Below are 114,817 nucleotides of genomic sequence, written 5' to 3' on the forward strand. Positions count from 1 at the left end.
GGAACACGCCCCGGCGCGGACGCCGCGCGGACTTCACCCCGGACTGTCCGTAAATCACCTGCCGTTTGACTCCGCGGCTCGACGACTCTCTACATTCGCGCCGTGGACCCCGAAATACTCAGATCCAGCTTCGCGGTCGTCGAGAGACGGGCCGAGTTCGCGGTCAAGTACTTCTACTCGCATCTCTTCCGGCACAACCCGGACCTGCGCGGGCTCTTCCCGCTGGACCACCCGGAGGACATGGAGCGGCAGCGGGACCGGTTGTTCGCGGCCCTCACCCATGTGCTGGAACGGCTGGAGGACCCGGCACTGCCGGGGTACTTACGGGAACTGGGGCGCGATCACCGGAAGTACCTGGCGGAGCCGGAGCACTACGCGGCCGTGGGGGCGAGTCTCGTCGCGGCGTTCGCCGTCGTCGCGGGGTCGGCGTGGAACGCGGAGGCGGAGAAGGCCTGGGGCGAGGCCTACGGTGCGATCACGAACGTCATGCTCCAGGGAGCCTGGGAGGCGCAGCACGCGGGCGAACCACCCTGGTGGGACGCCGAGGTCGTGTCCCGGACGCGGCACGGCGACGACCTCGTCGTCCTGACCCTGCGACCGCACCAGCGGCTCCGCTACTTCCCCGGCCAGTACGTCAGCGTCAGCGTCCCCCATCTGCCGGGCGTCTGGCGTCCGTACTCCATCGGCAACGCGCCCCGTGCCGACCTCACCCTCGATCTGCACGTCAGCCGGGTGGAGAACGGGGTGCTCTCCACCGCCCTGGTGCGGCGGACCCGGGAGGGCGACGTCCTGCGGCTCGGCTCGCCAGGCGGCGGACTGATCCTGCGGACGCCGGTGGAACGGCCCCTGACCTTCATCGCGGCGGGCACCGGGTGGGCGCCGGTCAAGGCACTGCTGCAGCGGCTCGACGCCACGCACGAGGCCCGGCTGTTCCTCGTCGCCCGTGACACCTCGTACCTCTACGACCGGTCGGCCGTGGAACACCTGCAGGCACGGCTGCCCCGGCTGGGCGTCACCTTCATCACCCCGGCGCCCGGCCGCCCCAGGACGCAGGCGACCGAGCGGCTGCTGACCGCGCTGGGCAACCGGGCCGGCTGGGCCCGGCACGACGTCTATCTGACCGGTCCGCCCCAGCTCGTCGAGGAGGTCGGCGAGGCCCTTCCCACCCTCGGCACCCCGCCCGACCGGCTCTTCCGCGACCTCCTGCCGCCCACCGCGGAGGCGAGCGACCGGCCGCTGGGCGCGGCGGAGTGGCTGCTCGACCGGCCCCGGCCGAACTGGCACAACCCGTCGGCCCGCGCACCGGACGCGTGACCCGGGCACGGGGGACACCGCCCCCGCCTCAGCCGTCGAGCGCCGGCGAACCCTCCCGCGCACGGATCGCGTCCCGGTACGTCCGCGCCGCCGCGCGCAGTGCCGCCTCCGGGTCCACGCCCTCGGCCTCGGCCCGCGCGGCCACGGCCAGCAGCTCGTACCCGACGCCCTCACCGCGCGGCAGCTCGACCTCGAGTCCCGCCGTGCGCGCCCGTGAGGCGAGCTTGGCCGCGAGCGCAAGGCCCGGCTGGCCCAGCGGTATCCCCTCCGTCACGGATGTCCGGCGCTTCTCCTCGGCCTTCGTGCGCAGCCAGTGCTCCTTGACCTCTTCGGGGGTCGTGGCCGTCTCGTCGCCGAACACGTGCGGGTGGCGGTGGATCAGCTTGGCGACGATGCCGCCCGCCACGTCGTCGATCGAGAAGGGCTCGGCACCGTCCTCCGGACGGCCCTCCTCCGCGATCCGGGAGTGGAAGACCACCTGGAGCAGGACGTCGCCGAGCTCCTCCCTGAGCTCGTCCCGGTCCCCCTCCTCGATCGCCTCGACCAGTTCGTACGCCTCCTCGATCCCGTACTTCGCGAGGCCCTCGTGGGTCTGCCGGGACGACCAGGGGCACTCGACGCGGATGCGGTCCATGACCTGGACGAGGTCGAGGAGGCGGGCGCCCGGCAGGTCGTACGACGCGGGGAGCAGCTCCAGCTCGGGCATGTGGACCCGGCCGGAGCCGGCCAGCCGGGCCAGGCCGTCGGTGAGGCGCGGCTCGCCCTCGCCGGTGGCCACGACCACCACCGTGCGCCCGCCGGCACAGGCGTCCACCAGCTCCTGCGCGTCGGGCGAGGTCTCGTCCACGGCGACGCCTGCCTCCCGCAGATAGGGCAGCTGCGGATGCGCGCCGTCCGCGCACAGCACCTGGTCGGCGCCGCGCAGCGCCTGCCAGGCGGGCCAGGACAGCAGTCCGGGCGCGACGCGGTGGCTGGTGGTGAGCAGGACGATACGGCCGGGGGCGGCGGGGCCGGCCTGGGCGGCTGCTTCGGAGCTGGTTGCGTTCACCCCTCGAACGTAACCCACGCCGCCGACACCCCCGGAGTCGTCCACAGGATCGGCGGGACCGGTTGCCGCACCGTCTTCTCCGCGCTCCACGCCCGCCCCTCGCGCGCCGTGACCCGGTTCCGCCGACGGCCGTTCTCGGCCGTCTTCGGCATCCGCCGGGCCGCACACCTCCGGCCGGGTCCCCGCCCCGACTGCCGGGCCCCTTTGCTACCGGCTGCCCGTCCTCACGCCGCCTGAGGGGTTCCCGCCGGCGTGACCTCCCGCAGCCACGGTGTCTTCGCGTCGACGCGGCCGCTCTTCTGCACGTCCCAGGCGCCGTAGCGCGGGTTCAGGTCGATGTGCAGCTCCTTGGAGGCCTGGGACATGGCCTTCCAGAACATGGCCTTGCCGTCGGCGGTGTTCATGTCGGCGCCGAGCGAGGCCGCCACCTTCTGGGCCTCGATCTCGGTGCGCAGGTTCTCGTCGAGGCGCGCCGGCGCCACGCCGTACTGCTGGAGCCAGACCGTCTCCAGTCCGTGCGCGCCGCCCGCCTGCTGTTCCAGGGACGACCGCAGCTGCTGGACGTCCCTGCGGGTGACGCTGACGCGCGCGTCCTTCGCCGCCCGGTCGAGGACGTGGTCGAGGACCATGCTGTGCAGGGTGTCGCGGGTGAGGCTGCCGGTCTTGGCGATGGCCTGCTCGTACTGGGCCTCGTCCTTCGTGACGGCCCGCTGGGCCGATCGCACCTCGTTCACCCGGCCCTCCAGTTGGGCGACGGTGATCCGCTGACCGCCGACGACGGCCGCGGCGCCTGGATGCGCCTCGCTGCCGCACGCGGTGAGCAGGGGGGCCGCGGCGACGATCGCTGCGGCGAGGACGACGGCGGTGCGACGGCGGCGGTGCAAGGAAACCTCCCGAGGAGATTGTGCGGCGGTGCACAAAGTCTTGCGGTGATCGATGTTAGGCAGTGGCCCGGCTCTCGGCCAGCCATTCGACCAACGATTCGCGGAGAGTTCGGGTACCACCGCGCACCCGTGCGGTACGTGCCACCCGCCCCGGGCCCCGCCGCGCCGTCAACCGCGCGTGCCGACCCGTCGCTCGACCGCGTCCGCGACCTCGGCGCGCAGTCGGCCGCCGGGACGCGCGAAGGTGATGTTGCCGGGGTCCTTGCCGCTCCCGGCGTTCGGGGTGCTGCCGGTGTCCTCGGAGCCGCTCCCGCCGTCGCCGACGAGGACGAAGTCCACCGTCCGGTGCAGCGGTGCGGCCTGCTCGGCGGCCTCGATCTGGTGGCGTCCGGCCGCGAGCACCACGTCGCAGGAGCGCTGGAGCAGGCCGTTGAGGTACGGCCGCGCGTTGGCCGCGGACTGTTCTCCGGTCACCGGCACGTAGCTGACGCGCGCGTGCGTGGTGAGGGACGCGTCCTGCATGCCCTCCCAGACCTGGGCCGCCGTGGTCCCGGCGGTGATCCCGTCCTCGCCGGTGAGCAGACAGGCGTCGACGTCCTTGTAGGACCGGGCCCTGGTGTCGGGGAGCCGCCGCGCGGTCTCGGTACGGGAGAGGAAGTACCCGGTGACGGCGACGGCGGCCACCACGATCACGGCGCCCGCCAGCAGGGCGATGGTGTGCCCGCCCAGTTCCTGCAGCCACAGCCGTGCGGACCGGGCGGCCGTGGTGAGCCGTGACCGCCGCGTGGCGTCGCGCACCGCCTTCGCGCGCCGCGCCGGCGGTACCCGCCTGACCCGCTTGACCACTGGTTGTCTCGTGCTCCCTGTCCGTGCCTGCTGCCGCTGCCTACCGCCTGTTGCTGTCCGTCGCCTGTCGTGGCGCGTCTACGGACGGGCCGGCCGGCGGGGCCGGACCTTCCAGGCGTGGACCGAGGCGGCCACCATCGACAGCAGGATCAGCAGCACGTCGGCCGCGAACTCGCCGCCGTGCGTGGTGTCGGGTGTCAGCGCGAGCTCCGCGCGGCTGCCCCGGCGCGGCGCGATCACGAGGGAGGGAACGGGGCAGAGCAGTCCCCGGCTGACGACGGGAACCGCCGCGCCCCCGGCCCGCACGGCATCGGCCGCAGTACCCGTACCGGCGCGATCCTCATGCCCCGCTCCTTCGTCCTCGTCGGCGGGCTCAGCCGGTGATGGCGACCGGCGCGTCCCACGCGTCCCGGTCGACGGTGATGGTGTAACCGCCGATCGTTTCCTTGCTGTTGACCATGTACTGGTGGGCGCGGCTGTGGTTGGTCCACCGGTCGGCGGCGAACGGCCAGTCGGCGATCGTGGTGTTCTGCTTGTCCCACAGCGCGTACCAGAGGTTGCCCGGCAGGTTCGTGCGGTCGGTGGCGTCGGCGACGGCCTTCGCGCTGGAGCTGCGGAAGCCGTAGAAGCCCGCGCGGTACGTCTGGGCGTTGAGCGTCTTGTCGAAGGCCCGGATGTAGGTCAGCGTCGCGGTGTTGCACGACTTGTTCGTGATGTCGTACGACTCCATGTCCAGGTAGATGGGGCTGCCCGCCTTCATCCCCAGCGCGGACGCCTTGGCCACCGCGTCCGCGGCGTCGGTGGCGCCGAGCGAGGCGGCGTTGGAGGTGGTGAGCTTCTCCGGGTTGGAGCCCGTCTGGCAGGAGGGCTGGGCGCCGACGTACAGCGGGATGAGCTTCCAGCCCAGCGTGCTGACCGACTTCACCCAGGACGCGGTGAGGTTGGGCTGGCCGCATCCGCGGTTCTTGCCGCCGATGTACACGGCGGCCGCTCCGTAGAAGCCGGTGTGCCAGGCCTTCATCGCGGTCAGCGAGGGTGCGGCGCAGGTGTCGAACGCGCGGCCCGTGAACGTCTTCTGGGCGGGCCAGGTGGTCGCCGCCATCGACGTCTGCGCCGCGATCCCGGCTCCCGCGACCACGGCGGCACCCGCCGACGCCCAGGCGATGTAACGGCCCTTCTTGGACATCCGATGGCTGGACATCCCCACCCCGATCCATGACACGCGCGGATCACGGCACGGTGAACGCGCGTGATCTGCGAACAAGTTGAGAACAGCGAAGAAAGCCCCTGAGACGGCGCCCATCCCCGGCACACCGGCGAACGGTGTCCGGCCCCCGGCGCCCGGGGCGGATCGCACCCTAACCGACACCACCCCACACCCCGGGAAACCCCTGATCTCGATCACCACAAGATTCCCTCAAGTCACAGCAAAGAGCGTCGAGTCGACGGCGATCCCGGACCGGCCCCCGCTCCCGCGGCGGATCTTTGGCACATGCATACCTGTGCATGACCTGTGCATGACTTGTACGTGGTCCGCCCGCCCCTACAGTCCGCTCGGCTGCATCGCCCCACTTCACAGAGGATTCAGAGACCCCTATGCGTCACCCGTCCCCGTACCGTCCCGCCAGAACGCTGCTCGCCGCCGCGCTTCTCCCGCTGGCCCTGGCGGCCTGTTCCTCCGGAACCTCCGACCACTCCTCCTCCGCCCCGACGAAGGCGGCCAAGGACCCCGACGCCGGTCTGCTGACGGGCGCCCGGCTCAAGAAGGCGCTGGCGCCCGCGTCCTTCTTCGCCTCCGGTTTCGCGGTCGACCCCGACGGCGCTCGGGACTCCGGGGCGGCGTACACGGCGCCGTCCGCGTCCGCCGCGGCGAAGCCGGACTGCTCCCTGCTCGGCGGCACCAGCTGGATAACCGTCACCGGCGTCTCGGGGGTGTCCTTCGCGCAGAACGACTACGTCAGCAAGGCCACGTCCGAGGACATCGCCCAGGAGATCGACACCTTCCGGGGTACGACCGCGGCCGAGGTGCTCAAGGACCTGGAGGAGACCGCCACCGCCTGCGCGACCTTCACCGACACCCAGACCCACAGCCAGGTGAAGGTCACCGGTGCCGCCACCCCCGGTCTCGGCGACACCGCGTACACCCTCACCCTGACCGACAGCGCCTGGCAGAACGGCACGACCCTGATCGCCGTGCGCTCCGGAACCGACGTCGTCAGCGTGATGTCCACGGACGGCCACGACAACGGCGCGGCCACGGCCGCGAAGCTCGCCGCGCGGATCGTCACGTCTCTGCGGGGCGAACACCAGCGCGCATGACCCCCTGAATGGGAACATGACGGCGCGGAGGGTGTCCCCGGGGTGTCCCGGGGCGGCTCCGGGGAGTCTCGGGGGTCTTGACGGTGAGCATGGACAAACGCCTGGAAGCCGGCTGGATCCAGCGGATCGCGTGGTCGGTGCTGGCCGTGGGGTCACTGGGCCTGCTGGTCTGGGTGCCGTTCCTGTACGTGGCGATCCGCCGCGGCCGGGGTTCGGACTGGGGTGCCTTCGCCGCGTTCCTGCTGTACGAGCTGGTGACGCTGCCGTGGGCGACCACGCAGCAGAGCGACTCGGGTGATCCCGTCCTCGGCGTGGTCGCGCTGGTCAGCATCGGTATGGCCGTGGGCATGCTGCTGTTCGCCGTGTTCGACAAACGGCAGCCGAAGTACCGGGCGGTCGGCCGGGGTCCGGTGCCGGATCAGATGCGAGGACCCGTACCGGGCCCGGCACAGGGACAGGGCGGTCCGGTGCAGGGCAACCCGTACCTCCGCTAGCCATCGAGCACGGGGCGGGCACCGGCGGACGTACGCCGCTGCCCGCCCGGTCGGCGTCGGCCCCGCCCGGTGCCTCAGCCGCGCCGGGTGCCCCGCAGGACCCGTACGGCGGGCCAGGCCAGCAGCGCGCCGACACCCCAGAGGAAGACGGTGAGCGCCGCCCATTCACCGATGCTGGTCTCCGGGTCCGAGAAGCCGAAGACGGTGTAGGCGAGCGCCACCAGCGACCACAGTCCCGCGAGGACGCCGAAGATGACGAGCAGCGCGGTCTGGCCGCCGGTACGCCGGGCCGGCGCCGCCTTCGCCGACGCACCGGTCCCCCCGCCCCCGCCCGCCTCCGGTCGCTGCTGCCGCTGCCGGGGCGGCAGCCGGACCACCGTGCTCGGGTGCACCGCGGCGTCGATGGTCGCCATCGTGTGCGCGTCGATGCCGTTGAGCCCCGGCTCCACCTCCACGGACAGACCGTCGTGGCCGATGAGCCTGCGCCCGCCGTCGGGCCAGTTCAGTACGGCCGCGCACGCGCGGTAGAGCACGGTGGCCGTCTGGCCGCCCGCCGTCACGCTGACGCCTTCGCTCCCGACGATCAGCGTGGAGCCGCCCGCCCGCGGGGAGCCGAACGTGGTCCCCGTGACCGCGTACGTCGAACCGGTCGGCGCCTGCGCGTACCCGGCCCAGTCGGCGCCGTGGCCCGCGGGTGCCTGCAACAGGGCGGTCCCCGCGGCCTCCAGCGCGACCCCGTACAGGTGCTGTGGAGTGATCGCCCACAGCTCGGACCGCAGCTCGTCGAACCCGCGCGGCGGCCGGTGGGCGAGGAGGTCCTCCGCCGCGCCGGGCAGCCTCCGTACCGCCGCGTCGGGTGCGGTCAGCGTCGCGTCGGCGCGGGCGCGTACGGCGTCCAGGTCGCCCTGCGCGATCCGGCCCGCCTGGACCGCCGCGAGGACGTCCACGAACCCGCCGAGCACCGCGTCCTGTTTCGCGGGCAGCGCGTCCGCGAAAGCGGTGACGACCGCGAAGCCGTCCCGTCGTGACGTGTAGTCGGTGGCCGCCGTGTAGGAGTAGCCGCCCTCCTGCCGCAGGGACCGGGACAACTCCCGTTCCAGCACGCCCGCGTACAGCCGGGCGGCGGTGCTGTCACCGACCACGCTGTCCAGCAGGACGCCGCCCTTGCCGTCGGAGAAGTAGGCGGGGGTCGTGGGCAGGGCCGAGGTGACGGCGGGCATCGGACGGCGGTGACCGGCGGGCAGCTTGAGCGAGAGCCCGGCCGGCAGGCGTTCCCCCGCGATCCACAGCACGGCGTTGTCCCGGGTGAACCAGGTCTGCGCCCAGTGCCCCAGGTCCTCCGGCCGCAGTTCCCGTACGCCCCACTCCGGGTAGCTGACCAGCCCGTACCCCTGCGCTCCGTAGCGCCACAGCGGCAGTTGACCGGGCTCCCGGCGCGCCTCCTCGGTGCGCAGGATCTCCTTCTCGGTCTCCAGCCGCTCCATGGGCAGGTCGGTCAGGGAGGCGCACACACCCTCCAGGTAGGCGACGATCTCGTGCTCGGCGCCCTCCGCGTGGAAGTGGGTGAACGCGCCCTTGGTCGCGCCGTTGAAGTGGTAGTCGGCGAGGCCCTGGCGGTGCAGGGCCAGGTGCTCGACCAGGTGCGTGATGCCGGACCGGGCGAGCGTCTCGTCGGCGACACCGACCCGGAAGACCAGTCCGGCGCGCATCGGCCCGGTGGCGTAGGCGAAGAGGGTCGGTATGCCGTCGACCTCGGTGGCGTGGATTGCCTGGCTCATCTGCTCAGCCTCTCGCGAGCGCGGCGGAACGGTGTTTGACGTAGGCGTCCGCCGGCTCCCCGAGGTAGGTCCAGGGGTACTCGGTGGCCAGGTTGCCCAGCGCGCGGAAGTGCGCGGCGGCGCGGGCGGTGTCCCCCATCAGCGAGAAGAGCGCGGCGAAGTTGCCCTGCACGGTGACCCAGCCGTACGCCGGCCGGTAGTGCGGGTGCAGCACGGACCGTTCGGCGGCCTCCACGAGTTCGGAACGGACGTGGGCCTGGCGCAGATACCCCGTCCGTTCCTGCCCGGCGGGCAGGTCGAGCCAGCGCTCCAGGTGCATCTCCGCCACCAGGCCGCCGCTGAGCGTCCCTTCGGGCGCGTTCAGCAGGCACTCGCGGGCGAAGCCGTGCGCCGCCTCCCAACTGCCGCTCCACTTGGGGCACAACTGCTGGAGCAGCCGGGTCTGTCCGCTGTAGTGGTGCGGGTGGTGGGCGGCCAGCCGGTCGTAGCGGCGCCGTGCCTCGTTCTGCCCGAGTTGCAGCCCCATGGCCGTGGTCAGGCGCGACGCCCACGCAGCGTCGTGGGTCGGGTCGAGAGCGGTGGCCCGGATGAGCAGTTGCTCGGCCTGCCGCAGGTGCGCGCGCAGCCCCGCGAACTGCTCGCGGCTGACGTTCTCGGCGCGCGCGCTGGTCCGGATCTCCCAGCCCAACATCACCTCACGCGTCCCGAGCAGCGTCAGGGCCAGTACGTCGTCGGGGGCGGCGGCGACCAGTTCGCGCAGCGGGTGTTCCACCCCGGGGATGTCGGCGATCACACCGACGAGGAACGACCGGTTGACGCCCTGCGGGAGCCCGTCCGCGTACTGCCTGATCCCGGCCCAGTCCCGCGCGGCGACGGCCTGCCGCAGCGAGCCCGCCTCGGGAAAGGCCGAGGCGAGCTCGAAGTCGGGGGGTGGGAGGGGTGGTGCATCGGGTGACATGGCGCGGATCTTAAGCGAGCGCTGTGACAACGGGGCAAGTGGATACCCGGTGCGTAATTCCACGGCGTGTGAGGGACTTAGACGGGTAAGGGTTCACGATTCGTAAGTTCCCCTGCCTCACGGGGTCCCCGGGGTATCCGAGGGCTACACACGTTCCCCCGGCGGCTATATACTCCGCCTGGCAAATCTGCCGTGCCGCGCTCGAATGCATCCCCCGTTCGACAGCGCGCCCCCACGCACTCGCTCACTCGCCCGTCGGCATCGCCGTGCGTTCTTTTGCTCTGCCATTGCGCTTTCTTTGCGCGGCTTTTCCCTTTCCCTTTCTTTCCCGAATACCAAGGAGCCCCCGTGTCCCTCAACTCACGCCGCCGACGTCAACTGCTGGAGGCCACGGGACCGTTGCTGCTCCAGGGGGAACGGGTCGAACTCGCCACGCTGGCGGCGGTCGGCACGGTGTCCGTGCGCAGGCAGGTCCTGACCGCGGCGGTGGTCGGCGTGCTCAGCGCCGGAACGGTGACGGCCACGGTCAGGCCGCGTCCGCTGTACATCGCCCTGACCGACCAGCGTCTGCTGTTCTTCGACGGGAACAACGGCGGAAAGCCCGGCAAGCTCCTGATGAACCTCCCCCGCCCCTATGTCTCCGTCGGCGCCACGAAGAAGGGCCTCTTCGGCCTCACCCTGACCACCCGACTGTCCGTCGTGGAACAGGAACAGGGCCTCAAGCTGACCTTCCCCGTCCAGCACCGCGCGGACGGCCACGAGTTCGTGTCCCTTCTCCCCGTCACGCACTGACACCCGGGCTCCTGTTCCGACGAGGGGCGGCGTCGAACGGATCGACCGGCGTCCGCCTTTCCCGTCCTTCTCGGCCATGGGCGACTCCAGTTCGCACCGGAGCAGTTCCCGGCCTCACGCGTCCGCGTCATGACATACGAGAACAGCCCGCGTCCACTGTCGGGGCCGACACCGCTCGCGGAAGAGAACTCATCCACACATCAGGCCGGTTGGGGAAATACCGGATCGCCTTGGCCAGGGTGGAGGAAGCCGCCCGGCGCTCATCCCGCGACCGACCGGGACAGCGCGCACCCCGCTCGGCCGGCACTCACACAGCGCCGCCACCGAGCCCGTCACCGGTCCGAGCGGCGCGCAGGACCTTCGCGCTCAGGGCGCGGATCCGGGCGTGATCGGTGGGCGTCAGTGACGAGGTGAGGGCGGCGACCCGCTCGTCCATCTCGGCGGTGCACCGGTCGGTGAGCTCCCGGCCGAGCGGGGTGAGGGCGACCAGGACGGCACGGCCGTCGTGGGGCGACGGCTCCCGCCGGACCAGGCCGCGCTTCTCGGCACGGGTGACCAGGCCGGTCATCGAGGACTTGTCCAGGTCCAGATGTCGAGCGAGTTCGAGCATGCCGGGGCGGCGGTCGCGCAGGATGCCGAGGAGCCGGGCCTGGATGAGGGAGAGGTCGTGCTCGGCCGCGATACCCGCCAGCACGCCTTGGACCAGGAACGACAGCTGAACCAGGGCGTCCACGGTGCCCTGCGGTTCGTCTGCGGCCCGAGCGCCCGTCGTGGCCGGGGTGTGAGTGGAGGTCATGGCGCCTTCCTCTGTTCGCCGCCGCGCGGCCTGGTACGTGACACAAACTACCTTGACCTAGTACGCGCCGCAAACTATCGTCGTGGCCGACAGGTAGTACGTGCCACAAACCACTTGCGCGCTCATCAGGTCCCGGGAGGCCAGCCATGCATGCCGCCGTAGTCCACTCCTTCGACGCCCCGCCGCGCTACGACACCGTCGACACCCCTCGCCCCGAGGGGGACCACGAGGTCCTGGTGGACGTCCTGGCCGCCGGCCTCCACCCCCGCGTACGCTCCGGCGCCGACGGCACCCACTACACCTCCACCGACGCCCTGCCCCTCGTCCCCGGCATCGACGGAGTCGGCCGCACCCCGCAGGGCGAGCTGCTCTACTTCGTCGCACCGGACACCGCCCTGGGCACCATGGCGGAGCACGCCGTGGTGGACCGCCGCCGCGCCATCACGCTCCCGGACGGCACCGACCCGGTCGCGGTGGCCGCCGCGATGAACCCCGCGATGTCGTCCTGGGTCGCCCTGCGCCGCCGCGTCACCCTCCCGCCCGACGCCAAGGTCCTGATCCTGGGCGCGACCGGGAACTCCGGACAGCTCGCCGTCCAGATCGCCAGACACCTCGGCGCCGCCCACGTCGTAGCCGCCGGCCGCGACCCCGAACGTCTCGCCCTGCTGCCCGGCCTGGGCGCGGACGAGACGGTCTCCCTGCTGGGCGACCCCAAGCAGATCGCCGACGACCTCGGCCGGACCGCCGGCGACGCGGATGTCGTCGTCGACTACCTGTGGGGCCCGGCCACCGAACAGGCCATGCCGGCCGTACTCACCGCCCGCCCCGACCGCGCCAAGGCGCTGGCCTGGATCCAGATCGGCTCCATGGCCGGGGCGGAGATCACCCTGCCGTCGGCCCTGCTGCGCGCCGCGAACCTGAACCTCATGGGCAGCGGGCAGGGCTCGGTCACCACGGCCGGAATCCTCGCCGAACTCCCCGCCCTGGCACGGGAGATCACGTCCGGCACCCTGACCGTCACCCCTCTCCCCCTCCCCCTCTCCGAGGTCGAACGGGCCTGGACCACCCCCACGGCTCCCGGCCAACGCGTCGTGCTGACCCCGGGCGGCCGACCCGCTTCCTCACAGTGACATCGGCGAAGCCATGGTCCGTGTACGTCGCGATCACCCCGCGGTACTCCCCGCCGGAGCGCAGACCCTGAGAATCAATTTGAAGCCGAGGCCAGCCGGAACGCCCTCCCCGCGGAGGCCCGCGCCCAGGTCGACGCCGCCCGCGCCGAACTGGTCACCGCCAAGGACCCGTACTTCCGCGGCATCGACAGCGACCGCGGCCTACCGGCCGACATGAGCGTCGAACCCGTCCAGTCCACCCGCCCCGGCGGTGAGCACGTCATCTACGTCGGTCGCGGGCGCGGATGGCTGTGGTACCACCTCGCCCCTCGCCCGACCGACCCTCAGATCGTGATAGGGCCGCCCTGCCACTGCTCTGCACCGGTCCCTCTCCTGGACACCACTCCCACTGTCAGGGGTGATCGGTATGGTCGCCGCACTTGATCAGCTGAGGAGCCCCGACATGAAATCTCCGGCCGAACTGGACGGCGTCCCGTGGTCCGCCCTGACCCACGCCTACGGCTCCGCCGAGGACGTGCCCGAGCTGATCAGGGCGCTCTACCAAGGCGACGAAGAGACGGCCGACGAGGCGATCTACGAGCTCTACGGCAACATCCACCACCAGGGAACCGTCTACCCGGCTTCGGCACCCGCCGTCCCCTTCCTCGCCCACGCCGTGCATCACGCGTCGGGCGGACGTGAAGAACTGCTGGTACTGCTCGCCACCCTCGCCGACCACGACCCGGCGGACACCGAGTTGCCGCACTGGCCGCGCAGTTCGGCCGCCGCCATCTGTGCCGAGCTCTGCGACGTGATCCCTGATCTGCTGCCGTGCCTCGGGGATCCCGAGCGTGGGGTACGCCGGGCGGCGCTCCGAGTCGTCGCGGCCGTCGCCGAGTTGCTCCCGCACAGGACGGGGGCCCTGGCCGCCGAGCAGATCGACGCGCTCTACGCCGACGATCCCGTCCCAGCGGTGCGGGCTGACGCGCTGATCGTCCTCGATCGGTTCGGCCGGCTGCTGAAGCCCCTCGACAGCCCGCTGCCCGAGATCAGGCTCGCCGGGGCCCTGTTGGCCGCCGAACGGTCCGGGCCGCCGTATCCGGCCGAGCTCGTGGAGGTCATCGCCGAGGACGGCGCCGAACCCGACCCCGGGGACGACGACTTCCCGTGGTCGGGCACCAGCACCCAGGACGAGCGGCTCATCCGCCTGCTCACCCGGGACCCGGACGCCGCCCTCGCTGTGGCCGCCCGTTGGATCGCGGCCGAAGACCTCGGCTCACGCGGTTCCTGGCTGGCCCAGAAGACCGCCGAGACCTGGCGCGACCAGGAGCGCGAAGTCCTGAATCTCCTGCTGGCCGCCCTGCCCCGACAGAGGGACACCGTCGCCCTCGCCGCCCGCCTCCGTACGATCGGTCACTGGATCGGCCACCTGCCCGAACCGGACGTCGGCCTCCGGGACGCGCTCCACCGGTACGCCGGTGCCGACGACGAGACGGCCGCAGCGGCTCTCCTCGCCCTGGTCCACTGCCGCGACCCCCGTGCCCTGGAACTGGTGGTGCACCGCCCCAGTGCCCAGCTGCTGGAAGCGGCGGCGCGACACTTCCCCGAAGCGGCCGGCCAACTCATCCCCGTGATCCGCCACGAGCTGGCCGCGGGCGCCACCGGGAACGCGGGCATCGACCTCGTCAGCGCACTGGCACCCTTCGGCGCCGCCGCCCGCGAAGCCCTGCCCGAACTGGTCGACTGCCTCAGGACCCGTCGCGCGGCCATCGTCGCCGCCCGCCGGATCGGGCTCAACGGCATACGGACGCCGGAGATCACCGACCTGCTGCGCGACGCCACGCGGAGCACCGACTCCTCGCTGAGGGCCGCGGCAGCCGTGGCCCACCACCAGCTGACCGGTGACACCGACACGGCACTTCGCACTTTCAAGGAGCTGCTTTCGGGCCGGGGCCGGATCCACTGGTACCTGAGCAGCCTGGAGCCCCTGGGGAGCGCCGCCGCTCCGCTGCTGCCCCTCATCGAGCCTCGGCTGGAGGCCGGCCACGAATGGACGCGGATGGCGGCCGCCGAGGCCCACCACTGGATCACCGGGTCCCCGGACCGCGCCGTCCCCGTCCTCGCCGAGCTGGTCGAACCCACCCCGGTCGGCCTCCGCGCCCTCAAGGCCCTCGCCGCCATCGGCCAGATCCCGGAGGACCTCCGCCCCACCCTGAGTTCCTTCGTCTCCTCCCCGCTCCGCCTGCTCAGCGACTCACACCTGTCGGGCGACGGCCATCCGGACGAGGAACTCCGCGCCCTGTCGCGCGGGTTGCTCGCCACGGACTGACCAGCCGGCAGCGACGGTCCGGGACCCACCGCACTCGCGTCCGCGTCCGGCGGGGGGCCGTCCGCCCTTCTCACGCGTGCGCAGCCATGCCCGGCCCGGCGTGTCCCTCACCGTCCCCTATATGTCCGGTCCAGCGAAAAATTCTCAGCCGTTCAACTCCCCGCCGGAATCGGCCGAGATCGGCAGATCATCCCCACCAGCCCTGGAAATCGAGGCTTGCGGGCCACCACTTCCGATCACGACGACAGCATCCGAACCCGGACAGGGTCCCCGGAGCGCGGGTTCACCGTGGTGTGCCGACGACAGCAGCGGCGGCGGCAGAGACGAGGCGGTCAGGGCCCCGAGGGAGGAACGGGGCCGCCTCCAGGAACGCGTAGGGCTCTCCCTCGGCACAGAACTCGCCGAAGGGGCCGTTGTGATAGGCAGGTCGCGTGATCGGCCGACTCCCTCTCGACCAGCAACTTGACTGCCTGCGTACGACGCTGTCCCGGAACGAGGTGTTGAACGAGGTACTGGCCCGCACCGCCACGTTGGGCCTGCCCGGCTGGTATGTGACAGCCGGGTGCCTGTTCCAGACCGTATGGAACGTGGTCACGGGCAGACCGCCGACCAGCGGCATCAAGGACTACGACGTCTTCTACTTCGACGCCGACGATCTTTCCTGGGAGGCGGAGGACGCTGCGATCAAGGCCGGGCGGGAGGTCTTCTCCGGCCTGCCCGCGGAGGTCGAGATCCGGAACGAGGCGCGGGTGCACCTCTGGTACGAGGACAAGTTCGGGGTGGCATGCCCTCCGTACGAGTCCACCGAGGCGGCGATCGACAGCTTCGCCGCGACGACGTGCTGTCTGGGGGTGCGAACAGAGCCGGACGGCAAGTGGCGGGTCTACGCGCCCCATGGGCTGTCGGACGTGTTCAACCTCGTCGTCCGGCCCAACCCGGTCCTCGCTCCGCGATCGGTCTACGAGGCCAAGACGGCACGGTGGCGTGGGCAGTGGCCCGAGCTGACCGTCCTGGAGTGGCCCCGTACGAGCGCCACGGCTCCCGCGGCCGGCGGCTGATGCCGACGGCCGCGTCCGTCCTGCTCAGCCGCCGCACTGCTGCAGCATCATCCGCTTGTCCGCGGACGTCACCGGAAGGTCGTACTTCAGTGACACCTGCGCGAAGCGCACCACGTAGGAGCAGCGGATCTGCTTGTTCGGGGGCAGCCAGGTCGCGGGCCCCGAGTCGCTCTTCGCGCCGTTGGTCGGTCCGTCCACCGGGATCAGGTTGAGCGGGTCGTTGGCGATGTCCTCCCGCTTGCCCTTCGTCCAGTGCGAGGCGCCCATCTGCCAGTCGTAGGACAACGGCATGACGTGGTCGATCTGGACCGTCGTCGCACGGGACTTGGCCCACTCGATCGTCTTCCCGGTGTACGGGTCGTGCAGCGTCATGGAGGTGACGATGCAGTCGGAGCCGGCCCGGAAGCGGGCCTTCTCACCATCGCGCTTCAGGAGATCGTTCCGCGAGTCGCAGCCGTTGTGGGCAAAGGGGATGCTGCCCGGAGCCGAGTCCATCCAGGCGTAGCCGAACTCGTCCCTCTTGTAGCCCGTCTTGGGCCCGCGCCCCTTCGTCGCCACCTTCCCGATCAGCGACCGCGCCTTCGCCTTGTCCGCGGCGGAAGCGATCACCGCCATCCCCGGCTTCGTGCCGTCGGGATTGTCCAGCGGGTTCACGGCCCGGCTGTTGCCGGCGGGCGAGACGGCGGAGCCGGAGGGTCCGGCGTCCGCGGGCGGAGCGATGTCCTTGCAGCCGGTGACCACCATTCCGGCGGCCACCACCGCGGCGGATGCCAGGAGGACGCGCCGTCCCCCGCCGCTGTACCTCACGCGCCTCTCAACAGGCATGGCGCACCGCCCCCTGGATGAACTGAGAAAACTCCGCGCCGAGCGCGGCGCCACCCGTGTCCTCCTCGCAGCCGCCGGCTCCGACGGCGAACACCGTCAGCGCGGCCGCGGCCGCTCCACCCCTCAGACGCACCACGACGCCCCTCCCCTTGCCTCCCCGGATCCGCCCTGTGCGGGCGCATCTCCCCTGGTGCCCACGGTAGCGGTCGGTATGCCATGGCCCTACCGACCTTCAACGGGCAATAGGAGCACGCCGGGCGTATCGTCGGAGGTGACCCACCTCCGGAGGGAGTTCCTGGATGGGTATCTTCGACAGATTCAAGGATCGTGCGAAGTCCAAGGGCAAGGACATGTCCGACACCGCTGAACGGGACGTCAACCAGAAGACGGGCAACAAGTACACCGGCCAGGTCGACGACGCCCAGCAGCGGATCGAGGGCACGACGGGTCTGGATCGTGACCGGCCCGACCGACCCGACCAGCGGTAGCCCCTCCCCGGGGCTCTCCCGTCGGACGCGCGGAAACACGACTCGCCCGTAAGCGCCGCGTCGTCCACCGATCGACCGTGACACCGAGGCCGTCCGCGACGGGCAACTCCCGTGGGCGGCTTCCTCTTTGACGTGCACCGCCGCCGCACCGCCCCGCACCGCGCCCTGCCGCGCCCCGCGGACGCCCGCGTGTCACACCCGCGTGCCACACCCGCCCGATCCCCAGGGTCGACTCCGAGGGCAGCGGCCCCGAACCCGCCACCACGACCCAGAACTCGCCGAGCGGTTCGACGAGACGGGCGCGGTCGGCCGCGGCGAGGACCTCTCGAGGGGCGGCGGCGAGTTGGTCCGTGCGTCGCTCGACCTCGGCGCGGAGGTCACGGCCCGCCGGGGTGGCGGTGCCGGATTCCGTCACCGGACCGCGCGCGACCAGCCGTTCGCGTGCGGCGCTCCACTCCTCGGCGCTCCAGCCACGTCTCTCGAAGCGCTGCACGGAGGCCGCCCCGACCGCCGTGACCGAGACGAGTGCCTCGACGAGGTCGCCGCCTGGTCCCCGGCCCACGGCATCGCGACCCTGCTCCTCGGCCACAACCTGGACGGCGCGGTCGGCGACCAGGACCCCGAGGAGGTCTTCCGCGCCCTGACGGGAATGCTGTTCATGTCCCCGCCGAAGCGACCCCGGCCCCCCGGGCCACCCTGACCGTCCCCACGACGAGGGCCCCTCCACCCCCGATCCCCCACGCGGCGCCGACACCTCTTCCTCCACCCCGGGACGGAGCTTCTACGACCCCAGAACCGTCGCCAGGAACTCCCCGGTCCACCCCAGCAACTCCCGCCCGACCAGCGGCTTCCCGCCCACCTTCGCGGTCTTCGGGCGGGGGACCAGGAGCTGGTGGGCGGCGGGCTTGATGACCGTGCCCGGGTACAGCCGCTTCAGGCGCAGCTCCTGCGACTCCCGCAGCTCCGCCGGTGCGAAGCGGATGTTGTTGCCCTGGAGCACGACCTCGCCGACGCCGCACGCCCGCGCGAGCATCCGCAGCCCGGCGACCAGCAGCAGGTTCTCCACCGGCTCGGGCAACTTGCCGTAGCGGTCGACGAGTTCCTCCCGTACGGACTTCACGTCCTCCTCCGTGTTGGCGGAGGCGATGGCGCGGTAGGCCTGCAGACGCAGCCGCTCGCCCGGCGCGTAGTCGTGCGGGACGTGGGCGTCGACCGGCAGCTCGATCCTGACCTCCAGCGGCGGCTCCTCCTCCACACCGCCCTCCAGCGAGGCGCGGTAGTCGGCGACCGCCTCGCCGACCATGCGTACGTAGAGGTCGAAGCCGACGCCCGCGATGTGGCCGGACTGCTCACCGCCGAGCAGGTTTCCGGCGCCGCGGATCTCCAGGTCCTTCATCGCCACGTACATGCCCGCGCCCATCTCGGTGTGCTGGGCGATGGTCGCGAGCCGCTCGTGCGCCGTCTCCGTGAGGGGCTTCTCCGGCGGGTAGAGGAAGTACGCGTAGCCGCGCTCCCGGCCTCGTCCGACCCGGCCGCGCAGCTGGTGCAGCTGCGACAGGCCGAAGTTGTCGCCGCGCTCCACGATCAGCGTGTTGGCGTTGGAGATGTCGATGCCGGACTCGACGATCGTCGTCGAGACGAGCACGTCGAACCTCTTCTCCCAGAAGTCGACGACGACCTGCTCCAGGGCCTGTTCCGACATCTGGCCGTGGGCCGTCGCGATGCGCGCCTCGGGGACGATCTCCCGCAGCCGGGCGGCCGCGCGGTCGATGGACTCGACGCGGTTGTGGATGTAGAAGACCTGGCCCTCGCGGAGCAGTTCGCGCCGGATGGCGGCGCCGATCTGCTTCTCCTCGTAGGGGCCGACGAAGGTCAGCACCGGGTGCCGCTCCTCCGGCGGGGTGGTGATCGTGGACATCTCGCGGATGCCCGTGACCGCCATCTCCAGGGTGCGCGGGATCGGGGTCGCGGACATCGTCAGGACGTCGACGTTGGCGCGCAGCTTCTTCAGCTGCTCCTTGTGCTCGACGCCGAAGCGCTGCTCCTCGTCGACGATGACCAGGCCCAGGTCCTTGAACTTCGTCTCCGAGGAGAACAGGCGGTGGGTGCCGATGACGACGTCCACCGAGCCCTCGCGCAGCCCCTCCAGGACCGCCTTCGCCTCCGTGTCCGTCTGGAAGCGGGACAGCGCCCGGACGTTCACGGGGAACTGCGAGTAGCGCTCGCCGAACGTGCCGAAGTGCTGCTGCACGAGGAGCGTCGTCGGTACGAGCACGGCGACCTGTTTGCCGTCCTGCACCGCCTTGAAGGCGGCGCGGACCGCGATCTCCGTCTTGCCGTATCCCACGTCGCCGCAGACCAGGCGGTCCATCGGGACCGTCTTCTCCATGTCCTCCTTGACCTCGGCGATGGTCGTGAGCTGATCGGGGGTCTCCGCGTACGGGAAGGCGTCCTCCAGCTCGCGCTGCCAGGGCGTGTCGGAGCCGAAGGCGTGTCCCGGGGCCGCCATGCGCGCGCTGTACAGCTTGATCAGGTCCGCGGCGATCTCCTTGACCGCCTTCTTGGCGCGGGCCTTCGTCTTCGTCCAGTCGGCGCCGCCGAGACGGTGCAGGGTCGGTGCCTCGCCGCCGACGTACTTGGTGATCTGCTCCAGCTGGTCGGTCGGGATGTAGAGGCGGTCGCCGGGCTGGCCGCGCTTGGCCGGCGCGTACTCCACGACCAGGTACTCGCGGGTCGCGCCCTGCACGGTCCGCTGGACCATCTCGATGTAGCGGCCGACACCGTGCTGTTCGTGCACGATGTAGTCGCCGGCTTCGAGGGTCAGCGGGTCGATGGTCTTGCGGCGGCGGGCGGGCATCCGCGCGCCGTCCTTGCCGGCCGCCTTCTGGCCGGAGAGATCGGTCTCGGTGAGGACGGCGAGCTTGAGCGTCGGGTCCACGAAGCCGTAGTCGATCGAGCCGCAGGAGACGTGCACGACGGACGGTCCGATGTCCGCCAGGTCGGTTTCGAGGCGGGCCGCGATGCCCTCGCCGCCGAGCACCTCGACGGTACGGGCGGCGGGGCCGTGCGCCTCGGTGACGTACACCGTGCGCCAGCCCTCGGCGAGCCAGCCCTTGGTGTCGGCGAGCGCGCGGGCGGTGTCGCCGCGGTAGGTCTCGGGGGCGTGCATGCCGAGTTTGAGGGTGTCCGCGTCGCCGGAGCCCTCGGTGAACGACTCGTCGGCGGCGAACGGCGACACCGACCACCACATCATGTCCAGCTCGCGCGCCCGGTCCCGGACGTCCGCGATGGACCACAGGGAGGCCGCGTCCACGTCGATGGGCGCCTCGCCGCCGCCCGCGGTCGCCGCCCAGGACGCCTGCAGGAACTCCTGCGAGGTCGCCACCAGGTCCGCGGCCCGGGTCCGTACCCGCTCCGGGTCGCACACGACGGCCATCGAGCCCTTGGGCAGCACGTCGAGCAGCAGCTCCATGTCGTCGACCAGGACCGGAGCCAGTGACTCCATGCCCTCCACGGCGATGCCCTCGGCGATCTTGCCGAGCAGCTCGCCCAGTTCGGGGTGGGCCTCGGCGAGCCGGGCGGCCCGCTGCCGTACGTCGTCGGTGAGCAGCAGCTCGCGGCAGGGCGGTGCCCACAGTCCGTGCTCGGCGACCTCCAGGGAGCGCTGGTCGGCGACCTTGAAGTAGCGGATCTCCTCGACGTCGTCGCCCCAGAACTCCACCCGGAGCGGGTGCTCCTCGGTGGGCGGGAAGACGTCGAGGATGCCACCGCGGACCGCGAACTCGCCGCGCCTCTCGACCAGTTCGACCCGGGCGTACGCGGCTGCCGCGAGCGCTTCGACGACGCCCCCGAGGTCGGCGCTCTGGCCGGTGCGCAGCGCCACCGGTTCCAGGTCTCCGAGGCCCTTGACCTGCGGCTGGAGCACGGAGCGGATGGGGGCCACGACGACGGAGACCGGGCCGGTCTCGGGGTCGTCGGGGCGCGGGTGGGCGAGGCGCCGCAGGACCGCGAGGCGGCGTCCGACGGTGTCGGAGCGGGGGGAGAGCCGCTCGTGGGGAAGCGTCTCCCACGAGGGGTACTCCGCGATCGTGTCGGCGGGCAGGAGCGATCTCAGCGCCGCGGCCAGGTCCTCGGCCTCCCGTCCGGTGGCCGTGACCGCCAGTACGGTCCGGCCGGCCTCGCGGGCGAGCGCGGCCACCGCGAAGGGGCGGGCGGCGGGCGGCCCCACCAGGTCGACATGCATCCGGACCTCGCCGGTCGCGGCCTTCACCGCCTCCGCGAGAGCGGCGTCCTTGACGACGGCGTCGAGCAGACCGTGCAGGCTCATGAAGGGCTTCCATCCGGAGAGTGAGCAACGCGAACCGCCCGACACGTCGCTACGGGCCGGGGATCTCCAGCCTACGACGGCGCGCTCCCTCACGCCGGGCCTGTGGACAACGCCCGCGCCGGGCATCCGGCGCCGCGACGGGCCCGGCCGGGGAGGTGATCACCTCCCCGGCCGGGCCCGTTCCCCCGCAACCCCCGTGTGCGGCGGCCTTCGGGTCGTCCCCCGGTCGCCCTCAGTGACTATCGATCACCTCTCGATCGCCAGGCGGCCGGAAGAAGATCGCCCATCGGTCATCAATCGTCGTCGATCGGTCGTCAGTCGGTCGCGATCGCGTTCAGTACGTTCATCCGACCCGCCCGGAACGCCGGGATCAGGGCGGCGAACAGGCCCACGAACGCCGAGCCGATGAAGACCGCGATGATGGTGCCCCAGGGGATCTCCAGCACCTTCAGGCCCTCCAGGGCCAGCAGCTTCTGGGCGGTGGCACCCCAGGCCATGCCCAGGCCGAGGCCCAGCAGGGCTCCGAAGAGGGCGATGACGACGGACTCCAGGCGGATCATGCGGCGCAGCTGGCGGCGGGAGAGACCGATGGCCCGCATCAGGCCGATCTCACGCGTCCGCTCCACCACCGACAGGGCCAGCGTGTTGACCACGCCGAGGACCGCCACGACGATCGCGAGGGCGAGCAGGCCGTAGACCATGTTCAGGAGCTGGCCGATCTGGTCCTTCAGCTCCTGCTTGTAGTCGGTCTGGTCACGGACCTCGTACTGCGGGTAGCCGGCCAGCGACTTCTTGAGGGCCGCGTAGGCGGTCTTCTCCTGGCCGTCCTTGGCGCTGGCGAACATGATCTGGTCCGGCGGGATCCGGTCGGCCGGGAGGTACTTCCGCATGGTCTCGGTGCTGAGGTAGCGCGCGCCCTGGTCGATGGCCACGTCGTCGTCGGTGATCGCGGCGACCTTGAGCTTCGCGGTGCTGCCGCCCTTGAAGGCGACGGTCACGGTGTCCCCGAGCTTGACGTGGTGCTCGGTGGCGAAGTCGGAGCCGACGGACATGGAGTCCTTGCCGTAGGCGGCGGTCAGTTCACCGGCCGTCGTCTTGCGGTGCAGGTCCTGCGCGTAGGTGGGGTCGGCGGCCGTGACGCCGTCGCTGTCCGAGGAGCCGTCGGGGGCGATGAGCTTGGCCTCGATGTCCCGGTAGTGCGTGACGTGCGACAGACCGGGCGTGGACTCGATGGCCTTCGCCGCCTGCGGGACGACCCGCTGGTTGCCCTGGATGATGAAGTCGGTCCCGACGGTCTTGTCGAGTTCGTCGGTCGCGGAGGCGACCATGGAGGAGCCGACGACGGAGAGGCAGGCGACCAGCGCGAGGCCGATCATGAGGGCCGCGCCGGTGGCGCCGGTACGGCGCGGGTTGCGCAGGGCGTTGCGCTCCGCCATCCGGCCGACCGGGCCGAAGAAGCGCAGCAGCACCGCGCTGATGACCCGGACCACACCGCCGGCGAGCAGCGGGCCGATGATGACGAACCCGATGAGGGTCAGGACGACACCGGCGCCCAGGACCAGCGAACCGTCGCTCGCCTTGTCCGCGCCTGCCGCCGTGTAGAGCGCGAAGGCTCCGGCGCCGGTGAGGACCAGGCCGATGATGCCGCGGACGAGACCGGCCCTGCCGTCCGCGGGGGTCCCGGCGTCGCGGAGCGCGGCCATCGGGGAGACCTTGCCGGCCCGGCGGGCGGGCAGGTAGGCGGCGAGGACGGTGACGACGACACCGAGGAGGAGCCCGATGGCCGGTGTGGTCGCCTTCACGGTCAGATCGCGTGTCGACAGGTCCATGCCCGCCGCCGACATGAGCTTCATCAGGCCGACCGCGAGGCCGACGCCGGCGCCGACGCCGAGGACGGAGCCGAACACGCCGAGCAGGGTCGCCTCGATGAGCACGGACCGGTTGACCTGCTTGCGGGAGGAGCCGATCGCCCGCATCAGGCCGATCTCGCGGGTGCGCTGGGCGACCAGCATCGAGAAGGTGTTGATGATCAGGAAGATGCCGACCAGGAAGGCGATGCCGGCGAAACCGAGCATGGCGTACTTGATGACGTTCATGAAGGAGCCGACACCGGAGCGGTTCTCGTCCGCGGTCTCCTTCTGCGTCTGCACCTTGTAGGACGTCCTGGCGGTGGTGTCGGCGCCGAGCGTGGCGGTGACGTTCCGCTTGAGCTGCGCGTCGGTGACGCCGTTCGCGGCGGAGACGTTGATCTGGGTGAACCGGCCGGTGGCGCCGAGCAGTTCGCGCTGGGCGGTGGCGGTGTCGAAGTAGACGATGGCGGCACCGGGGTTGGTCACCTTGAAGGTGGCGATGCCGACGATCCGGGCCTTGAAGTCACCGGTGACGGCTATGGTCCGCAGTTCGTCGCCGAGCTTGAGGTGGTGCTTCTCGACGGTGTCGGCGTCGACCATCGCCTCGGTCGGCCCGCGCGGGGCGTGACCGGTGGTGATCTCCATCGAACGCAGGTCGTTGCGCGTCCAGTTGCCCGCGATGGTCGGAGCGCCGTTGCTGGAGCCCATGTTCTTGTTGGCGCTGTTGACGACGGTCACGTTCATGGAACTGACCGCGCCTTCGGCGTACTTGACGCCGTCGGCCTTCTCGGCCCGGGTCAGCACGGAGGCGGGCAGCGACTCCGGCCTGCCGTTCTGCGGGGTGTCGTCGGTCCTGGCTGCCTTCGGCGAGACCGTCACGTCGGACGAGGTCGCGGCGAACAGCTTGTCGAACGTCGTGTTCATGGTGTCGGTGAACACCAGCGTGCCGCAGACGAAGGCGACGGACAGCAGGACCGCGACGGCGGAGAGGGCCATCCGCCCCTTGTGCGCGAAGAAGTTGCGCATCGAGGTCTTCAGGACGGTCATGACGTACGCCCCCGGGCGTCGAAGTCCTTCATGCGGTCGAGCACCTGGTCGGCCGTCGGCTGGTGCATCTCGTCGACGATCCTGCCGTCCGCGAGGTACAGGACGCGGTCCGCGTACGACGCGGCCACCGGGTCGTGCGTGACCATCACGATGGTCTGGCCGAGCGAGTCAACGGAGCGGCGCAGGAAGCCCAGTACCTCGGCGCCGGCCCGGGAGTCGAGGTTTCCGGTCGGCTCGTCGCCGAAGATGATCTCGGGCCGGGCGGCGAGCGCCCTCGCCACCGCGACGCGCTGCTGCTGGCCGCCGGAGAGCTGGGTCGGCCGGTGCTTGAGACGGTCGGAGAGCCCGACGGTCTCGACGACCTGGCTCAGCCAGGCCTTGTCCGGCTTGCGGCCCGCGATGTCCATCGGGAGCGTGATGTTCTCCAGCGCGTTCAGCGTCGGCAGCAGGTTGAACGCCTGGAAGATGAAGCCGATCCGGTCGCGGCGCAGTTGTGTGAGCTTCTTGTCCTTGAGGCCGGTGATCTCGGTCTCGTCGAGGTGGATCTGCCCGCTCGTCACGGTGTCGAGCCCGGCGAGGCAGTGCATCAGCGTGGACTTGCCGGACCCCGAGGGGCCCATGATCGCGGTGAACTGTCCCCGCGCGATGTCCACGTCGATGTGGTCCAGGGCGACGACGCGGGTCTCCCCGGACCCGTACGCCTTCACGACCTGCCGCGCTCGCGCGGCAACGGCCGTACGCCCTCCAGTGCCCCCGTGCCTGGGAATGGTTACAGCCGATGTCACGGTAAGTCTCCTATATCGGTCGGCGGATGAGCCGGTCGGTCCGCGGATGCGGTGTTGCCGGGCGGATGCGGTGCTCTTGGCTACGTCGGTAAGTCTGGCGGCGGGGGGTGCTGCGGCGCGCTGGTGCCCAGCGCAGTCTTTTGCTGGGGAAAACCCCACCCCCAGGAGTGCGGTCCGTACGACCCCCGTACGTCCCGACCGCCTCCCCGACCGCTCGTCAGCGGCGTAAAGCCAGGTTAAGGAGGCACACCGCCCCTTCTCCTCCTCCGGCAGTACGAACCCTCCCCGAGCCGTAGTACGGAGGTACCCCTAGGGGCCGTCCACCCTTCGGTGGAGTCCTTCTCGGGGTCGGCTCCACCCTCGGGCGCGGTCAGCTTCCACCCTGCCGCGACGTGAGGGTCAAGTGAGAGGGTGGCCCGAGGCGGATGGATGCAAGGGGAAGGAATCCCGTGGATCAGGGGGACACCGAGATACGCACCGCGGGGGCCGTACGCCCGGGGGCTCCCCCCGACCGCAGGGGCGCGGTCGTCGCGGCTCTCATGCTCGCCATGGCGCTCGCCGCGCTGGACTCCACCATCGTGTCGACCGCCGTGCCGCAGATCGTCGGCGACCTCGGCGGCTTCTCGGTCTTCTCCTGGCTGTTCTCCGGCTATCTGCTCGCGGTGACGGTCACCCTGCCGGTGTACGGCAAGCTGTCGGACACCTTCGGCCGCAAGCCGGTACTGATCACGGGCGCCGTCGTCTTCCTCCTCGGCTCCGTGCTCTGCGCCACCGCCTGGAACATGGCCGCGCTCATCGTCTTCCGCGTCGTCCAGGGCCTGGGCGGCGGCGCGCTCCAGGGCACGGTGCAGACGCTCGCCGCCGACCTCTACCCGCTCAAGGAGCGCCCGAAGATCCAGGCCAAGCTGTCCACGGTGTGGGCGACTTCGGCGGTCGCGGGGCCGGGCCTCGGCGGTGTCCTCGCCGCGTACGCGGACTGGCGGTGGATCTTCCTCATCAACCTGCCGATCGGCGCGCTCGCCCTGTGGCTGATCGTCCGTCATCTGCACGAGCCGGTACGGGAGTCCTCCGGCCGCGCGCGCATCGACTGGGCGGGCGCGCTCGCCGTCTTCGCCTGCGGCGGCGTCCTGCTGACCGCGCTGGTGCAGGGCGGGGTGGCCTGGGACTGGCTGTCGGCCCCCTCGCTCTCCCTGTTCGGCACGGGACTCGCGCTGATCGGGGCCGTCGTGGTGATCGAGCGCCGGGCCGCCGAGCCGATCATCCCCGGCTGGGTGTGGCGGCGCCGCACGATCGCCGCGGTGAATCTGGCGCTGGGCGCGCTGGGGCTGCTCATGGTCGCCCCCTCGGTGTTCCTGCCCACGTACGCGCAGGCGGTCCTCGGTCTGGCCCCGGTCACCGCCGGGTTCGTGCTGTCGGTGTGGACGCTGAGCTGGCCGGTGTCCGCGGCGCTCAGCCAGCACGTGTACCGGCGGATCGGTTTCCGCAACACCGCGATGGCCGGCATCGGCGCGGCGGCCCTGATCCTGCTCGCCTTCCCGTTCCTCCCCTATCCGGGCGCGCCCTGGCAGCCGACCCTGCTGATGCTGCTGCTGGGAGGCGCCCTGGGACTCTTCCAGCTCCCACTGATCATCGGCGTCCAGTCGACGGTCGGCTGGGACGAACGCGGCACGACCACCGCGTCCGTCCTCTTCTGCCGTCAGACCGGCCAGACCGTCGGCGCGACCCTGTTCGGGGCGATCGCCAACGGGGTGCTGGCCGCGCGGCTCGGCGGGGCCGGGGATCTGGACGCGGTGACGCGGGCGCTGGACTCGGGCGCGGCGGGCGAGCGGGTGCGGCACGCGGTCGCCGACGCGGTCCACGCCGTGTACCTCGGCGCCGCGTGCGCCGCCCTACTCGCCTTCCTGGTGCTGCTGTTCGTGGCACCGAGGCGCTTCCCGGTCCTCGACAACCCCACGGACTGAGGGCGTCGCCGCGGCCGCCGGGTACGTGTTCCGGTGGGAATGGAGTCCGTCAGCGGGGTACGCGGGGGAGGCACACGGTTGCGAACACCCCCCACCTCAGACACCACTCCCCTATCTCTTCACACTTCCGCCACAGGGGTCACCCGGGTAACACCCCAGGTCAGCGAAGTAAGCGCATACCGACCGACCAGTTCGGCGAAACCCGCGCCCACAAGGGCTACCTGCGAGTAGCGTGCCTCGCCCACCCCCTGCTCCCTGCGGTCCGCACCGGACCCGAGCCACGCAAGGAGAACCGGGATGCCAGACGCGTTCTCGTCCCCCGAGTACCAGACGCCGCACCGACCGCCCGGACAGCCCCCGCATCCACCCTCGTACCGGCCGCCGTATCCGCAGCGGTCCCCGTCCCCGTATCCAGAGTTCCAGGACGCTCCGGAGTTCCAGGACTCTCCGGAGTACCGGGACGGACCCGCCCCGTACTCCCCCGCGTTCGCCACCTACCCCTGGCAGCCGCGGCCCCCCGAGCCGCCGAGAACGCGGCGGCCTCGCCATCACGCGCTGGGGCAGCACAGCGACATCCGGCTGCTGCGCGGCGCCTACCGCCGGCAGCGGCGGGTGGCGACGCTCACGGCGCTCGGGTACTTCACCCTCTTCCTCCTCCTGTCGGCGTTCGCGCCGGGCCTGATGACCAGCACGGTGTCCGGCGGACTGCCGACCGGGCTACTGCTCGGGCTGTTGCAGGTGCCCGTGACCTGCCTGGCGATCGGCGTGTACGAGTACACGGCACGCCGGAGCGTCGACCCGGTCGCGGACCGGATCCGGCGGCAGAGCGAGCTGGACGCCAAGCGGGAGGCGGCCCGATGACCGGGGCGATCGAGAGGGGCGGGACCGGGTTCAGCAGTTCCGCGCAGACCATGTCACTGGTGGCGTTCACCGCGGTCACCACGGTCACGCTGCTGCTGTGCGTGATGACCGGGCCGGACCGCGACGACCTCGACGAGTTCTACACGGGGTACGGGTCGCTGTCGCCGATGCGCAACGGCCTCGCCATCGCCGGGGACTACATCTCGGCGGCGACCGTGCTCGGCACCGGCGGGGTCATCGCGCTCGCCGGGTACGACGGGGTCGTGCTCGCGCTGAGCACGGCGCTCTCCCTGATGCTGCTGATGTTCCTGCTGGCCGAACCGCTGCGCAACGCGGGCCGGTTCACCATGGGCGACGCGCTCGCGCGGCGGATGCCGGGCCGGGCCGTACGCATCACGGCGTGCGCCGCGACCATCGTCGCCCTGCTTCCGCTGATGCTCGTCCAACTGGCCGGCACCGGAGACCTGCTGGCGTTCATCCTCGGCTTCTCCGGTGACGCGCTGAAGACCGGCTGCATCGTCGGGCTCGGCACGCTGATGATCGGCTACGCGGCGATCGGGGGCATGAAGGGCACGGCCCTCATCCAGATCCTGAAGATCGTGATGCTGCTCGGCTCGGGCACCGTGGTCGCCCTGCTCATCCTGAACCGCTTCGACTGGGACCCGGGGGCGCTCTCCCGGGCGGCCGCCGACCACAGCGGTCTCGGCAGCGCGTTCCTCCACTCCGGTCTGCAGTTCACGGGTGGCCCCAGCCCCCGCCTCGACATGATCAGTTCGGAGCTGACGGTCGTCCTGGGCGGCGCCTGTCTCCCGCACGTCACCATGCGCATGTACACCGCCGGCAGCGCCCGTCAGGTGCGCCGCTCGCTGTCCTGGGCCGTACCGTGCGTGGCCCTCTTCGTCCTGGTCATCACGGTCGTCGGCTTCGGGGCCACGGCGCTGATCGGACGCGGGGTGATCGCGCAGGCCGATCCGCAGGGCAACACGGCGTATCTGCTGGGCTCGCGCGCCGCGTTCGGGCCGGACGTGTCGACGGCCGAGACGCTCCTGTTCACCACCGTCACCACGGCGATCTTCCTGACCGTGCTCGCCTCCGTCGCCGGAATGATCCTGGCCTGCGCCAACTCCCTGGCGCACGACGTGTTCGCGCACGCCCGGCTCTTCCGGGGACGGCGCCACGACGACGAGCTGTCCCCCCGCCGCGAGATGCTCCTCGCCCGTCTGTCGGCCCTCGCGGTGGGCGCGCCGGCGATCCTGCTGGCCACCCTCGTCCAGCACCGCAGCCTGCAGCCGCTGATCACGCTCTCGTTCTGCCTGGGCGCCTCCGCGCTGGCGCCCGCGCTGGTCTACGGGCTGTTCTGGCGCCGCTACACCCGCACGGGCCTGCTGTGCACCCTCATCGGCGGTTCGCTGACGGTCCTGATCCTGATGACCGGCACCAACCTGGTCTCCGGCTCGCCCACCGCCGCGTTTCCCGAGGCCGACTTCAACTGGTTCCCGTTCACCACCACCGGGCTGGTGTCGATCCCGCTGGGCTTCGCTTACGGATGGCTGGGGACCGTGGTCTCGGGGCGCCGGAAGTCGGAGGAGCAGCGCAGGCAGTACGAGGCGGTGGAGGGCTGGATCCTGGCGGGAGCGGTGCGGTCACCGAGCCGTACGGGTTCTCGCGGCGCGCGCTGAGCCTCCGGCGGCTCTCCCGTCGCCCCTCCCGTCGGTCGTCGGCGGACCGTGCCCCGCGGGGCGCTGCCGCGGGGCGCTGCCGCGGGCCACGGGGCGGGGCGGGGCGGGCGGATGGCCGTGCGGCGCGGTGGCCGCGGCCGCGGCTGCGGCTGCGGCCGGTGCCAGGAGCGGGACCACGAGCCGCGAGCCGTGCGTCGCGGGCCGCAAGTCCGCTGCTCCGGACCGGTGTCCGGAGCGGGACCGCGGCCCGGAGCCGGTCCGCAGGCCGCCGTGCGGAGCAGGGCCGCAGGCCGGAGCAGGACACGAGCCGGGCGCCGCAGGCCGCAGGCCGTTGTCGCAGACCGCAGGCCGGCGCGGGGTCACGGGCCGGAGCAGAACCACGAGCCGTGCGCCGCGGACCCCTGTCGCAAGCCACGGCCCGAAGCCGGCCCGCACGCCGCCATCCCGCGCGGGGCCGCGGGCCGTTGTCGCGTCGCCGCAGGCCCGCGCGAGGTCACGGGCCGGAGCAGAACCACGAGCCGTGCGCCGCAGACCCCTGTCGCAAGCCACGGCCCGAAGCCGGCCCGCACGCCGCCATCCCGCGCGGGGCCGCGGGCCGTTGTCGCGTCGCCACAGGCCCGCGCGAGGTCACGGGCCGGAGCAGAACCACGAGCCGTGCGCCGCAGACCCCCGTCGCAAGCCACGGCCCGAGCCGGCCCGCACGCCGCCACCCCGCGCGGGGCCGCGGGCCAAAGCAAGGCCACGAGCCGCGCGCCGCAGACCCCCGTCGCAAGCCACGGCCCGAAGCCGGCCCGCACGCCGCCATCCCGCGCGGGGCCGCGGGCCGTTGTCGCGTCGCCGCAGGCCCGCGCGAGGTCACGGGCCGGAGCAGAACCACGAGCCGTGCGCCGCAGACCCCCGTCGCAAGCCACGGCCCGAAGCCGGCCCGCACGCCGCCACCCCGCGCGGGGCCGCGGGCCAAAGCAAGGCCACGAGCCGCGCGCCGCAGACGCAGGCCGTTGTCGCGGGCCGCAGACCGGAGCAGAACCACGACCCGCGGGTCGCGGGACGCGAGCCGTTGTCGCAGGCCGCAGACCGGTACGGAGCCGCAGACCGGGACGGGGCCCCAGGCCGGAACGGGGCCCCAGGCCGGGACGGGGGTGTCGGTCGGCGTGCCGGCGTGGCTACTCGACCGGGGCCCGGCCCGTCAGGGTCATGAGGCTCGACCGGACGTGGTCCATGTGGGCCCGTACGTCGTCCCAGCGCTCGCCGTGTTCGCGCAGCACCCGCTCGGTCTCGCGGACGATCCGCTCCTCCCGCACCCGCGCCTCGGCGATCAGTTCGGCGGCCCGCGCCACCGCGTCCTCCTGCCCGTGCCGGGCCGACTCCTCGGCCCGGGCGTAGTCGCTCCGGGCCTCGGCGAGGGCGGCCTCGGCACGGGCCACCCGCTGTTCGTGGTGTGCCTCGAACGCGGCCACCCGCCCGGCGGCCACGCGCTCGGCCTCCTCCCGGCGCCCGGCGTGCTCCTTCTCGTGCTCGGCGAGGAGCCCCTCCGTGCGCCGGCGCACCTCGCGCAGCGCGGCCACTGCCTCCCCGCGGTTCTCCTTGATCTCCCGGCGGGCGGCGATCCGTACGTCGTCGGCCTCGGCGCGGGCGGCGAGCAGCCGCTGCCGGGCGTCCTCCTCGGCCTCGGCGCGCAGCCCGTCGGCGTACTCCTGGGCGGCCTCGCGGACCCGCCGCCCCGCCGCCTCGGCCTCCTCGACGGCGTGCCGGGCCTCGTGGCGCGCACTCTCGCGCACGGCCGTGGCCTCCTCCTCGCCGAGTTCGAAGAGCCGGCGGGCGCGTTCGCCGAGCGTGTCGTACGTCTGCGGGGCGAGCCGCGTCACGGCCTCGCGCAGCCGCCGTGCCTCCCCGTCCATCTCCTTGGCCAGGACGGTCAGCCGGGCGGCGCGCTCCCAGGCGGCGTCGCGGTCCCGCGAGAGGGCGGCGGTGTACGCGTCGACCTGCTCGGGACGGTAACCGCGCCGCCGTACAGCCGGGAAGCCGTGCGGCGACACCGATGCGCTGCTCATCCCTGAACCCCTCTCCGATGTGCGCCCTGCGACATGATTCGTCGACATCATGTGGCGCATATCCTGATGGATGAGGCGTAAGTGTTCATAACGCGACACTCCGCCCGTCCGTTCCGGTCGAGGGAAGTAAAAAATGGGTTGAACCCGGTCATGCGAACCGGGTTCAACCCATGAGTGGTGTTCGGCGCGGAAGCCGCAACGCTCAGCGGGAGGTGGAGGTCACAGCAGGCCGTCCCACATCTGTTCCAGCAGAACCGACCACCAGCTCTCCGGCGAGCCGAGCGCCGCCGGGTCCAGGGAGGCGAGCTGGGCCTGGAAGTCGACGGTCCATCGGCCCGCCTGCTCCTGGTTGAGCCCGAACCGCAGCCGCCACATCCGGCCGAGCAGCGCCAGGCAGCGCGCGAACTCGGGCAGACCCGTGTTCACGAACTGGGGCGGCACCGGGGCACCGCCCGGACCCGCCTCCACCGGCACGGCCACGATGTTCGCCGTGCCGTACTGGACACAGATCGCCTTGCCGAAGTCGCTGCCCATGACCAGGTACGAACCCGCGTCCGGCGCCGGATGCACCCCGCGCTCCTGCGCCAGCTCGGCGAGCGTCGGCACCGGACGGCCCGGCTGCGCCTGCGCCCAGAAGAACGGGCCCATGTCGACCGGGAGTCCGGCCACCACCAGGGTGTGCGCCACGATGTTCGGCACGCCCTGCCGGGAGACCGCGACCTGGTCGAACCGGAACACGCCCGGCCCGAACGCCGCCGCCAGCTCGTGCCCGATCGCCTCCGGCGGGACCGGCGGCGCGGGCTGCACCGGCGGGATCGGCGCCCGCACCGGTGCCGGGCGCGCCGGACCGTCCGCCACCTGGTGCAACTCGCCCTGGTGCGCGAGCAGTTCGTGCATACCCTGCTGACGGCTCGCGTGGTCCGTCCCGTACGGGGCGATGCTCGTGATCCGTGCCTGCGGCCAGGTCTCCCGGATCATCCGCGCGCAGTACGCGCCCGGCAGCTCGCAGGACTCCAACTCGGTGTGCAGCTCCAGCACTTGCTGCGGCGGCACGTTCATCGCGCGCAGCTCGTGCAGCATCTGCCACTCCGGGTGCGGGGTGCCCGGCGCCGAACGCCGGATCAGCTGCTGCTCCGAGCCGTCCTGCGCGCGGTAGCGCAGGACGGCCTGGTAACCGGGGCCGACGGTCGGCTGACCGGTCGGGGGGTACCCGTACGCCGGGGGCTGCTGGCCGGGGGGCACGGGCGGGCCGGGGACCGGACCCCCCATCGGCTGGCCGGACATGGGCTGGCCCGGCATCGGCTGGCCCGGCATCGGCTGGCCAGGCATCGGCTGGCCCGGCATCGGCTGCGGTGCGCCGTGGGGCACGCCGGGGACCTGCGGCGCGCCGGGGACCGGTGGGGGCGGCGGCGCGCCGGGGCCACCGGACTGCGGGCCCGCCAGCATCGTCGCGGCGTGATGCACGCCCGGGGGCTGACTGCCCGGAGCCCCGGGAGCACTTGGGGGACCAGGGGTACCGGGCGGCTGGGGCGCGCCGGGGCCACCGGCGGGCGGACCCGCCAGCATCGTCGCGGCATGGTGGACACCGCCGGGAGGCGTCCCGCCCGGAGGCTGCGGGGCGCCGGGCGTGGCAGCCGCTCCGGGAGGGCCGGGAACGCCCGGCGCCGCCGGACCCCCGGGGCCGCCCGGGCCCAGCTGGGAGACGAGTTGGGTGGGCACGTACCCGCCCGCCGGGGTGCCCGGAGCACCGGGCCCGGACGGCGCGGGCGCGCTGCCCTGCCGTACGCCCGGCGCACCCGGGGCGCTCGGTGGAGGCGGGGTGCTCGGACCACCGCCCCGCGCGCCCCGCGGCGGCTGCGCCTTGCTGGTCGCGGCGTCGGCGATGTCACCGGCGTTCGGCGGCAGCGGCCGGGGAGGTGCCACGGGGGCACCCGGACCGGCGGGCGGCCGCGGGGAGCTCGGCGCGTCGCCCGGCGCCTGCGGGTAGCCGTACCCGGGCGCACCCGCGGACGGCGTGCCCTGCGGACCGCCGGGAGCGGAAGGTCCGGGCGGCGGAGGCGGCGGGGTACCCGGAGCGCCACCGGGCCCCTGCGGGAAGCCGTAGGCGGGCGGCGCAGGGGGAGGTGGTGTGCCGGGCACCGGCTGACCCTGCGGATAGCCGTACGGCGGGGCCGGTGCGGGGTCGTCGAGCGCGGGGGCGACCGCCGTGCGCGGAAGTTGGCTGCCGCCGGAGATCAGGGCCGTCTTGGCGTCCGCGATCGCCCCGGGCAGCGGCGTGCCGGTGTCGTCGGCGTCGGTCAGCGGCGGTGCGAACACCGTCGCCGGCAGCGGTACGGAACGGTCCTCGCCCGCGTCGGCGTTGGTGTCCGTCCCCGCCCACGGCGTCGCCGACGCGGGCACCCCCGGCGCTCCCACGGCGTCCTGCGGACCGGCGTCCGGCTCGTCATCGGCCGCGGCGGCGGGCCACGGCGTGGCTCCGCCGGAAACGCCGGGAAGACCCGGCGCGGTGCGCGGTCCGGCTCCGAAGGGCCCTGCGTGCGGCACCGCGTCCTCCGGCTCACCCGGCGCCGGGACCACCGGACCACCGCCCGCGGCAGCCGGGCCCTGCCCCGGGCCCGATGCCGCGGCGGCAGCCGCGGCCGGACGGGATCCCGCCCCGTCGGAGGCCGGCCCCCCGGACGCCCCCGGGCGCCAGTCCGGAATCCCCAGCTTGTCCGCGGCCTCCTGCAGCCACTCCGGCGGACTCAGCAGGAACGACGTCTGGTTGAGGTCGACCCGGGCCGGAGGCGCCGGCGCCGGTTCCGGGGGCCCGTCCGGCACCCCGTACTCCTCCTCGTACCGGCGGATCACCTCACCGACCGGGAGTCCGGGCCAGAGCGTCGCCTCGCCGCTGTCCCGCGCGATGACGAGCCGCTGCGCGCCGCCGTCCGAGCGCGGACCGTCGGCGCGGTCCTCCGCCCAGACGACGAAGCCGAGTTCGAACTCCCGGACCCGCACCTCGCGGTGCTGGTACCCGGGCACATCGCCGTTGATCCACTCTTCCGCGCGCTCCTGCGCCTGCGCGAAGGTCACCATCGGACGTTCACTCCCCCACCGAAGACACGGAAGAGACGGGAACGGCGTGCGCGAAGCCGCCGTCCACCATCAGGTTCGCCACCGTCTCCAGCTCCGGCGGATTGCCCGCGAGCCGGGACAGGAACTGGTCGAAGTCGGCGCCGCAGGACAGCAGCAGCCGCTGCACCCGCTCGGCCGGCGGCCACGCGTCCTGGTCGCGGGCGTCGTCGTACGCGCAGAACCACACCGACCCGATCGCGTCGCCCTTCACCTTGACGGCGAGCAGGCCGCCCTGCACGAACCCGACGCACAGGTAGTCCTTGGTCAGATGGTCGCGCAGGCACTTGTTGATGTAGACGAGGTCGTTGACGGCGGCCTCTTCGCGCACCGTGAAGAACGGCTGGTCGAGCAGGAGTCCGAGTTCCGCGTCGAGCACGGCGCCCACCGGCGCGCAGCCACCCGCCGCCTTCAGGAAGGACCGGTAGGCGCCCGGCAGCCGGTACCCGAGATCCTCCTCGACCGCCAGCACCTGCTGCTCCGTCACCGCGACCGAGGACTTCGGCAGCGCGAAGTGCGCGGGCCGCGTCTCCTGCAACGGCCGCGTCCCGCGCTTGGCGTGGTCGACGGTCGTGGTCGCGATGCCACCGTGGTGCCGCAGCAGCGCCTTCACCTCGACGGGAACGAGCTCCAGCCGCCGGGTACCGGCCACGTGGTGCCAGGTCCAGCCGTGCGGCGTGGCCACGGGCGGGATCGTGTCCCACAGCTCGTGTCCGGTCGCGGCGAGCGCCGCGTTCGCGGACACGTAGTCCGTCAGGCGCAGTTCGTCGACGCCGAAGCCCTCCGGGGGTTCGGCGATCTCCGCGGCGGCACGCGCGTACGCCGAGAAGTCGGGGTAGCCGTGCGCGTCGACCCGTACACCTCTGGGGTGGCGAGCGGCCCGGACCGGATCCGGGAAGTGCACGACCTGCCCGGCGTAGGCCGCGTTCGGCGGCGCGGCTTGCTGCCCGAGCCGACCTGTCGTCATGGCTGTTGCCCCCTGCGGCGTTCTCAATAGCTGTATGGATCGCGGATGTCGACAGCCTATGCGGTTGTAGGACACCGGTCACCGGGCCTCCGGTTCCGTGACCTGCCGTCACCCGGCCGTGACGGTGCGACGAAGCCCGGGCGTGTCGCGCGCCCCAGCTTCCCCACCCGCCACGCCGTTTGGCAGTCTGTAGCCGCATCGGGGGATGCATGGGAGGGAAGAGCGATCATGAACGCGACGCATACAGGCACGTCCGGGGACCCGCGCGTCGGCTGGAGCGGCTCCGAGGCACCGCACGCCCCCACCCTCCTGCACCGCCGGGACGGCATACTTCCGACCGTCGCCGCCGCCCTCTCCGTGCGCGGCGCGACCCTGACAGGGACCGCGGCCCGCGGCGACCAACCGCCCGCCCTGCACCCCTTGGTCCAGGACTTCCTCGACACCCTCACCAGCGCGCAGCGCGACCGCTTCACCGGCCGCTGCGCCGAGGCGATCCTGATCTCCCGGCACATCACCGGCCTGGACGCGGCGCGCAGCAAGCGGGCCGCACGCAAGCCGATGACCAACGGCGAGGCGCGCAGGGCCCTCAAGCAGGCCAAGCTCACCGCGCGTCGTATCCGCGAGGACGGTGACCCGCTGCACGGGAGCTTCGCGGCGCCCTGTCGTGCCTGTACGGCGCTCAGCGAGCACTTCGGCGTCCGTGTCGTCGATCCGACGGCGTCCGCCGACGCCTGAACCCATCCGCCCCCGCACCCGTACGTAGAACGGCGCCCCTCGTCTCCCACCGCCCCGCCGCGCCGCGCCGCCGATCCCCTGTCCCCGACTTTCTTGTCCCCCGCTCCCATGTCGCTCGACGAACGAAGGGCAGATGCACGCCGACCGCACCTCCACCACACGCTTCTCCGTCCCCGTGGACGCCGCGCTCCGCTCCGCGGGGTGGCAGCCCGGACGCTGGGACATAAAGCAGGCCGAGTACTGGGCCGACGCACTGCGGGAATACGAGTCGCCAGCCGGGCACCGGCACGCCGTGTTCCCGGCCGCGGTGGAGGCGTGGGCGGAGTTCGGCGGTCTGCGGGTCGTGCCGTCCGGGCCCGGTCGGCAGCTCGCCCCGACCTCGGTCCACTTCGACCCGTTGCACGGGCTGCACATGGCGCGCACCCTGGGTGACCTCGGGCGGGCGCTGGGCGCCGAGGTGTGTCCGCTGGGTGAGGAGTCCGAGTCCCGGGCGCTGCTCGCCATCGACAGTGAGGGGCGGGTCTACGCGCTCGATCACACCGGTGACTGGTATCTCGGACCGGACATCGACGCGGCCCTGACGACCCTCGTGTCCGGCGTGGAACCGGTTCGCCTGACGGCGGGCTGACCGGGTTTCCTCGCCCCCGCCGCCCCTGCCCGGCCCGGCCCCGGGGCTCCGCCAAGGGGCTGCGCCCGCCGGCCCCCCCTTCGCCCGAAGGCCTCGTCCTCAAACGCCGGACGGGCTGAGGGTGCGGGCCCGGGCGGCAGATTTTCAGCCCGTCCGGCGACTGAGGACGAGGCCGTCCAGGCCGAAGCGGGGGTCGGGGGCGGCAGCCCCCGGTCTCGGGACTGCGGCACCCAGGAACCCGGGGTTGCAGCGGATGCGTTCAGGCCTGCGCGGGGAGGACCGCCGACACCCGGAAACCCCCCGCGTCCGTGGGACCGGAGACGAACACCCCGCCGAGCGCGGCAACACGTTCCTTCATGCCCAGCAGCCCGTTGCCCCCGCTGGGAAGCCGCACGGCGGACACCGTCCCGGGCTCGGGCGGGCACTCGTTCTCGACCTGCATGGCGATCTCGGACACCCGATGGGCGAGCCGCACATACGTCTTCGCACCGGCCGCGTGTTTGTGGACGTTGGTCAGCGCCTCCTGGACGACCCGGTAGGCGGTCTGTTCGATCTCCGGCGCGTACGGACGCGTATCGCCCTCCACCGACAGAGCGACCACCATCCCGGCCGCCGCCGACTGCCCGACCAGCTCGTCCAGTTCCGCGAGGCTGGGCCCGTCACCGGGATCGTCGGCCGCGCGCGACGCCGCCGCGGCCGCCGCCATGCCCACCGCGGCCAGCGGCACCGGCTGAGGCCGCGAGGCCAGCCCGTCGCCCGTGCGCAGCACGCCCAGCATCTCGCGCAGCTCGGTCAGCGCCTGCCGTCCCATGTCGCCGACCAGTGCCGCGTTCCGGACGGCCTTCTCGGGGTCCTTCCGGGCCACGGCCTGAAGAGCCGCCGCGTGCACCACCATCAGGGACACCCGGTGCGCGACCACGTCGTGCATCTCCCGCGCGATCCGCGTCCGCTCCTCGTTGCGCGCCCACTCCGCCCGCTCCTCGGCCCGCTCGGCCAGCAGCTGCAACTCCCGCTCCAGCGAGTCGGCCCGCTCCCGCAGGCTCTCCATCAGCCGGCGCCGTGCCCCCACGTACAGGCCGAGCAGGACGGGCGGGGCGGTCATGCCGATGGCGGTCGTGATGGAGACGAAGGGGACGAACCAGTCCCCCATGGTCACGTCCCCGCGCACCATGCCCTGATGGGCCCGGACGAACGTGACGATCAGCATCCCGGCGAAGGACATCCCGGCGAGCGCCGCGATGATCCGGCGCGGCAGCTCGGACGCGGCGAGCGTGTACAGCCCGACGAGTCCCATCGCGAAGCCCATCTGCGCGGGCGTGATCGCGATCGACACCAGCACGACGGCGATCGGCCACTTCCGCCGCAGCAGCAGCACGGACCCGGCGAGCAGCCCGAACACCGCGCCCACCGCCGCCGGCAGGCCCGCGTCGTGTGCGAACGGAATTCCCTCTGTCGCGCACTCGGCCGCCGACAACGCCGCGAGGCCCGCGTCGAGCACGGCGCCGCGCCACCTGACCCACCACCACGGCCCCGTCCCGGCCTCGGTGTGCTCTTCCCCCGTCGTGGTCATGCCTCCAGCCTACGTTTGCTCCCCGCCCCTTTTCCGGTGAGTTTCGCCTCCTCCCCCACACCACGACCCGCTGCCGATCGGACGCGAAACCTGCCGGTATCCCTCGAACTGCCGAATCGCTCACCGTTCGACCCCGGAAGCCCGCTCGCATCAGTACCGTCGCGTCGAAGGCACCCGGTACGGCATAGTGTTGGGTGCCCGCTCGGCGACCTGGCCAAATGTCCGGTTCAGTCGAGCTTGATCCCCCGTGGTGTAATTGGCAGCACTGTGGCTTTTGGTGCCATCTGTCCGGGTTCGAGTCCTGGCGGGGGAGCCGTGACCGATTCGGGCCCTGACAGTTCCGTCAGGGCCCGCTCTCATGTCACTCCTGATACGCCCCGGTATCCTGCGGTTGTCCACACCCCAGCCATCCGTAGCCGAAGGGCATTCCCGTGAGCGCCAATCGCCCGGCAGCCGTCGTCGTTCTCGCAGCGGGTGAGGGCACCCGTATGAAGTCGGCCACACCCAAGGTCCTGCACGAACTGTGCGGCCGTTCCCTGGTGGGCCATGTACTCGCGGCCGCCCGCGCGTTGGAGCCGGAGAACCTGGTCGTCGTCGTGGGCCACGCCCGCGAGCAGGTCACCGCGCACCTCGCCGCGGCCGACCCCGCGGTCCGCACCGCCGTACAGGCCGAGCAGAACGGCACCGGACACGCCGTCCGCATGGCCCTCGAAGAGCTCGGCGGCGGCATCGACGGAACCGTCGTCGTGGTCTGCGGCGACACCCCGCTGCTGAGCGGCGAGACCCTGCGCCGCCTCGCCTCGGCCCATGACACCGACGGCAACGCCGTCACCGTGCTCACCGCCGAGGTCCCCGACGCCACCGGCTACGGCCGTATCGTCCGGGACGGGGCCAGCGGCGCCGTCACCGCGATCGTCGAGCACAAGGACGCCACCGAGTCGCAGCGGGCGATCCGGGAGATCAACTCCGGGGTGTTCGCCTTCGACGGGCAGCTGCTGGCGGACGCGCTCGGCAAGGTGCGGACCGACAACAGCCAGGGCGAGGAGTACCTCACCGACGTTCTGGGCATCCTGCGCGAGGCCGGGCACCGGGTCGGCGCCTCCGTCGCCGCCGACCACCGGGAGATCGCCGGGATCAACAACCGCGTCCAGCTTGCCGCGGCCCGCCGCACCCTCAACGACCGCCTGCTGGAGCGGGCCATGCTCGCCGGCGTCACCGTCGTCGACCCGGCCTCGACCTGGGTCGACGTCACCGTCACCTTCGAGCAGGACGCGATCGTGCACCCCGGCACCCAGTTGCAGGGCGCCACGCATCTCGCCGAGGGCGCCGAGGTCGGGCCCAACTGCCGCCTGAAGGACACCACAGTGGGGGCAGGGGCGCGGGTCGACACCACGGTCGCGGACACCGCCGAGGTCGGCCCCGAAGCCACCGTCGGCCCGTTCGCGTACCTGCGCCCCGGCACCCGCCTCGGCCTCAAGGCCAAGGTCGGCACGTACGTCGAGACGAAGAACGCCACGATCGGCGAGGGCACCAAGGTTCCGCACCTCTCCTACGTGGGCGACGCGACGATCGGCGACCACTCGAACATCGGTGCCGCCAGCGTCTTCGTGAACTACGACGGGCAGGAGAAGCACCACACGACCGTGGGCTCCCACTGCCGTACCGGTTCGGACAACATGTTTGTGGCTCCCGTCACGGTGGGGGACGGCGCGTACACCGCGGCGGGCTCCGTCATCACCAAGGACGTACCGCCCGGTTCGCTCGCCGTGGCCCGTGGCCAGCAGCGGAATATCGAGGGTTGGGTGGCCCGCAAGCGTCCCGGGAGCGCGGCCGCGAAGGCCGCCGAGGCGGCCTCCCGGGAGCCGGAAGGCGAAGCCTGACCGGAAACAGGTGCGTCTGACACGGCGTACCGTGATAAGTGCACACCCGCACCGTGCACCCGCACCCCCAGCTGAGACGGACTCCCGCGCCCAGTGGAGATGTCCTCTCACCATCCAGCTGAGACACCTCTGAGGAGACAGTGCTGTGACCGGGATCAAGACGACCGGCAAGAAGAAGATGATGTTCTTCTCCGGCCGCGCCCACCCCGAGCTTGCTGAGGAGGTCGCCCACAAGCTGGGTGTCGGGGTAGTCCCGACGAAGGCCTTCGACTTCGCCAACGGCGAGATCTACATCCGCTACCAGGAGTCCGCCCGCGGCGCCGACTGCTTCCTGATGCAGAGCCACACGGCTCCCATCAACAAGTGGATCATGGAGCAGCTGATCATGATCGACGCCCTGAAGCGGGCGTCCGCGCGGAGCATCACGGTCATCGTGCCGTTCTACGGTTACGCCCGGCAGGACAAGAAGCACCGCGGACGTGAACCGATCTCGGCACGTCTGATCGCGGACCTGATGAAGACGGCGGGCGCCGACCGCATCCTCACCGTCGACCTGCACACCGACCAGATCCAGGGCTTCTTCGACGGCCCGGTCGACCACCTCTTCGCGCTGCCGATCCTGGCGGACTACGTGGGTGCCAAGGTCGACCGGTCGAAGCTCACCGTCGTCTCCCCGGACGCGGGCCGGGTGCGCGTCGCCGACCGCTGGTGCGACCGTCTGGACGCGCCGCTGGCGATCGTGCACAAGCGCCGCGACAAGGACGTCGCCAACCAGGTCACCGTCCACGAGGTCGTCGGTGACGTGAAGGGCCGCGTCTGTGTCCTCGTCGACGACATGATCGACACGGGTGGCACGATCTGCGCCGCCGCCGACGCTCTCTTCGCGCACGGCGCCGAGGACGTCATCGTCACGGCGACGCACGGTGTGCTCTCCGGTCCGGCCGCCGACCGTCTGAAGAACTCCAAGGTGAGCGAGTTCATCTTCACGGACACCCTGCCGACCCCGGGCGAGCTGGAACTGGACAAGATCACGGTGCTCTCCATCGCGCCGACGATCGCCAACGCGGTGCGTGAGGTCTTCGAGGACGGCTCGGTGACGAGCCTGTTCGAGGAGCAGTAGAGATCCTTTTGGGTGTGGCCTTCCCGCCGAGTAGACTGCGCGAGTTGCTCGGCGAGGGAGGCCACACTTCTGTGTGGCGGTCCGTTATCGACGCGCTCTTCGTAGCAGGCCGATGTTCGGCCGGGTGACTCATCCCCAGGCCCTTCGGGTCCCTTACTACGAGGAGTGAACATGTCCGAGGTCAAGCTCGCCGCCGAGACCCGCACCGAGTTCGGCAAGGGCGCCGCCCGCCGCATCCGCCGCGAGAGCAAGGTTCCCGCGGTCGTCTACGGCCACGGCACCGACCCCGTCCACATCGCGCTGCCGGGCCACGAGCTGCAGCTCGCCCTGCGCACCCCGAACGTCCTGCTCACCCTGGACATCGAGGGCAAGACCGAGCTCGCGATCCCGAAGGCCGTCCAGCGTGACGCCATCAAGGGCTACCTCGAGCACGTCGACCTGCTCCTCGTGAAGCGCGGCGAGAAGGTCAACGTCGAGGTCTACGTCCACACCGAGGGCGAGCTCGCTCCGGGTGCCTACCTGCTCGAGCACGTGCTCAGCACGCTGACGGTCGAGGCCGAGGCCACCCACATCCCGGAGTCGGTCACCGTCTCCATCCAGGGCCTGGAGGCCGGCGCGGCCATCCTCGCCAAGGACATCCCGCTCCCCAAGGGCACCACGCTGGCGATCGACGAGGACGCGGTCGTCCTCCAGGTCCTCGCCGCCCAGGCGGAGGAGGCCCCGGCGGACGCCGAGGCCGAGACCACCGAGGCCTGATTCCTCCAGGAATCGCATGCGCCGGCCGCCGCTCCCTTCCGGGGCGGCGGTCGGTGCGTTGTCCAGGACACAGGCGCATCAAGGACCCATGGGAGACACCGACGTGACGACGGACGCAGGCGCCCCCTGGCTGATCGTGGGCCTCGGCAATCCCGGCCCCGAGTACGCCATGAACCGGCACAACGTGGGCTTCATGGTCGCCGATCTGCTGGCGGAACGGATCGGCGGCAGCTTCAAGCGGGCGGGGAAGGCCCAGGCGCAGGTGATCGAGGGCCGCATCGGCCCGCCCGGTCCGGCGAACCGCCGGGTGATCCTGGCCAAGCCGATGTCGTACATGAACCTGTCCGGCGGCCCGGTGAACGCGCTGCGCGACTTCTACAAGGTCCCGCTCGCCCATGTCGTCGCGATCCACGACGAGCTGGACATCGACTACGGGGTGCTGCGGCTCAAGCTGGGCGGCGGCGACAACGGGCACAACGGGCTGAAGTCCATGACGAAGGCGATGGGTCCCGACTACCACCGGGTGCGCTTCGGCATCGGCCGGCCCCCGGGCCGGATGCAGGTCGCCGACTTCGTGCTCAAGGACTTCGCCTCGGCCGAGCGCAAGGAGCTGGGCTACTTCGTGGACCGGGCCTCGGACGCGGTGGAGTGCCTCGTCATCGACGGGCTGGAACGGGCGCAGGGCACGTACAACTCCTGAGCGGCCGCCAGGGGCGAACGATCTGCTCGTACAACTGTGGACTTGTCCCCCGGCCGAGTTGACCGGACGCAGGACCATGGCCAAGGATCGCCGCCATGCCCGCCGCCGCACACAAGCACCCCCGCAAGAACGCGCAGACGGCGCTGCGGTTCGGGCGGCTCGCGGCGATGGGGACGGTCACGGCACTGATCCTGATCGCGGGTGTCTGGGGCTCCTGGGGCACGGCACAGCACGTGATGCTGAGCAGGGGCCGGGAGCAGGGCACGATGACCGTGACGGCGTGCTCGGAGGAACGGTGCACGGGGCCGTACCGGCCGGTGTCGGCGGGTTCCCGGGCGCGGACCCGCGTCACGATCGAGGAGTCGGCCGCGGTGCGCAAGGGGCGCACGTACGCGGTCACGGTGAAGCCCGGCAGCGGTGACGTGGTCCGCAGCGGCCCGGCCGGACTGCTCTACGCGTGGGTTCCGTTCGGCGGCGCGCTGCTGCTGGCCTCGGTGGTGGTCGCGGGCGGTCTGCGGCGCACCCGGTCGGCCTGGGTGATGGCGGGCGCGGGGCTCGCGCTGCTGACGGCGACGTTCCTGGCCCTGTGAGCCGACGGCGGTACCCCCGGGCCGGGGATACCGCCGTCGGTCCGCCGGGGATCAGCCGGTGTTGCGCAGGCCGGCCGCCACACCGTTGACGGTCAGCAGCAGGGCTCGCGACAGCAGCGGGTCGGGTTCCGCGCCGGCCGCGGCCTCGTCGCGCTGGCGCTTGAGCAGGGCGACCTGGAGGTAGGAGATCGGGTCCAGGTAGGCGTCGCGGATCGAGAAGGTCTGCTGGAGCACGGGGTTGGTGTCCAGGAGCCGTTCACCGCCCGTCACGCGCAGCACTTCGCTGACGGTCAGCCGGTGCTCGGCCTCGATGGTGGCGAACACGTGCTTCAGCTCGTCGGGGACGAGCGTGTCGACGTAGTGCCGGGCGATCCGCAGGTCCGTCTTCGCGAGCGTCATCTCGACGTTGGAGAGGAAGTTGCGGAAGAAGTGCCACTGCTCGTGCATCTCGTCGAGCACGGTGTCGAGGCCGGCCTCGCGCAGGGCCTTCAGACCCGAGCCGACACCGAACCAGCCCGGCACGATCTGCCGCGACTGGGTCCAGCCGAAGACCCACGGGATGGCGCGCAGTCCGTCGAGCGAGACGCCCGAGCCGGGGCGCCGGGAGGGCCGCGAGCCCAGGTGCAGGTCGGCGAGCTGGTCGACCGGCGTGGAGGCGAGGAAGTACGTCGGCAGGTCCGGGTCCTCGACGAGCCGCCGGTAGGCGGAGTGGGCGGCCTCGGAGACGACGTCCATGGCCGCGTCCCAGCGGGCCAGTGCCTCGTCGGACTGGCGCGGGGCGGTGTGCAGGGCGGATGCCTGGAGGGTGGCGGCGACCGTCAGTTCCAGGTTCTCCCGGGCCAGCGAGGGCACGAGGTACTTGTCGGAGATGACCTCGCCCTGCTCGGTCACCTTGATCTCGCCCTCGAGGGTGCCCCAGGGCTGCGCGAGGATCGCGTCGTGGGAGGGGCCGCCGCCACGGCCGACGGTGCCGCCCCGGCCGTGGAAGAGCCGCAGCCGCACGCCGTACCGGTGGGCGACGTCGCGCAGCCGTCGCTGGGCGCGGTGGATCTCCCACTGGGAGGTCGTGATGCCGCCGAACTTCGAGGAGTCCGAGTAGCCGAGCATGACCTCCTGGACGTCTCCGCGCAGCGCCACGAGGCGCCGGTAGGAGGGATCGGCGAGCATGTCGTCCAGGATCACGTCGGCGGCGCGCAGCTCGTCGGTGGTCTCCAGGAGCGGCACGATGCCGATCTTCGCCCAGCCGCCGTGCAGGTCGAGCAGACCCGCCTCGCGGGCGAGGACGGCGGCGGCGAACACGTCGTCGGCGCCCTGGCACATCGAGATGATGTACGACTCGATGACCTCGGGTCCGAAGACCTCCAGGGCCCGCTTCACCGTCTGGAAGACGCCGATGGTCTTCGCGCCGGCGGCGTCGACCGGTGCCGGGCTCGGGGCCAGCGGACGCCGGGAACGCAGTTCCTTCGCGAGAAGCCTGGCACGGTACTCGCGGGGCATGTCCGCGTAGCGCCAGGACTCCTCGCCGAGCCGGTCGAAGAGCTGGCCGAGGGCGTGGTGGTGGGCGTCCGCGTGTTCGCGTACGTCCATGGTGGCGAGCTGGAGGCCGAAGGCGGCCAGCGTGCGGATGGTGCGGTTCATGCGGCCGTCGGCGAACAGCGCGCCGCGGTGCTCGCGCAGCGAGCTCTGGATCAGGGTGAGGTCACGCAGCAGCTCGGCGGTGCCGAGGTAGTCGCGGCCGGCCTCGTGCGGGATGCCCCTGGCGAGACGCTGCTTGGTGTTCTCCAGCTTCTGGCGGATGCAGGTGGCCTTGAGCCGGTAGGGCTCCTCGGCGTTCAGCCGCTTGTAGCGGGGGCTGATCTCCGGCAGCCGCTCCAGGTCGGCCCGGAGCGAGTCCATCAGTTCCTCGGTGGCGCCGGTGTACCGGATCGAGTTCGACAGGAAGCCGCGCAGTTCGTCGATCATCTCCAGCGCGTCGTTGATGCCGTGCTCGTGCTGGAGGATCAGGACGTCCCAGGTGACGTCGGGGGTGACGTTCGGGTTGCCGTCGCGGTCGCCGCCGATCCAGGTGCCGAAGGTGAGCGGCCGGGTCTCGTCGGGCACCTTCACGCCGACGCGCTCCAGTTCGGCGGTGAGGTCCTCCAGTACGTCCCCGACGGCGCCGGCGTGCAGCTCGTCCAGGTAGTAGATGGCGTTGCGGGCCTCGTCGGCGGGTTCGGGGCGGACCACGCGCAGCTCGTCGGTCTGCCACACCAGGTCGATGTTCTCCGCCAGCCGGATGTCGTAGCGGCGGCGGTCGGCCTCGATGACGGGGGTTTCGAGCAGGGCGGCGATACGGCGCAGCTTGTTGAGGACCGAGCGGCGGGCCGCCTCCGTCGGGTGGGCGGTGAAGACCGGGCGGACGTTGAGGTTCTTGACCGTCTCGCGCAGGTGGTCCGGGTCGGCGTCCTTGAGCCGGTCGGCGGTCCGGGAGAGCAGTCCGCCCTCGGCGGCCCGCCTGGCGCGCAGCTCACGGCCGCGGTGCACCTGCTCGGTGACGTTCGCCAGATGGAAGTACGTCGAGAACGCGCGGACCAGCTTGGCCGCGGTCTCCAGCTCGGTGCCGCGCAACAGCTCGGCGGCGGCCTCGCCGTCCTCGCGGGTCAGGCGGCGGACCTTCTCGACCAGTTCCAGGAGCTCGGGGCCCTCCTGGCGGACGAGGGTCTCCCCCAGCAGGTCACCCAGGCGCCGGATGTCGGCGCGCAGCTCGCTGCTGGTCGTCGTGGTCTGGTCGTCGGCACTGCTCACAGGTGCGGCTCCTTGCAGTGTGGAAGCTCGGCTGAAGAGTGTGGAAGCTCGTCTGAAGCTCGTCTGGGGGGGAACCCGGGTGACGACCGCGCGGCGGGTGCCGCTTAGGGACGTGGCATCCGGGAATGAACAGAACGGACCGCGCTGTCCGACCGACTCCAAGGATAGGTGTCCAGGTGGACGCGCAGGGTCTCGGGCTGTTGCCGCTCGGCAGCGCGCTGCCATACTTACGATGCCGTAGGTTACGGAAGCGTAGGGATTCCCGTCAGACGACGGGAGAACCCTGGAGCCCGTACCCGGCCACTCTTCCCCACCCTCGAATCCCACAGGGGACGCCCATGCGCACGAGCTCGGATGTGATCGACGATGCCCCGGGGGCGAACGACGACCCCTCCCTCCACCCTGCCACGCTGGGCGGAGAGAAGAAGGGGTCGCTCGAACAGCTGACACTCCTCCTCTTCATCACCGTCCCGTTCCTCGCGCTGCTCGCGGCGGTACCGCTGGTCTGGGGCTGGGGAGTGAGCTGGCTGGATCTCGGCCTCCTGGTCTTCTTCTACTACCTCGGTTGCCACGGAGTGACGATCGGCTACCACCGCTACTTCACGCATGGCTCCTTCAAGGCGAAACGCCCGCTGCGGATCGCGGTCGCGATCGCGGGGTCGATGGCGGTCGAGGGCCCGGTGGTCCGCTGGGTCGCCGACCACCGCAAGCACCACAAGTTCTCCGACGCGGAGGGCGACCCGCATTCGCCGTGGCGTTACGGCGAGACCGTTCCGGCGCTGATGAAGGGCCTGTGGTGGGCGCATATCGGCTGGATGTTCGATGAGGAGCGGACCTCGCAGGAGAAGTACGCCCCCGACCTCATCAAGGACCCGGCGATTCGTGCGATCTCGCGTCAGTTCATCTACTGGACCATGCTCTCGCTCGCGCTGCCGCCCCTGATCGGCGGTCTGGCGACGATGTCCTGGTGGGGCGCGTTCACCGGCTTCTTCTGGGGCTCACTCGTCCGGGTGGCCCTGTTGCACCATGTGACCTGGTCGATCAACTCGATCTGCCACGCGGTGGGCAAGCGTCCGTTCAAGTCGCGTGACCGTTCGGGCAACGTGTGGTGGCTGGCCGTGCTGTCCTGCGGCGAGTCCTGGCACAACCTGCACCACGCCGACCCGACCTCGGCCCGGCACGGGGTGGAGCGCGGCCAGCTCGACTCCTCGGCCAGGATCATCCGTTGGTGCGAGCAACTTGGCTGGGCGTACGACGTGCGCTGGCCGTCACGCTCGCGTATCGATTCCAAGCGTGACACCGACGGGTCCGCCTCCCGGCGCAAGACGGAAGCCCCCGACCCGGCATGATTGACGGCGTGGCGACCGACTCCAGCAGCACCCCAGGCAGCAATGAAAAGCCGCGGCGTGCGCGTCGCACCCGCATGACCGGTGCCGAGCGCCGTCAGCAACTGCTGGAGATCGGCCGCACCCTGTTCGCCGCGAAGGGCTTCGAGGGCACGTCGGTGGAGGAGATCGCGGCCAAGGCGGGCGTCTCCAAGCCGGTGGTCTACGAGCACTTCGGCGGCAAGGAGGGCCTGTACGCGGTGGTGGTGGACCGTGAGATGCGCCGGCTGCTGGACATGGTCACCGGCTCCCTGACGGCGGGCCATCCGCGTGAACTGTGCGAGCAGGCCGCCTTCGCCCTCCTGGACTACATCGAGGAGTACACGGACGGCTTCCGCATCCTGGTCCGCGACTCCCCCATCCCCCAGTCCACGGGTTCCTTCGCCTCGCTCATCTCCGACATCGCCACCCAGGTGGAGGACATCCTGGGCCGCGAGTTCAAGAGCCGCGGCTTCGACCCGAAGCTCGCCCCGCTGTACGCGCAGGCGCTGGTCGGGATGGTCGCGCTGACCGGGCAGTGGTGGCTGGACGTCCGCAAGCCCCGCAAGGCCGAGGTGGCCGCGCATCTGGTGAACCTGGCCTGGCACGGCCTGGACGGCCTGGAGCCGAAGCCCCGCCTGATAGGGCACCGCAAGAGCTGAGGGGGCGGTCGAGACTCGACAGTGACCACAAGATCAACCTTGTGGAATCATCTGCGCATGACTGAGATTGCGATCAGCGCGGCCCGCTCCCAGCTCGGAGATCTTGTCCGCCGGGCGGCCCACGGCCGGGAGACCATCGCCCTCACGGACCACGGCCATGTGGCCGCGCTCCTCGTCTCCCCTCAGGTCATAGAGGATCTCGAAGACGCCCTCGCGGTCGCCGACTATCAGCGGCGCAAGGCCGAGGGCACGCTGGAAGAAGGCATCCCCCACGAGGAAGTCGGGCGAATCCTGGGGCTGCGTCCGTGACCTACCGCATCACGTGGGAACCGGATGCCACGAGCACGGCAGTACGGTTCCTCAAGGACGACCCCACGGGACTCGCCGCGGTCCACGAAGCCGTCGACGCACTCGCCGAAGCCCCGCGGCCCGCCAACTCCACTCCCTACGGACCTCAGATCAGGCGTCTCCGCGTCGCCGGCTGTCGGGTCCTCTACCTCATCGACGACGAGACCATCCGCATCCTCGTCATGAACCCGGGCCGTACGCCCTGACCACCGGCTCCAGGAACTCCAGGCGGTTGCCGACGGGGTCCTCCGAGTAGAAGCGGCGGTGGCCGGGCAGGTCGTCGTCCCAGGTGACCTTGGCCCCGTGGGACTCCAGTCGGGCGGCGTACGCCTCGATGTCCGTGACCCGCAGCCCGGGATGCGCCTTCTTCGCGGGCCGGAACCCTTCCGGTCCCTCGCCCCCAAGAGCGCCCTCGATCCCCAGGTGCAGGTGGACGGCCCCCGCCCGGAACCAGCAGCCCCCGCGCGCGGCCAGGACGGGCGGCTTGGGGATCTCGGTCATCCCGAGGGCGTCGACGTAGTAGCGGCGCAGGAGGTCCTCCGACCCCGGCGGGGCGGCGAGCTGGACGTGGTCGAGGGCGGTGAGCATCCTCAGGTCTCCTTCCGCGCGACGGCGAAGACACGGCGGAAGGGGAACACGGTGCCGTGCGCGGTGGCCGGGTACGCCTCGCGCAGCGCGTCCCGGTACTCGGCGACGAAGCCCTCCGCGTCCGCCCCCAGCTCGGTGAGGACCGGCCGCAGCCCGGTTCCCTTCACCCAGTCGAGGACGGGGTCCTCGCCCTGGAGGAGATGCAGATACGTCGTCTCCCAGACGTCGGCCGCACAGCCCAGGGCGGTGAGCTGCTCCAGGTAGACGGCCGGGGTGTGCACGGCGTCGTCGTGGCGCAGCGAATCGGCCAGGCGGTCCTTCCAGCGGGGGGAGTGGGCGAGTTCGCGCATCAGGCGGTGGCTCGGGGCGTCGAAGTTGCCGGGGACCTGGAAGGCGAAGGTACCGCCGGGGGCGAGGCCGGCCACCCAGTCGGGGAAGCGGGTGACGTGTCCGGGCACCCACTGGAGGGTCGCGTTGCTGATCACCAGGTCGTACGGTTCGGCGGGTGTCCAGGTCCTGGCGTCCGCCGGGGCGAAGTCGAGACGGCCGCCGCCCGGGGTGGGGCCCGCGTGCGCCTCGGCCCGCGCCAGCATCTCCGGGGAGTTGTCCAGGCCGGTGATCCGCGCGCCGGGCCAGCGTTCGGCCAGTCCGGCCGTCACGTTCCCGGGGCCGCAGCCGAGGTCGGCGATGCGGGCCGGGTCGCGCGGCAGCTCCGGGACCCGGGCGAGGAGGTCGACGAAGGGGCGTGCGCGGTGGTCGGCGTGACGCAGGTACTGGCCCGGGTCCCAGATGGGGGCGGTGGCAGGCATGGGCAGGCCTCCTCGAAGTCGCGTACGGACAGCATGTCCGGTCAGGTCTCCACCCTCACATCGAAGTATCTCGACGTCAAGAGACTTGATATCAAGGAACTCACTCCCAAATGACTTGACACCGAGAGGCTCCACATCAAGAGACTTCACATCGACACAACCACTACACTGATCGTCATGGAGGACGAGGTCGATCGGCTGGTCGGAGCGTGGCGCCGGGAGCGCCCTGACCTCGACGTGGAACCGCTCGAGGTACTCAGCAGGGTCAGCAGGCTGGCCCGGCATCTGGACCGCGCCCGCAGGCTGGCGTTCTCCGAGCACAGCCTGGAGCCCTGGGAGTTCGACGTCCTGACCGCGCTGCGGCGCGCCGGCTCCCCGTATCAGCTCTCGCCCGGCCAACTGCTCACCCAGACCCTCGTCACCTCCGGCACGATGACGAACCGCATCGACCGGCTGACGCAGAAGGGCCTGGTGGAGCGCCTCCCGGATCCGAGCGACCGCCGGGGCGTCCTCGTACGCCTCACCGACGAGGGCCGCGACCGCGCCGACCAGGCACTGGCCGGGCTCCTCGACCAGGAGCGCGCGATCTTGGCAGAACTCAGCAGGGCCCAGCGTGGCGAACTCGCCTCGCTGCTACGCCAGTTGACCGCCCCGTTCGACAACATCCCCGGCTAGGTCGACAGGCCCGACCCCGGCGCGCCGGGCGAGGGCCACGGCGGCGAGCGTCGAGTGCACGCCCAGCTTCCCGAGCACGTTCTGCATATGGGTCCGGACGGTGTGCGGCGAGAGGAACAGCCGCTCGGCGACGGCCTTGCGCCCCAGTCCCGCGACCATGCACCGCAGCACCTCCCGCTCCCGGGGCGTCAGCGACTCCACCAGCCGCTCGCTCTCGGTGCGGTGCTTGCGCGCGGCCGTCAACTCCCGCAGCACACCGGTGAGCAGAGCGGGCGGGAGATGCGTCTCGTCCCGCAGCACACCCCGTATGACGGTGAGGAGCCGCGACAGGGAACAGTCCTTGGCGACCCAGCCCGAGGCACCGGCCTGCAGGGCGAGGGCGGCCCGGCGCGGGTCGTCCTTCTCGGCCAGTACGACGATGCGCACGCCGGGCTGACCCGCACGGACACCCGCGACCAGCGAGATGCCGTCGACCAGCCCGTCCTCGTTGCTCTCCTGCACCGGGACGGCGGGCCGCGCGCCCGGCACGTTTCCGCCGAGGTCGGCGTCCACGAGCAGCACGTCGAACCTGCGGCCCTCCGCCGCCGCCCGTTCCAGGCAGCGCAGCGCGGCGGGACCGCTGCCGGCGGCGGACACGTCGACATCGGGCTCGGCGGCCAGAGCCGCGGCGAGCGACTCGGCGAAGATGCGGTGGTCGTCGACGACCAGGACTCGGATGCGAACCACAGAAACCCCCTTCCCCACGCTCCTGAGGAGCAGGGGATACCCCATTGTCGGGGGACGACCCGCGCAGGTACGACACCCGGAGAGAACCCGAACCGGTCTCCGGCTCGGAGAACGGGGCGCCGCAGCCGCACGGCCGCCGCCGTGCTGGAAGTGCTACCCCCACTCCGGGTGTCGTACCCGGCTGTCTCGCCCCCTGATCAGCACCGGCCCCCACCGGTGCTGTTCATCAGAGTACGGCCGGGGGCCGGGAGCGGAAGGTAATTCGCAGAACTGATTGGCCGGGGCGTTTAGGGTGAGTCGTATGTTTCGTATGGAGACAGAAGTCGACAAAGGCCGACGCGAACTGCTCCGCCAACGGCTGCTCGACGCCAACACGGCCGCGTCTCCCGTCCTTCGCGCGCTGCGCGGGACGCCGGCTGAACGGGAACTTCCGCTCCACGTCTGGGCCTTGGACTCCGCCGGGGACCTCGCGGGCGGGCTCGTCGGGCACACCTGGACGACATGGCTGCACGTGACGTATCTGTGGGTGGACGGCGTCCACCGGGGTTCCGGTCTCGGTTCCCGTCTCCTCGCCGAAGGGGAGCGTCTGGCGCGGGAGGAGCGCGGCTGTCTTGCCGCCCGGTTGGAGACGTGGGACTTCCAGGCTCCCGAGTTCTACAAGAAGCAGGGGTACGAGGTGGTGTGCGTGGTCCCGGACTATCCGCCGGGGACCACGGAGTACACGCTGACCAAGCGCCTGGGCTGACCCGGGGGTTCTTGCGCCCCCGCCGCCCCTACCCGACCCATTCCGTACCTGGGGCTCCGCCCCAGACCCCGCCAAGGGGCTGCCGCCCCCTGGACCCCCGCTCGCCCGAAGGGCTCGTCCTCAAACGCCGGACGGGCTGAAATACCCAGCCCGTCCGGCGTTTGAGGACGAGGCCGTTCAGGCCGGAGCGGGGGTCTGGGGGCGGAGCCCCCAGGGACGGATGGGTCGGGTAGGGGCGGCGGGGGCGGAAAAAGGGCGGGTCAGTGCAGGCGGCGTGCGCCCGCCGAAGGGACCGCCGGGAACACCCGCGGCGCGGTGTACCCGGCCCCCGCGAACGCCTCCGTCACCGCCTTGCCGACGGAGTCCACGTCGGCCGACTCGACCAGCAGGATCGCCGAGCCCCCGAAGCCACCCCCCGTCATCCGCGCCCCCAGCGCCCCCGCGGCGTTCGCCGTGGCGACGACCAGGTCCAGCTCCTCGCAGGAGATCCGCAGATCGTCCCGCAGCGAGGCGTGTCCGTCCGTGAGCACCGGCCCGATGGCCCGGACGTCCCCCGCGTCCAGCAGCGCGATGACCCGCTCCACCCGGTGGTCGTCGGAGACGACATGGCGCACGTACCGGCGCACCCGCTCGTCGGACAACCGGGCCAGCGCCGCGTCCAGCTCCTCGTAGGCGACGTCCCGCAGATGAGAGACTCCCAGCTGCCGCGCGCCCTCCTCGCACCCCGCGCGCCGCTCGGCGTACGCCCCGTCGCCCAGCGCGTGCTTCACCCGGGTGTCGACGACCAGCAGCTCCAGGCCCTGGGAGGCCAGGTCGAAGGGGACCTGGCGGATCGACAGGTCCCGGCAGTCCAGGTGCAGCGCGTGCCCCTCGGTGCAGCATGCCGACGCCGTCTGGTCCATGATCCCGCAGGGCACCCCGACGAAGTCGTTCTCGGCGCGCTGCGCGAGGCGGGCCAGCTCGGGCCGGCTGAGCCCGAGTTCGTACAGGTCGTCGAGGGCGAGCGCCGTCACGACCTCGAGGGCGGCCGAGGAGGACAGTCCGGCCCCCGTGGGCACGGTCGAGGCCAGATGGACGTCGGCACCCGTCACCGCGTGCCCGGCCTCGCGCAGTGCCCACACCACACCCGCCGGGTACGCGGCCCAGCTGGTGTTCGTCAGCGGCGTCAGGTCGTCGACGCGCAGCTCGACGACCGGTCCCTCGATGTCGGCCGAGTGCAGCCGCAGTACTCCGTCGTCGCGACGCGACACCGCGGCGACCGCCGTGTGCGGCAGCGCGAGCGGCATCACGAACCCCTCGTTGAAGTCCGTGTACTCGCCGATCAGGTTGACCCGGCCGGGCGCCGCCCAGACGCCCTCGGGCGCGGCGCCGTACAGCTCCTCGAAGCCCTCGCGAACCCCCACCTACTGCTCCCTTGCGATGTTCTGCGCGAACGCCCACGCGTCCGCGACGATTCCGGCGAGGTCCGCGCGGGACGGGTTCCAGCCGAGCCGCTCGCGCGCGGTCGCCGCGGAGGCGACCAGTACGGCCGGGTCCCCGGCGCGGCGCTCCGCCATGACCTCGGGGATCGGGTGCCCGGTCACCTGACGGACGGTCTCGACGACCTCGCGGACCGAGAAGCCGTTGCCGTTGCCGAGGTTGCAGATGAGGTGTTCACCCGGAACGGCGGCCTTCAGCGCCAGCAGATGCGCGTCCGCCAGGTCCGCGACGTGGATGTAGTCGCGGACGCAGGTGCCGTCCGGCGTCGGGTAGTCGTCGCCGTAGACGGAGATCGCCTCGCGGCGTCCCTGCGCGACCTGGAGCACCAGCGGGATCAGGTGCGACTCGGGGTCGTGCCGCTCGCCCTGCGCGCCGTAGGCGCCCGCCACGTTGAAGTACCGCAGCGACACCGCGCCCAGTCCGTGCGCCGCGGCCTCTCCGGTGATCATGTGGTCGACGGCGAGCTTGGAGGCGCCGTAGGGGTTGGTGGGCCTGGTCGGCGCGGTCTCGACGATGGGGGTGGTCTCCGGCTCGCCGTACGTCGCCGCGGTGGACGAGAAGACCAGTCTGCGCACGCCCGCCTCGCGCATCGCCGCGAGCAGCGCCATCGTGCCGCCGACGTTGTTGTCCCAGTACTTCTCGGGCTTCACGACGGACTCGCCGACCTGCGAGAACGCGGCGAAGTGCAGGACGGCGTCGTACGACGCGTCCAGCCACTTGGCGGCGTCGCGGATGTCGCCCTCGATGAAGGAGGCCCCGCCGGGGACGCCCTCGCGGAAGCCGGTCGAGAGGTTGTCGAGGACGGTGACCTCGTGGCCGGCCTCGATCAGGTGCTGCGCGACCACACTGCCGACATATCCGGCGCCACCGGTGACCAGGTACTTCCCACTCATGTACTCGCTACCTCTCGCAGTCGCTGAGCCGCGGCCTCCGGCGGCACGTCGTTGATGAACACACTCATGCCGGACTCGGAACCCGCGAGGAACTTCAGCTTGCCGGAAGTGCGGCGAATGGTGAAAAGCTCGAGGTGGAGCGCGAAGTCGTCGCGGTTGACGCCTTCGAACTCCTCCAGCGTGCCGAACGGCGCCTGGTGCCAGGCGGCGATGTACGGCGTCGGAGGCTCCCCCGCCCCTTCCTTCTCTCCACCCGGCCCGTCGAAGATCCGGTCGAAGCGCTTCAAGAGTTCCAGATAGACCTGGGGGAATTCTGTGCGTGCGCCCTCGCCGAGGCCGAGCAGGTCGGGCACCCGGCGCCGGGGGTAGAGGTGGACCTCGTAGGGCCAGTGCGCGGCGTACGGCACGAAGGCCACCCAGTGCTCGGTCTCCAGGACGATCCGTTCGCCCTCGGCCAGTTCGCGCGCGACGACCTCGTCGAAGAGGTTCCCGCCGCCGGTCGCCTCCTTGTGCGCGGCCAGGGAGCGCAGCATCAGCGCCGTGCGGGGGGTGGTGAACGGGTAGGCGTAGATCTGCCCGTGCGGGTGACCGAGGGTGACGCCGATCTCGGCGCCGCGGTTCTCGAAACAGAAGACCTGTTCGACGGAGGGGAGATGGGACAGCTCCGCCGTCCGGTCCGTCCACGCCTCCAGGACGAGCCCCGCCTGCTCCTCGGTCAGATCGGCGAAGGACGAGTCGTGGTCGGAGGTGAAGCAGACGACCTCGCAGCGGCCGGATTCGCCGGCGAGGGAGGGGAAACGATTCTCGAAGACCACGACGTCGTACGAGGAGTCGGGGATCTCGCTCAGCCGGTCGCCCTGGGAGGGGCACAGGGGGCATTCGTCGGCCGGCGGGTGGTAGGTGCGGCCCTGCCGGTGCGAGGCGATCGCCACCGCGTCACCGAGGAGCGGGTCGCGGCGCACCTGGGAGCTGGTGACGGTCGGCTCCAGCGGACGCCGGTCCACCGCGTCGCGCACCGTGTCGTCGCGTGAGTCGTAGTAGATCAGCTCACGACCGTCGGCAAGCCGGGTCGAGGTCTTCTTCACCGCTGGACTCCTCATCCGCACCGCTTCGAACCAGCAAAGCCACCCAACAGAACCCAACACAACAAATCACAAAGCAACAGTAACGTCAATGCCTGTGCGGGTTTGGGGGGTGTCTGTGAAGCTTGGGCGGCCCCTGGGGCGCACGGGGCATAGATACCGGCATGCCTACCCCCACCTACCTGGCCGACGGGGCCGTCCAGCCGGCTTCCGGCCACCTGGCCTCCGGCCCCACCGCCCACCTGGCCGAAGGGCTCCGGCTCCCCACCAACGGGCTCGACTACACGATCCTCGGGATCTACTTCGTCGTCGTCCTCGGCATCGGCTTCGCCGCGAAGCGCTCGGTCAGGACGAGCCTCGACTTCTTCCTCTCCGGGCGCTCGCTGCCCGCCTGGGTCACCGGCCTCGCGTTCATCTCGGCCAACCTGGGCGCCACCGAGATCCTGGGCATGGCCGCCAACAGTGCGCAGTACGGCGTCTACACCGTGCACTGGTACTGGATCGGCGCCATCCCCGCCATGGTCTTCCTCGGCCTGGTGATGATGCCGTTCTACTACGGCTCGAAGGTCCGCTCGGTTCCCGAGTTCCTTCTGCTGCGTTTCGACAAATGGGCACACCTGCTGAGTTCGATCCTGTTCGCCTTCGCCGCCATCCTGATCGCCGGCGTCAACCTCTACTCACTCGCGATCGTCGTCGAGGCACTGCTCGGCTGGCCGCAGTGGGTGGCGATCGTGGTCGCCGGCTTCTTCGTCCTCGCGTACATCACGCTCGGCGGGCTGTCGTCGGCGATCTACAACGAGGTACTGCAGTTCTTCGTCATCCTCGCCGCGCTGATCCCGATCGCGGTGCTGGGCCTGCACCGGGTCGGCGGCTGGAACGGTCTGACGGACTCGCTCGACAAGTCCCACGGCAGCCACTTCACCACCGCGTGGGGCGGCACCGGCATCGGCAGTGACAACCCGCTCGGCGCCAACTGGCTCACCATCGTGCTCGGCCTCGGCTTCGTGCTCTCCTTCGGCTACTGGACGACGAACTTCGCGGAGGTGCAGCGCGCGCTGTCGGCCAAGAACCTGAGCGCGGCCCGGCGCACCCCGCTCATCGCCGCCTACCCGAAGATCTTCATCGTCTTCCTGGTGATGATCCCGGGGCTGGTGGCGGCGGTCCTGGTCCCGAAGATCGGCACGAGCGGCTCGGACCTCCAGTACAACGACGCGATCCCGTACCTGATGCAGGAGCTGCTGCCCAACGGCGTGCTGGGCATCGCGGTGACCGGTCTCCTCGCGGCCTTCATGGCGGGCATGGCTGCCAACGTCTCGTCCTTCAACACCGTGTTCACCACCGACATCTGGGCGAAGTACGTGGTCAAGGACCGCGAGGACGCCTACTACATCCGCTTCGGCCGTCTGATCACGGTGATCGGCGTCCTCGCGTCGATCGGCACGGCCTTCCTGGCGTCGTCCTTCTCCAACATCATGAGCTACCTCCAGACGCTCTTCTCCTTCTTCAACGTGCCGATGTTCGTGGTCTTCATCGTCGGCATGTTCTGGAAGCGGGCGTCCGTGAAGTCGGGCTTCTGGGGCCTGCTGGCGGGCACCACCGCCGCGATGGTCAACTACTTCGTCATCTACAAGCAGGGCATCATCGGCATCCCCTCCGACCAGGGCGCGAACTTCGTGTCGGCGATCGCGGGCTTCGTGGCCGGCGCGGTGGTGATGGTCGCGGTCTCCCTCTTCACCGCGCCCAAGCCCGCCGAGGACCTCCAGGGCCTGGTCTACGGCACCCGCTCACCGGGCACCGCCGAGCCGGCCGCCGCCGGCGACGACGCCTGGTACCGCAGGCCCGCCCTGCTGGGCTGGGGCGCGCTGATCCTGGCGGCGGCCTGCTACCTCCCGTTCTCGCTCTGATCCCGCTCTCGCGTCCGCTCCCACCCCGAAGAGAAAGGCCCAGGAAACCATGTCCGACCACTACTCGGACCGCGACGTCCAGCGCGAGGTCACGGAGCTGGAGAAGAACTCCGCGACCGCGGCCCGTCTCTTCGACATCCGCCGCATCATCGGCGGCCTGTTCGTCGTCTACGGCGTCATCGTCACGGTCGCCGGCCTGACCGCCTCCGACACCGACCGCGCCAAGACGCAGGGCATCAACATCAACCTCTGGACCGGCCTGGGCATGCTGGCCCTGGGCCTCTTCTTCCTGGCCTGGCTGTGGCTGCGCCCGCTGGCACCGCCAGCACCGGCCTCCGGCGAGGAGGAGCCGGCCGAGTAGCCGGGCGGCGACCACCCGGCACGGGGCCGGACCTCACCGACCGGGGCCCGGCCCCGTTACGGTCTCAGGGCACCTCGCCGGGCGGCCTCCGGACCGGTGGGGAACCCGGGCCCGGGACACCGCCCCGGGCCGGGGCTACGTCGCCACCGGCCCCGCCCGGTCCAGCAGCCCCGTCCGTGCCGCCAGTGCCGCCGCCTCCAGCCTCGACCCCACGCCCAGCTTCATCAGCACCCGCTGGACATGGGTCCGGGCCGTGGAGGGCGCGATGCCCATCCCCGCCGCGATCAGCCGGGTGTCCTCGCCGTCGGCGACCCGGACCAGCACCTCGACCTCCCGAGGCGTCAGCATCTGGAGCAGGCGCTGGCCCTCGTCGTCCGGCTGGGCGGCGGGGTTGAGCAGTTCACTGAAGGCGCCCTGGAGCAGGCCGGGTGCCACCGCCGCCTCGCCCGCCCTCGCCTTCATGATCGCCCGCTCGACGCCCTCTATGCGCTCGTCATGGCGTACGTATCCCGAGGCGCCCGCGGCGAACGCGGCGGCGATGCCCCGCGGGTTCGGCACCGGTCCCAGCACCAGGACCGCCACTTGCGGACGCTCCCGCTTGATCTTGACCACCGGGTCGAACATCCCCGGCTCGGCGGGTGTCGCCGTACCTATCAGGCACACCTCGGGTGCCCTCGTGATCACCAGCTCCGCCGCTCCCGCGGCGGGCGCCGCCGCGGCGAGCACCCGGTGCCCGCGCAGCTTCAACGCCGAGGCCAGCGCCTCGGCGAGCAGCCGGTGGTCGTCGACCACCATGAGCCGCACTCCCATCGAGCAACCCCCCAGTCCCCCCAAGCATCCCCACTGGTTCCCCGTGGATTAGGAGCCCCCCGGCTCTCCATCCCCCGGAAGCTACACGCTTGTTCGACGTTGCGCTTCCCCTACCGGCGAGAAGTGCCCCGGAATACCGAAATTCCTCGCATTCGGGAATGATGAGGGGCAACCGCACGGCCCCGCCCCTGAGCAGGGACGGGGCCGAGATCACGTCGTGCCGGTCAGTGCGCGCCGAACGCGATCGCCAGATACTCCTTCTCGTCCGTGCCGGCCGGCTTGTGGGCGTAGACCGCGGACATGTAGAGACGACCGCCGCCGTAGAGGATCTCCGCGTAGTCCGGGAGCATGCTCGTCTCCGCGTCGCGGACCGACTGGGTCGCCGGGTTCTCCAGGAGCTTGGTCTCCTTGAAGGTGGTGCCGTCGATGCTGACGATCTGGCCGCCCTTGTCGTACGGCGGCCGCTTGTACGCCAGGATGTTGGCACCGTCCATGCGCAGCGGGGAGATCGTGTAGCCGTCGCCCGCGTTGGCGCGCTGGCCGGTCTGCTTCCCGGTGCCGAGGTCGAAGGCGACGATCTCGTTGGTCTGGCTGTACTGGCCGCTGCCGTCGTGTTCCTCGGTCGGGATGTAGAGCTTGTCGTTGCCGACCGCCAGCATCGTGCACGCCTCGGTCCTGCTGATGCCGTCGCACTTGGCCGCGTACGTCTTGCCGGGCGCGGAGATCCTGGTCCGCAGCCGGCCGGTCCTGTTGTCGATCGAGAAGAAGTCGGAGATGCCGCTGCCGTCCCCGGCGGTGTCGCCGACATCCGCGGCGACCACGAGGGGGTCGGTCGACACGACACTCGCGTACTCGATGCCGGGCGACATCTTGTACTCGGAGATCACCTTCCCGGACTTCGGGTCGATGGTCTGGATGTGCAGCTGACGCGCGCTGCCGTACGCACCGCACTTGCGGACCGCGACCAGCTTGTCGCCGCCGGCGTACCCGGCGTCGTAGCAGCTGTCCGCGGGCTTCGGCGACCAGAGCGCCTTGCCGGTGGAGATGTCGAACGCGGCGCCGCCGCTGGTGCTGCCGGTGGCGACCGTGTCGCCGCTGACGGTGACGTTGTCCAGGCTGATCTTCTGGTCGCCGGACTTGACGGACTTGGACCACAGCTCCTTGCCGGCGCCGAGGTCGAGCGCGGCGACCTCGCTGCAGCCGTGCGAGGGCTGGGCCTTGGTCGGCATGGCGGGCTCGTAGACGATCGCGGTCCGGTCGGAGCCGGTGGCGTGCCGGCTGGCCGTGCACACCGGGCCGGGGAGCTTGATCGTCCACAACTTGGCGCCGGAGTCGGGGTCGTAGCCGTCGACCTCGGCGTTGCCGCTCTTGGCGTACACCTTGTCGGTGAGCCAGGAGCCGACGGTGGTCACGCTGCTCCCGGCGGCCACGGACGGCGCGGGGACCTGGAAGAGGACCTTGGAGCTGGTGTCGGCCGGCACCTTCTCCTCACCGTTCGAACCGGTGGTCCCGCCGCCGCCCGTACCGCCCTTGTCCTTCTTGCCGCCGGTGGCGCCGCCCGTACCGGAGGAGTTGTTCTTGCTGTCGTCCTTGCCGGAGGAGGTCGCGTACAGCACACCACCGCCGATGATCAGGGCGACGGCCACGACGGCCGCCACGATGATGACCGCCTGGCTGCTCATCTTCCGCCCGCCGCCGCCCTGGGGAGCCTGCGGCTGCATGGGGTAGGTCGGCGGCTGCTGCGGATAGCCGTAGCCGTACGGCGGCTGCGCGGGCTGCTGGCCCGGATAGCCGTAGCCCGGCTGGGGTGGGGGCGGGGGTGTCTGCGGGTATCCGTAACCGGGTCCCTGCGGAGGCTGCGGGGCACCGAAACCGCCGGACGGCGGTGCCTGCGGGGCACCGAACCCACCGGGCGGCGGGTCCTGGGGCGCGCCGAAACCGCCCGGCGGCGGGTCCTGGGGCGCGCCGAAACCGCCCGGCGGCGGGTCCTGGGGCGCGCCGAACCCGTCCTTCGGGGGCTCGTTGGGCGGAGGCGGGGGCGGCGGCTGGCTCATGGCGTGTGTACCTCGGATACGGATGCGTTGGGGACGTGGACGGAGGAGGTGCCGAAGGCGGCGTGAGCGCGCCTCACTTGCCGTAGGCCAGCATCAGCTTCTCCCTCGACTGGTCATTGCCCGTCAGCCGGGTGGTGGAGATGTAGAAGCGCCCGTCCACGTAGTCGACCGCCTTCGAGAAGAACCCGTTCTCGATCGACGCCGTGCCCTGCGGGTTCTGCAGCAGCTTCGCCGGTGTGTGACCACTGCCCGTGGTCGGTATCGACACGACCTGCCCGCCGGCGTCGTACGACGGCTCGACGTACGCGATCAGCCGGGTGCCGTCCATCTTCAGCGGCATCATCGACTCGTCCGCCGGGGACTTGACGCGCCACTTCTCCTTGCCGGTCGCCAGGTTGAACGCGACGACCTCGTTGGCGCCGGTCTTCGCCTCGGTCGGCAGGTAGAGGGTGTTCGCGTCGGCGACGGCGCCGAAACAGCCCGGCAGATCCCGGTCGATGATGGCGAAACCGCACTCGGGCGCGAAGGAGTCCTTGCTCGACAGCTGCGAACGGACGCCTCCGTTGTCCTTCAGGGCGGTGATGTTGACCGTCTTCTTGTCGTCGTTGGTCATGTAGAGGACGACGGGGTCGACGGAGTAGGCGCGCACGACCCGCCAGCCCTTGGGGATCTTCGTGGTCCACCTGGCCTTGCCGGTGGCCGGGTCCAGCTCCTGCACCTCGTCGTGCTGGGTGGGGCTGCCGGCTCCGCAGGACGCGACCGACAGCAGTTTGGCGCCGCCCGCGAACGCGGCCGGATAGCAGGCCTGGCCGTAGTTCTTCTTGTCCCAGAGCTTCTTGCCGCTGGTGACGTCGTACGCCGTACCGGACTGCGACCGGCCGACCATCAACGTCTTCCCGGTGACGGACAGTTCGACGTTGAGCGTGCTGTCGAAGAGCGCGCCGTCGGCGACCTTCCCGCTCCAGCCCTTGGCTCCGGTGACGAGATCGATCTGCTGGAGCTGGTTGCACTTGGCGCTGTCGCCCGCGCCGCTCATGTACGCCACGACGACCTTGTCGTCGGACGTCTTGTGCGGGGTGACCGCGCAGATCTTCTGCGGAAACGTGATCGGGGCCCAAGTGGGCTTGCCGTCACCGACGTCGTACGCGAACACCTGCTTGTACGCGGCCTTCACCGCGGACTTGCCGGTGATCCACATGCCGGGGGCGTCGGCGCCCGAACCGGGCGCGTCCGGCGCCTGCTTGTACCAGAGCACCTTCGCCTCACCGGCCTTCCGGCCGTCGTTGAGGTTCTCCGGGTCCTCGCCCCCGTTGCCGCTGCCGTCACCCGGGTTGGCCGGGGCCGGGGACGCTGTGTCCTTGCCGTCCTTGCCACCCTTGCTGTCCTCGGCGACCGGCTTCTTCCCGTCGTCACCACCACCGCCGCCGCTGACGCCCCACACCGTCCCGCCCACGACGAGCAGCGCGGCCACGGCCGCCCCGATGATCACGGCGGGCCGCCGCTTGAAGGGGTTCCTGGAACCGCCGGGTATGCCGGGCGGCGGAGTGCCGGGCGCGCCCGGATACGGCACCTGCCCGGGGTAGCCGTAGCCGGGCCCGTATCCCTGGCCCTGTCCGGGCGCCTGCCCGTATCCGGGCTGCTGGCCGTACGCAGCGGGCTGTCCGTAGGGGCCCGGCTGCTGGGCGTACGGGCCGGGCTGTCCGTAGGGGCCCGGCTGCGCGTACGGGCCGGACTGCTGCGGGTAGCCGTAGCCCGGCTGCGGCGGTCCGGCCGGCGGGGCCTGCGGAGGCGGGGGCGCCTGCGGCGGCTGCGCGGGCGGCGGCGGCGTCGCCTGCCGGGGATCCTGGGGCGGCCCGAAGCCGCCCTGCGCCGGTGGCTGGTCCTGCGGTGCTCCGAAGCCGCCCTGCGGCGGCTCGTTCGGCGGCTGACTCATCAGCGCGTCCCCCTCATTCACTGATGTGGCGCCCCACCGGCGGCGTCGGCGGCCCGACCCCGCACGGGTCTCGACCGCACCTCCGTCTCGCGTCACGCCGGTGGTTCTCAGACTGTTCTCAGACGGCCCTTTCTATCACTCCGCGCGCCTCGTACAGGGGGCCGATCGTTCCCCTGTTCCCAAGGGAGGACCGGCCCGTGATGCCCTCGTTACGCGCCTTCACGCCCCCTTCACGGGACGTGCGCGCCGCCCGCCCGAGGCTCAGGCGTCTTCCGCGAGCTCCAGCCAGCGCAGCTCCAGTTCCTCGCGCTCGCCGGTCAACTCGCGCAGTTCGGTGTCGAGTTTGGCGACCTTCGCGAAGTCCGTGGCGTTGTCGGCGATTTGGGCGTGCAGTTTGGTCTCCTTCTCGGAGATCTTGTCCAGCTGCCGCTCGATCTTCTGCAGTTCCTTCTTGGCGGCGCGCGCGTCGGCGGCCGAGGCGGCCTTGGCGGGCGCCGGGGCGGCGGCGAGTACGGCGGCCGCGGCGACCTCCTCGATCCGCCTGCGTCGCTCCAGGTACTCGTCGATCCCGCGCGGCAGCATGCGCAGCGTGGCGTCGCCGAGCAGGGCGAACACGTTGTCCGTGGTCCGCTCGATGAAGAACCGGTCGTGGGAGATCACGACCATCGAGCCGGGCCAGCCGTCGAGCAGATCCTCCAGCTGGGTCAGCGTCTCGATGTCGAGGTCGTTGGTCGGCTCGTCGAGGAAGAGCACGTTGGGCTCGTCCATGAGCAGCCGCAGCAGCTGGAGGCGCCGCCGCTCACCACCGCTCAGGTCGCCGACGGGCGTCCACTGCTTCTCCTTGTTGAAGCCGAACGTCTCGCACAGCTGCCCCGCCGTCAGCTCGCGGCCCGTGCCGAGGTCGACGCGGTCACGCACCGCCTGGACGGCCTGCAGCACCCGCCAGGTCGGGTCGAGCTCGGCGACCTCCTGGGAGAGGTAGGCGAGCTTGACGGTCTTGCCGGTGACGATCCGGCCGGCGGCGGGCTGCCGCTCGCCCTCGCTGCGGGCGGCCTCGGCCATGGCGCGCAGCAGCGAGGTCTTGCCTGCGCCGTTCACGCCCACCAGCCCGACCCGGTCGCCGGGGCCGAGGTGCCAGGTCAGGTGCTTGAGCAGCACCTTGGGTCCGGCCTGTACGGTCACGTCCTCCAGGTCGAAGACGGTCCTGCCGAGCCGGGAGCTGGCGAACTTCATCAGCTCGCTCTTGTCGCGGGGCGGCGGCACGTCCGCGATCAGCTCGTTGGCGGCCTCGACGCGGAAACGGGGCTTGGAGGTACGGGCGGGGGCGCCGCGCCGCAGCCAGGCGAGCTCCTTGCGGACCAGGTTCTGCCGCTTGACCTCCTCGGTGGCGGCGATGCGCTCACGCTCGGCCCGTGCGAAGACGTAGTCGGAATAGCCGCCCTCGTACTCGTACACCGAGCCCTTCTGCACGTCCCACATGCGGGTGCAGACCTGGTCGAGGAACCACCGGTCGTGGGTGACGCACACCAGCGCGGAGCGGCGCTCCCGCAGGTGCTGGGCGAGCCAGGCGATGCCCTCCACGTCCAGGTGGTTGGTGGGCTCGTCGAGGATGATCAGGTCCTGCTCCTCGATGAGCAGCTTGGCGAGGGCGATACGCCGGCGCTCGCCTCCGGAGAGGGGGCCGATGACGGTGTCCAGTCCCTGCGGGAATCCGGGCAGGTCCAGTCCGCCGAAGAGTCCGGTCAGCACGTCCCGGATCTTGGAGTTCCCCGCCCACTCGTGGTCGGCCAGGTCACGGATGACCTCGTGGCGGACGGTGGCCGTGGGGTCGAGCGAGTCGTGCTGGGTCAGCACACCCAGGTGCAGGCCGCCGGAGTGCGTGACGCGTCCGGTGTCGGCCTCCTCCAGCTTGGCGAGCATGCGGATGAGGGTGGTCTTGCCGTCGCCGTTCCGCCCGACCACACCGATCCGGTCGCCCTCGCTGACGCCGAGGGAGACTCCGTCGAGCAGGGCACGGGTGCCGTACACCTTGCTGACGGACTCGACATTGACCAGGTTGACGGCCATTTCTCTCCTGCCAAGGGGGACGATCGACCCTCAAGAGTAGTCCGGCCGACCCGTCACCCGATCCACCACCGACCCTGGGGGTGCGGGCCCGCGCCGGGAGGCCGGCGCCGGGGTCATGCGCTTCAGCCCGTCCGGCGTTCGAGGACGTAGGTGCGGCGGGCGGAAGACACCGCGTTCACGTGCGGGCCGTGCGGGCCGTGCGGGCCGTGCGCTCCACCAGCAACCACCCCACCAACGTCATCGCGACAGCTCCCGGCGCCGTCACCCGCACGGCCACCAACACCGCCGTACGCCCGTCCAGAAGCCCCCCGAAGCCGACCAGCGACAATCCGAGGATGCCGAAGAGGCACAGGCCCACCCCCACGGCGGCAGCCACCCGCGCGCCCCCGGACACCCCGCGCACCCCCTTCACGGCGGTGGCCCGCTCGAAGCCCCGGAACACGGCGACGAGCCCCGCGGTCACCACCCCGGCCGTCACCCCCCGCACCGGCACCTGTGCCCACCACTCCCCCGTGGCCGGCTCCGGCAGCCGTACCCCCAGCCCCAGCAGCAACCCGTACACCCCGAGCATCGCGGTGAGATGCCACAGGAACGCGGTCATGGAGACACCGTTGGCCGCGACGACCGCCCGCCACACCCTCGGCCTGCGCAGCCACCGCCCCGCCGCCCCGCGCAACAGCTCCACCCCGCCGACCAGCCACAGCCCGTGGCACAGCAGCGCGAAGGTCGGCGGTGCCATGTTCGAGATCCTCTCGCCGGGCATGCCGACCATGGAGAGCGGATAGGGCCCGCAGGTGACCAGGAGCACCGCCCCGGCGAGCCCGGCGACCGCGAGGACGTACGGCCGCCGCAGTCTCCCGTCCGCGCACAGGAATCCGAGCTGATGGACCGCGAGCCAGACGAAGGCGAAGTTGAGGAACCCGACGTACGGGACACCGAAGCCGAACCGGAGGACGTCCACACAGCCGGCCGCCGCGACGAGCCCGCCGAACGTGCCCCACCCCCATCGCGCGTGGAGCCGGAGCAGCGGCGGGGTGAAGGCCACCATCGCCAGATAGATCCCTATGAACCACAGCGGCTGGGCGACCAGACGCAGGGAGACGTCCAGCAGCCCGCCTCCCTCACCGGCGAGCTGCAGCACGAGGGCCGCCGACCCCCACACCCCGATGAACACCATGGTCGGCCGCAGCAGCCGCTGGAGCCGGGCCCGCAGGAAGACGGCGTAGAGCGACCCCTCCGTGCCCTCCCGTTCCGCCCGGCGCCGCAGCGAGCGGTACGACAGCGCGTGCGAGAACCCGCCGACGAAGAAGAAGACGGGCATGACCTGGAACACCCAGGTGAGCAGCTGCAGCCTGGGCTGCACGGCGAGCAGGTTGCCGACCTCGGCCAGCCCGTCGTCGCCCACGGAGACGGCGGCCATGAGCCAGTGCCCCAGCACCACCGTGCCGAGCGAGGCGACCCGTAGCAGGTCGATGTACTTGTCGCGCGCGGCGGGAGTGGCCGCGGCGAGGTCACGAGCGCTTGATGCCATACGGGTACGGTCGCGCCGCGGGGCCGCCCGGCATCAGCGCGCCCGTACTCAACTCGCCTCTGAGTACGGGCGGTCCGAGGGGTCACACGACGGTGGCGCCCGGTGCGGGGCCGTCGGTGACCCTCACCGTCCGGCAGGTTCCGGAAGCGCGCAGCGCCCCGGCCACCGTCCGCGCGGACTCGGCGTCGGCCGCGAGGAAGGCGGTGGTCGGCCCCGAGCCGGAGACGAGCGCGGCGAGGGCGCCGGAGGCGCTGCCCGCGGCCAGGGCGTCGGCGAGGGCCGGGAAGAGGGAGAGGGCGGCGGGCTGGAGGTCGTTGGAGACCGTGGCCGCGAGGGCGGCTGCGTCGCCCTTCGCCAGGGCGTCGAACAGGTCCTGCGAGGCGACCGGTTCGGGAATCCGCACCCCTTCGTTCAGCCGGTCGAACTCCCGGAAGACCGCCGGGGTCGACAGCCCGCGCTCGGCGATGGCGAAGACCCAGTGGAAGGTCCCGCCGACCTCCAGCGTGCGCAGGCGTTCGCCGCGTCCGATTCCGAGCGCCGCCCCGCCGACCAGGCTGAACGGCACATCGCTGCCCAACTCGGCGCAGATGTCGAGGAGTTCTTGGCGCGAGGTGCCGGTTCCCCACAGGGTGTCGCAGGCGAGCAGCGCGCCGGCGCCGTCGGCGCTGCCGCCCGCCATGCCGCCCGCGACGGGGATGTCCTTGGCGATGTGGAGGTGGACGGCGGGTTCGATGCGTTGGCGGCGGGCGAGTTCGAGGGCGGCGCGGGCCGCGAGGTTCGTACGGTCCAGGGGGACCTGGTCGGCGTCGGGGCCCGAGCAGGTGACGCGCAGCTCGTCCGCCGGCGTCACCGTGACCTCGTCGTACAGGCCGACCGCGAGAAACACGTTGGCCAGGTCGTGGAAGCCGTCGGGGCGGGCGCCGCCGACGGCGAGCTGGACGTTGACCTTGGCAGGGACGCGTACCGTCACCGTCTGCGTCACGGCTGGACCGACTCCTTGTTCTCGACGGTGTTCCCGGCGACACGGTTCTCCGCGATGCGGGCGAACTCCTCGACGGTGAGGGACTCGCCGCGGGCCTGCGGGGAGACCCCGGCGGCGACGAGCGCGGCCTCGGCCGCGACGGGGGATCCCGCCCAGCCGGCCAGGGCGGCGCGCAGCGTCTTGCGGCGCTGGGCGAAGGCGGCATCCACGACGGCGAAGACCTCCCGCTTGGAGGCGGTGGTCGCCACGGGCTCGGCGCGCCGGGTGAGGGACACGAGGCCGCTGTCGACGTTCGGGGCGGGCCAGAAGACGTTGCGGCCGATCGAGCCGGCCCGCTTCACGTCGGCGTACCAGTTGGCCTTGACGCTCGGCACGCCGTACACCTTCGAACCCGGGTCGGCGGCGAGCCGGTCGGCGACCTCCGCCTGCACCATGACGAGCGTGCGCTCGATGGTGGGGAAGGTGTCGAGCATGTGCAGCAGCACGGGTACGGCGACGTTGTACGGGAGGTTGGCGACGAGCGCGGTGGGCGCGGGGCCCGGGAGCGCGGTCACCTGCATGGCGTCGGAGTGCACGAGCGCGAACCGGTCGGCGCGGGCCGGCATGCGGGCCGTGACGGTCGCGGGGAGCGCGCCCGCGAGGACGTCGTCGATCTCGACGGCGACCACCCGGTCGGCCGCCTCCAGCAGCGCGAGGGTCAGCGAGCCGAGGCCGGGGCCCACCTCGACGACCACGTCGTCCTCCCGGACGCCCGCGGTGCGCACGATACGGCGCACGGTGTTGGCGTCGATCACAAAGTTCTGGCCGCGCTGCTTGGTGGGCCGCACGCCGAGCGCGCCCGCGAGTTCGCGGACCTCGGCGGGGCCCAGGAGGGCGTCGGGGGTGGGGCTGTTCACGCAGCCAGGGTACGGGGGCGACGGCCCCGGCCGACTCCACCGGGCCCTGCGGGCGGCTTCGGGGGCGGTGCGGGTGGGTGGGGGCCGGTCGCGCGGTTCCCCGCGCCCCTTGAAAACAAGGGGCGCGGGGCGGTGTCTTCAGCCCGCCCGGCGATGGAGGACGAGGCCGCTCAGGCCGGACGGGGGCCAGGGGCGGAGCCGCTGGGCGGGAACCGCACGGTGCCTCGGGTGCGGGTGGGTGGGGGCCGCTCGCGCGGTTCCCCGCGCCCCTGAGGGGCACGACGCGCCCCGCATCCTTGCAGCCCGCCCCGCGACGGAGGACCAGGCCGCTCAGGCCGGACGGGAGCCAGGGGCGGAGCTCCCGGACAGGCACGCCGGAGGTCAGCCGTGGAGGCGGGCCCCGCAGTGGGGCCACGGGGACACGCCCCGCCGCACGTACAGCTTCTTCGCCCGCATGGTCTGCTCCCTGGGGGGCGCGTCCTGGGGCCGCCCCGACCCGCCGAGGCTGTGCCAGGTGTGGGTGTCGAACTGGTAGAGGCCTCCGTAGGTCCCGGAGGAGTCCACGGCGGCGGCCCGTCCCCCGGACTCGCACGCCGCGAGGCCGGACCAGTTCAGATGGTCGGCCCCCCGGACGGAGTCCGGCCGCGGCTTCGTACCGACCCGCACCACCTGTGCCCGCGGTTCCCGCACCACCTCGGCCCCCATCCGCCGGGGCCGCTCCTTGACCCCGTTGACGGTCCGCAGCAGGTACAGGACCCGCCGGGTCCCCGGCTCACCGGCCCGGTCGACGACCTCCGTGCCGCGGAAGAGCGAGGGATCGTTCGTCCGCGTCACCTCGAAGGGGATCGGCTCCTCGCGGATCTCCCTGGACCCGGTGATCCGCATCACGCTGACCGTCTGGCCGTCCCGCGGGAAGCTCCCGGCCGGCACGGACGTCGTGTCCTGGTTGCGCAGCGTGATCCCGGCCTCCTCGACGGCCTCCGCCACGGTCGCCGCGTTCGTCCGGATCGTCCGCGCCCGGCCGTCCGCCATGATCGTCACGGTGCGCTCGGTGCGGACGTCGAGCGCGAGGCCCCCCCGGCCGATGGGCCGGGAGCGCGAGGCCGACAGGTACGCCCCCTCGGCCCGCACCCCGAGCTGCTCCAGCGCCCCGTCCACGGTGGCCGCCGTCGTCCACACCCTGCGACGCTGCCCGTCGAGCGTGAGGTGCACGGGCCGCCCGTAGTGGACCGCGACCTCGTCGCCGCTGGCCAACGGGGTGCCGGGGGCGGGCGCGACGACGTCGTGGGGGCCCACCCGCACGCCCTCGCCGCGGAGCAGTTCGCTCACGTCGTCCGCGAAGGTGTGCAGCGTGCGCGGCTTCCCGTCGACGGTCAGCTCGATGGCCTTGTCACTGGCGACGAAGGCGGAGGTGCCGCCGGCCAGGAAGGCGACGACCAGCGCCTGCGGGAGCAGCCGGCGCAGCGGATCGGTGCGTGCGGCGGTCACCCGGCGCCGGGGCGCACGCCGGGAGGCTCGCCGCACCTCCGCCCGGCCGCCGGCCCGGGGTTCCGCCACTGTTCCCTCGGCGCCCCCCGCGTCCGCCGGCGCGGCCACGGGCCCCTGCACGTACTCCTGGCGGGGCAGCTGGGGCTCCGTGGGGGCCTGGGACAGCAGGGTGGCCCGGGACACCTGGGTCGTCCGGTCGGCCAGTGCCTCGTACGCGGGCCGGTACGGGTCCCCGGAGCCGCCCGGCGGCCCGCCGGGACCGTCCGGGTGGCCGTCGCGGTACGACTCGGGGTTCTCGTACGGCTCATACGGCGCGTAGGACTCGTAGGTCCTGTTCGGCTCGTAGGGCTCGTACGGCGTTGCGCTCAGGCCAAACGTCTCGTACTGCGAGTTGCTCACGACGACACGCTCCAGGGTCCTCCGGATCGGGCGACCAGAACCTAGCGGAGCGGTCGTCACTCTCCCAAGCAACGCGGCTACGCTGTGTCGCGACACTGTCCCTCGCCGAGCCCCCGGAAAACGCCTGCAAGCGTTATCGCTCAGTAATCGAAAGCGCGTGCCGTGTTCGCCGAGAGCGCCGTCGCCAGCACGTCCTCGTCGATACCGCGCACGGCCGCCATGGCGCGGACCGTGACCGGAATGAGATACGGCGCGTTGGGCCGTCCGCGGTACGGCACGGGCGTCAGGAAGGGCGCGTCGGTCTCGACGAGGAGCAGTTCCAGGGGCGCCACGGCGATCGCGTCGCGCAGCGGCTGGGCGTTCTTGAAGGTCATGTTGCCGGCGAAGGACATGAAGTAGCCCGCGCGGGCGCAGATCCCGGCCATCTCGGCGTCGCCGGAGTAGCAGTGGAAGACGGTCCGCTCGGGAGCGCCCTCCTCCTTGAGGATGCGCAGCACGTCGGCGTGGGCGTCGCGGTCGTGGATGACCAGCGCCTTTCCGTGCCGCTTGGCGATCTCTATGTGGGCGCGGAAGGACCGTTCCTGGGCGGCTTCGCCCTCGGGGCCCGTGCGGAAGTAGTCGAGTCCGGTCTCGCCGACGCCCTTGACCTGCGTGAGCGCGGCGAGGCGGTCGATCTCGGCGAGGGCCTCGTCGAGGGCGTCGTCGCCACCGGGCCGCCGCGCGCCCTGGCGGGACCAGCCGTCGGGGTCGCCGTGCACGATACGGGGCGCTTCGTTGGGGTGCAGTGCGACGGTCGCGTGGACGGCGTCGTACGCGGCGGCGGTCTCGGCCGCCCAGCGCGAGCCGTTCAGGTCGCAGCCGACCTGGACGACCGTCGTCACGCCGACCGCCGCGGCCTTGGCGAGGCCTTCCTCGACCGTGCCGGACTGCATGTCGAGGTGGGTGTGCGAGTCGGCGACGGGCACCCGCAGCGGCTCGGGGAGCGGGGGTGCTTCGGTCTTGTCGGAGGGCATGCCCCGATCCTACGAAAGGGGCATGCCCGGTCTCGCCCGAGCGGGGGCCGAGCGTCAGCCCGCGCTGCACTCAGTGGTCAGCTCGCACTGCGGTGAGCGTCAGCCCCTGGCGGCGAGGGTCAGCTCGCCCGGCGGTGGTGGAAGGGGTGCAGCAGGTCGGAGAGGTGCCAGTGGTGCGGCTCCTCGGGCGCCGCCGCCGACCGGTCGAGGTCCACGTCCGGGCCCTCGCCGCGCACCTGCGCGGGCTGCCGCGGCAGCGGGCGGTCCGGGTGGTGCGTCCGGTGCATGGAGTTCTGGACGGAGGACACCTGGCCGGCGCGCATGATGCGCACCACGTGGCCGTCGCAGTTCTGGCAGGAGGGGCGGCTCAGCGGCGACGGCACGACACGGCCCTCCGCCACGTACATCACGAACTCGCTGCCCTCGGCGTCGTGGTGGTGCTCTATCTCGTACGACTGCTCCCAGCCGTGCCCGCAGCGCATGCAGGCGAAGGAGTACGACTCGTTGACGATGGCGGTCGCCGCGCTGCGATGGCCCGTCTGCTGCCCAGTGACCGGGCCATCGATACGGCCGGTCCGTCCTGCGATCTCACTCATGCCAGTGCTCCTCTTGTCCGCTGGACAAGCGCCTTCGCCGACAGGATTCCCCCTGAATCCCTCCGGCCTTTTCGAAGACTGGGGACCGGTGCGTCCCTTCGACCAGTGGACGCTTCTCCGGGCTCGAACGCATCCGGCCTGTCGACTGTTGGAGCCGTTTTGGCCTTTCCTTGTCGGAACGGACTCGGAACACGGTCCGAGCTTTGCTTTTGGTGACCGCCCTTTGCCCTTCTATGGGGCGGTGTGCGCCGCATTCTTTGCTGCGACGACCGCATCGAAGACGTCGCGCTTGGGAATTCCGGCTTCCGCCGCGACCGCCGCGATGGCCTCCTTACGGCGTTCGCCCGCCTCCTCGCGCACCCGCACCCGGCGCACGAGCTCTCCGGCGTCCAGCTCCCCGGCGCCCTTCGCGGGCGCGCCCTCGACGACGACGGTGATCTCCCCGCGCACACCCTCGGCGGCCCAGGCGGCCAGCTCGCCCAGCGGCCCGCGCCTGACCTCCTCGTACGTCTTGGTCAGCTCGCGGCAGACGGCGGCCCGCCGGGTGTCCCCGAAGACCTCGGCCATCGCGGCGAGGGTGTCGTCGAGCCGGTGCGGCGCCTCGAAATAGACCATCGTCCGGCGCTCGTCGGCGACCTCCCGCAGCCGCGACAGCCGCTCCCCCGCCTTGCGCGGCAGGAATCCCTCGAAGCAGAAGCGGTCGACGGGCAGCCCGGACAGCGCGAGCGCGGTGAGCACGGCGGACGGACCGGGTACGGCGGTGACCTTGATGTCCTTCTCGACGGCCGCCGCGACCAGCCGGTAGCCGGGGTCGGAGACCGACGGCATGCCCGCGTCGGTCACCAGCAGCACCCGCGCGCCGCCCGCCAGCGCCTCGACGAGTTCCGGGGTCCGGGCCGCCTCGTTGCCCTCGAAGTACGACACGACCCGCCCGGTGGGCTGCACCCCGAGCGCCTGGGTGAGCCGGCGCAGCCTGCGGGTGTCCTCGGCGGCGACGACGTCCGCGCTCTCCAGTTCCTGGGCGAGCCGGGGCGGGGCGTCGGCCGTGTCACCGATCGGGGTGCCTGCCAAAACAAGGGTTCCTGTCACGGATCCATCCTCGCAGGGGCGATCCGCGGCAGCCTCATCCACCCATTAAGGCCCGTGCACGGGACTCGCACAGACCTGTTCCCTACGATGGCGCGGTGACCAGTACCGCGTCCTCCACGGACACCCGGCAGGGCCAGGCCGCCGAAGCGCAGCAGCCGTCGTGGCAGCAGCGGCTGCGCCGTTTCGGATACACGGCGCCGCCGAGAACCGATGTGCGCGACCGGCTCGTGCCGCCGTACGCCGAACCGAGCCCACGGATCTGGGCCGCGTTCGGCCTGCGCCACGAGGTCGCCGAGCGCCTCACGCGATGGTCGGGGTGGGGAGGACCGCTTCTGGTGACGCTGCTCGCCGGGCTGATGCGGTTCTGGAACCTGGGCAGTCCCAAGGCGGTGATATTCGACGAGACGTACTACGCCAAGGACGCGTGGGCGCTGATCCACCGCGGGTACGAGGTCAACTGGGACAAGAACGCCAACGACCTGGTCCTCCAGCACAACGGGCACGTCTCGATCCCCGCCGACGCCGCCTATGTCGTCCATCCCCCGGTCGGCAAGTACGTCATCGGGATCGGCGAGTGGATGTTCGGGTTCAACCCGTTCGGCTGGCGCTTCATGACGGCGGTGCTGGGCACGCTGTCGGTGCTGTTGCTGTGCCGGATCGGGCGCCGGATGTTCCGCTCGACCTTCCTGGGCTGTCTGGCGGGCACGCTGATGGCGGTGGACGGGCTGCACTTCGTGATGAGCCGCACCTCGCTCCTCGACGGTGTGCTGATGTTCTTCGTCCTGGCGGCCTTCGGCTGTCTGGTCGTGGACCGGGACCGGGCGAGAGCCCGGCTGGCGGCCGCGTTGCCGGCCGACGCGGACGGGGTCGTCCGCCCGGACGCGCACACCGCCGAGACGACCCGCCTCGGCTGGCGGCCCTGGCGCTGGACGGCGGGCCTGATGCTGGGACTGGCTCTCGGCACCAAGTGGAGCGGCCTCTACGTCCTCGCCGCGTTCTGTCTGATGTCCGTCCTGTGGGACGTCGGCTCGCGCCGCGTCGCGGGTGCCCGGCGCCCTTACGCCGCCACCCTGAAGCACGACACGGGCCTCGCGTTCCTGGCGACGGTCCCGGTGGCGATCGTCACGTACCTCGTCTCCTGGACCGGCTGGATCCTCTCGCCGGACAACGGCAAGGGCGGCTACTTCCGCAACTGGGCGGTGACCGACGGCAAGGGCGGCAACTGGACCTTCCTGCCCGACTGGCTGCGCAGCCTGTGGCACTACGAGCACGAGGTGTACAACTTCCACGTCCACCTCTCGTCGCCGCACACCTACCAGTCGAACCCGTGGAGCTGGCTCGTCCTGGGCCGCCCGGTCTCGTACTTCTACGAGTCGCCGCTGCCCGGCAACGACGGCTGCCCGGCCGACGCGGGCGACAAGTGCGCCCGCGAGGTACTGGCGCTGGGCACCCCGATCCTGTGGTGGGCCGCCTGCTTCGCGGTCGTCTACCTGCTGTGGCGCTGGGCGTTCCGCCGCGACTGGCGCGCGGGCGCCATCGCCTGCGGCATCGCGGCCGGCTACCTGCCCTGGTTCCAGTACCAGGAGCGCACGATCTTCTTCTTCTACGCGGTGGTCTTCCTGCCGTTCCTGTGCCTGGCCCTCGCGATGATGATCGGCGCGATCCTCGGCCCCCCCGGCTCCACGGAACGCCGCCGTGTCATCGGCGCGACGAGCGCGGGCGTCCTGGTCCTGCTGATCACCTGGAACTTCATCTACTTCTGGCCGCTGTACACGGGCACGTCGATCCCCATAGACCAGTGGCGGTCACGGATGTGGCTGGACACCTGGGTCTAGCCGGACGGACGCGTCACGAGGGCGCGGCGGACCGCCGCGCCCTCTCGTTCGTCCCCGGTGGGCCGCCCTGCGTCCGCGGTTCTAGGGGAACAGGGCGATCCCGACGAGGATCAGCAGGATGATGCCGGCGACGAGCGCGACCGTCGCCCACGTCCCCCGGTGGTGCAGCGGTGACGCCGGTCTGCCGCCGCGCGGCCGGTCCTCCGGCAGCAGGGGGACGGCCGGCCGGCCGTGCGCGTAGAACTGTTCGTCGGTCGGATAGACGTTGCGCGGGTCGTCGAAGGCGCGCGGATCGATCTCGTGTGGACTGGTCATCACAACTCCCCGGCACGGCGCCTCGGCGGGGCCGGGGGCCGGTGGACGCCTGGGTTCGCGCCGGAGGCGGCGGCTCACCGTCTCCCGGACGCGCAGCCCTTCGGGAAGACGCCGCACAGGCTCTCGCCCCGCTCGCCGCGCACCCTTCGATCGTATACCCGGGCCGTTCACGCGGCCCGGGAAGCAGATGCCTCATCCGTGACCACGGTTCGAGGATGTGAACCGAGGTCTGGTCTAACGATTCGGAAAATGTAGACCCCACGCGTCCCTCCTCCCGCATACAGTGCTACGCAGGCCGACTTTTCTGAACGCGTTCAGAAGTTCGGGGGGCGGTCCACGGGGAGGGTTTCGCGCGATGCGCAAGGGGGCAAAGGCCGCCATCATCGGCAGTGTGTTCGCCGTGATGGTGGGAGGCGCCGGATACGGCGCGTTCAACGTGGTGACCGCGCTCGACGGGAGCGAGAGCGCGGGCGGGCCCGCTCCGGTGAAGAGCGGGCCGCCGAGCGGCGCGGAGGTCAAGGACACCTCGGCGAAGTTCCTCGCGGCCTGGGAGAAGGGCGACGCGACCAAGGCGGCGACGTACACGAACTACGCGAGCCAGGCCGAGGCTCTGCTGGCCGGCTACCGCGCCGACGCGCACCTCACCGGCCTGCGGATCACACCGGGCACGCCGTCCGGCGCCTCCGTGCCGTTCTCGGTGAAGGCCACGGTGTCGTTCGGGGGGAAGTCCAAGCCCCTCGCGTACGACTCGGAGCTGACCGTCGTACGCGGCAGGACCACCGGAAAGGCGCTCGTCGACTGGAAGCCGTCGGTCGTCCATCCGGACCTCAAGGAGGGCGACACACTGGTCACCGGCGAGTCGGCGAGCCCGCCGATCGAGGCCGTGGACCGGAACAACGTTGTCCTGACCAAGGAGAAGTACCCCTCCCTGGGCCCGATCCTGGACGCGCTGCGCGAGAAGTACGGCGACGACGCGGGCGGTACGGCGGGCGTGGAACTCGCGATCCATCACGCGGCCCAGGACGCCGGCGACACCACCCTGGTGACCCTCGCCAAGGGAGAGCCGGGCAAGCTGCGCACGACGCTCAGCGCGAGCGCTCAGGCCGCCGCGGAGAAGGCGGTCGCGCGGTACGCCGAATCGTCCGTGGTCGCGGTCAAGCCCAGCACCGGCGAGGTGCTGGCGGTCGCCAACCACCGCGCGGACGGCTTCAACGCGGCCTTCCTCGGCAAACTCGCCCCCGGCTCCACCATGAAGATCATCAGCGCCGCCACGCTCATCGACAACGGCATCACCACGGCGAACGGCCCCGCGACCTGCCCGGACACCGCGGTCTCGGAGAGCCAGACCTTCCACAACCTGGCGAACATGGCACCCCAGAAGAACGCGACGCTCTCCGACAGCTTCTCGCGCTCCTGCAACACGGCCTTCGTGAAGTACGCGGACACGGTGAAGGTCGACTCGCTCACCAACGAGGCGCAGCAGCGCTTCGGCCTCGGCCGGAACAACTGGAAAACCGGCATCGAGTCCTTCGACGGCTCCGTCCCGGCCTCCGGAGGCCCCGACACCGCCGCCAACCTGATCGGCCAGGGCCAGGTCCAGATGTGCCCGCTGAACATGGCGTCCGTGACCGCGACCGCGATGACCGGTGTCTTCCGGCAGCCGGTCATCGTGTCGCCCGGGCTCGACAACCGTGAGATCGCCACCGCCAAGGGGCTGCCGCCGAGCACGGTCGCCCAGCTGCGCGCGATGATGAACCGCACCGCGGTCAGCGGTACCGCCGCCCAGGTGATGGCCGGCCTCACCGGCAGGATCGGCGCCAAGACCGGCTCCGCCGAGGTCGACGCGCAGTCCCGGTCGAACAGCTGGTTCACGGGCTACCGCAACGACATCGCGGCCGCAGCGATGACCCAGCAGGGCGGACACGGCGTGGACGCGGCCGGTCCGATCGTCGCAGCTGTGCTACGAACGGGCGGCTGACGTCACCCTTCACAGGGCGGGACCCTAGGCTGGGAGCCCTCGTTGAGGAGCGTGAGGGCACCGGGGGCCAGGGGAAGCAGCGGAGGATCGGGAACCGTGGGGAAGAGAAGGCGCGTCGCCGAGCGACGGAAGACGAAGCCCGCCGTGGTCGGCGGGCTGATCGCCGTCGCCGTCGTCGGCGGGGCGTTCGGCGCCTACAGCCTGTACGGCGGTGGCGCGTCCGCCGAGGACCGGACGAGCGCCGGCCACAAGGCCGTGAAGACCGGTCCGCCGACGGCGGCCGAGGTCACCGCCCTGTCCACGCGGTTCCTCACCGCCTGGCAGAGCGGTGAGGTCGCGAAGGCGGCCGGCGCCACCACCGACGCCGGGGCCGCGACGACCGTGCTGACCGGCTACACCAAGGACGCGCACATCACCGGCGTCACGGTCACGGCGGGCAGGCCGTCGGGAGCCTCCGTCCCGTTCTCCGTCAAGGCCACGGTCACCTACCAGGGCAAGAGCAAGCCGCTGGCGTACGAGTCGAAGCTCACCGTCGCCCGGCGGGCCGTGGACGGCGTCGCGCTGGTCGACTGGAAGCCGTCCGTCGTGCACCCGGACCTCCAGGACGGCGACCGTCTGGTCACCGGCGCGGCGGGCACTCCCCCCATCACGGCGCTGGACCGCGCCGGCGGTGAACTGACCACGGCCAAGTACCCCTCGCTGGGCACGGTCCTGGACGGGCTGCGCGAGAAGTACGGCAAGACCGCCGGCGGCACGGCGGGCATCGAGCTGCGGGTGGTCCGCAAGGCCGCGGCGAAGGGCACCCAGAAGTCGCCCGACAAGACGCTGGTGACCCTCAGCGAGGGCACCCCGGGCACGGTGCGGACGACGCTCAGCGCGGCCCTCCAGGCGGACGCCGAGCAGCAGGTCGAGAAGAAGACCAGGGCGTCGGTCGTCGTGATGCGTCCCTCGACGGGCGAGATCCTCGCGGTCGCCAACCAGAGCCACGGTTTCAACACCGCCCTCCAGGGTTCCCTGGCACCCGGATCCACGATGAAGGTCATCACCTCGTCGCTGCTGATCGAGAAGAAGATCGCCTCGGCGGACAAGCCGCACCCGTGCCCGAAGTACGTCACGTACGGCGGCTGGAAGTTCCAGAACGACGACAAGTTCGAGATCAAGGGCGGCACGTTCAAGGCGAGCTTCGCGCGGTCCTGCAACACGGCCTTCATCAGCCAGGCGAAGAAGCTGGAGAACGCCGACCTGACGCAGCAGGCCCAGCAGGTCTTCGGGCTGAGCATGAACAACTGGGCCATCGGCGTCCCCAGCTTCGACGGCTCGGTGCCCGTCCAGTCGCAGGCCCAGATGGCGGCCTCGCTGATCGGCCAGGGCGGAGTCCGCATGAACCCGCTGAACATGGCGTCGGTCGCCTCGACGGTCAAGTCGGGAGTGTTCCACCAGCCGTACCTGGTGTCGCCGGACGTGGACCACCGCAAGCTGGCCACCGCCTCCCGCACCCTCTCTGCGGACACGCTCTCCCAGCTCCGCGAACTCATGCAGTACACGGCGGCGTACGGTACGGCCGCCGAGGCGATGTCCGGGCTCGGCCCCGACTACGGCGCCAAGACGGGCTCCGCCGAGGTCGACAACCAGAAGAAGCCGAACGGCTGGTTCACCGCGTGGAAGGGTGATCTCGCCGCGGCCGGCGTGGTCCAGCAGGGCGGCCACGGCGGCGACACCGCGGGCCCGATCGTGGCGGCGCTCCTCAAGGCGGGAAGCTAGACCACGGACGGCAGCCCGGTGGACGTGCGCGAGCGGCGCCGGTGACCCCACAGGTCACCGCGGCGGTGCTGTTCGCCGCGTTCACCCACGACGGATACATCGCCTGGCTGATGGCGCTCCTGGATGCCGTACTCCCGCTGTACGCGGCCCACCGTCTGCGCGGGGAGTTCGTCGCCTCGCTGCGACACTTCGCCGCCCTCCGCCTGCTGGGCTCGGCGCTCTCCGTCCTCGCGTACGGCCTCGTGCTCCGGGCCCAGACACGCGCCGCGCTGGCGCCCATCCCGGCGCTCCGGGAGTCCTCGGTCAAGCCGTGCTCATGCAGCAATAACTTCGCTGGTCAGGGGGCCGGAGAAGCAATTCCGTACGCCCCGGCCTCGTCCCGCGTCATGACAGCGCGATGGACATCTACCGTTTCGCCGACCTCAGTTGGCGACGTGCTCAACCCAGCGTGAGCCACCGGACGCCCAGGCGGCTGACATCCAAGGCTTCCTCCCCGGTGATCGGCTCGCGCCCCGTCGCCTTGCGCAGAAAGCGAAGCTGACCCCAGCCCAGCTTCTCCAGTGCCGCTGCCCCATCCGGCCCGAGCAGAAGACCCTGCACCAGATCTGCGGCCCGGGAAGTCAGCCACGGCTCACGCCCCAGGGCGTCGGCCAGGTCCAGACCGTGCACGGCGACCTCGACCACGCGCGTCAGCACGAACTCCGACAGGAGCATCGGATCGCCGTGCCGCGTGCGAACCACACGCCCTTCGGGCTCGGCCCGGCACAGTCGGTCCACCTCCTGCCAAGTGGCGCCGAAGTCGTCGGCGAGTGCGGCACCGCTGAGCAGTTCGGCCGCATGATCTCGGGCCAGAGCGATCCGAGCCGCGTCGGTGGCCGGAGCGAAACGGTCGTCGGGCCGGTAGTACTCCACTGCCGAAACCTCGGCACGGGTCGGCGCCGGCGCGGCCAGCATCCCCGGAAGCCAGGCGATCACCACCCGAACATGAGCCAGCAAATCGCTCACGTTCCACGGTGCACACCGCGTCGGCAGACCCCACTCGGCCCCCGAGACCTCCGCCATCGCCTGAGCGAGCTGCCCCGCCTCAAGACGAAATGCTTCAACTGCCCGCCCCTGATCCATGCCGATCAAGCTACCCAACCAGAACTGGCCCGCAGATCTCAAACGCACTCCGCGCCCCCGGTACGGTCGAGGTCGCGTCTCGCGCACGAACACGTCGGCCCAGACACAATGCCCGGCACGGCCACGGATGGGCACTGGCGATACGTCGGCTCCGGCCATACCCCCGGCGCCGCACTCCTGGCCGCCGGAATCGCCGAAGACATCGCCACGAACCGTGAGATCGCCCGCGAAGAGCGTGAGGTGCTCCGGTGACGAGATGCCACAGCGAGAAGGAGGCTCGGGCAGTCGAGCGCCAAGCAGCCAAGTTCCCCACACGGATAGGGCCGAAGAGCGCTACGCGACTCGCGCGGCTCCTCGGCGCTGCACGGGAGGATTCCAGGTCTCGTTGACGGACCCGATGATCTGCCGCAGTGGCCTGAACACCCCGGCCACAGCCCGTTCCCGCTCTCCCCTACGGGGCGGCCGCAGCAGCCGGATCTCCAGCGCGGCGACGTCGCGCTCGAAGGTCTCCGGTCCTCTCGATGCGGCGGGGCAGGGGCCGTCGCGCGTCGGCAAGGGGCTCAGCGGCGGCCTCGCCGGTCCTCGTAGTTGACGAAGAAGCTCACAACAAGGAGCACGCCGAAAATCCCCAGGCCGAAGGTGCCGAGGATCGTCCAGATTCCCTTACCGTCCAACGCGGAGCGCACCCCACCAGCGAGCCCGCCGACGGCCATGCAAAAGCCGAAGACGAGCATCCGTGAACTTTGGGGTCTCAGCCAGTGCCGCAGATCCGGACGGCTGCGGCCGCGCGTGGGCGGGCCTGCGGAATGCGTCATTGGTACCTCGCCTTTCCCGGTTCTGCCGGGGCGTCCACATGGGTGTCGCCCGGGGTCCTGGGCTGATTGGGCGTGTAGTAGAAGTCGGTCCCCGTCGCGACCACGGCAACCGGCACGCCGAATATCTTCTCCCCGAACTTGCCGATCGTGTTGATGAACGTGGGGCGATGGTGCTTCCCGGTTACGTCGCTCAGGAGCGCGCCCTTGGCAAGGTGTTTGCCGGCCTCGCCGCCGGCCGCGGAGGGGGCGCCGCCGATTGCGCCCTGTATCGCGCCGTCGAGGTCTCCGTGCATGGCCGCCTCGGCGCCGCCCATCCAGGAGCGGTGACTGAGGAACTCGGCAATGGGCTTGATGGTGCCGCTGCCCCACTTCGTGGGCGGCGTGTACTCCACGGAATCCGTCTTGGTCTGCTCTGCCTGCTGGGCGTCGGTCCTCGCATCCTTGAGGGAGCCGTAGTACGTGCTGCCGAACTCGTTTTTTCCCTTGGTGAGTTGCCACAAGAAGCTATTCGAGGTCCTTGGGCTGCCGCATGAGGCGGTCGGGGTGGTAGACGACGACGTGCCGGACCTCTCCCTCCCCCATCGCCTTCGGCATCTCGTCCCACCCTGGCCGCTTGCGGTTGCGCTGCCACGCCGAACGGTTGTCGTCCACGTAGACGTGGGCCGCCTCGACACGGAGCTGAAGCCGTGCGGCGATCTCCCCGGCAGATGCGTTCCTGCCGGTCGACGCCAGTCTGATCCTCGTCCTTGGTGTGGGAGATCCGGCAGTAGATCGCTGCGGGCTCGCCCGGCGTGATCGTGGCCTTGGCTAACTTCGATCGGGTCATGACAAACACTGCATGAGCCCGGTATGACATCGATCATCATCGGCGCGGCGATCGGCGCGGTCTTCTCCAAGGAACGGTTCGGGGCGCCCCGGATCGCGGCGGCGGGGCTGCTGGTCGTGGGCATCGGGCTGATGCTGCCCGCGGGACAGACGCTGCGGACCGGACCGGCGGGCTGCCCCCGCAGGGCTCGCCCCGCCCCCTCCTCAGGCGGCCGCGAGGCGACCGGGCGGCAGAACCCGGCGTACCGCCCGACTCGGCCGACGCCTGCTGTGTTCTCCGCCGTCCCCCGAGGTCACTCCCCCAGTGCCGCCCGTACCGCCCGTACCAGCGCCTGTGCCCGCGGGTCGGCCGTCACGCTCTTGCGGAAGCCGTTCGTCACGTACCCGAAGGCGATCCCCGTCCCGGGGTCGGCGAAGCCGAGTGAACCGCCGCGTCCGGGGTGTCCGAAGGAGCCGTCGCCGAGCAGCGGGGACGCGCTGCCGTGCAGCATGTACCCGAGGCCGAAGCGGGTGTGCACGACCAGGATCCGGTCGGGCCCCGCGGACTGTTCGGCGCGGGCCAGTGCGACGCTCTCCGGCGTGAACAGCCGTACGCCGTCCACCTCCCCGATCAGCGAAGCGTAGAAGCGGGCCAGGCCGTCCGCCGTCGCGACGCCGTTGGAGGCGGGCAGGACGGCGGCCCGGTAGGCCGGATCGTTCTCGTCCGGCTGCGGGGTGATCGCGCCGAAGGCGCGGCGGGTGAGCGACGAGGGGTCCGCGTACGCCTCGGAGACCGCACGCTTCGGACGCAGCCGCAGGCCGCCGCCCTCCGCCGGGCCCTCGATGGGGGCGACCCGGCCCACCCGGCCCGCCTCGGCGTCCGGCAGCCCGACCCACAGGTCGAGTCCCAGGGGCCCGGCGATCTCCTCGGCGATCCAGGTGCCGATCGAGCGCCCGGTGACCCGGCGCACCAGCTCGCCCGTCAGCCAGCCGTACGTGTGCGCGTGGTAGCCGTGATCGCTCCCCGGCTCCCAGGCCGGTGTCTGCGCGGCCACGGCGGCGGCGGCCACGTCCGGGTCCGCCGCCTCGGCCGGGGTGAGCGGACGGTCGAGGACGGGCACCCCGGCCCGGTGCGCGAGCACGTGCCGGACCAGGGCGCGCTCCTTGCCGCGCGCCTTGAACTCGGGCCAGTAGTGGCCCATCGGGGCGTCGAGGTCCAGTTCCCCCCGCTGGGCGAGCAGCAGCAGGACGGCGGCGGCCACACCCTTCGTCGCCGAGCGCACGATCTGCGCGGTGCCGTGCTCCCAGGGCGCCTCGTCCGCCGGGAAGACGGTGTCCCCCGCGTCCCGCGCATCCCGGGTGACTCCGGTGCCGTCCGCTCCGGCTGCCACGCTCGCGTTCTTCGCGCCGCCCCACAGGTCGACGACCTTGCGCCCGTCCCGGTACACGGCGACGGCCGCGCCCCGGTCCCCGAGCGTCTCGAAGTTGCGCAGGAACGCCGCCCTGACCGGCTCGAAGCCCTCGGCCACTGTGCCGTTCACGTTCACGTCCGCACTCCGTCCACTCGCCTGCGACAGTGGCTGCAACACTCGTGCGAAGGCGCGGATTCCTAGCCCAGCAGGATCGTGACCTCGATGTTGTTCCGGGTCGCGTTCGAGTACGGGCAGACCTCGTGGGCCGCGTCCACGAGCTTCGTCGCGAGTTCCCGCTCGACGACGGGGAGCGAGACGCTCAGGGCGACCGCGAGACCGTAGCCGCGCTGTTTGTTGGGCCCGATGCCGACCTTCGCCGCTACGGTCGACCCGGACAGGTCGAAGCCCGCCCGGCGGCCCACCAGGACCAGCGCGTTGTGGAAGCAGGCGCTGAACCCGGCGGCGAAGAGCTGCTCGGGGTTGGTGCCGTTGCCGTCGCCGCCGAGCGCGGGCGGCATCGCGACCTTCAGCTCGATCTGGCCGTCCTGGCTGGTGACATAGCCGTCACGGCCGCCGTGCGCGGTCGCCTCGGCGACGTACATGATCTTCGTCGGACGAGTGTCGACAGCGGTGCCGTCGATCATGGCGGACCTCCCCCAGGGACGGAAAACACAGGAGTGCACAAGTGCATCGTGCACAAGATACTGGCCGGTACGGAGAGCTGGACCACCAGGGGGCGGAGACCGCGGGTAACCCCCGCGCACCCGGAACGGGGCAGGTCAGCGGGCCCGCCCGGCGGCCTCCTCCGCCCGCTCGGCCAGCCCCCACAGCTCCTCCCGCAGGCGCTCCGCCGCGTCACCGTCGAGGCCGGTCGACGCCAGCAGCGCGCGCGGCACCCCCGCCGCGCGCTCCCGCAGCGCCTCACCGCGCACCGAGACCGTCACCAGCACCGACCGCTCGTCGTGGGCCGAGCGCTCACGACGGACAAGACCGGCCGACTCGAGTCGCTTCAGCAGCGGCGACACCGTGCCGTAGTCCAGCCGCAGCGCGCCGGCCAGCTCCTTGACGGTGGTCTCGCCGCGCTCCCACAGGAGCAGCAGGACGAGGTACTGCGGATAGGTGAGCCCGAATTCCTCCAGCAGAGGGCGGTACGCGGCGGTCACGGCGCGCTGGGCCGCGTACAGCGCGAAGCACAACTGGTCGTCGAGGAGCGGCGACCCGGCGTCCTCTTGGTTCGTCACGCGCCCGTTGTCGGCCGGCGCCGGGTGTCACGGGGTGCCGATGGCCACGGAACGCGGGTCGAACCCGAAGGGCAGTTCCAGCCGGTGGGTACGCATCAGCCCGTCGTCGGAGAGGAGTTCGCCGGTCCTGCCGTCGGCCGCGATCACACCGTCGCTCAGGATCAGTGCCCGGGGGCAGAGTTCGAGCGCGTACGGCAGGTCGTGCGTGACCATGAGGACGGTGACGTCCAAGGACCGCAGGATGTCGGCGAGTTCACGGCGCGAGGCGGGGTCCAGGTTGGACGAGGGTTCGTCCAGGACCAGGATCTCCGGCTCCATCGCGAGGACGGTGGCCACCGCCACCCGGCGCCGCTGGCCGAACGAGAGATGGTGCGGGGGCCGGTCGGCGAAGGCGTCCATGCCGACCTGCTCCAGGGCCGTGCGCACGCGTTCCTCCAGCGCGGCGCCCTTCATCCCGGCCGCGGCCGGCCCGAAGGCGACGTCCTCGCGCACGGTCGGCATGAAGAGCTGGTCGTCCGGGTCCTGGAAGACGATGCCGACCTTGCGCCGGATCTCGGCCATGTGCCGCTTGTCCACCGGGAGTCCGGCCACCGTCACGGTCCCGGCGCCGCCGGTCAGGATGCCGTTGAGGTGCAGCACGAGGGTGGTCTTGCCGGCGCCGTTCGGGCCCAGCAGCGCGACGCGTTCGCCGCGGCCGACGGTGAAGTCCACGCCGAACAGGGCCTGGTGTCCGTCGGGGTAGGCGAAGGCCAGTCCGGCCACTTCCAACGAGGGTGAAGAGGTCACAGGGTCCATCCCAACAGGCAGACGAGCAGGGCGGCGGCGGGCAGGGCGAGCGCGTACGACCACTGCGCCCGCGACGCGGTCACCTCGTCGATGACCGGCATCGAACCGGCGTATCCCCGGCTCACCATGGCGAGATGCACGCGCTCCCCGCGTTCGTAGGAGCGGATGAAGAGCGCGCCCGCCGACTTGGCGAGGACGCCCCAGTGCCGTACTCCGCTCGCCTCGAAGCCGCGCGACTCCCGGGCGATCCGCATCCGCCGCATCTCGTCCGTGATGACGTCGCCGTACCGGATCATGAAGGACGCGATCTGCACGAGGAGCGGAGGCAGCCGCAACCGCTGGAGTCCGAGGAGCAGTTCGCGCAGTTCGGTGGTCGAGGCCAGCAGCACGGAGGCCGCCACGCCCAGCGTTCCCTTGGCGAGCACGTTCCACGCGCCCCACAGGCCGTTGACGCTGAGGGACAGGCCCAGGACGTCCACCCGCGCGCCCTCGGCCACGAACGGCATCAGCACCGCGAAGGCGACGAACGGGACCTCGATCAGCAGCCGTTTGAGCAGGAACCCGGCCGGCACACGGGCTCGCCACGCGACCGTCGCGAGCAGCACGGCGTACAGCGCGAACGCCCACATCGCCTCGCGCGGGGTCGAGACGACCACGACCACGAAGGCGAAGGCCGCGGCGAGTTTGGTGTGCGGGGGCAGGGCGTGCACCGGTGAGTGCCCGTGCCGGTAGAGGCGGTGGGCGTGGCCCGCGCCCATCTCAGACGCCTTCCGGGAGGGAGGCGGGTGACGCGTCGGCCGTACGGCGCCTGCGCAGTGTCCAGAAGACGCCGGTGCCCGCGACGATCGTGACGCCCACGCCGATCACGCCCGCGAGGCCGCCGGAGATGCGGGCGTCGGAGATGTCCTTGACGCCGTACCCGGCGAGCGGGGAGTCCTCGGTGTGGTGCTTCTTGGTGCGCTGGTCGATGCCCTGGTCCTTGGCGACCTTCTCCAGGCCGTCGGGGCTGGCGGAGGCGTAGAAGCTGACGAAGCCCGCGAGGACGAGGGAGGTGACGAGACCGGCGATCCACACCTTGCGGCGGGAGACCGGGGCCGCGGCGGGGAGGGCGGGGGTGACCGCGTCGACCAGTTCGCCGTCGACCCGCAGCTTGAGCCGCTGTTGCAGACCGCGGGCGCCGTACACGAGGTCCGGCCGTACGGCGATGACCGCGCCGACCGTGAGTGCGGTGATCGCCGCCTCGCCGATGCCGATGAGGATGTGGACGCCGATCATCGCGGTGGCGACCTTGCCGATCGCCACGTCGGTGGTGCCGCCGAGCGCGTAGATGAGGGTGAAAGCGACGGCGGCGGCCGGGACGGACAGCAGCGCGGACACGAAGGCGGCCGCGGTGATCGAACGCCGTCTCCTCGGGAGCACCTTCAGCAGGCCGCGGAAGACGGCGTACGAGACGACGGTGGTGACGATCGCCATGTCGGTGATGTTCACGCCGAGCGCGGTGAGGCCCCCGTCGGCGAAGAGGATGCCCTGCATCAGCAGGACCACGGAGACGCACAGAACCCCGGTGAAGGGGCCGACGAGGATCGCCGCCAGTGCGCCGCCGAGCAGATGCCCGCTGGTCCCGGCCGCGACCGGGAAGTTCAGCATCTGTACGGCGAAGATGAAGGCGGCGACCAGGCCGGCCAGCGGCGCGGTCCTCTCGTCGAGTTCGCGGCGGGCGCCTCGCAGGCTCACCGCGACGGCGCCGGCGGCGACCAGTCCGGTGGCGGCGGAGACCGGGGCGTTGATGAATCCGTCAGGCACATGCACCGTTCGATGATAGTGCCTTGTTGCGAATGGCTTGCAAGAGCGATGCACCCACGAATAGCGGAAAGGCCGACGACCCGCGAACGCGAAGAACCGCGGACCGCCGGACGTCCCACCGGACACCCCTCGGGGGCGACCTGTCACCCCGCCGGGGCATCCACCGAGGCGTCCTGCCGCACGTCTCGTCACGTGGCGTGCCCCACAGAACCGTGTCGCGAGGGCCCCGCGGGGGTACCCGATTGTCCGAGAGCGGATTCCACGGAACGTGCGACATTGGAAAGGTGACGGATTCGTAGATTCCGCACAGGTAACGCAGCGTAAGGAGTCGGTTCATGTCTGCCGTCGAACAGTACGCACGCGCCCACATCGTCACGGACACGGCCGACTCCGCCGAGGACGAAGGCAGAGCCGTTCCGGTGGCCTTCCACTACGATCCCGAGGCCGATCCCCGTCAGGTGCGCATCACCCTGCCCGGGCCGCACGAGTGGATCTTCCCCCGTGAATTGCTGGAGCAGGGGCTCCGGGTCCCGGTCAGCAACGGCGACGTACGTGTCTGGCCCTGCGGCCGGGTACAGGCGGTCATGGAGTTCCACTCCGCCAAAGGGGTGGCGGTCGTGCAGGTCGACTCGAAAGCCCTGATGCGCTTCCTGCGCCGTACCTACATGGCCGCCACCCCGGTGGCTCACTGACGTCGGACGGTCAGACCCGCGCCAACTCGCGGTCGCCGTCCTCGTTCTTCGGGTGGCCGGCGCCCAGCTTGCGCAGCCCCTCGCCCTCGACGTCCACGTTCGGCAGCGCCCGGTCCAGCCACCTCGGCAGCCACCAGGCCTTCTTGCCGAGCAGCGCCAGGACCGCCGGGACGATCGCCATGCGGACGACGAACGCGTCGAAGAAGACGGCGATCGCGAGGCCGAAGCCGATCATCTTGATCATCGACTCACTGGAACCGATGAAGCCGGAGAAGACGGCGATCATGATGACGGCGGCGGCCGTCACCACCCGTGCCCCGTGCTTGAAGCCGGTCACGATGGCCTGGCCGGGCTTCTCCCCGTGCACGTACGCCTCGCGCATCCGGGTCACGAGGAAGACCTCGTAGTCCATCGCGAGGCCGAAGACGACACCCACCATGAAGATCGGCATCATCGACATGATCGGGCCGGTCTGCTCGACGCCGATGAGGTTCGCCAGCCAGCCCCACTGGAAGACCGCGACCACCGCGCCGAGCGCCGCCATGACACTCAGCAGGAAGCCGAGCGCCGCCTTCAGCGGGACCAGGATCGAGCGGAAGACCACGATCAGGAGCAGGAAGGCGAGACCGACCACCAGCGCCAGATACGGGACCAGCGCGTCGTTGAGCTTCTGCGAGAAGTCGATGTTCATCGCCGTGCTGCCGGTGACCAGCACCTGCGCGTCGGTGTCCGCCTTGATGCCGCCGCCCGCGTCACGGATGGCGTGCACCAGGTTCTCGGTCTTCACCGAGGACGGCTTCGAGTCCGCGATCACCGTGATCATCGCGGTGTCCCCGGGCTTGTTGTACGTCGCCGGAGTCACCGAGACGACGCCCTTGAGGTCCTTGACCGTGTCGGTGACCCGGGTGACCGCGCCCTTGGGGTCGTCGCTCGCCTTGGCGTCCACGACCAGCATCAGCGGGCCGTTGAAGCCGGGACCGAAACCGTCGGACAGCAGGTCGTAGGCCCTGCGCTGGGTGGTCGAGGCGGGCTGCGAACCGTCGTCGGGCAGACCCAGTTCCAGCGAGGCCGCGGGCACCGCGGCGGCACCCAGACCGACCACACCGAGCAGCAGGACGGCGAGCGGACGGCGGACGACGAAGCTCGCCCAGCGGGTGCCCATGTTGGGCCCGCCCGCCTTCTTCGCGGCCCGGCCGCCACCGAGCAGCCTGCTCTTCTGTCCGGCCGGCTGGACCTTGCGGCCCGCGTAACCCAGCAGGGCCGGGATCATCGTGAGCGCGATCAGGACGGCGATGGCGACCGTGCCGGCCGCCGCGACGCCCATCTTCGTCAGCATCGGGATGTTCACGACGGACAGACCGACGAGCGCGATCACGACCGTCAGACCCGCGAAGACCACCGCCGAGCCCGCCGTGCCGACGGCCCGCCCGGCCGCCTCCTCGCGCTCGCGGCCCTCGGCGAGTTCGGCGCGGTAGCGGGAGACGATGAACAGCGCGTAGTCGATGCCGACCGCGAGGCCGATCATCATCGCGAGTGTGGAGGTGGTGGTGCCCAGGTCGAGCGCGTTGGCGAGGGCGGTGATGGTCGAGACGCCGATGCCGACGCCGATCAGCGCGGTCAGCAGCGGCAGCCCGGCGGCGATCAGTGAACCGAAGGTGATGACGAGGACGACCGCGGCGATCGCGATACCGATGACCTCGGTGGAACCGGTCTCCGGCGTGGCCTGGAGGGCGTCACCGCCCACCTCGACGGTCAGCCCGGCGTCCCGCGCCTGCTGCGCGGCCGTCTCCAGGGCGTCCTTCGACGAGTCCTTCAGCTCCATTCCGGAGACCTTGTACTTCACCGACGCGTAGGCGATCGAACCGTTCTTGCTGACGGCCTTCGCCTTGAACGGGTCGGTGACGGAGGTGACCTCCGAGCCGTCGCCGAGCGCCTTGACGGTCTTCTCGACGGTCGCCTTGTTGGCCTTGTCCGCCATCTTCTCGCCGCTGGGCGCCTTGAAGACGACGCGCGCGGTCGCTCCGTCGGCGCTCATGCCGGGGAAACGCTGCTCCAGCAGGTCGAAGGCCTTCTGCGCCTCGGTGCCGGGGATGGAGAACGAGCTGGCGCCGGCGGCGGGGGCGTTGGCCGCGCCGACTCCCGCCAGCGTCAACAGCGCCACCCAGATCAGGGCGACGAAATGCCGTCGCCGGAAGGCGAGTCGGCCGAGTTTGTAGAGGAACGTGGCCACGAGGGCGTACTCCCGGTCAGGTCGTGGGATGGCAGGGGCTGGTGAGGTCACCCGGTGGGGGCAGGGGAGATCAGCCCGACGACGTGAGCGGTCGCGTCAGGTACGGATACGGGGGTTCGTCCCGGGGTTGTGCGGGATCAGGCGCCGAGTGCGGGGAGGATCACGGCATCCACGTACGAAGTGAGGAAGGAACGGGTCGGTGGCCGCTCGTCGATGATGCCGCGCACCGCGAAGGCACCGATCAGCATGTGCAGCACGTACTCCTGCGCGGGGTTGTCCGGGCGGATCTCACCCCGGGCGACGGCACGCTCCAGTACGCGGCGCAGCTCAACGGTCTCCGGTTCGATGATCAGTTCCCGGAAGGCCTTCAGGAGATCGGGGTTCCCGTGCAGTGCCATGGCCAGACCCCGCATCAGCGCGGAGTTCTGCTCCATGCGGCAGTCGTCCTCACGCGTCACCAACGCGTGGAAGTCGCCAGCCAGGGATCCCGTGTCGATGTCACCGGCGCTCGGCTTCTCGTGCCGCAGCGCCTTCACCACCAGCTCGGCCTTGCCGCCCCACTGACGGTAGAGGGTGGCCTTGCTGGATTTGGTGCGAGCGGCGACGGCGTCCATGGTCAGCGCGTCGTAGCCGACCTCCCTGAGCAGGTCGAGCACGGCCCGGTACAGCTCGGCCTCGCGCTCGGGCGTGATCCGACTGCGACGCACCGTTGCGGCTCCAGTCATCCCACTCACCATCTCCTGCTCAGAACGACTCGGTCCTGTACGTCATCGTCGTACGGCATCTTCTTCGTCTTCGTACGTTTTTCAAGATACCCCGGCCGCGAGCGAAACGAAACAGTTTCGTACGTGTGCTGGGTCACGCGCCCTCCGCACCGGGCGTGTCCCCCGCACAAGTTGCCGGGGCCCTCCGAGGGGAAAAGCATGGGGAGGTGAGCGACGAGTACGAGAAGGCGACCGCGGACAAGGACACCACCGACCGCGCATCCGGATACCTGCGCTTCCCGCACCTGAGCGGTGACCGGCTGTGCTTCGTGACCGAGGACGATCTGTGGGTGGCACCCCTGGACGGACCGGGGCGGGCCTGGCGGCTCACCGTGGACCGCACCAAGGCCGGACACCCCCGTTTCTCCCCCGACGGGAGAGACATCGCGTACACGAGCTGGCGCAGCCATGTGCCGGAGATCCATCTGGTACCGGTGGACGGCGGACCGGGCCGCCGCCTCACCTACTGGGGCAGCGCGGACACCCGCGTCTGCGGCTGGTCCCCCGACGGCGACATCCTCGCCGTCGCCTCGCACGGGCAGCCCTTCTCCTATTTCACCTGGGCCCACAGCGTCCCGACCGACGGTGACCCCGGCGGCAACCTGCCCTGGGGACCGGTGTCGGACATCGCGGTCGCCGACATCGACGGTGAACGGAGGACCCTGCTGCTCACCGGCACCCCGCCGCACGATCCCGCCGCCTGGAAGCGCTACCGCGGCGGCGCCATGGGCCGGCTCTGGCTGCACGGACAGCGTCTGCTCGCCGGCATCGACGGCCACCTCGACTCCCCGATGTTCGTCGGCGGCCGGATCGCGTTCCTCTCCGACCACGAGGGCATCGGCAACCTGTACTCGTGCGCGTACGACGGTTCCGACCTGCGCCGGCACACCGACCACGACGCGTTCTACGCACGCAACGCCTCCAGCGACGGCAGCCGGGTCGTGTACCAGTGCGCCGGGGACCTGTGGATCGTCGACGACCTGTCCCCCGATTCGATCCCGCGCCGTCTCGACGTCCGCCTCGGCGGGCAGCGCGCGGGACGGCGTCCCTACCAGGTGCCCGCGGCCCAGCACGTGGACGCCATCTCCGTGGACGAGACGGGGCGGGCCGGCGCCGTCGTCGTACGCGGCAGCCTGTACTGGCTCACCCACCGCGACGGGCCCGCCCGCACCATCGCCGACACCCCGGGGGTGCGGGTCCGGCTCCCCGAGATGCTCGGTTCGGGCGGCCAGGTCGCCTACGTGACCGACGCGGACGGCGAGGACGCCGTCGAGATCGCCTATCTGCCGCGGGCCTCCGGCGCGCGCGAGCCGCGCCGGCTGGCCTCCGGCGAGCTGGGCCGCGTACTGGAACTGGTGGCCGACCCCCAGGGGGAACGGCTCGCGATCGCCTCGAACGACGGACGGCTGCTGCTTCTCGACGCGACAGAGGATGCGGAAGAGACGGAAGGGACAAAGGAGCCGGAGGAGCCGGAGGAGCCGGAGGAGCCGGCGGGGACAGAGGCTGCGGAAGAGGCCGCGGAGACGACAGAGACAACGGAGGCGGCAGCGGGCGAGGGCACGGAGGAGACGGAGGAATCCCGCGGCACGGGCCGGGCGGAGAACGGGGGAGGGGAGGTCACGGAGCTGATCCAGTCCCTCAACGGACCGGTCCGGGATCTCGCCTTCTCCCCGGACGGGGCCTGGCTGACCTGGTCGCACCCGGGGGTCGGCCGCTCCCTGCGCCAGATCAAGATGGCGCGGATAAAGGACCGGGTCGTCGTCGACGTCACCAACGGGCGCTTCGAGGACGAGAACCCGGTCTTCACCAGGGACGGCCGCTATCTGGCCTTCCTCTCCTGGCGCGGCTTCGACCCGGTCTACGACGTCCACACCGGCGACCTGTCCTTCCCGCTGGGCTGCCGCCCGTACCTCGTCCCGCTGTCCTCCGCCACCCCTTCCCCCTTCGCCCTGAACCCCGACGGGCGGCCGGTCGCCGGAGGACTGGACCCGATCGAGGACGAGGGTGCCGACGGCGCGGTCAGTGTCGAACTGGAGGGCCTGGAGAGCCGGGTCACCCCGTTCCCGGTCACCGCCTCCAAGTACTCGGCGCTCTACCCGGTCGCGGGCGGCGGGCTGGTCTGGCTGCGCTGGCCGATCTCGGGCGCGCTCGGCGAGACCTTCGTCAACCCCGACGACACCTCGGGACGTCCGACCCTGGAGCACTTCAACGTCAGCAGGGCGAAGAAGTCGGAACTCGTCGGCCACCTGGACTGGTTCGCGGTGAGCGGCGACGGCTCCCGGCTGGTCGTGGTCGACGAGGGCGATCTGCGCGCCGTCCCCTCCACCGAGCCCGCCGACAGCGACTCGACGGTCTGGATCGACCTGCGCCGCATCCTCCACGAGGTGGACCCGCCCGCCGAGTGGCGCCAGGCGTACGACGAGGCGGGCCGGATCATCCGCGCCTACTTCTGGGAACCCCACATGTGCGGCATCGACTGGGACGCCGTACTCGCCCAGTACCGCCCCCTGGTCGAACGGGTCGCCTCCCCGGACGAGTTCGCGGACCTGCTGCGTGAGGTCCTCGGTGAACTGGGCACCTCGCACGCCTACGTCGCCGCCGCCCGCCGCAACGAGGGACCCGGGCACTACCAGCGCTGGCAGGGCCTGCTGGGGGCCAACTTCGTCCGGCGCGACGGCTGCTGGACCCTGAAGCGGATCCTGCCCGGCGACTCCTCCGACTCGAAGGCCCGCTCACCGCTGGCGGGCACCGGCATCCGCGAGGGCGCGGTGCTCACCCACATCGACGGCCGCCCGGTGGACCCGGTGACGGGCCCGTACCCGCTGCTCGCGGGAGCGGGCGGTACGACGGTGGAGCTGACGTTCGTCCCGCCGACGGGCCAGGGACCCTCGCGCCGGGTGGCGGTGGTACCGCTGATCGACGAGCGGCCGCTGCGCTACCAGGACTGGGTGGCCAAACGCCGCGAGGTGGTCAGGGAGTTGAGCGGTGGCCGCTGCGGCTACCTCCACATCCCCGACATGGGCGGATCGGGCTGGGCACAGTTCAACCGTGATCTGCGGCTGGAGGTCTCGCGCCCGGCGCTCCTCGTCGACGTGCGCGGCAACGCCGGCGGCCACATCAGCGAACTCGTCGTCGAGAAGCTGACACGCAAGATCCTGGGGTGGGACCTGACGCGCAACGCCCAGCCGGTGTCGTACGCCTCGAACGCTCCGCGCGGCCCGGTGGTCGCTCTCGCCGACGAGGCGACCTCCTCCGACGGCGACATGATCACGGCGGCCTTCAAGCTGCTCGGGATCGGTCCGGTGGTCGGCCAGCGCACCTGGGGCGGAGTCGTCGGCATGACCGGCCGGCACCAGCTCGGCGACGGCACGGTGATCACGGTCCCGATGAACGCGGCCTGGTTCGACGCATACGGCTGGTCCGTCGAGAACCGGGGTGTCACCCCGGACCTGGAGGTCCTGCGCACACCGCTGGACTGGGCGGAGGGCCGTCACGCCGAGATGGACACCGCGATCGATCTGGCCCTGGATCTGCTGAACACCCACCCGGTGGCCTCCCCGCCCGATCTCTCGGACGTACCGGACCGCACCCGCCCGAAGCTGCCGCCACGCACCCGCTGACCGACGCCCGACGCACGGCCGAGGACCGGCTACCCGCCGTAGACGGACGCGCGTCCGAAGGCCGGCGCAGCGGCCGTGGACCGGCGCCCAACCGCCGGGCAACGCCCGGCCGTCGAGCGACTCGCAGCCGAATGGGGCGCCCCGAAGCCGGGGCACCCCACTCAGACTTCAAGCAGACGTCCGACGTCAGGCGTCGTAGTCCTCGTCGAAGCGGTCCTGCGCCTCACGGCGCACGCGCTCGTTCTCCGGGATGGAGCGGTCACGCTCCTGAGCCGAGCCCTGCGCCGAACGCTGGGCCGAGCCCTGGACCGAGCCCTGCGCCGAACGCTGGCCCGCCTGCGGCGAACGCTGGGCCGAGCCCTCCTGCGGGGCGCGGTGGCCCGTCCCCTGCGGGGAGTGCTGACCGGGCTGCTGCGGAGAACGCCGTCCCGGCTCGCTGATCTCCTGGTCCATCTTCTTCTTGCCCTGCTGCTTCATGTTCTCCGCCTTGTTCTGCATCTGGTCCTTCTTGCCCATGCTGTTTCACTCCCATGTGTGGGTGAGGGGATCGGGCTCGACCAGACTTACACGGGGACACTACGCACGCATTTCGATCAGTAACTCACAGTGAGCCGGGCGGAATAACCCGTGGTCAGACGCCCTGTTCTCGTCTGTCGTCGGCCGCCCCGCCGGCCCCGACGAGCCCTTTGCCGACACTCCCGAGCCGAGGCTCGAACCGCCGCATCTCCCGCTGCCCGACCGCCCCGATGACTCCGGGCAGATAACCGCGGATGCCCTGCATCCCGCGCAGCCACCACTGCGCGTACACATGGCTCGACCGCCGCTCGATCCCGGCGACGACCCGGTCGACGGCCGGTCCGAGCGGGTAGGTCTTGTTGGACGGCCAGGGCAGCCGCTGCCGCAGTTCGCGCATCACGTCGTCCTCGTCGGCCCCGCGCACCATGTCGGTGTCGGTCCAGGACAGATATCCGACTCCCACACGTACGCCCTTGTGACCGACCTCGGCACGCAGGCTGTGCGCGTACGCCTCGACGCCCGACTTGGACGCGCAGTACGCGGTCATCATGGGCGCCGGCGTGATCGCCGCGAGCGACGCGATCTGCAGCAGGTACCCCCGGCTTTCCATGAGTACGGGCAGGAACGCGCGGGCGGTGACGGCCGAACCGATGAGGTTGACCTCGATGACCCGGCGCCAGGCGACCGGATCGGAGTCCACGAAGGGACCGCCGTTGGCGACACCGGCGTTGGCGACGACGATGTCCACCTTCCCGAACCGTTCCTTCACCTCGCCGGCGACCCGGGCCATCGCCTCGTGGTCGGTGACATCGGCGTACCAGTGACCGCTCTCGCCGAGCAGCCGCTCCGACACCTGCTTGAGCGCGTCCGGCTCCAGACCGACGAGCGCGACCTTGGCACCACGCGCGGACAGCTTGCGGGCGAGAAGTTCGCCGACGCCCCGAGCGGCCCCCGTGACGACCGCGACCTGTCCCTCCAGGCTCACCCTGCTCATGCGCCCTCCTTGATCTGTGCGTAGTCGGCGGCGAGTTCGCGTATCCGTGCGGTCACCACGTCCGGCGCCTCCACGGGTGTCATGTGTCCCATTCCGGTCAGCTCGGTGAGGCCGACGCAGTTCGGCAGCGTCGCGACCAGGGCGCGCGCGTGCACCAGGGGCGTCAGCCGGTCCGCCGTCCCCGCCACCACCGCCGTCGGCACCGCCAACTCCCGTACCCCGTGGTCGAGGTCGAGCAGATCGAGCACCTGGGACCAGGCGTGCCGCACCGCGCGCGGACAGGCGTGCACGATCCGCGCACACGCCTCGACCATGCCCGGCGACGAACCGGGGCCCATGGTCGCGTACTTGAGGATCCTGCGGGCGAGCGGCGTGACGGGTCCGAGCGGCGCCCGCGACCCGAGGATCCGCTTGGTGACCTCGGTGCGCAGCCGCCCGGCGGGGAACGGCAGCACGCGCGCCTCGGCCACCAGCCGCGAACTGCCCGTGCTGCACAGCAGAACCGCCGCCGCGTGCTCCCGGAAGCGCGGCCGCACCGAAGCGGCCATCAGCGTCATCCCGCCCATGGAATGCCCCACCAGCACGGCCTTCTCACCCGGGCCGAGGGTGGCCGCGAGCACGGCCTCCAGGTCGTCGGCGAGCGCGTCCGTGCCGCACGCGTCGCTCGCGGGACTGCGCCCGTGCCCACGCTGGTCGTACGCGATCACCCGGTGGTCGGCGGCGAGGTCCCGTATCTGCGCCGCCCAGAAGGCGGTCGAGCAGGTCCACCCGTGCGCGAGGACGACGGTGGGCACGGCGGCGTCCGCGGGGCCGTGCACCTCGGCGTGCAGCCGGGCGCCGTCGGCGGAGACCACGGTCAGCTCGCGCGCGGGGGCGGGCGGCGCGTAGGGGCCGCCCGCCACGTGCGTCAGTCGGCTCACGCCCCGGCCTCCACCTTCTCCTGGCTCCCCGGCTGCTCGCCCTGCCGCGCCACCGGGGCCCGCAGCACCTCGTACTCCCCGAGGTCCAGCCGGCGGGTGGCCGTGCGGAACTCCGTCGTCGTGCCCGGCCAGACCGTCGTGTTGCGGCCCTGCGCGTCGAGGTACCAACTGGTGCAGCCGCCGGTGTTCCACACCGTGCGCTTCATGCGCTCCTGGACCTTGCGGTTCCAGTCCGCCACCGCGCCGGGCCGAGCGTCGAGGGCCACCCGTCCGCCGAGCACGCCCAACTGCCGTACGAAGTCGGCCATGTAGTTCAGCTGGGACTCGATCATCAGGATCATGCTGGAGTTCCCGAGCCCCGTGTTGGGTCCGATGATCGTCATCCAGTTGGGGAACCCGGCCGCGGAGGCGCCGCGCAGGGCGCTCATCCCGCCCTTCCACGCCTCGGCGAGTGTCCTGCCCTCCGCGCCCACCACCCGGTCGGCGATCGGCATGTCCGTGACGTGGAACCCCGTACCGAAGATGATCGCGTCGACCTCGGCCGTGCTGCCGTCGGCCGCGACGAGGGTGGACCCGTCGATCCTGTCGAGCCCGGAAGCCACCACGTCCACGTTGGGGCGGGTGAGCGCGGGGTAGTAGGCGTTGGAGAGCAGGATCCGCTTGCAGCCGATCCGGTAGTCCGGCGTCAGCTTCGCGCGCAGCGCCGGGTCCTTGACGGCCCGCGCCATGTTGCGCCTGGCCAGCCGCTCGACCAGGCCCAGTTCGTCGGGCCGCTTGGTGAACGCCTGGACCTGCAACTCCCGTATGCCCCACAGGAGTCCTCGACGGGCCTGCGCGGTGAAGGGGAGCATCCGGTGCAGCCCGCGTTCGAGCCCGCTGATGGCCCGGTCGACGCGGGGCATCACCCAGGGCGGGGTGCGCTGGAAGAGGGTGAGGCGCGCGACCTCGGGCTGGACGGCCGGCACGATCTGGATGGCCGAGGCGCCGGTCCCGACCATCGCCACGCGCTTGCCGCGCAGGTCGTAGTCGTGGTCCCAGCGGGCCGAGTGGAAGACCTTGCCGGGGAAGGAGTCGATCCCCGGGATGTCCGGGATCTTGGGGTCGGACAGCGGTCCGGTGGCGGAGACGACGAAGTCGGCGCTGAGGGACCCGCTGCTGGTCTCGATGTCCCACCGCAGCTTCTCGCCGTCCCACGTCATCCGCTTCACCTCGGAGTCGAAGCGGAGGTGGGGGCGCAGCCCGAAGACGTCGGTGACGTGCTCCAGATAGGCCCGGATGTGCTCCTGCCCGGAGAAGGTACGGGGCCAGTCGGGGTTCGGCGCGAACGAGAACGAGTACAGATGGGACGGTACGTCGCAGGCGCATCCGGGGTAGCTGTTGTCCCGCCAGGTGCCGCCCACGCCGCCGGCCCGTTCCAGGACGACGAAGTCGGTGACCCCTTCGCGGCGCAGCCGCACGGCCGCACCCAGGCCTCCGAACCCCGACCCGACCACCGCCACGCGTACATGTTCGTGCTCGGTCATCCCGACGCCTCCCTAGCCGCACGACCCCGCCAGTGAACACTGGCGCAATGGGGAGCGTAGAACAGCTCCGTACTGATGGGTAGGGGTCGTGACCGGGAAAGTTACCGGGGGTACGACGTAGGGTGCGCACGTGGCGGAGAAGCGTGAGTACCGAATGGAGGAGCTGGCCGAGGAAGCCGGCATCACGGTGCGCACCCTGCGCTTCTACCGGGAGCGCAAGCTGATACCGCCGCCCCGCCGCGAGGGCCGCATCGCCTGGTACGACGACACGCACCTGGCCCGCCTGCGCACGATCTCGGCGCTGCTGGAACGCGGCCACACACTCAGCGGCATCGCGGAACTGGCCGAGGCCTTCGACCACGGCCGCGACGTCGGCGAACTCCTCGGCCTCGGCGAGCCCACCGAGGAGACCCCGGTCCGCCTCTCCCCCGAGGAACTGGCCGACGTCTTCGCGGGCCAGGCCACCCCGGAGAACCTCGCCGCCGCTCTCGACCTCGGCTACCTCGGCACCGACGGCGGCGAGATCGTCCACGTCAGCCGCCGCCTGCTCGACGTGTCGGCGGCCCTGGTCCGCGAGGGCATCCCGCTCGCCGACGTCCTCACCGCGGCCCGCCGCGTCCGCGACCACGCCGAAGCCCTCGCCACCCTCTTCACCACCCTCGTCCTCACCGAGAACCGCACCGCGGAGGACCTGACGCGCCTGCGCCCCCTGGCGAAGAGCGTGGTGGAGGCGGAACTGTCGATGGCCCTGGACCGCCGGCTCGGCCGCCGCCCGGAATCCTGAACGCCCGCCGCGCCGAGCGGCTCGGCTTCCCGCGGGCCGGTGAGGCATACGGCCCGACCCGGCCCACGCGGGTCACGTCGGGCCTGGTCCGGTCAGGTCGGGCCCGGGCAAGTCAGGTCAGGCCTGGTCCGGTCTCGAAGACCACCGTGACGGGCGCGTGGTCCGACCACCGCTCCCCGTGACTGGCGGCCCGCTCCACGAAGCCCTTGACCGCGCGCCTCGCGAGCCCCCCGGTCGCGACGATCAGGTCGATCCTCCACCCTGCGTCGTTGTCGAAGGCGCGCCCCCGGTAGGACCACCACGAGTACGGCCCCTCCGTGTCCGGGTGCAGGGCGCGTACGACGTCGACGTAGCCGCCGTCGGCCGCGTCGAGGACCCGGCCCAGCCACTCGCGCTCCTCGGGCAGGAAGCCGGAGTTCTTCTTGTTCGCCCGCCAGTTCTTGAGGTCGGCCTCCTGGTGGGCGATGTTCCAGTCGCCGCAGACCACGACCTCGCGCCCGTCGGCGGCCGCCCGCTCGCGCAGGCCCTTCAGGTAGGCGAGGAACTCGCCCATGAACCGCATCTTCTCGTCCTGCCGCTCGGTGCCGACCTCCCCGGAGGGCAGGTAGAGGCTGGCGACCGTGACGCCCGGGAGGTCCACCTCGACGTAGCGTCCGCCGGCGTCGAACTCCTCGGAGCCGAATCCGACCTGGACGCGGTCGGGCTCGCGGCGGGTGTAGAGGGACACGCCCGCGCGGCCCTTGGCGGCGGCCGGAGCGTGCACGACGTGCCACCCCTCGGGCGCCCGCACCTCCTCGGGCAGTTGTCCGGGCTCGGCCCGTACCTCCTGGAGGCACAGGACGTCCGCGGAGGTCTCCGCGAGCCAGTCCACGAAACCCTTCTTGGCGGCGGCCCGGAGTCCGTTCACATTCACAGAGGTGACAGTCAGCACCCGGGCACGATACTTAATCCGTCCGGTCCCCCGCACGCATGCATAGATGTACGATAATTGGCATGCATATCCGCCCGGTCCCTTTCGACCACCCCGACGCCGTCAAGCTCAACGACCAGGTGCAGGCCGAATACGCCGAGCGCTACGGAGACGAGGGCGATGTCACACCGCTGGACGCGTCGATGTTCAGGCCGCCGCTCGGCCTGTACCTCCTCGCGTACGACGAGCGGGACCGCCCGGTCGCGACGGGCGGCTGGCGCAGCCAGGACGAGAACGACGAGGGGTACTCGGACGGCGACGCCGAGCTGAAGCGCATGTACGTCGTCCCGGAGGCCCGCGGCCTCGGCCTCGCCCGCCGCATCCTGGCCGCCCTGGAGGACGACGCCCGCGCGGCCGGCCGCACCCGCATGGTCCTGGAGACCGGCGCCAAGCAGCCCGAGGCGGTCGCCCTCTACACCTCCAGCGGCTACGCGCCCTGCGTGAAGTTCGGCTACTACCGTTTCCACGACTTGAGCATGTGCTTCGCCAAGCCGCTCTCCGCGTCCTGAGCCGGGCGCACCGAGTTCCGCGCCGGAACATCCGGAACAACCGGAACATGCAGAAACCCCGCCGGACGAATCCGGCGGGGTTCTGAATTGCGGTGGACCTGTGGGGATTTGAACCCCAGACCCCCTCGATGCGAACGAGGTGCGCTACCAGACTGCGCCACAGGCCCTTGCAACGAGTGAAACTCTAGCATCCTCATCCGGGTGCTTGGAAATCCGTTCCTGGCTGGTCAGCCAGGGCTCCCGGACAGGCGGTCACACGGTCCGCGCGCACAGGGCCGTGCGGCCCGCGCGCGGGGTCACTCGTTGGCCGCGCGCGGCCGTTCGCCGTCCTCGTACTGGTCGAACAGCGGGGTGCGGCCGCGCTCGCGGGCCCGCCGGGCGGACGCGGCGCGCCGGGCGTCGCTGCGACCGTCGCCGTCGGCCTCGGTCTCTTCGGCGGCCTCGGCTGGGCCGCCCTCCTCTGCGGGCTCGGCCTCGGGCTCGGCCGGTTCGACCGCGCTGGAGCGCGCGGAGCTCCACGCGTCCGGGGCTCCCAGGTCGACGCCGGAGGTGGCCCGCGGCGCGACGGGCGCGGTCACGTACGTCGGCAGCGGAACCGGCACCGGGTCCCAGCTGTCACCCCGGCCGGGGCCCCGCTGGCGTTCGCGCTGCTGGTCGACCCACTCGGCGTGGTCGGTCTGCTCGACGAGGGCGCGACGGTCGGCCGCGAGCACGGAAAGGCCGGGGTCGGCCTCCGGCTCGGGGCCTTCGTCCTGCTCCTCGGCGCCCGCGTCGAGGCCGGCCCGGCGGCGCGGCTGCCGCTCGCGCAGCCGCTGCGCCGCGGCCTCGGCCCGGCGGCGGTCCATGACGTAGGTGAAGCGCCGCCGCTCCTGGGCCCGCAGATAGACGATGTACGCGCTCAGCATCACGGCGGGCACGCCGGGAGCCCACAGGAACGCGAGTCCTCCGACGGCCGCCACGATCGCGCCGCAGGTGAAGGCGAGGAAGAGCATGACGGTCGTACGCCGCCGGCGCGCGAGTGCCTTCGAGCGCCTGGCGCGTGCTGCGGCCTCCGCCGCGGAGACCCGCCGGTCGGCGGGAACCCGCGAGGCCGCGGACGCGCTCGACGCCGACGACAGGGGGTCGGTGTGCGCCTGCTGCGATACCGGTCTGGTGGTCGCCGCGGCGCCCTGCGGGGCACTGTGCCGGGCGGCCGACTGCGGTGCCTGCTGGGGCTCCGGCTCGGCGGGCTGCGGGAGTTGGGCCTTGGTGTGTTCCCGGGCCGGAGGCATGGCGAAGGCCCGGACGTCCACCGAATCGGTGGCGCCGCCCGGGTCGGCGCTGGGCTCCCCCTCTTCGGTGGAGCGCGCCCGCAGGTCCTTGGCGTACCGGCGCTCCATCCCCGCCCGTCCGGACAGCAGCCGGATGGCGGTGCTGAAGCGTTCCGTCGGACGGGCTTCGTTCAGCTCGTCCTGCCTACGGAGCCACATCGGCACCAAGTAGGCGGCCCAGGCCCCGACGATGACTGCGTAGATGAGGCCGCTGCTGCTCACGCCTCACACGGTAGAGGGGTTTGCGTGAGGCCATCTGCCAATTGAGCCGGTGTGTCGCACGATCTGGCTGATATTTCGAGCTTTTTTTGTGACCGATGTGATCAGCAGGCTGCCGGGACCCGCGAATTTAATGCCGCGGGACGACCCCGAGAGGCACCGAGATGGTTCCGAGGTGATCGCCGACCGATCAATTTCGAACACACATTTCATTTACTGAGTACTCGGCCTGCTCCGGTTCTGTGAGCGTGCCCGCTGCCAGCGACCGAGAAGCCCCTCGGGCACCTCTTCCGCGGTGAGCGCGAAGACGAGATGGTCGCGCCAGGCCCCGTCGATGTGGAGATAACGCGGCCGGAGCCCTTCCTCACGGAATCCGAGTTTCTCCACGACGCGGCGGCTGGGTCCGTTCTCCGGGCGAATGCAGACCTCGATACGGTGCAGTCCGACCGTGCGGAAGCAGTGGTCGGTCACCAGCGCCACGGCCGTCGGCATCACCCCGCGCCCCGCCACCGCCTGGTCCACCCAGTAGCCGACGTGCCCCGAGCACATCGAGCCCCAGGTGATCCCGGCGACGGTCAGCTGGCCCACCAGACGGCCCTGGTACTCGATCACGAAGGGCAGCATGCGGCCCGCGTTCGCCTCGGCGCGCAGATGGCGGACCATCTGCCGGTAGGTCGGCCGGTGCGCTATCGGCCCGCTGGGGGTGGGCGGCGGAATGGTCGCCTCCCACGGCCGCAGCCAGTCGCGGTTGCGCCGGTTCACCTCGCGCCAGGCCCGCTGGTCGCGCACCTTTATCGGCCGGAGGACGACATCGCCGTCCACCAGCTCGACGGGCCAGGACGGGCTGTTCAGCTCGCACCCCCACTGCCGTTGGGTCTGGGGTGGTCGCCGCCGCGGATCTGCTCCACGGCGTGGACCAACAGGGGCTCCAGGACGGCCAGACCGTCCTTCACCCCGCCGGTGGAACCCGGCAGATTGACGATCAGCGTCCGGCCCGCGACTCCGGCGAGCCCGCGGGACAGCGCCGCCGTCGCGACCTTCTCTCTACCGAACGCCCTGATCGCCTCAGGAATGCCCGGCACTTCGTGATCCACCACGCGCCGGGTCGCCTCGGGTGTCCGGTCGGTGGGCGAGATCCCCGTGCCCCCGGTGGTCACGATGACGTCGTACCCGGCCTCGACGCCGGCGCGCAGCGCCGCCTCCACGGGGTCGCCGTCGGGCACGACCCGAGGGCCGTCGACGGTGAAGCCGTACGCCGTGAGCCCCTCGGCGATCAGGGGCCCGCCCCGGTCCGCGTAGACACCCGCGGCGGCCCGGTTCGAGGCGGTGACCACGAGGGCGCGGTACGACGGCGGTGTCATGTCCGGCTCCAGTCGCCCGACTTTCCGCCTGTCTTCTCCTCGACCCGTACGTCCGTGATGACCGCTCCCTTGTCGACCGCCTTGACCATGTCGATCACGGTCAGGGCCGCCACGCTGACCGCGGTCAGGGCCTCCATCTCGACGCCCGTACGGTCGGTGGTCTTCACGGTGGCGAGGATCTCGACGGCGTCGTCCGCGACCGACAGGTCGACCTTGACGCCCGACACCGACAGCGGGTGACACAGCGGGATGAGATCCGGGGTGCGCTTGGCACCCATGATGCCCGCGATGCGCGCGGTGGCCAGGGCGTCGCCCTTGGGCACTCCCCCGCCGCGCAGCAGCTCGACCACACGGGGGGAGACCAGGACACGGCCGCTGGCGCGGGCGGTGCGCGCGGTCACGTCCTTCCCGGAGACGTCGACCATGCGGGCGGCACCCGCCTCGTCGATGTGGGTCAGTCGGTCCTGCGTACTCATGTGCGGCAGCGCTCCCGGTCGGGCCTGTTGTGCGCGACACGGTACCGCCAACTCGGGGCGGGCAGCCGGGCAGGACCCCTCCGGGCTGCGGCCGGTCAGCCCAGCAGGACCACGTCGACCTCGGTGCCGGGCTCGACCGAGGTGGTGTCCTCGGGTACGACGATCAGCGCGTCGGCGTGCGCGAGGGCCGCGACCAGGTGGGATCCGGCGCCGCCGACGGGCGTCACCCGGCCGTCCTCGTACGTGGCCCGCAGGAACTGCCGGCGTCCCGAGGGCGAGGTCAGCGCCTTCTCGGTCTGCAGAGTCGCCCGGGTGGTGGGGCGGTGGACGTCGTCCAGGCCCATGAGGGTGCGGATCGCGGGTCGGACGAACAGTTCGAAGGAGACGTACGACGACACGGGGTTGCCCGGCAGGGCGAGCAGCGGGGTGTGGTCGGGGCCGATGGAGCCGAAGCCCTGGGGCTTGCCGGGCTGCATGGCGAGTTTGCGGAAGTCGACGCCGCCGCCCGCCTCGTCCTCGTCGCCCACCGAGGACAGGGCCTCCTTGACGACGTCGTACGCGCCGACGCTCACGCCACCGGTGGTGACCAGCAGGTCGGCGCGGATGAGCTGGTCCTCGATGGTGGAGCGGAGGGTCTCGGCGTCGTCGGCGACCGCGCCCACGCGGTAGCCGATGGCCCCGGCGTCGCGGGCGGCGGCGCACAGGGCGAAGCTGTTCGAGTCGTAGATCTGGCCGGTGTCCAACGCCTCGCCCGGCTGGACCAGTTCGCTGCCGGTGGACAGGACGACCACCCGCGGGCGGGGGCGCACGCGGACGGTGCCGCGGCCGATCGCGGCCAGCAGACCGAGCTGCGGGGGGCCGAGGACCGTGCCCGCCGCGAGAGCGAGGTCGCCCGCCCGCACGTCGCTGCCCTTCGCGCGCACGTGGGCGCGTGCCTCGGCCGGGCGGTGCACCCGCACCTGGCCGGAGGCGCCCTCGGGGGCGGCGCTGTGGGCGCGCATCCCGGAGACCGGGCCCTCGCCGAGTCCCCCGTCGGTCCATTCCACCGGAACGACGGCTTCGGCACCGGGCGGCAGCGGGGCGCCGGTCATGATGCGGGCCGCCTGCCCCGGACCCACGTGCGGCGGCTCGGCACCGCCGGCCGCGACATCGCCGACGACGGTGAGGACCGCCGGATACTCCTCGCCGGCGCCCGAGACATCCGCGACCCGCACCGCGTACCCGTCCATCGAGCTGTTGTCGAACGGCGGCAGGGAGACCGGCACCGTGACGTCCTCGACCAGGACGCAGCCCTGGGCGTCGAGGAGTTGCAGCTCGATGGGTTCGAGGGGGCGGACGGTCGCGAGGATGTCCTCCAGGTGGTCGTCCACCGACCAGAGGCGGTCCTGGCCGGTGGTGCGGGCGGCGGCAGCGCTGCTCAAGATCCCTGCATCTCCTCGGCTACGTAACTGCGAAGCCAGGTCCGGAAGTCCGGGCCCAGGTCTTCACGTTCGCACGCGAGTCGGACAATGGCACGCAGGTAGTCGCCGCGGTCACCGGTGTCATAGCGGCGGCCCTTGAAGACGACGCCGTGCACCGGGCCGCCGACCTTCTCGTCGGCGGCGAGCTGCTGGAGGGCGTCGGTGAGCTGGATCTCGCCGCCGCGGCCCGGCTCGGTCTTGCGCAGTATGTCGAAGATGTGCGGGTCGAGGACATAGCGCCCGATGATCGCGTAGTTGCTGGGAGCGTCCGCCGGGTCCGGCTTCTCGACCAGTCCGGTCACCTTGACCAGGTCGCTCTCACCGGTGGTCTCCACGGCGGCGGAGCCGTAGAGGTGGATCTGCTCGGGCTCGACCTCCATGAGCGCGATGACGCTGCCGCCGTGCTGCTCCTGGACCTCGACCATGCGGGCGAGCAGGGGATCGCGGGGGTCGATCAGGTCGTCGCCGAGGAGCACCGCGAAGGGCTCGTGGCCGACGTGCGGGGCCGCGCACAGGACCGCGTGGCCGAGACCCTTGGGGTCGCCCTGGCGCACGTAGTGCATGGTCGCGAGGTCGCTGGACTCCTGGACCTTGGCGAGGCGGCCGGCGTCGCCCTTCTTCTGGAGGGCCGACTCCAGCTCGTAGTTGCGGTCGAAGTGGTCCTCGAGGGGGCGCTTGTTGCGTCCCGTGATCATCAGGACGTCGTCGAGACCCGCCGACGCGGCCTCTTCGACCACGTACTGGATCGCCGGCTTGTCGACGACCGGCAGCATCTCCTTGGGAGTGGCCTTGGTGGCCGGCAGGAACCGGGTGCCGAGGCCTGCTGCGGGGATGACAGCCTTGCTGATCCTGGGGTGCGACTCAGTCATGCCCGTAACCATATCCGGTGGCTATGAGCAGAATCTGTGGCTCCGGTTACTTGGCTCTCATATGAGCACATAAAGAAACACGGGGAGAGATCTGTGAACCACGCCGGACGTGAGGCCGAGCCTGACAAGCGAATGTTGCGCCAAGGATTCCTCGCGGTGAGAAGCAGGTTGACAGCCGATGACCTGCGGGAGACCGCCGAGGTCCTGGCCGTGCGCGCACTGGAGCTCCCGGAACTGGCGCACGCGCGCACGGTGGCGGCCTACGTCTCCGTGGGGAGCGAGCCGGGCACCCTCGCGCTCCTGGACGCGCTGCACGCCCGTGGTGTCCGCGTACTGCTGCCGGTCCTCATGGCCGACAACGACCTGGACTGGGGCGCGTACGCGGGCGAGGGCTCCCTCATCCGTGTCCAACACGGCGGGCGGATGGCCCTCTTGGAGCCCGCGGGTGAGCGCCTCGGCCCCGAGTCCGTCCAGGAGGCCGACGCCGTCCTGCTGCCCGGCCTCGCGGTGGACCGGCGCGGACTGCGCCTGGGGCGCGGCGGCGGCTCGTACGACCGCGTACTGGCCCGGCTGGCGCGCGCGGGGACGGATCCGGCCCTGGTGGTGCTCCTGTACGACACCGAGGTCGTCGAGGACGTCCCGCGGGAGCCGCACGACCGTCCGGTGCACGCGGTGGTGACCCCTTCTGGGGTCCGGCGCTTCCAGTGACGTCGCCCGGGTCGCCCAGGCCGGGCTGCTGGGCGACCCGGCCTGGCCCGGACGGCTCGGCGTCCCCGCGGGCACGGAAAGGGCCCTCCACGCGTGCGTGGAGGGCCCTTTGCGCGGATGCCGTCAGTGCCTCACGGCTTGAGCACCAGGGTGTCCCTCGTGCTCTTGTCGACCGCGTTCGCCGAGAAGGCCCACGGCAGCAGCTCGCCCTCGGCCCACTTGTCCGTCTGGTCGGTGTAGTGCGCGCTGTAGGCGTGCCCGGACGCCCCGGAGAGGTTGATCCACTTCGACTTGTCGAGGTCGTCGAGGTTGACCACCATCCGCATCGACGGCACCCACACCACTCCGTAGCCGCCCGCGGCGTTCCAGCCGGTCGCGTTGACCGTCGCCTCGCCGCCACTGAGCTTCCAGGGGCCGCGGTTGAGCATGTACTTCAGGAAGGAGGGGCCCTCGGTGCCCAGGGTCTGGTTCTTCAGGAACAGGCGGTGCAGCCGGCCCCAGCTCCAGGTGTCGAGGTCCTTGCCGAGCTTGGCGGTCAGCTCCCAGCGGGCGTCCTTCATGGCCCGTACGAACAGCTCGTCACGGGTGTCGATCGCCTTGTCGAGGCGCGTCTTGGGCGCCTTCCACCAGTCGTTGTGCTCATCGTCGATGATCTTCCGGACCACCTCGAACCAGCGGTCGCCGCCGTCCGGCTGCGCCTGGTCGGCGTCGCGCTGACCGCACTCGAGCACCTTCCGGTCGTTGTCCGCGGGACCGGTGGTGTCGACCGGGTCGACGTACAGGCACTGGCCCTTGACCCGCAGCTCCTTGGGCAGCTTGTTGCCGAAGGCCAGTTTGAGGATGTTGCGCCAGACCGCGTTGAAGTACGCGGCCGCCGCGGAGTCGGCGTCCTGGGTGTAGTCCCAGCCCTCCAGGAGCTTCTGCGTCTCGCGGACGTTCTTGTCGGCGATGTCGAGCTTGAGCAGCTTGGGCACGATCAGCTTGGCGATCTCGCTGCTGTTGTCGAGCTGCATCTGCCGCATGTCGTCGGTCGAGATCTTGCCGCCGCCGTCGGTCTTCGTCTTGATCAGATCGGTGATCCGCTGGCTGCGCGCGCCGTAGCCCCAGTCCGTGGTGAGCGTGTAGGGGTACTTGTCCTTGTCGACGACGGCCTGGTTGGCGGTGACGATGTAGCCGCGCCCCGGGTCGAACTCATAGGGCAGCTCGGCCGGCTTGATGTAGCCGGTCCACCTGTACTTGGGGTCCCAGCCGGGCGAGGGGAGCGAACCGTCGTCGCCCTTCGGCCGGGTCGGGATCTTGCCGGGCAGCTGGTAGCCGATGTGGCCCTTGGCGCCCTTGCCGTCGGCGTAGATCAGGTTCTGCGAGGGCACCTCGAAGGACTCGGCCGCCTTGCGGAACTCGTCCCAGCCCGACGCCTTGTCGATCCGGAAGACGGCGTCCATGGAGGTGCCCGGGTCCAGGGCGGTCCAGCGCAGCGCGATGGCGTAGCCGTCGCCGCGGTCGGGCGCCGCGGCGTCGACGGTGGCCTTCTTGCCGACCTTGACCAGCTCGTCGTCACGGTCGGACAGCAGTGGTCCGTTGTTGGTGGTGCGCACGACGATCGTCTTGCTGCCGCCGCCTGCGATCTTGATCGTTTCCTTGCGGGTGGTGAAGGGCTTCACCTTGCCGTCGAACTGGTAGCCGTCGCCGGTGATCTTCTCCAGGTAGAGGTCGGTGACGTCGACCCCGGAGTTGGTCATGCCCCAGGCGATGTTCTGGTTGTGGCCGATTATCACGCCGGGCATGCCCGCGAAGGTGTAGCCGGAGACGTCGTACGGGCACTTGCTGGAGACCGCGGTGCAGTGCAGGCCCATCTGGTACCAGACGGAGGGCAGCGAGGCCGACAGGTGCGGGTCGTTGGCCAGCAGCGGCTTGCCGGTGATGGTGCGCTCGCCCGACACGACCCACGAGTTGGAGCCGATGCCGTTGCCGTTGACCCCGACGGCCGTGGGCACGTCGTCGAGGACGTCGTAGAGCTTGGAGAGCTGGCTCTGCAGACCGCCCGGCGCCGTCGTGTCGCCGGCCAGCCCGGTGCCCGCCGTCGACTGCCCGGTGCCGCCGGTGGTTGTCGAGCCGTTCTGGACGTACGACTGCGTGACGCTGTCGTACGCGCCCTCCTCGGTGATCGTCTTGTTCCGGTCGTACGGGTACTCCGGGTACAGGTCGGCGATCTGCTTCGGGCCCAGGCGGCTGGTCATCAGGGAGCGGTCGATCTCCTCCTGCATGTTGCCGCGCAGGTCCCAGGCCATCGCCTTGAGCCAGGCCACCGAGTCGACCGGGGTCCACTCCTGGGGCTTGTAGTCGTTGGTGAGACCGAGGGCCGCGTACTCCAGGGAGATGTCCTTGCCGTCCTTGCCCTTCAGGTAGGCGTTGACTCCCTTGGCGTACGCCTGCAGGTACTTCTTGGTGGAGGCCGACAGCTTGGTGTCGTACTCCTCCTTGGCGACCCGGTTCCAGCCCAGCGTGCGCAGGAACTCGTCGTTCTTGACCTGGCCCTTGCCGAACATCTCGGACAGCCGCCCCGAGGTCATGTGCCGGCGCACGTCCATCTCGTAGAACCGGTCCTGCGCCTGGACGTAGCCCTGGGCCATGAACAGGTCCGCGTCGGAGGAGGCGTAGATCTGCGGGATCCCGTAGCCGTCCCGCTTCACGTCGACGGGCCCCGAGAGCCCTTCGAGCGTGAGGGAGCCCTTGGTCTGCGGGAAGGAGGCACGGACGGTGCTGACTCCCCAGTACCCGCCGTAGGCCACTCCTCCGATCAGGGCCAGAACCAGGACGATCAGGATCAGACGGGCGCGGCGCCCCTTCTTCCTGCCGGACTTGCCGGGCTTTTGGCCGGAAGAGGCGGTCGTGTTCGGGGGCATCGCTGTCCTTGCTGTCCTAACGCGAGCGGCAGGCGGTCCTGGAGTGCTGGAGCAACCATAGGCGCAGGGCCCACCGCGCCTTGACGCGGAGTCGGGTACCGGACGGCCGAGCGTTTGATCTCGGCCTCAGGAGCGTCAAGAAAGCGTCAAGAGTTAGGTAAGGTAACGAAGTACTTGGACCGCTGTACCGACTTCCGGCGTTCGGATCGACATGCTCGGATCCCGTGCCCGGATCGGCGAGAAGGGAACGGCCGCTGACTGTCCACCACCTCAACCAGCTCTTGCTCGTCTGCTCGCTCGTTCTGCTCGTCGCGGTGGCAGCGGTTCGGATCTCGTCGCGCAGCGGGCTCCCCAGCCTGCTCGTCTACCTGGGCATCGGCATGGCCATGGGCCAGGACGGCGTCGGCGACATCCACTTCAGCAACGCCGAGCTGACCCAGGTCATCGGATACGCGGCCCTGGTCGTGATCCTGGCCGAGGGCGGCCTCGGCACGAAGTGGAAGGAGATCAAACCGGTCCTTCCCGCCGCCACCTCACTGGCGCTGGCCGGCGTCGCGGTGAGCGTGGGGGTCACGGCCACCGCCGCCCACTACCTGATCGACCTGGAGTGGCGGCAGGCGCTCATCATCGGCGCGGTGGTGTCCTCGACGGACGCGGCGGCGGTCTTCTCGGTGCTGCGCAAGGTCCCCCTCCCCTCCCGCGTGACGGCCGTCCTGGAGGCCGAGTCGGGGTTCAACGACGCCCCGGTGGTCATCCTCGTCGTCGCCTTCAGCACGGCGGGCCCCGTGGAGCACTGGTACGTGCTGGTGGGAGAGATAGCCCTGGAGCTGGCCATCGGCGCGGCCATGGGTCTCGCGGTCGGCTGGCTCGGCTCCTGGGGGCTGCGGCACGTGGCGCTGCCGGCCTCCGGCCTCTACCCGATCGCCGTGATGGCGATCGCCGTCACCGCCTACGCGGCCGGCGCCCTCGCCCACGGCAGCGGCTTCCTCGCCGTGTACCTCGCCTCGATGATGCTCGGCAACGCCAAGCTGCCGCACTGGCCCGCCACCCGGGGCTTCGCCGAGGGGCTCGGCTGGATCGCGCAGATCGGCATGTTCGTGCTGCTCGGCCTGCTGGTCACGCCGCACGAGATGGGCGACGACATCTGGCCCGCGCTCGTCATCGGCCTGGCGCTGACCGTGGTGGCCCGGCCCCTGAGCGTCTTCGCCGCCCTGCTGCCCTTCCGCATCCCCTGGCAGGAGCAGACGCTGATGTCCTGGGCGGGGCTGCGCGGCGCCGTGCCCATCATCCTGGCGACCATCCCGATGGTGAGCGGCATCGAGGAGAGCCGCCGGATCTTCAACATCGTCTTCGTCCTGGTCGTCGTCTACACCCTCATCCAGGGCCCCACGCTGCCCTGGCTGGCCCGCACACTGCGGCTGGCGGAGTCCAAGGGCCCCGCCGACCTGGGCATCGAATCGGCGCCCCTGGAGCGGCTGCGGGGGCATCTGCTGTCCGTGGCGATCCCCAAGGGGTCGCGCATGCACGGCGTCGAGGTGGCCGAGCTGCGGCTGCCCGCGGGCGCCGCCGTCACCCTCGTCGTACGCGAGGGGACCTCCTTCGTACCGCTGCCCACGACGGTGCTGCGGCGCGGCGACGAACTGCTGGTGGTGGCCACCGACCCGGTCCGCGACGCGGCCGAGCGACGGCTGCGTGCGGTGGGCCAGGGCGGCAAGCTGGCGGACTGGCTGGGCCCTCTGGGCGGCGGCCGCGGACGCTGAGACGGCGGAAATCCACCCCGTTGCGCATTCACAGGCGAGTGGCGCCGTGGTGCTCGCTTTCACAGGCACCGCACGCCTTTCCCCCTGTACCATGAAGGCATACTTTGATCGAACCAACTCTGCCTGACGCAGAGCTGGCGCGACCGTATGGCGGTCGCGGTGCCCTTGCAGGGGGCGGCGCGGCATCTACCGCAGTTCCGCGCAAGAGGACAGCTCTCGGCGCCCCCGCACGGGCGCGCTACCAGGCGGCAGAAAGGCACGGGCCGTGGCATCCACGGTCACCTCCCGCCCCGGGTACGGACAGCTGCTGCGCACCCGCGGCGCCTGGACGTTCCTGCTTCCCGGCTTCGCGGCGCGCCAGCCGTTCGCGATGCTGACCATCTCCCTCGTGCTCCTCGTCCAGCACACCACCGGCTCGTACGGGGCCGCCGGCGCCGTCGCCGCGGCCACCGGCGTCTCCATGGCGCTGTTCGCGCCCTTCACCGGCCGTCTCGCCGACCGTCACGGGCAGCGGGCCGTCCTGCTGCCCGGCGTCCTGGTGCACGTCCTGGCCGCCCTCTGCCTGACCGCCCTGGCCCTGTCGGACGCCCCCCTGTGGGTCCTTTTCCTCGCCGCCGTGCCGACCGGCGCCTCGGTGCCTCAGATCGGGCCCATGGTGCGCGCCCGCTGGGGCGTGAAACTCCAGGACTCGCCCCTGATGAGCACCGCGGCGGCCTTCGAGTCCGTCACGGACGAGCTGACCTTCGTCCTCGGCCCGCTGGTCGCGACCGCCCTGTGCACCACCGTGCACCCGGCCGCGGGCCTGCTGACCGAGGCCGCGCTGACCCTGGTCGGCGGCCTTCTCTTCGCCGCGCAGAAGAGCACCCAGCCCGCCACCGCCCGCGAGGGGCACGCGCGCGTGGAGCACGGTTCCGCGCTGCGGATCCCCGGAGTGCGCGTACTGATCGTGACCTTCCTGGGCATCGGCTCCGTCTTCGGCGGCATGCAGGTCTCGCTCGCCGCGTTCAGCGAGTCCATCGGCGAGCCCGGCATGAACGGCGTCCTGTACGGCGTCTTCGCCGCCGGCAACATGCTGTCGGGCGTCGTCTGCGGCGCCATCGCCTGGAAGGTGGCCCCCCGGCGCCGCCTCGTCATCGGGTACGCCGCCCTCACCCTCGCCGCGTCCGGCCTGTGGGCCGCCCACTCCGTGGCCGTGCTCATCGGCATCGGACTGCTGGTCGGCATGTGCATCGCTCCGGCCCTGATCACCGGCTACACGCTGGTCGAGGGGCTGGTGCCGGCCGGCGCCCGCACCGAGGCCTTCACCTGGCTGACCGGTGCCGTCGCCCTCGGCCAGGCCGCGGCCGTCACCGTGGCCGGGCAGATGGAGGACCGCCTTTGGGACGGCGCCGGATTCCTGGTGCCGATGGGCGGTACGGCCCTGGCCCTGTTCACCCTGGTGGCCCTGCGTTCACGGCTCGCGACACGACCCGCCGGCCGCACCGTCGCACGTGGCGTCGGTCACCGAGTGCCGGTGACAGTGGACTGATCTCTCGGAATACGTCACTATGGACCGTCGTTAGCACTCATTGAGTGAGAGTGCCAGGAGGAAGACAAGTGCCGACCTACCAGTACCAGTGCACCGAGTGCGGCGAGGGCCTCGAGGCGGTGCAGAAGTTCACCGACGATGCCCTGACCGAGTGCCCCAACTGCGGTGGCCGCCTGAAGAAGGTGTTCTCGGCCGTCGGCATTGTCTTCAAGGGCTCCGGCTTCTACCGCAATGACAGCCGCGGCTCCTCGTCGACCAGCTCGCCGGCGTCCAAGCCGTCGACGTCGTCACCGGCGTCGTCCTCTTCGTCCTCGTCTTCGACGACCTCGTCGTCCTCGGAGTCGAAGTCGTCGGGCAGCGGTTCGTCCAGCAGCTCCGCCGCGTAGTCGGCGGCGCCGGAAGCGATTCCTACCGGACCCTGTCGTCACCGACGGCAGGGTCTTCGGTGTGCCCCGGGCCCGGTTAGGGTGCGGTCCATGGCGAACACGGAGAATCCACTGAACCCGGCCCAAGAGCAGCCGCCGGCCGCGGCCGAGATCGGCGTCATCGGCGGCTCGGGCTTCTACTCCTTCCTCGACGACGTGACCGAGATACAGGTGGACACCCCTTACGGGCCGCCCAGCGACTCCCTGTTCCTCGGCGAGATCGCCGGGCGACGGGTCGCCTTCCTGCCGCGCCACGGCCGCGGCCACCATCTGCCGCCGCACCGCATCAACTACCGGGCCAACGTGTGGGCGCTGCGCTCCGTCGGCGCCCGGCAGATCCTCGGGCCCTGCGCGGTGGGCGGTCTGCGCCCCGAGTACGGGCCGGGGACGCTGCTCGTGCCGGACCAGCTGGTCGACCGGACGAAGGCGCGGGCACAGACGTACTTCGACGGACTGCCGCTTCCGGACGGCACGGTGCCGAACGTGGTGCACGTGTCGCTGGCCGACCCCTACTGCCCCGTCGGCCGCAAGGCCGCTCTGGAGGCGGCGCGCGGGCGGGACTGGGAGCCGGTGGACGGCGGCACGCTCGTGGTGGTCGAGGGGCCCCGGTTCTCCACCCGCGCCGAGTCGCTGTGGCATCAGGCGCAGGGCTGGTCCGTGGTGGGCATGACCGGCCATCCGGAGGCCGCGCTCGCCCGTGAACTCGAGCTCTGCTACACGTCGTTGACCCTGGTCACCGACCTGGACGCGGGCGCCGAGGCCGGCGAGGGCGTCTCGCACGACGACGTCCTCAAGGTGTTCGCGGCCAACGTGGACCGGCTGCGGGGCGTGCTGTTCGACGTGGTGGCGGGGCTGCCGGAGAACGGAACGCGGGACTGCCTGTGCACGACGGCCATGGGGGGCATGGACCCGGGGTTCGAGCTGCCGTGACGGTCGCCGGGCGGGACGGGGCGAGGCGGGTACGGACCGGCGCCGAGACCGGTCGAGGCGTGCGGAACTCCTCGTTCGGGTGAGGGAGTTGTCCACAACTGGTCGGTGATCCACCGGCTCCGACGGGATTCGCGGCGAGGCCTCATCGTGGGATCGCAAGCCCGGTCCCTCGTCGCAGGTGGTGGTTCCCCATGGTCCAGCTCTCCCCGTCCGCCCGCCCGCTCCCCACGGCTCCCGTCCTCCCCTGGGGCGCCGAGGTCCCCGTGGGGTGGCCCGTCGGCCCCTACGTGGGCCCGCCCCTGGACCCGTACGACGCGGGCGAGCCACCGCCGGTGCCGGGTGTGGAGACGCCTCCGACCTGCGAAGTGCCGCAGTTCCCGCCCGTTCGCGTACGCGGCGGCCGGTATCGGCTGCGGTGCCTCACCCGGCACCGGCGGCGGGCCGTGGCCGCGGGTCTCGCGGTCACGGCGGCGGCCCTCGTGGCGGCCGGCCCCCGAGTCGCGGAGCGGGCGCGCGGCCACCCGGCGTCCTCGACTTCGC

At 71.4% G+C, this 114,817-nt stretch carries 100 protein-coding genes, 2 tRNA genes and 4 pseudogenes (1 of these 106 only partly in view); 43 read left to right on the forward strand and 63 right to left on the reverse strand.

Annotated elements, in window-relative coordinates; genetic code table 11:
• The first annotated feature begins 102 nt into the window (after positions 1-102).
• Positions 103-1,314 carry a globin domain-containing protein gene (locus tag OHB41_RS20175; RefSeq protein ID WP_266699619.1) on the forward strand — a complete coding sequence of 404 codons (1,212 nt, stop codon included), beginning with the start codon at positions 103-105 and terminating at the stop codon, positions 1,312-1,314.
• Between the two features lie 28 nt (positions 1,315-1,342).
• On the opposite strand, the gene OHB41_RS20180 is transcribed toward OHB41_RS20175, so the two are convergent.
• The 5 genes from OHB41_RS20180 to OHB41_RS20200 all read right to left on the reverse strand — a co-directional run bounded on the left by OHB41_RS20180 (position 1,343) and on the right by OHB41_RS20200 (position 5,293).
• Positions 1,343-2,362 carry a nucleoside triphosphate pyrophosphohydrolase gene (locus OHB41_RS20180; RefSeq protein WP_266699620.1) on the reverse strand — a complete coding sequence of 340 codons (1,020 nt, stop codon included), beginning with the start codon at positions 2,360-2,362 and terminating at the stop codon, positions 1,343-1,345.
• 224 nt (positions 2,363-2,586) lie between these two features.
• Entirely contained in the window at positions 2,587-3,246 is a 660-nt protein-coding gene (locus OHB41_RS20185; RefSeq protein WP_266699621.1) for a SurA N-terminal domain-containing protein, read from the reverse strand.
• Between the two features lie 168 nt (positions 3,247-3,414).
• Positions 3,415-4,092: a type 1 periplasmic-binding domain-containing protein gene (locus OHB41_RS20190; RefSeq protein ID WP_266699622.1), complete on the reverse strand. Its 678-nt coding sequence runs from the start codon at positions 4,090-4,092 to the stop codon at positions 3,415-3,417.
• Positions 4,093-4,170: 78 nt separating this feature from the next.
• The gene (locus tag OHB41_RS20195) at positions 4,171-4,332 is read right to left on the reverse strand and encodes a hypothetical protein (protein ID WP_266699623.1); all 162 of its coding nucleotides are present in this window, start codon (positions 4,330-4,332) and stop codon (positions 4,171-4,173) included.
• Between the two features lie 133 nt (positions 4,333-4,465).
• Positions 4,466-5,293 carry a glycoside hydrolase domain-containing protein gene (locus tag OHB41_RS20200; protein WP_266699624.1) on the reverse strand — a complete coding sequence of 276 codons (828 nt, stop codon included), beginning with the start codon at positions 5,291-5,293 and terminating at the stop codon, positions 4,466-4,468.
• 395 nt (positions 5,294-5,688) lie between these two features.
• Here OHB41_RS20200 and OHB41_RS20205 point away from each other — a divergent pair, with 395 nt between their 5' ends.
• The gene (locus OHB41_RS20205; RefSeq protein WP_266699625.1) at positions 5,689-6,411 is read left to right on the forward strand and encodes a hypothetical protein; all 723 of its coding nucleotides are present in this window, start codon (positions 5,689-5,691) and stop codon (positions 6,409-6,411) included.
• Positions 6,412-6,494: 83 nt separating this feature from the next.
• Positions 6,495-6,905: a hypothetical protein gene (locus OHB41_RS20210; RefSeq protein WP_266706015.1), complete on the forward strand. Its 411-nt coding sequence runs from the start codon at positions 6,495-6,497 to the stop codon at positions 6,903-6,905.
• A 74-nt stretch (positions 6,906-6,979) separates the two neighbouring features.
• Here the strand turns inward: OHB41_RS20210 and OHB41_RS20215 are convergent, their stop codons facing one another.
• Both OHB41_RS20215 and OHB41_RS20220 read right to left on the reverse strand, forming a co-directional pair.
• The gene (locus tag OHB41_RS20215; protein ID WP_266699626.1) at positions 6,980-8,683 is read right to left on the reverse strand and encodes a peptidase M16 family protein; all 1,704 of its coding nucleotides are present in this window, start codon (positions 8,681-8,683) and stop codon (positions 6,980-6,982) included.
• A gap of 4 nt (positions 8,684-8,687) precedes the next feature.
• Positions 8,688-9,641 carry a hypothetical protein gene (locus OHB41_RS20220; protein WP_266699627.1) on the reverse strand — a complete coding sequence of 318 codons (954 nt, stop codon included), beginning with the start codon at positions 9,639-9,641 and terminating at the stop codon, positions 8,688-8,690.
• A gap of 348 nt (positions 9,642-9,989) precedes the next feature.
• Here OHB41_RS20220 and OHB41_RS20225 point away from each other — a divergent pair, with 348 nt between their 5' ends.
• Complete coding sequence (locus OHB41_RS20225) at positions 9,990-10,433, forward strand: hypothetical protein (protein ID WP_266699628.1); 444 nt, start codon at positions 9,990-9,992, stop codon at positions 10,431-10,433.
• A 307-nt stretch (positions 10,434-10,740) separates the two neighbouring features.
• On the opposite strand, the gene OHB41_RS20230 is transcribed toward OHB41_RS20225, so the two are convergent.
• Complete coding sequence (locus OHB41_RS20230; RefSeq protein ID WP_266699629.1) at positions 10,741-11,229, reverse strand: MarR family winged helix-turn-helix transcriptional regulator; 489 nt, start codon at positions 11,227-11,229, stop codon at positions 10,741-10,743.
• Positions 11,230-11,375: 146 nt separating this feature from the next.
• Between OHB41_RS20230 and OHB41_RS20235 the strand changes: the two genes are divergently transcribed.
• From OHB41_RS20235 to OHB41_RS20245, 3 genes are all read left to right on the forward strand, one after another.
• Positions 11,376-12,359: a quinone oxidoreductase family protein gene (locus OHB41_RS20235; RefSeq protein WP_266699630.1), complete on the forward strand. Its 984-nt coding sequence runs from the start codon at positions 11,376-11,378 to the stop codon at positions 12,357-12,359.
• Positions 12,360-12,801: 442 nt separating this feature from the next.
• Positions 12,802-14,667 carry an amino acid adenylation domain-containing protein gene (locus tag OHB41_RS20240; protein ID WP_266699631.1) on the forward strand — a complete coding sequence of 622 codons (1,866 nt, stop codon included), beginning with the start codon at positions 12,802-12,804 and terminating at the stop codon, positions 14,665-14,667.
• 431 nt (positions 14,668-15,098) lie between these two features.
• Positions 15,099-15,725, forward strand: a complete 627-nt coding sequence (locus OHB41_RS20245; protein WP_266699632.1) for a nucleotidyltransferase family protein — start codon at positions 15,099-15,101, stop codon at positions 15,723-15,725.
• Positions 15,726-15,749: 24 nt separating this feature from the next.
• On the opposite strand, the gene OHB41_RS20250 is transcribed toward OHB41_RS20245, so the two are convergent.
• Entirely contained in the window at positions 15,750-16,469 is a 720-nt protein-coding gene (locus OHB41_RS20250) for an HNH endonuclease family protein (protein ID WP_266706017.1), read from the reverse strand.
• 70 nt (positions 16,470-16,539) lie between these two features.
• On the reverse strand, positions 16,540-16,686 hold the full coding sequence (locus OHB41_RS20255; RefSeq protein WP_266699633.1) for a hypothetical protein: 147 nt from the start codon (positions 16,684-16,686) through the stop codon (positions 16,540-16,542).
• 163 nt (positions 16,687-16,849) lie between these two features.
• Here OHB41_RS20255 and OHB41_RS20260 point away from each other — a divergent pair, with 163 nt between their 5' ends.
• A complete protein-coding gene (locus OHB41_RS20260; protein ID WP_266699634.1) occupies positions 16,850-17,038 on the forward strand; it encodes an antitoxin in 189 nt (62 codons plus the stop codon).
• 208 nt (positions 17,039-17,246) lie between these two features.
• Here the strand turns inward: OHB41_RS20260 and OHB41_RS52645 are convergent.
• Positions 17,247-17,585, reverse strand: a pseudogene (locus OHB41_RS52645) (helix-turn-helix domain-containing protein); the annotation flags it as partial.
• Between OHB41_RS52645 and OHB41_RS52650 the strand changes: the two are divergent.
• A pseudogene (locus tag OHB41_RS52650) lies at positions 17,568-17,738 on the forward strand (TetR family transcriptional regulator); the annotation flags it as partial. The pseudogenes OHB41_RS52645 and OHB41_RS52650 sit on opposite strands and share 18 nt — an antisense overlap.
• Positions 17,739-17,819: 81 nt before the next feature.
• On the opposite strand, the gene mfd reads toward OHB41_RS52650, so the two are convergent.
• From mfd to OHB41_RS20280, 3 genes are all read right to left on the reverse strand, one after another.
• Positions 17,820-21,365, reverse strand: a complete 3,546-nt coding sequence (gene mfd / locus OHB41_RS20270) for a transcription-repair coupling factor (RefSeq protein WP_266699636.1) — start codon at positions 21,363-21,365, stop codon at positions 17,820-17,822.
• Positions 21,366-21,679: 314 nt separating this feature from the next.
• Positions 21,680-24,262, reverse strand: a complete 2,583-nt coding sequence (locus OHB41_RS20275; RefSeq protein ID WP_266699637.1) for an ABC transporter permease — start codon at positions 24,260-24,262, stop codon at positions 21,680-21,682.
• Complete coding sequence (locus OHB41_RS20280) at positions 24,259-25,047, reverse strand: ABC transporter ATP-binding protein (RefSeq protein ID WP_266699638.1); 789 nt, start codon at positions 25,045-25,047, stop codon at positions 24,259-24,261. Before OHB41_RS20280 ends, OHB41_RS20275 begins: the two co-directional genes overlap by 4 nt.
• A 425-nt stretch (positions 25,048-25,472) precedes the next feature.
• Here OHB41_RS20280 and OHB41_RS20285 point away from each other — a divergent pair, with 425 nt between their 5' ends.
• The 3 genes from OHB41_RS20285 to OHB41_RS20295 all read left to right on the forward strand — a co-directional run bounded on the left by OHB41_RS20285 (position 25,473) and on the right by OHB41_RS20295 (position 29,548).
• Positions 25,473-27,008 (forward strand): MFS transporter, encoded by a 1,536-nt coding sequence (locus OHB41_RS20285; protein ID WP_266699639.1) that lies wholly within the window; start codon positions 25,473-25,475, stop codon positions 27,006-27,008.
• Positions 27,009-27,305: 297 nt separating this feature from the next.
• A complete protein-coding gene (locus OHB41_RS20290) occupies positions 27,306-27,869 on the forward strand; it encodes a DUF485 domain-containing protein (RefSeq protein WP_266699640.1) in 564 nt (187 codons plus the stop codon).
• On the forward strand, positions 27,866-29,548 hold the full coding sequence (locus OHB41_RS20295) for a sodium/solute symporter (protein WP_266699641.1): 1,683 nt from the start codon (positions 27,866-27,868) through the stop codon (positions 29,546-29,548). The genes OHB41_RS20290 and OHB41_RS20295 overlap by 4 nt, the downstream gene beginning before the upstream one ends.
• Before the next feature lie 1,163 nt (positions 29,549-30,711).
• Here the strand turns inward: OHB41_RS20295 and OHB41_RS20300 are convergent.
• From OHB41_RS20300 to OHB41_RS20310, 3 genes are all read right to left on the reverse strand, one after another.
• Complete coding sequence (locus OHB41_RS20300) at positions 30,712-31,599, reverse strand: coiled-coil domain-containing protein (protein ID WP_266699642.1); 888 nt, start codon at positions 31,597-31,599, stop codon at positions 30,712-30,714.
• 219 nt (positions 31,600-31,818) lie between these two features.
• Positions 31,819-34,674, reverse strand: a complete 2,856-nt coding sequence (locus OHB41_RS20305; protein ID WP_266699643.1) for an SUKH-4 family immunity protein — start codon at positions 34,672-34,674, stop codon at positions 31,819-31,821.
• A 7-nt stretch (positions 34,675-34,681) separates the two neighbouring features.
• On the reverse strand, positions 34,682-35,677 hold the full coding sequence (locus tag OHB41_RS20310) for an SMI1/KNR4 family protein (RefSeq protein WP_266699644.1): 996 nt from the start codon (positions 35,675-35,677) through the stop codon (positions 34,682-34,684).
• A gap of 228 nt (positions 35,678-35,905) precedes the next feature.
• Here OHB41_RS20310 and OHB41_RS20315 point away from each other — a divergent pair, with 228 nt between their 5' ends.
• Positions 35,906-36,412 carry a YwqJ-related putative deaminase gene (locus OHB41_RS20315; protein ID WP_266699645.1) on the forward strand — a complete coding sequence of 169 codons (507 nt, stop codon included), beginning with the start codon at positions 35,906-35,908 and terminating at the stop codon, positions 36,410-36,412.
• A gap of 133 nt (positions 36,413-36,545) precedes the next feature.
• Positions 36,546-37,040: an SUKH-3 domain-containing protein gene (locus OHB41_RS20320; RefSeq protein ID WP_266699646.1), complete on the forward strand. Its 495-nt coding sequence runs from the start codon at positions 36,546-36,548 to the stop codon at positions 37,038-37,040.
• Between the two features lie 259 nt (positions 37,041-37,299).
• Here OHB41_RS20320 and OHB41_RS20325 read toward each other — a convergent pair whose 3' ends face one another.
• On the reverse strand, positions 37,300-38,610 hold the full coding sequence (locus tag OHB41_RS20325) for a sensor histidine kinase (protein ID WP_266699647.1): 1,311 nt from the start codon (positions 38,608-38,610) through the stop codon (positions 37,300-37,302).
• Between the two features lie 241 nt (positions 38,611-38,851).
• Here OHB41_RS20325 and OHB41_RS20330 point away from each other — a divergent pair.
• The 6 genes from OHB41_RS20330 to OHB41_RS20355 all read left to right on the forward strand — a co-directional run bounded on the left by OHB41_RS20330 (position 38,852) and on the right by OHB41_RS20355 (position 43,656).
• Positions 38,852-38,923, forward strand: a tRNA-Gln gene (locus OHB41_RS20330).
• A gap of 118 nt (positions 38,924-39,041) precedes the next feature.
• Positions 39,042-40,490 (forward strand): bifunctional UDP-N-acetylglucosamine diphosphorylase/glucosamine-1-phosphate N-acetyltransferase GlmU, encoded by a 1,449-nt coding sequence (glmU, locus tag OHB41_RS20335; RefSeq protein WP_266699648.1) that lies wholly within the window; start codon positions 39,042-39,044, stop codon positions 40,488-40,490.
• Between the two features lie 145 nt (positions 40,491-40,635).
• The gene (locus OHB41_RS20340) at positions 40,636-41,610 is read left to right on the forward strand and encodes a ribose-phosphate diphosphokinase (protein ID WP_168528515.1); all 975 of its coding nucleotides are present in this window, start codon (positions 40,636-40,638) and stop codon (positions 41,608-41,610) included.
• 171 nt (positions 41,611-41,781) lie between these two features.
• A complete protein-coding gene (locus OHB41_RS20345) occupies positions 41,782-42,366 on the forward strand; it encodes a 50S ribosomal protein L25/general stress protein Ctc (RefSeq protein ID WP_266699649.1) in 585 nt (194 codons plus the stop codon).
• A gap of 88 nt (positions 42,367-42,454) precedes the next feature.
• Positions 42,455-43,066: an aminoacyl-tRNA hydrolase gene (gene pth / locus OHB41_RS20350; RefSeq protein ID WP_266699650.1), complete on the forward strand. Its 612-nt coding sequence runs from the start codon at positions 42,455-42,457 to the stop codon at positions 43,064-43,066.
• A 95-nt stretch (positions 43,067-43,161) separates the two neighbouring features.
• Positions 43,162-43,656: a hypothetical protein gene (locus tag OHB41_RS20355; RefSeq protein ID WP_266699651.1), complete on the forward strand. Its 495-nt coding sequence runs from the start codon at positions 43,162-43,164 to the stop codon at positions 43,654-43,656.
• Positions 43,657-43,707: 51 nt separating this feature from the next.
• Here the strand turns inward: OHB41_RS20355 and ppc are convergent, their stop codons facing one another.
• A complete protein-coding gene (gene ppc, locus OHB41_RS20360; protein ID WP_266699652.1) occupies positions 43,708-46,440 on the reverse strand; it encodes a phosphoenolpyruvate carboxylase in 2,733 nt (910 codons plus the stop codon).
• Between the two features lie 338 nt (positions 46,441-46,778).
• On the opposite strand from ppc, the gene OHB41_RS20365 reads away from it, so the two are divergent.
• From OHB41_RS20365 to OHB41_RS20380, 4 genes are read left to right on the forward strand one after another with little or no spacing between them, the layout of a single operon-like run.
• Positions 46,779-47,789, forward strand: a complete 1,011-nt coding sequence (locus OHB41_RS20365; protein WP_266699653.1) for an acyl-CoA desaturase — start codon at positions 46,779-46,781, stop codon at positions 47,787-47,789.
• On the forward strand, positions 47,786-48,466 hold the full coding sequence (locus OHB41_RS20370; protein WP_148008794.1) for a TetR/AcrR family transcriptional regulator: 681 nt from the start codon (positions 47,786-47,788) through the stop codon (positions 48,464-48,466). Before OHB41_RS20365 ends, OHB41_RS20370 begins: the two co-directional genes overlap by 4 nt.
• Before the next feature lie 57 nt (positions 48,467-48,523).
• Positions 48,524-48,775 (forward strand): type II toxin-antitoxin system Phd/YefM family antitoxin, encoded by a 252-nt coding sequence (locus OHB41_RS20375; protein ID WP_266699654.1) that lies wholly within the window; start codon positions 48,524-48,526, stop codon positions 48,773-48,775.
• A complete protein-coding gene (locus OHB41_RS20380; RefSeq protein ID WP_266699655.1) occupies positions 48,772-49,020 on the forward strand; it encodes a type II toxin-antitoxin system RelE family toxin in 249 nt (82 codons plus the stop codon). The genes OHB41_RS20375 and OHB41_RS20380 overlap by 4 nt, the downstream gene beginning before the upstream one ends.
• On the opposite strand, the gene OHB41_RS20385 is transcribed toward OHB41_RS20380, so the two are convergent.
• Entirely contained in the window at positions 48,995-49,402 is a 408-nt protein-coding gene (locus OHB41_RS20385; RefSeq protein WP_266699656.1) for a VOC family protein, read from the reverse strand. The genes OHB41_RS20380 and OHB41_RS20385 overlap by 26 nt on opposite strands.
• A gap of 2 nt (positions 49,403-49,404) precedes the next feature.
• Positions 49,405-50,211: a trans-aconitate 2-methyltransferase gene (locus OHB41_RS20390; RefSeq protein WP_266699657.1), complete on the reverse strand. Its 807-nt coding sequence runs from the start codon at positions 50,209-50,211 to the stop codon at positions 49,405-49,407.
• Between the two features lie 177 nt (positions 50,212-50,388).
• On the opposite strand from OHB41_RS20390, the gene OHB41_RS20395 reads away from it, so the two are divergent.
• Positions 50,389-50,886 (forward strand): MarR family winged helix-turn-helix transcriptional regulator, encoded by a 498-nt coding sequence (locus OHB41_RS20395; protein ID WP_153290130.1) that lies wholly within the window; start codon positions 50,389-50,391, stop codon positions 50,884-50,886.
• Here OHB41_RS20395 and OHB41_RS20400 read toward each other — a convergent pair.
• A complete protein-coding gene (locus OHB41_RS20400) occupies positions 50,845-51,612 on the reverse strand; it encodes a LuxR C-terminal-related transcriptional regulator (protein WP_153290129.1) in 768 nt (255 codons plus the stop codon). The genes OHB41_RS20395 and OHB41_RS20400 overlap by 42 nt on opposite strands.
• A gap of 301 nt (positions 51,613-51,913) precedes the next feature.
• On the opposite strand from OHB41_RS20400, the gene OHB41_RS20405 reads away from it, so the two are divergent.
• A complete protein-coding gene (locus OHB41_RS20405; RefSeq protein ID WP_266699658.1) occupies positions 51,914-52,357 on the forward strand; it encodes a GNAT family N-acetyltransferase in 444 nt (147 codons plus the stop codon).
• A 260-nt stretch (positions 52,358-52,617) separates the two neighbouring features.
• On the opposite strand, the gene galK is transcribed toward OHB41_RS20405, so the two are convergent.
• From galK to galT, 3 genes are read right to left on the reverse strand one after another with little or no spacing between them, the layout of a single operon-like run.
• Positions 52,618-53,760 carry a galactokinase gene (gene galK / locus OHB41_RS20410; RefSeq protein ID WP_266699659.1) on the reverse strand — a complete coding sequence of 381 codons (1,143 nt, stop codon included), beginning with the start codon at positions 53,758-53,760 and terminating at the stop codon, positions 52,618-52,620.
• The gene (gene galE / locus OHB41_RS20415) at positions 53,761-54,729 is read right to left on the reverse strand and encodes a UDP-glucose 4-epimerase GalE (RefSeq protein WP_266699660.1); all 969 of its coding nucleotides are present in this window, start codon (positions 54,727-54,729) and stop codon (positions 53,761-53,763) included.
• Complete coding sequence (gene galT / locus OHB41_RS20420; RefSeq protein ID WP_266699661.1) at positions 54,726-55,814, reverse strand: galactose-1-phosphate uridylyltransferase; 1,089 nt, start codon at positions 55,812-55,814, stop codon at positions 54,726-54,728. Before galT ends, galE begins: the two co-directional genes overlap by 4 nt.
• Positions 55,815-55,975: 161 nt before the next feature.
• On the opposite strand from galT, the gene OHB41_RS20425 reads away from it, so the two are divergent.
• Together OHB41_RS20425 and OHB41_RS20430 are read left to right on the forward strand one after the other, a co-directional pair.
• The gene (locus tag OHB41_RS20425; RefSeq protein WP_266699662.1) at positions 55,976-57,715 is read left to right on the forward strand and encodes a sodium:solute symporter family protein; all 1,740 of its coding nucleotides are present in this window, start codon (positions 55,976-55,978) and stop codon (positions 57,713-57,715) included.
• 49 nt (positions 57,716-57,764) lie between these two features.
• Positions 57,765-58,076 (forward strand): hypothetical protein, encoded by a 312-nt coding sequence (locus OHB41_RS20430; protein WP_266699663.1) that lies wholly within the window; start codon positions 57,765-57,767, stop codon positions 58,074-58,076.
• 135 nt (positions 58,077-58,211) lie between these two features.
• On the opposite strand, the gene OHB41_RS20435 is transcribed toward OHB41_RS20430, so the two are convergent.
• The 11 genes from OHB41_RS20435 to rsmI all read right to left on the reverse strand — a co-directional run bounded on the left by OHB41_RS20435 (position 58,212) and on the right by rsmI (position 72,934).
• Positions 58,212-58,886: a helix-turn-helix transcriptional regulator gene (locus tag OHB41_RS20435; RefSeq protein WP_153290122.1), complete on the reverse strand. Its 675-nt coding sequence runs from the start codon at positions 58,884-58,886 to the stop codon at positions 58,212-58,214.
• A 224-nt stretch (positions 58,887-59,110) separates the two neighbouring features.
• The gene (locus OHB41_RS20440) at positions 59,111-60,940 is read right to left on the reverse strand and encodes a BamB-related PQQ repeat family beta-propellar protein (RefSeq protein ID WP_266699664.1); all 1,830 of its coding nucleotides are present in this window, start codon (positions 60,938-60,940) and stop codon (positions 59,111-59,113) included.
• 73 nt (positions 60,941-61,013) lie between these two features.
• Positions 61,014-62,873 (reverse strand): BamB-related PQQ repeat family beta-propellar protein, encoded by a 1,860-nt coding sequence (locus OHB41_RS20445; RefSeq protein ID WP_266699665.1) that lies wholly within the window; start codon positions 62,871-62,873, stop codon positions 61,014-61,016.
• Positions 62,874-63,134: 261 nt separating this feature from the next.
• Positions 63,135-64,940 carry an ABC-F family ATP-binding cassette domain-containing protein gene (locus OHB41_RS20450; RefSeq protein WP_266699666.1) on the reverse strand — a complete coding sequence of 602 codons (1,806 nt, stop codon included), beginning with the start codon at positions 64,938-64,940 and terminating at the stop codon, positions 63,135-63,137.
• 175 nt (positions 64,941-65,115) lie between these two features.
• Positions 65,116-66,471, reverse strand: a complete 1,356-nt coding sequence (locus OHB41_RS20455) for an acyltransferase family protein (protein WP_266699667.1) — start codon at positions 66,469-66,471, stop codon at positions 65,116-65,118.
• A gap of 82 nt (positions 66,472-66,553) precedes the next feature.
• Positions 66,554-67,453: a 4-(cytidine 5'-diphospho)-2-C-methyl-D-erythritol kinase gene (locus OHB41_RS20460; protein ID WP_266699668.1), complete on the reverse strand. Its 900-nt coding sequence runs from the start codon at positions 67,451-67,453 to the stop codon at positions 66,554-66,556.
• A complete protein-coding gene (rsmA, locus tag OHB41_RS20465) occupies positions 67,450-68,349 on the reverse strand; it encodes a 16S rRNA (adenine(1518)-N(6)/adenine(1519)-N(6))-dimethyltransferase RsmA (RefSeq protein ID WP_266699669.1) in 900 nt (299 codons plus the stop codon). Before rsmA ends, OHB41_RS20460 begins: the two co-directional genes overlap by 4 nt.
• Positions 68,350-68,730: 381 nt before the next feature.
• Entirely contained in the window at positions 68,731-70,236 is a 1,506-nt protein-coding gene (locus OHB41_RS20470) for a resuscitation-promoting factor (RefSeq protein ID WP_323138386.1), read from the reverse strand.
• A gap of 140 nt (positions 70,237-70,376) precedes the next feature.
• A complete protein-coding gene (locus tag OHB41_RS20475; RefSeq protein ID WP_266699670.1) occupies positions 70,377-71,249 on the reverse strand; it encodes a TatD family hydrolase in 873 nt (290 codons plus the stop codon).
• 119 nt (positions 71,250-71,368) lie between these two features.
• Complete coding sequence (locus tag OHB41_RS20480) at positions 71,369-71,845, reverse strand: hypothetical protein (protein ID WP_266699671.1); 477 nt, start codon at positions 71,843-71,845, stop codon at positions 71,369-71,371.
• Between the two features lie 231 nt (positions 71,846-72,076).
• Positions 72,077-72,934 carry a 16S rRNA (cytidine(1402)-2'-O)-methyltransferase gene (gene rsmI, locus OHB41_RS20485; RefSeq protein WP_266699672.1) on the reverse strand — a complete coding sequence of 286 codons (858 nt, stop codon included), beginning with the start codon at positions 72,932-72,934 and terminating at the stop codon, positions 72,077-72,079.
• 95 nt (positions 72,935-73,029) lie between these two features.
• Between rsmI and OHB41_RS20490 the strand changes: the two genes are divergently transcribed.
• Complete coding sequence (locus OHB41_RS20490; RefSeq protein ID WP_266699673.1) at positions 73,030-74,769, forward strand: dolichyl-phosphate-mannose--protein mannosyltransferase; 1,740 nt, start codon at positions 73,030-73,032, stop codon at positions 74,767-74,769.
• A gap of 81 nt (positions 74,770-74,850) precedes the next feature.
• On the opposite strand, the gene OHB41_RS20495 is transcribed toward OHB41_RS20490, so the two are convergent.
• A complete protein-coding gene (locus tag OHB41_RS20495) occupies positions 74,851-75,084 on the reverse strand; it encodes a hypothetical protein (protein ID WP_266699674.1) in 234 nt (77 codons plus the stop codon).
• Between the two features lie 355 nt (positions 75,085-75,439).
• Here OHB41_RS20495 and OHB41_RS20500 point away from each other — a divergent pair, with 355 nt between their 5' ends.
• The 3 genes and pseudogenes from OHB41_RS20500 to OHB41_RS20510 form a co-directional block, all read left to right on the forward strand.
• The gene (locus OHB41_RS20500) at positions 75,440-77,062 is read left to right on the forward strand and encodes a penicillin-binding transpeptidase domain-containing protein (RefSeq protein ID WP_266699675.1); all 1,623 of its coding nucleotides are present in this window, start codon (positions 75,440-75,442) and stop codon (positions 77,060-77,062) included.
• Positions 77,063-77,158: 96 nt separating this feature from the next.
• Positions 77,159-78,823 carry a penicillin-binding transpeptidase domain-containing protein gene (locus tag OHB41_RS20505; protein WP_266699676.1) on the forward strand — a complete coding sequence of 555 codons (1,665 nt, stop codon included), beginning with the start codon at positions 77,159-77,161 and terminating at the stop codon, positions 78,821-78,823.
• Between the two features lie 92 nt (positions 78,824-78,915).
• Positions 78,916-79,275: pseudogene (locus tag OHB41_RS20510) on the forward strand (hypothetical protein); the annotation flags it as partial.
• On the opposite strand, the gene OHB41_RS20515 reads toward OHB41_RS20510, so the two are convergent.
• The 5 genes from OHB41_RS20515 to OHB41_RS20540 all read right to left on the reverse strand — a co-directional run bounded on the left by OHB41_RS20515 (position 79,262) and on the right by OHB41_RS20540 (position 81,411).
• Positions 79,262-79,945: a maleylpyruvate isomerase N-terminal domain-containing protein gene (locus OHB41_RS20515; RefSeq protein ID WP_266699677.1), complete on the reverse strand. Its 684-nt coding sequence runs from the start codon at positions 79,943-79,945 to the stop codon at positions 79,262-79,264. The pseudogene OHB41_RS20510 and the gene OHB41_RS20515 overlap by 14 nt on opposite strands.
• Positions 79,946-80,278: 333 nt before the next feature.
• A complete protein-coding gene (locus tag OHB41_RS20525) occupies positions 80,279-80,500 on the reverse strand; it encodes a hypothetical protein (protein WP_266699678.1) in 222 nt (73 codons plus the stop codon).
• 5 nt (positions 80,501-80,505) lie between these two features.
• Positions 80,506-80,679, reverse strand: coding sequence for a hypothetical protein (locus OHB41_RS20530; protein ID WP_266699679.1), 174 nt, complete (start codon positions 80,677-80,679; stop codon positions 80,506-80,508).
• A 77-nt stretch (positions 80,680-80,756) separates the two neighbouring features.
• Positions 80,757-81,260, reverse strand: a complete 504-nt coding sequence (locus OHB41_RS20535) for a hypothetical protein (RefSeq protein ID WP_266699680.1) — start codon at positions 81,258-81,260, stop codon at positions 80,757-80,759.
• 4 nt (positions 81,261-81,264) lie between these two features.
• Positions 81,265-81,411: a recombinase family protein gene (locus OHB41_RS20540; RefSeq protein ID WP_266699681.1), complete on the reverse strand. Its 147-nt coding sequence runs from the start codon at positions 81,409-81,411 to the stop codon at positions 81,265-81,267.
• Positions 81,412-81,612: 201 nt separating this feature from the next.
• Here OHB41_RS20540 and OHB41_RS20545 point away from each other — a divergent pair.
• Positions 81,613-81,732, forward strand: a pseudogene (locus tag OHB41_RS20545) (EamA family transporter); the annotation flags it as partial.
• 146 nt (positions 81,733-81,878) lie between these two features.
• Here OHB41_RS20545 and OHB41_RS20550 read toward each other — a convergent pair.
• The 6 genes from OHB41_RS20550 to OHB41_RS20575 all read right to left on the reverse strand — a co-directional run bounded on the left by OHB41_RS20550 (position 81,879) and on the right by OHB41_RS20575 (position 86,812).
• Positions 81,879-83,111 (reverse strand): serine hydrolase domain-containing protein, encoded by a 1,233-nt coding sequence (locus tag OHB41_RS20550; RefSeq protein ID WP_266699682.1) that lies wholly within the window; start codon positions 83,109-83,111, stop codon positions 81,879-81,881.
• A gap of 62 nt (positions 83,112-83,173) precedes the next feature.
• Positions 83,174-83,620: an organic hydroperoxide resistance protein gene (locus OHB41_RS20555; protein WP_266699683.1), complete on the reverse strand. Its 447-nt coding sequence runs from the start codon at positions 83,618-83,620 to the stop codon at positions 83,174-83,176.
• 135 nt (positions 83,621-83,755) lie between these two features.
• Positions 83,756-84,217, reverse strand: a complete 462-nt coding sequence (locus OHB41_RS20560) for a MarR family winged helix-turn-helix transcriptional regulator (protein ID WP_266699684.1) — start codon at positions 84,215-84,217, stop codon at positions 83,756-83,758.
• 27 nt (positions 84,218-84,244) lie between these two features.
• On the reverse strand, positions 84,245-85,012 hold the full coding sequence (locus OHB41_RS20565; protein WP_266699685.1) for an energy-coupling factor ABC transporter ATP-binding protein: 768 nt from the start codon (positions 85,010-85,012) through the stop codon (positions 84,245-84,247).
• Entirely contained in the window at positions 85,000-85,761 is a 762-nt protein-coding gene (gene cbiQ / locus OHB41_RS20570; RefSeq protein ID WP_266699686.1) for a cobalt ECF transporter T component CbiQ, read from the reverse strand. The genes OHB41_RS20565 and cbiQ overlap by 13 nt, the downstream gene beginning before the upstream one ends.
• Before the next feature lies 1 nt (position 85,762).
• Positions 85,763-86,812, reverse strand: a complete 1,050-nt coding sequence (locus tag OHB41_RS20575; RefSeq protein ID WP_266699687.1) for an energy-coupling factor ABC transporter permease — start codon at positions 86,810-86,812, stop codon at positions 85,763-85,765.
• Positions 86,813-87,141: 329 nt separating this feature from the next.
• Between OHB41_RS20575 and OHB41_RS20580 the strand changes: the two genes are divergently transcribed.
• Complete coding sequence (locus OHB41_RS20580; protein WP_266699688.1) at positions 87,142-87,498, forward strand: SsgA family sporulation/cell division regulator; 357 nt, start codon at positions 87,142-87,144, stop codon at positions 87,496-87,498.
• Between the two features lie 10 nt (positions 87,499-87,508).
• Here the strand turns inward: OHB41_RS20580 and OHB41_RS20585 are convergent, their stop codons facing one another.
• Together OHB41_RS20585 and OHB41_RS20590 are read right to left on the reverse strand one after the other, a co-directional pair.
• Entirely contained in the window at positions 87,509-89,728 is a 2,220-nt protein-coding gene (locus OHB41_RS20585) for an MMPL family transporter (RefSeq protein WP_266699689.1), read from the reverse strand.
• A gap of 137 nt (positions 89,729-89,865) precedes the next feature.
• Complete coding sequence (locus tag OHB41_RS20590) at positions 89,866-90,453, reverse strand: TetR/AcrR family transcriptional regulator (protein ID WP_266699690.1); 588 nt, start codon at positions 90,451-90,453, stop codon at positions 89,866-89,868.
• Positions 90,454-90,659: 206 nt separating this feature from the next.
• On the opposite strand from OHB41_RS20590, the gene OHB41_RS20595 reads away from it, so the two are divergent.
• A complete protein-coding gene (locus tag OHB41_RS20595; protein WP_266699691.1) occupies positions 90,660-94,112 on the forward strand; it encodes a S41 family peptidase in 3,453 nt (1,150 codons plus the stop codon).
• 186 nt (positions 94,113-94,298) lie between these two features.
• On the opposite strand, the gene OHB41_RS20600 is transcribed toward OHB41_RS20595, so the two are convergent.
• From OHB41_RS20600 to OHB41_RS20615, 4 genes are all read right to left on the reverse strand, one after another.
• Positions 94,299-94,628, reverse strand: a complete 330-nt coding sequence (locus OHB41_RS20600; RefSeq protein ID WP_266699692.1) for a hypothetical protein — start codon at positions 94,626-94,628, stop codon at positions 94,299-94,301.
• A gap of 115 nt (positions 94,629-94,743) precedes the next feature.
• Positions 94,744-95,622: an SDR family oxidoreductase gene (locus tag OHB41_RS20605; RefSeq protein ID WP_266699693.1), complete on the reverse strand. Its 879-nt coding sequence runs from the start codon at positions 95,620-95,622 to the stop codon at positions 94,744-94,746.
• A complete protein-coding gene (locus OHB41_RS20610) occupies positions 95,619-96,542 on the reverse strand; it encodes an alpha/beta fold hydrolase (RefSeq protein WP_266699694.1) in 924 nt (307 codons plus the stop codon). The genes OHB41_RS20605 and OHB41_RS20610 overlap by 4 nt, the downstream gene beginning before the upstream one ends.
• Positions 96,539-98,065: a flavin-containing monooxygenase gene (locus OHB41_RS20615; protein WP_266699695.1), complete on the reverse strand. Its 1,527-nt coding sequence runs from the start codon at positions 98,063-98,065 to the stop codon at positions 96,539-96,541. Before OHB41_RS20615 ends, OHB41_RS20610 begins: the two co-directional genes overlap by 4 nt.
• A gap of 154 nt (positions 98,066-98,219) precedes the next feature.
• Here OHB41_RS20615 and OHB41_RS20620 point away from each other — a divergent pair, with 154 nt between their 5' ends.
• Positions 98,220-98,849, forward strand: a complete 630-nt coding sequence (locus OHB41_RS20620) for a MerR family transcriptional regulator (RefSeq protein ID WP_266706021.1) — start codon at positions 98,220-98,222, stop codon at positions 98,847-98,849.
• A gap of 112 nt (positions 98,850-98,961) precedes the next feature.
• On the opposite strand, the gene OHB41_RS20625 is transcribed toward OHB41_RS20620, so the two are convergent.
• The gene (locus OHB41_RS20625; protein ID WP_266699696.1) at positions 98,962-99,780 is read right to left on the reverse strand and encodes an exodeoxyribonuclease III; all 819 of its coding nucleotides are present in this window, start codon (positions 99,778-99,780) and stop codon (positions 98,962-98,964) included.
• 62 nt (positions 99,781-99,842) lie between these two features.
• Here OHB41_RS20625 and OHB41_RS20630 point away from each other — a divergent pair, with 62 nt between their 5' ends.
• On the forward strand, positions 99,843-100,328 hold the full coding sequence (locus OHB41_RS20630; RefSeq protein ID WP_266699697.1) for a GNAT family N-acetyltransferase: 486 nt from the start codon (positions 99,843-99,845) through the stop codon (positions 100,326-100,328).
• Between the two features lie 93 nt (positions 100,329-100,421).
• Here the strand turns inward: OHB41_RS20630 and OHB41_RS20635 are convergent.
• The 7 genes from OHB41_RS20635 to galU all read right to left on the reverse strand — a co-directional run bounded on the left by OHB41_RS20635 (position 100,422) and on the right by galU (position 106,023).
• A tRNA-Ala gene (locus OHB41_RS20635) sits at positions 100,422-100,495 on the reverse strand.
• A gap of 129 nt (positions 100,496-100,624) precedes the next feature.
• Complete coding sequence (sepX, locus tag OHB41_RS20640) at positions 100,625-101,860, reverse strand: divisome protein SepX/GlpR (protein ID WP_266699698.1); 1,236 nt, start codon at positions 101,858-101,860, stop codon at positions 100,625-100,627.
• Positions 101,861-102,070: 210 nt separating this feature from the next.
• Complete coding sequence (locus OHB41_RS20645; protein WP_248001966.1) at positions 102,071-102,679, reverse strand: GNAT family N-acetyltransferase; 609 nt, start codon at positions 102,677-102,679, stop codon at positions 102,071-102,073.
• A gap of 26 nt (positions 102,680-102,705) precedes the next feature.
• Positions 102,706-103,218 (reverse strand): MogA/MoaB family molybdenum cofactor biosynthesis protein, encoded by a 513-nt coding sequence (locus OHB41_RS20650; protein WP_266699699.1) that lies wholly within the window; start codon positions 103,216-103,218, stop codon positions 102,706-102,708.
• The gene (gene moaC, locus OHB41_RS20655) at positions 103,215-103,694 is read right to left on the reverse strand and encodes a cyclic pyranopterin monophosphate synthase MoaC (protein ID WP_266699700.1); all 480 of its coding nucleotides are present in this window, start codon (positions 103,692-103,694) and stop codon (positions 103,215-103,217) included. The genes OHB41_RS20650 and moaC overlap by 4 nt, the downstream gene beginning before the upstream one ends.
• Before the next feature lie 95 nt (positions 103,695-103,789).
• Positions 103,790-105,115 carry a molybdotransferase-like divisome protein Glp gene (gene glp / locus OHB41_RS20660; RefSeq protein ID WP_266699701.1) on the reverse strand — a complete coding sequence of 442 codons (1,326 nt, stop codon included), beginning with the start codon at positions 105,113-105,115 and terminating at the stop codon, positions 103,790-103,792.
• Positions 105,112-106,023 carry a UTP--glucose-1-phosphate uridylyltransferase GalU gene (galU, locus tag OHB41_RS20665; RefSeq protein WP_168528581.1) on the reverse strand — a complete coding sequence of 304 codons (912 nt, stop codon included), beginning with the start codon at positions 106,021-106,023 and terminating at the stop codon, positions 105,112-105,114. Before galU ends, glp begins: the two co-directional genes overlap by 4 nt.
• A gap of 132 nt (positions 106,024-106,155) precedes the next feature.
• Between galU and OHB41_RS20670 the strand changes: the two genes are divergently transcribed.
• A complete protein-coding gene (locus OHB41_RS20670; RefSeq protein ID WP_266699702.1) occupies positions 106,156-106,731 on the forward strand; it encodes a 5-formyltetrahydrofolate cyclo-ligase in 576 nt (191 codons plus the stop codon).
• Between the two features lie 131 nt (positions 106,732-106,862).
• Here the strand turns inward: OHB41_RS20670 and OHB41_RS20675 are convergent, their stop codons facing one another.
• The gene (locus OHB41_RS20675; RefSeq protein ID WP_266699703.1) at positions 106,863-109,634 is read right to left on the reverse strand and encodes a penicillin acylase family protein; all 2,772 of its coding nucleotides are present in this window, start codon (positions 109,632-109,634) and stop codon (positions 106,863-106,865) included.
• A 224-nt stretch (positions 109,635-109,858) separates the two neighbouring features.
• On the opposite strand from OHB41_RS20675, the gene OHB41_RS20680 reads away from it, so the two are divergent.
• From OHB41_RS20680 to OHB41_RS20700, 5 genes are all read left to right on the forward strand, one after another.
• Entirely contained in the window at positions 109,859-111,394 is a 1,536-nt protein-coding gene (locus OHB41_RS20680; RefSeq protein ID WP_266699704.1) for a potassium/proton antiporter, read from the forward strand.
• Between the two features lie 265 nt (positions 111,395-111,659).
• Positions 111,660-112,922: an MFS transporter gene (locus tag OHB41_RS20685; protein ID WP_266699705.1), complete on the forward strand. Its 1,263-nt coding sequence runs from the start codon at positions 111,660-111,662 to the stop codon at positions 112,920-112,922.
• A gap of 68 nt (positions 112,923-112,990) precedes the next feature.
• Positions 112,991-113,308 carry an FmdB family zinc ribbon protein gene (locus OHB41_RS20690; RefSeq protein ID WP_266699706.1) on the forward strand — a complete coding sequence of 106 codons (318 nt, stop codon included), beginning with the start codon at positions 112,991-112,993 and terminating at the stop codon, positions 113,306-113,308.
• A 90-nt stretch (positions 113,309-113,398) separates the two neighbouring features.
• Positions 113,399-114,277: an S-methyl-5'-thioadenosine phosphorylase gene (locus OHB41_RS20695; protein ID WP_266699707.1), complete on the forward strand. Its 879-nt coding sequence runs from the start codon at positions 113,399-113,401 to the stop codon at positions 114,275-114,277.
• 191 nt (positions 114,278-114,468) lie between these two features.
• On the forward strand, positions 114,469-114,817 hold the 5' portion of the coding sequence (locus OHB41_RS20700) for a hypothetical protein (RefSeq protein ID WP_266699708.1). Its footprint extends 353 nt past the window's final position; 349 of the gene's 702 nt are visible here — the first part of the coding sequence; the start codon lies at positions 114,469-114,471; the stop codon falls past the right edge of the window.

The organism is Streptomyces sp. NBC_01571, assembly GCF_026339875.1.
In the GTDB taxonomy this organism is placed as follows: Bacteria; Actinomycetota; Actinomycetes; order Streptomycetales; family Streptomycetaceae; genus Streptomyces.

Bases quoted from the DNA above. Each gene is read 5' to 3' on its own strand.
- OHB41_RS20305 (WP_266699643.1), bottom strand. From the start codon at position 34,674: ATGGTGACCTTCGCGCAGGCGCAGGAGCGCGCGGAAGAGTGGATCAAC.
- OHB41_RS20355 (WP_266699651.1), top strand. From the start codon at position 43,162: ATGCCCGCCGCCGCACACAAGCACCCCCGCAAGAACGCGCAGACGGCG.
- OHB41_RS20200 (WP_266699624.1), bottom strand. From the start codon at position 5,293: ATGTCCAGCCATCGGATGTCCAAGAAGGGCCGTTACATCGCCTGGGCG.
- OHB41_RS20390 (WP_266699657.1), bottom strand. From the start codon at position 50,211: ATGCCTGCCACCGCCCCCATCTGGGACCCGGGCCAGTACCTGCGTCAC.
- OHB41_RS20435 (WP_153290122.1), bottom strand. From the start codon at position 58,886: ATGGGAGTGCGGCTCATGGTGGTCGACGACCACCGGCTGCTCGCCGAG.
- OHB41_RS20220 (WP_266699627.1), bottom strand. From the start codon at position 9,641: ATGTCACCCGATGCACCACCCCTCCCACCCCCCGACTTCGAGCTCGCC.
- OHB41_RS20425 (WP_266699662.1), top strand. From the start codon at position 55,976: ATGCCTACCCCCACCTACCTGGCCGACGGGGCCGTCCAGCCGGCTTCC.
- OHB41_RS20495 (WP_266699674.1), bottom strand. From the start codon at position 75,084: ATGACCAGTCCACACGAGATCGATCCGCGCGCCTTCGACGACCCGCGC.
- OHB41_RS20395 (WP_153290130.1), top strand. From the start codon at position 50,389: ATGGAGGACGAGGTCGATCGGCTGGTCGGAGCGTGGCGCCGGGAGCGC.
- galU (WP_168528581.1), bottom strand. From the start codon at position 106,023: ATGACTGAGTCGCACCCCAGGATCAGCAAGGCTGTCATCCCCGCAGCA.
- OHB41_RS20375 (WP_266699654.1), top strand. From the start codon at position 48,524: ATGACTGAGATTGCGATCAGCGCGGCCCGCTCCCAGCTCGGAGATCTT.
- OHB41_RS20500 (WP_266699675.1), top strand. From the start codon at position 75,440: ATGCGCAAGGGGGCAAAGGCCGCCATCATCGGCAGTGTGTTCGCCGTG.
- OHB41_RS20405 (WP_266699658.1), top strand. From the start codon at position 51,914: ATGTTTCGTATGGAGACAGAAGTCGACAAAGGCCGACGCGAACTGCTC.
- pth (WP_266699650.1), top strand. From the start codon at position 42,455: ATGGGAGACACCGACGTGACGACGGACGCAGGCGCCCCCTGGCTGATC.
- OHB41_RS20565 (WP_266699685.1), bottom strand. From the start codon at position 85,012: ATGGACCCTGTGACCTCTTCACCCTCGTTGGAAGTGGCCGGACTGGCC.
- OHB41_RS20275 (WP_266699637.1), bottom strand. From the start codon at position 24,262: ATGACCGTCCTGAAGACCTCGATGCGCAACTTCTTCGCGCACAAGGGG.
- OHB41_RS20430 (WP_266699663.1), top strand. From the start codon at position 57,765: ATGTCCGACCACTACTCGGACCGCGACGTCCAGCGCGAGGTCACGGAG.
- OHB41_RS20365 (WP_266699653.1), top strand. From the start codon at position 46,779: ATGCGCACGAGCTCGGATGTGATCGACGATGCCCCGGGGGCGAACGAC.
- OHB41_RS20310 (WP_266699644.1), bottom strand. From the start codon at position 35,677: ATGACGACAGGTCGGCTCGGGCAGCAAGCCGCGCCGCCGAACGCGGCC.
- OHB41_RS20480 (WP_266699671.1), bottom strand. From the start codon at position 71,845: ATGAGTGAGATCGCAGGACGGACCGGCCGTATCGATGGCCCGGTCACT.
- OHB41_RS20455 (WP_266699667.1), bottom strand. From the start codon at position 66,471: ATGGCATCAAGCGCTCGTGACCTCGCCGCGGCCACTCCCGCCGCGCGC.
- OHB41_RS20205 (WP_266699625.1), top strand. From the start codon at position 5,689: ATGCGTCACCCGTCCCCGTACCGTCCCGCCAGAACGCTGCTCGCCGCC.
- galE (WP_266699660.1), bottom strand. From the start codon at position 54,729: ATGAGTGGGAAGTACCTGGTCACCGGTGGCGCCGGATATGTCGGCAGT.
- OHB41_RS20670 (WP_266699702.1), top strand. From the start codon at position 106,156: ATGTTGCGCCAAGGATTCCTCGCGGTGAGAAGCAGGTTGACAGCCGAT.
- moaC (WP_266699700.1), bottom strand. From the start codon at position 103,694: ATGAGTACGCAGGACCGACTGACCCACATCGACGAGGCGGGTGCCGCC.
- OHB41_RS20600 (WP_266699692.1), bottom strand. From the start codon at position 94,628: ATGGGCAAGAAGGACCAGATGCAGAACAAGGCGGAGAACATGAAGCAG.
- OHB41_RS20320 (WP_266699646.1), top strand. From the start codon at position 36,546: ATGCACGCCGACCGCACCTCCACCACACGCTTCTCCGTCCCCGTGGAC.
- OHB41_RS20295 (WP_266699641.1), top strand. From the start codon at position 27,866: ATGACCGGGGCGATCGAGAGGGGCGGGACCGGGTTCAGCAGTTCCGCG.
- OHB41_RS20345 (WP_266699649.1), top strand. From the start codon at position 41,782: ATGTCCGAGGTCAAGCTCGCCGCCGAGACCCGCACCGAGTTCGGCAAG.
- OHB41_RS20285 (WP_266699639.1), top strand. From the start codon at position 25,473: ATGGATGCAAGGGGAAGGAATCCCGTGGATCAGGGGGACACCGAGATA.
- OHB41_RS20450 (WP_266699666.1), bottom strand. From the start codon at position 64,940: ATGGCCGTCAACCTGGTCAATGTCGAGTCCGTCAGCAAGGTGTACGGC.
- OHB41_RS20530 (WP_266699679.1), bottom strand. From the start codon at position 80,679: ATGCTCGTCTTCGGCTTTTGCATGGCCGTCGGCGGGCTCGCTGGTGGG.
- OHB41_RS20315 (WP_266699645.1), top strand. From the start codon at position 35,906: ATGAACGCGACGCATACAGGCACGTCCGGGGACCCGCGCGTCGGCTGG.
- OHB41_RS20605 (WP_266699693.1), bottom strand. From the start codon at position 95,622: ATGAGCAGGGTGAGCCTGGAGGGACAGGTCGCGGTCGTCACGGGGGCC.
- OHB41_RS20590 (WP_266699690.1), bottom strand. From the start codon at position 90,453: ATGACTGGAGCCGCAACGGTGCGTCGCAGTCGGATCACGCCCGAGCGC.
- OHB41_RS20440 (WP_266699664.1), bottom strand. From the start codon at position 60,940: ATGAGCCAGCCGCCGCCCCCGCCTCCGCCCAACGAGCCCCCGAAGGAC.
- OHB41_RS20230 (WP_266699629.1), bottom strand. From the start codon at position 11,229: ATGACCTCCACTCACACCCCGGCCACGACGGGCGCTCGGGCCGCAGAC.
- OHB41_RS20325 (WP_266699647.1), bottom strand. From the start codon at position 38,610: ATGACCACGACGGGGGAAGAGCACACCGAGGCCGGGACGGGGCCGTGG.
- OHB41_RS20555 (WP_266699683.1), bottom strand. From the start codon at position 83,620: ATGATCGACGGCACCGCTGTCGACACTCGTCCGACGAAGATCATGTAC.
- mfd (WP_266699636.1), bottom strand. From the start codon at position 21,365: ATGAGCCTGCACGGTCTGCTCGACGCCGTCGTCAAGGACGCCGCTCTC.
- OHB41_RS20695 (WP_266699707.1), top strand. From the start codon at position 113,399: ATGGCGAACACGGAGAATCCACTGAACCCGGCCCAAGAGCAGCCGCCG.
- OHB41_RS20260 (WP_266699634.1), top strand. From the start codon at position 16,850: ATGGGTATCTTCGACAGATTCAAGGATCGTGCGAAGTCCAAGGGCAAG.
- OHB41_RS20250 (WP_266706017.1), bottom strand. From the start codon at position 16,469: ATGGTGGTCACCGGCTGCAAGGACATCGCTCCGCCCGCGGACGCCGGA.
- OHB41_RS20675 (WP_266699703.1), bottom strand. From the start codon at position 109,634: ATGCCCCCGAACACGACCGCCTCTTCCGGCCAAAAGCCCGGCAAGTCC.
- OHB41_RS20235 (WP_266699630.1), top strand. From the start codon at position 11,376: ATGCATGCCGCCGTAGTCCACTCCTTCGACGCCCCGCCGCGCTACGAC.
- OHB41_RS20630 (WP_266699697.1), top strand. From the start codon at position 99,843: ATGCATATCCGCCCGGTCCCTTTCGACCACCCCGACGCCGTCAAGCTC.
- OHB41_RS20650 (WP_266699699.1), bottom strand. From the start codon at position 103,218: ATGACACCGCCGTCGTACCGCGCCCTCGTGGTCACCGCCTCGAACCGG.
- OHB41_RS20580 (WP_266699688.1), top strand. From the start codon at position 87,142: ATGTCTGCCGTCGAACAGTACGCACGCGCCCACATCGTCACGGACACG.
- OHB41_RS20620 (WP_266706021.1), top strand. From the start codon at position 98,220: ATGGAGGAGCTGGCCGAGGAAGCCGGCATCACGGTGCGCACCCTGCGC.
- OHB41_RS20290 (WP_266699640.1), top strand. From the start codon at position 27,306: ATGCCAGACGCGTTCTCGTCCCCCGAGTACCAGACGCCGCACCGACCG.
- OHB41_RS20215 (WP_266699626.1), bottom strand. From the start codon at position 8,683: ATGAGCCAGGCAATCCACGCCACCGAGGTCGACGGCATACCGACCCTC.
- OHB41_RS20615 (WP_266699695.1), bottom strand. From the start codon at position 98,065: ATGACCGAGCACGAACATGTACGCGTGGCGGTGGTCGGGTCGGGGTTC.
- OHB41_RS20385 (WP_266699656.1), bottom strand. From the start codon at position 49,402: ATGCTCACCGCCCTCGACCACGTCCAGCTCGCCGCCCCGCCGGGGTCG.
- OHB41_RS20240 (WP_266699631.1), top strand. From the start codon at position 12,802: ATGAAATCTCCGGCCGAACTGGACGGCGTCCCGTGGTCCGCCCTGACC.
- OHB41_RS20515 (WP_266699677.1), bottom strand. From the start codon at position 79,945: ATGGATCAGGGGCGGGCAGTTGAAGCATTTCGTCTTGAGGCGGGGCAG.
- OHB41_RS20370 (WP_148008794.1), top strand. From the start codon at position 47,786: ATGATTGACGGCGTGGCGACCGACTCCAGCAGCACCCCAGGCAGCAAT.
- OHB41_RS20445 (WP_266699665.1), bottom strand. From the start codon at position 62,873: ATGAGTCAGCCGCCGAACGAGCCGCCGCAGGGCGGCTTCGGAGCACCG.
- OHB41_RS20475 (WP_266699670.1), bottom strand. From the start codon at position 71,249: ATGCCCTCCGACAAGACCGAAGCACCCCCGCTCCCCGAGCCGCTGCGG.
- OHB41_RS20300 (WP_266699642.1), bottom strand. From the start codon at position 31,599: ATGAGCAGCGCATCGGTGTCGCCGCACGGCTTCCCGGCTGTACGGCGG.
- cbiQ (WP_266699686.1), bottom strand. From the start codon at position 85,761: ATGGGCGCGGGCCACGCCCACCGCCTCTACCGGCACGGGCACTCACCG.